The organism is Variovorax paradoxus (assembly GCF_024734665.1).
GTDB lineage: Bacteria > Pseudomonadota > Gammaproteobacteria > Burkholderiales > Burkholderiaceae_C > Variovorax.
Map to the genome: position 1 here is coordinate 3836447 of NZ_CP102931.1, position 109225 is coordinate 3945671.

The 109225-nt window shown below is 65.8% G+C and carries 117 protein-coding genes (2 of these 117 cut by a window edge); 47 read left to right on the forward strand and 70 right to left on the reverse strand.

What is annotated here, in order from left to right; translation table 11 throughout:
• The 4 genes in view from NWF24_RS18235 to NWF24_RS18250 are tightly spaced (at most 17 nt apart) and all read right to left on the reverse strand, a layout consistent with a single transcriptional unit that may run on beyond the window.
• On the reverse strand, positions 1–600 hold the 5' portion of the coding sequence (locus NWF24_RS18235; RefSeq protein ID WP_309148836.1) for an amino acid ABC transporter ATP-binding protein. Its footprint begins 138 nt before the window's first position; the window shows 600 of its 738 coding nt (coding positions 1–600); it begins with the start codon at positions 598–600; its stop codon lies beyond the left edge, outside the window.
• Positions 578–1267: an amino acid ABC transporter permease gene (locus tag NWF24_RS18240; protein WP_258349755.1), complete on the reverse strand. Its 690-nt coding sequence runs from the start codon at positions 1265–1267 to the stop codon at positions 578–580. Before NWF24_RS18240 ends, NWF24_RS18235 begins: the two co-directional genes overlap by 23 nt.
• Complete coding sequence (locus NWF24_RS18245) at positions 1267–1935, reverse strand: amino acid ABC transporter permease (protein WP_258349756.1); 669 nt, start codon at positions 1933–1935, stop codon at positions 1267–1269. Before NWF24_RS18245 ends, NWF24_RS18240 begins: the two co-directional genes overlap by 1 nt.
• Positions 1936–1952: 17 nt before the next feature.
• Positions 1953–2786 carry a transporter substrate-binding domain-containing protein gene (locus NWF24_RS18250; protein WP_093078201.1) on the reverse strand — a complete coding sequence of 278 codons (834 nt, stop codon included), beginning with the start codon at positions 2784–2786 and terminating at the stop codon, positions 1953–1955.
• A 204-nt stretch (positions 2787–2990) separates the two neighbouring features.
• Between NWF24_RS18250 and NWF24_RS18255 the strand changes: the two genes are divergently transcribed.
• The 7 genes from NWF24_RS18255 (at position 2991) to NWF24_RS18285 (ending at position 10028) form a co-directional block, all read left to right on the forward strand.
• Positions 2991–3317, forward strand: coding sequence for a (2Fe-2S)-binding protein (locus tag NWF24_RS18255; protein WP_258349757.1), 327 nt, complete (start codon positions 2991–2993; stop codon positions 3315–3317).
• Positions 3310–4758, forward strand: a complete 1449-nt coding sequence (locus NWF24_RS18260) for an FAD/NAD(P)-dependent oxidoreductase (RefSeq protein WP_258349758.1) — start codon at positions 3310–3312, stop codon at positions 4756–4758. The genes NWF24_RS18255 and NWF24_RS18260 overlap by 8 nt, the downstream gene beginning before the upstream one ends.
• Positions 4755–5903 carry an NAD(P)/FAD-dependent oxidoreductase gene (locus NWF24_RS18265; RefSeq protein WP_258349759.1) on the forward strand — a complete coding sequence of 383 codons (1149 nt, stop codon included), beginning with the start codon at positions 4755–4757 and terminating at the stop codon, positions 5901–5903. Before NWF24_RS18260 ends, NWF24_RS18265 begins: the two co-directional genes overlap by 4 nt.
• A 12-nt stretch (positions 5904–5915) precedes the next feature.
• Entirely contained in the window at positions 5916–6851 is a 936-nt protein-coding gene (locus NWF24_RS18270) for a dihydrodipicolinate synthase family protein (RefSeq protein ID WP_258349760.1), read from the forward strand.
• A gap of 28 nt (positions 6852–6879) precedes the next feature.
• Positions 6880–8292, forward strand: a complete 1413-nt coding sequence (gene hydA, locus NWF24_RS18275; protein ID WP_258349761.1) for a dihydropyrimidinase — start codon at positions 6880–6882, stop codon at positions 8290–8292.
• A 9-nt stretch (positions 8293–8301) separates the two neighbouring features.
• The gene (locus NWF24_RS18280) at positions 8302–8556 is read left to right on the forward strand and encodes an FmdB family zinc ribbon protein (RefSeq protein WP_258349762.1); all 255 of its coding nucleotides are present in this window, start codon (positions 8302–8304) and stop codon (positions 8554–8556) included.
• Between the two features lie 125 nt (positions 8557–8681).
• The gene (locus NWF24_RS18285; protein ID WP_258349763.1) at positions 8682–10028 is read left to right on the forward strand and encodes a M20 metallopeptidase family protein; all 1347 of its coding nucleotides are present in this window, start codon (positions 8682–8684) and stop codon (positions 10026–10028) included.
• A gap of 120 nt (positions 10029–10148) precedes the next feature.
• On the opposite strand, the gene NWF24_RS18290 is transcribed toward NWF24_RS18285, so the two are convergent.
• Genes NWF24_RS18290 through NWF24_RS18305 form a run of 4 tightly spaced genes read right to left on the reverse strand, consistent with a single transcriptional unit; the run spans position 10149 to position 13691 of the window.
• Positions 10149–10901: a LamB/YcsF family protein gene (locus tag NWF24_RS18290; RefSeq protein WP_258349764.1), complete on the reverse strand. Its 753-nt coding sequence runs from the start codon at positions 10899–10901 to the stop codon at positions 10149–10151.
• 50 nt (positions 10902–10951) lie between these two features.
• The gene (locus NWF24_RS18295) at positions 10952–11965 is read right to left on the reverse strand and encodes a 5-oxoprolinase subunit C family protein (RefSeq protein WP_258349765.1); all 1014 of its coding nucleotides are present in this window, start codon (positions 11963–11965) and stop codon (positions 10952–10954) included.
• Positions 11962–12726: a 5-oxoprolinase subunit PxpB gene (pxpB, locus tag NWF24_RS18300; protein WP_258349766.1), complete on the reverse strand. Its 765-nt coding sequence runs from the start codon at positions 12724–12726 to the stop codon at positions 11962–11964. Before pxpB ends, NWF24_RS18295 begins: the two co-directional genes overlap by 4 nt.
• 35 nt (positions 12727–12761) lie before the next feature.
• On the reverse strand, positions 12762–13691 hold the full coding sequence (locus NWF24_RS18305; RefSeq protein WP_258349767.1) for a LysR family transcriptional regulator: 930 nt from the start codon (positions 13689–13691) through the stop codon (positions 12762–12764).
• A gap of 169 nt (positions 13692–13860) precedes the next feature.
• Here NWF24_RS18305 and NWF24_RS18310 point away from each other — a divergent pair, with 169 nt between their 5' ends.
• From NWF24_RS18310 to NWF24_RS18340, 7 genes are read left to right on the forward strand one after another with little or no spacing between them, the layout of a single operon-like run.
• Positions 13861–14649, forward strand: coding sequence for a putative hydro-lyase (locus NWF24_RS18310; RefSeq protein ID WP_375338388.1), 789 nt, complete (start codon positions 13861–13863; stop codon positions 14647–14649).
• Positions 14650–14704: 55 nt separating this feature from the next.
• Complete coding sequence (locus NWF24_RS18315) at positions 14705–15952, forward strand: ABC transporter substrate-binding protein (protein WP_258349768.1); 1248 nt, start codon at positions 14705–14707, stop codon at positions 15950–15952.
• A complete protein-coding gene (locus tag NWF24_RS18320; RefSeq protein ID WP_258349769.1) occupies positions 15949–16827 on the forward strand; it encodes a branched-chain amino acid ABC transporter permease in 879 nt (292 codons plus the stop codon). The genes NWF24_RS18315 and NWF24_RS18320 overlap by 4 nt, the downstream gene beginning before the upstream one ends.
• A 5-nt stretch (positions 16828–16832) precedes the next feature.
• Complete coding sequence (locus tag NWF24_RS18325; RefSeq protein ID WP_258349770.1) at positions 16833–17867, forward strand: branched-chain amino acid ABC transporter permease; 1035 nt, start codon at positions 16833–16835, stop codon at positions 17865–17867.
• Positions 17864–18595 carry an ABC transporter ATP-binding protein gene (locus tag NWF24_RS18330; protein ID WP_258349771.1) on the forward strand — a complete coding sequence of 244 codons (732 nt, stop codon included), beginning with the start codon at positions 17864–17866 and terminating at the stop codon, positions 18593–18595. The genes NWF24_RS18325 and NWF24_RS18330 overlap by 4 nt, the downstream gene beginning before the upstream one ends.
• Complete coding sequence (locus NWF24_RS18335) at positions 18585–19292, forward strand: ABC transporter ATP-binding protein (RefSeq protein ID WP_258349772.1); 708 nt, start codon at positions 18585–18587, stop codon at positions 19290–19292. Before NWF24_RS18330 ends, NWF24_RS18335 begins: the two co-directional genes overlap by 11 nt.
• 31 nt (positions 19293–19323) lie before the next feature.
• Complete coding sequence (locus NWF24_RS18340; RefSeq protein WP_258349773.1) at positions 19324–20310, forward strand: TRAP transporter substrate-binding protein; 987 nt, start codon at positions 19324–19326, stop codon at positions 20308–20310.
• Here the strand turns inward: NWF24_RS18340 and NWF24_RS18345 are convergent.
• The gene (locus NWF24_RS18345) at positions 20292–21212 is read right to left on the reverse strand and encodes a LysR substrate-binding domain-containing protein (RefSeq protein WP_258349774.1); all 921 of its coding nucleotides are present in this window, start codon (positions 21210–21212) and stop codon (positions 20292–20294) included. The genes NWF24_RS18340 and NWF24_RS18345 overlap by 19 nt on opposite strands.
• A gap of 70 nt (positions 21213–21282) precedes the next feature.
• Here NWF24_RS18345 and NWF24_RS18350 point away from each other — a divergent pair, with 70 nt between their 5' ends.
• The 5 genes from NWF24_RS18350 to NWF24_RS18370 are packed head-to-tail and all read left to right on the forward strand — an operon-like array spanning position 21283 to position 24987.
• Entirely contained in the window at positions 21283–22122 is an 840-nt protein-coding gene (locus tag NWF24_RS18350) for an amidohydrolase family protein (RefSeq protein ID WP_258349775.1), read from the forward strand.
• Positions 22119–22919 carry an SDR family NAD(P)-dependent oxidoreductase gene (locus NWF24_RS18355; RefSeq protein ID WP_258349776.1) on the forward strand — a complete coding sequence of 267 codons (801 nt, stop codon included), beginning with the start codon at positions 22119–22121 and terminating at the stop codon, positions 22917–22919. The genes NWF24_RS18350 and NWF24_RS18355 overlap by 4 nt, the downstream gene beginning before the upstream one ends.
• Before the next feature lie 33 nt (positions 22920–22952).
• Positions 22953–23912, forward strand: coding sequence for a Bug family tripartite tricarboxylate transporter substrate binding protein (locus NWF24_RS18360; protein ID WP_258349777.1), 960 nt, complete (start codon positions 22953–22955; stop codon positions 23910–23912).
• A complete protein-coding gene (locus NWF24_RS18365; protein WP_258349778.1) occupies positions 23912–24439 on the forward strand; it encodes a carboxymuconolactone decarboxylase family protein in 528 nt (175 codons plus the stop codon). Before NWF24_RS18360 ends, NWF24_RS18365 begins: the two co-directional genes overlap by 1 nt.
• Positions 24440–24453: 14 nt before the next feature.
• The gene (locus NWF24_RS18370; RefSeq protein WP_258349779.1) at positions 24454–24987 is read left to right on the forward strand and encodes a DUF4286 family protein; all 534 of its coding nucleotides are present in this window, start codon (positions 24454–24456) and stop codon (positions 24985–24987) included.
• A 21-nt stretch (positions 24988–25008) separates the two neighbouring features.
• Here the strand turns inward: NWF24_RS18370 and NWF24_RS18375 are convergent, their stop codons facing one another.
• Complete coding sequence (locus NWF24_RS18375) at positions 25009–25662, reverse strand: hypothetical protein (protein WP_258349780.1); 654 nt, start codon at positions 25660–25662, stop codon at positions 25009–25011.
• 448 nt (positions 25663–26110) lie between these two features.
• Between NWF24_RS18375 and NWF24_RS18380 the strand changes: the two genes are divergently transcribed.
• The 4 genes from NWF24_RS18380 to NWF24_RS18395 all read left to right on the forward strand — a co-directional run bounded on the left by NWF24_RS18380 (position 26111) and on the right by NWF24_RS18395 (position 32562).
• Positions 26111–30553, forward strand: coding sequence for an RHS repeat-associated core domain-containing protein (locus NWF24_RS18380; protein ID WP_258349781.1), 4443 nt, complete (start codon positions 26111–26113; stop codon positions 30551–30553).
• Between the two features lie 10 nt (positions 30554–30563).
• Positions 30564–30785, forward strand: a complete 222-nt coding sequence (locus tag NWF24_RS18385; RefSeq protein ID WP_258349782.1) for a hypothetical protein — start codon at positions 30564–30566, stop codon at positions 30783–30785.
• Between the two features lie 249 nt (positions 30786–31034).
• The gene (locus NWF24_RS18390) at positions 31035–31607 is read left to right on the forward strand and encodes a tetratricopeptide repeat protein (protein WP_258349783.1); all 573 of its coding nucleotides are present in this window, start codon (positions 31035–31037) and stop codon (positions 31605–31607) included.
• A 613-nt stretch (positions 31608–32220) separates the two neighbouring features.
• Positions 32221–32562: an RcnB family protein gene (locus NWF24_RS18395; protein WP_258349784.1), complete on the forward strand. Its 342-nt coding sequence runs from the start codon at positions 32221–32223 to the stop codon at positions 32560–32562.
• A gap of 119 nt (positions 32563–32681) precedes the next feature.
• Here NWF24_RS18395 and NWF24_RS18400 read toward each other — a convergent pair whose 3' ends face one another.
• From NWF24_RS18400 to NWF24_RS18495, 20 genes are all read right to left on the reverse strand, one after another.
• Positions 32682–33293 carry an alkylhydroperoxidase domain protein gene (locus tag NWF24_RS18400; RefSeq protein WP_093052006.1) on the reverse strand — a complete coding sequence of 204 codons (612 nt, stop codon included), beginning with the start codon at positions 33291–33293 and terminating at the stop codon, positions 32682–32684.
• Positions 33294–33306: 13 nt separating this feature from the next.
• On the reverse strand, positions 33307–33951 hold the full coding sequence (locus tag NWF24_RS18405) for a CMD domain protein (RefSeq protein WP_258349785.1): 645 nt from the start codon (positions 33949–33951) through the stop codon (positions 33307–33309).
• A gap of 10 nt (positions 33952–33961) precedes the next feature.
• Complete coding sequence (locus NWF24_RS18410) at positions 33962–35038, reverse strand: putative FMN-dependent luciferase-like monooxygenase (protein ID WP_258349786.1); 1077 nt, start codon at positions 35036–35038, stop codon at positions 33962–33964.
• A gap of 136 nt (positions 35039–35174) precedes the next feature.
• Positions 35175–36710, reverse strand: a complete 1536-nt coding sequence (locus NWF24_RS18415; RefSeq protein WP_258349787.1) for a GGDEF domain-containing protein — start codon at positions 36708–36710, stop codon at positions 35175–35177.
• A gap of 106 nt (positions 36711–36816) precedes the next feature.
• On the reverse strand, positions 36817–37245 hold the full coding sequence (locus tag NWF24_RS18420) for a hypothetical protein (RefSeq protein WP_258349788.1): 429 nt from the start codon (positions 37243–37245) through the stop codon (positions 36817–36819).
• Between the two features lie 168 nt (positions 37246–37413).
• Entirely contained in the window at positions 37414–37695 is a 282-nt protein-coding gene (locus NWF24_RS18425) for a hypothetical protein (RefSeq protein ID WP_258349789.1), read from the reverse strand.
• 44 nt (positions 37696–37739) lie between these two features.
• A complete protein-coding gene (locus tag NWF24_RS18430; RefSeq protein WP_258349790.1) occupies positions 37740–38009 on the reverse strand; it encodes a hypothetical protein in 270 nt (89 codons plus the stop codon).
• Between the two features lie 221 nt (positions 38010–38230).
• Entirely contained in the window at positions 38231–38500 is a 270-nt protein-coding gene (locus tag NWF24_RS18435) for a hypothetical protein (RefSeq protein ID WP_258349791.1), read from the reverse strand.
• A gap of 94 nt (positions 38501–38594) precedes the next feature.
• A complete protein-coding gene (locus NWF24_RS18440; protein WP_258349792.1) occupies positions 38595–39542 on the reverse strand; it encodes a cupin domain-containing protein in 948 nt (315 codons plus the stop codon).
• A gap of 2 nt (positions 39543–39544) precedes the next feature.
• Positions 39545–40819 carry a Zn-dependent hydrolase gene (locus NWF24_RS18445; RefSeq protein WP_258349793.1) on the reverse strand — a complete coding sequence of 425 codons (1275 nt, stop codon included), beginning with the start codon at positions 40817–40819 and terminating at the stop codon, positions 39545–39547.
• On the reverse strand, positions 40819–41700 hold the full coding sequence (locus NWF24_RS18450) for an alpha/beta fold hydrolase (protein ID WP_258349794.1): 882 nt from the start codon (positions 41698–41700) through the stop codon (positions 40819–40821). The genes NWF24_RS18445 and NWF24_RS18450 overlap by 1 nt, the downstream gene beginning before the upstream one ends.
• Positions 41701–41713: 13 nt before the next feature.
• Complete coding sequence (locus NWF24_RS18455; RefSeq protein ID WP_258349795.1) at positions 41714–42889, reverse strand: pyridoxal phosphate-dependent aminotransferase; 1176 nt, start codon at positions 42887–42889, stop codon at positions 41714–41716.
• On the reverse strand, positions 42886–43719 hold the full coding sequence (locus tag NWF24_RS18460) for an SDR family oxidoreductase (protein WP_258349796.1): 834 nt from the start codon (positions 43717–43719) through the stop codon (positions 42886–42888). The genes NWF24_RS18455 and NWF24_RS18460 overlap by 4 nt, the downstream gene beginning before the upstream one ends.
• A 61-nt stretch (positions 43720–43780) precedes the next feature.
• On the reverse strand, positions 43781–44518 hold the full coding sequence (locus NWF24_RS18465) for a GntR family transcriptional regulator (RefSeq protein ID WP_258349797.1): 738 nt from the start codon (positions 44516–44518) through the stop codon (positions 43781–43783).
• A gap of 71 nt (positions 44519–44589) precedes the next feature.
• Positions 44590–45429, reverse strand: a complete 840-nt coding sequence (locus NWF24_RS18470) for a TauD/TfdA dioxygenase family protein (protein WP_258349798.1) — start codon at positions 45427–45429, stop codon at positions 44590–44592.
• 43 nt (positions 45430–45472) lie between these two features.
• A complete protein-coding gene (locus NWF24_RS18475; protein WP_258349799.1) occupies positions 45473–46243 on the reverse strand; it encodes a class II aldolase/adducin family protein in 771 nt (256 codons plus the stop codon).
• Positions 46243–47025: an ABC transporter permease gene (locus NWF24_RS18480; protein ID WP_258349800.1), complete on the reverse strand. Its 783-nt coding sequence runs from the start codon at positions 47023–47025 to the stop codon at positions 46243–46245. Before NWF24_RS18480 ends, NWF24_RS18475 begins: the two co-directional genes overlap by 1 nt.
• Positions 47004–47753 carry an ABC transporter permease gene (locus NWF24_RS18485; RefSeq protein ID WP_258355315.1) on the reverse strand — a complete coding sequence of 250 codons (750 nt, stop codon included), beginning with the start codon at positions 47751–47753 and terminating at the stop codon, positions 47004–47006. The genes NWF24_RS18480 and NWF24_RS18485 overlap by 22 nt, the downstream gene beginning before the upstream one ends.
• Positions 47754–47758: 5 nt before the next feature.
• Positions 47759–48610, reverse strand: coding sequence for an ABC transporter ATP-binding protein (locus NWF24_RS18490; protein WP_258349801.1), 852 nt, complete (start codon positions 48608–48610; stop codon positions 47759–47761).
• A 17-nt stretch (positions 48611–48627) separates the two neighbouring features.
• On the reverse strand, positions 48628–49635 hold the full coding sequence (locus NWF24_RS18495) for an ABC transporter substrate-binding protein (RefSeq protein ID WP_093052056.1): 1008 nt from the start codon (positions 49633–49635) through the stop codon (positions 48628–48630).
• Between the two features lie 137 nt (positions 49636–49772).
• Here NWF24_RS18495 and NWF24_RS18500 point away from each other — a divergent pair, with 137 nt between their 5' ends.
• Together NWF24_RS18500 and NWF24_RS18505 are read left to right on the forward strand one after the other, a co-directional pair.
• Complete coding sequence (locus NWF24_RS18500) at positions 49773–51215, forward strand: amidase family protein (protein ID WP_258349802.1); 1443 nt, start codon at positions 49773–49775, stop codon at positions 51213–51215.
• A gap of 79 nt (positions 51216–51294) precedes the next feature.
• On the forward strand, positions 51295–51597 hold the full coding sequence (locus tag NWF24_RS18505; RefSeq protein ID WP_258349803.1) for a hypothetical protein: 303 nt from the start codon (positions 51295–51297) through the stop codon (positions 51595–51597).
• On the opposite strand, the gene NWF24_RS18510 is transcribed toward NWF24_RS18505, so the two are convergent.
• From NWF24_RS18510 to NWF24_RS18535, 6 genes are all read right to left on the reverse strand, one after another.
• Positions 51527–52324: an ABC transporter ATP-binding protein gene (locus NWF24_RS18510; protein WP_258349804.1), complete on the reverse strand. Its 798-nt coding sequence runs from the start codon at positions 52322–52324 to the stop codon at positions 51527–51529. The two genes, NWF24_RS18505 and NWF24_RS18510, sit on opposite strands and share 71 nt — an antisense overlap.
• Positions 52317–54116, reverse strand: a complete 1800-nt coding sequence (locus NWF24_RS18515; protein ID WP_258349805.1) for a branched-chain amino acid ABC transporter ATP-binding protein/permease — start codon at positions 54114–54116, stop codon at positions 52317–52319. The genes NWF24_RS18510 and NWF24_RS18515 overlap by 8 nt, the downstream gene beginning before the upstream one ends.
• The gene (locus NWF24_RS18520) at positions 54113–54973 is read right to left on the reverse strand and encodes a branched-chain amino acid ABC transporter permease (protein WP_258349806.1); all 861 of its coding nucleotides are present in this window, start codon (positions 54971–54973) and stop codon (positions 54113–54115) included. Before NWF24_RS18520 ends, NWF24_RS18515 begins: the two co-directional genes overlap by 4 nt.
• Positions 54973–56205: an amino acid ABC transporter substrate-binding protein gene (locus tag NWF24_RS18525; protein WP_258349807.1), complete on the reverse strand. Its 1233-nt coding sequence runs from the start codon at positions 56203–56205 to the stop codon at positions 54973–54975. Before NWF24_RS18525 ends, NWF24_RS18520 begins: the two co-directional genes overlap by 1 nt.
• A 63-nt stretch (positions 56206–56268) precedes the next feature.
• Entirely contained in the window at positions 56269–57123 is an 855-nt protein-coding gene (locus NWF24_RS18530; RefSeq protein ID WP_258349808.1) for a fumarylacetoacetate hydrolase family protein, read from the reverse strand.
• Positions 57124–57162: 39 nt separating this feature from the next.
• On the reverse strand, positions 57163–58140 hold the full coding sequence (locus NWF24_RS18535) for a VOC family protein (protein ID WP_258349809.1): 978 nt from the start codon (positions 58138–58140) through the stop codon (positions 57163–57165).
• Positions 58141–58297: 157 nt separating this feature from the next.
• On the opposite strand from NWF24_RS18535, the gene NWF24_RS18540 reads away from it, so the two are divergent.
• The 4 genes from NWF24_RS18540 (at position 58298) to NWF24_RS18555 (ending at position 61835) form a co-directional block, all read left to right on the forward strand.
• Positions 58298–58966: a GntR family transcriptional regulator gene (locus tag NWF24_RS18540; RefSeq protein ID WP_176928732.1), complete on the forward strand. Its 669-nt coding sequence runs from the start codon at positions 58298–58300 to the stop codon at positions 58964–58966.
• 73 nt (positions 58967–59039) lie between these two features.
• On the forward strand, positions 59040–60197 hold the full coding sequence (locus tag NWF24_RS18545) for a DSD1 family PLP-dependent enzyme (protein ID WP_258349810.1): 1158 nt from the start codon (positions 59040–59042) through the stop codon (positions 60195–60197).
• Positions 60198–60319: 122 nt separating this feature from the next.
• A complete protein-coding gene (locus NWF24_RS18550) occupies positions 60320–61579 on the forward strand; it encodes an acyl-CoA dehydrogenase family protein (protein WP_258349811.1) in 1260 nt (419 codons plus the stop codon).
• A 34-nt stretch (positions 61580–61613) separates the two neighbouring features.
• Entirely contained in the window at positions 61614–61835 is a 222-nt protein-coding gene (locus NWF24_RS18555) for a hypothetical protein (RefSeq protein ID WP_258349812.1), read from the forward strand.
• A gap of 10 nt (positions 61836–61845) precedes the next feature.
• Here NWF24_RS18555 and NWF24_RS18560 read toward each other — a convergent pair whose 3' ends face one another.
• Both NWF24_RS18560 and NWF24_RS18565 read right to left on the reverse strand, forming a co-directional pair.
• Positions 61846–62160: a hypothetical protein gene (locus NWF24_RS18560; RefSeq protein ID WP_093052086.1), complete on the reverse strand. Its 315-nt coding sequence runs from the start codon at positions 62158–62160 to the stop codon at positions 61846–61848.
• Between the two features lie 373 nt (positions 62161–62533).
• Positions 62534–63364, reverse strand: a complete 831-nt coding sequence (locus tag NWF24_RS18565) for a crotonase/enoyl-CoA hydratase family protein (RefSeq protein WP_258349813.1) — start codon at positions 63362–63364, stop codon at positions 62534–62536.
• A gap of 88 nt (positions 63365–63452) precedes the next feature.
• Here NWF24_RS18565 and NWF24_RS18570 point away from each other — a divergent pair, with 88 nt between their 5' ends.
• The 3 genes from NWF24_RS18570 to NWF24_RS18580 are packed head-to-tail and all read left to right on the forward strand — an operon-like array spanning position 63453 to position 66239.
• Complete coding sequence (locus tag NWF24_RS18570) at positions 63453–65321, forward strand: PhoX family protein (RefSeq protein ID WP_258349814.1); 1869 nt, start codon at positions 63453–63455, stop codon at positions 65319–65321.
• 38 nt (positions 65322–65359) lie between these two features.
• The gene (locus NWF24_RS18575; protein WP_258349815.1) at positions 65360–65758 is read left to right on the forward strand and encodes a DUF488 domain-containing protein; all 399 of its coding nucleotides are present in this window, start codon (positions 65360–65362) and stop codon (positions 65756–65758) included.
• 22 nt (positions 65759–65780) lie between these two features.
• Positions 65781–66239, forward strand: coding sequence for an Lrp/AsnC family transcriptional regulator (locus NWF24_RS18580; protein ID WP_258349816.1), 459 nt, complete (start codon positions 65781–65783; stop codon positions 66237–66239).
• A 4-nt stretch (positions 66240–66243) separates the two neighbouring features.
• On the opposite strand, the gene NWF24_RS18585 is transcribed toward NWF24_RS18580, so the two are convergent.
• Complete coding sequence (locus NWF24_RS18585) at positions 66244–67146, reverse strand: SDR family oxidoreductase (RefSeq protein WP_093052098.1); 903 nt, start codon at positions 67144–67146, stop codon at positions 66244–66246.
• A gap of 152 nt (positions 67147–67298) precedes the next feature.
• Here NWF24_RS18585 and NWF24_RS18590 point away from each other — a divergent pair, with 152 nt between their 5' ends.
• A complete protein-coding gene (locus NWF24_RS18590; protein ID WP_258349817.1) occupies positions 67299–68174 on the forward strand; it encodes a CoA transferase in 876 nt (291 codons plus the stop codon).
• A 4-nt stretch (positions 68175–68178) separates the two neighbouring features.
• On the opposite strand, the gene NWF24_RS18595 is transcribed toward NWF24_RS18590, so the two are convergent.
• Genes NWF24_RS18595 through NWF24_RS18605 form a run of 3 tightly spaced genes read right to left on the reverse strand, consistent with a single transcriptional unit; the run spans position 68179 to position 69874 of the window.
• The gene (locus tag NWF24_RS18595) at positions 68179–69093 is read right to left on the reverse strand and encodes a hypothetical protein (RefSeq protein WP_258349818.1); all 915 of its coding nucleotides are present in this window, start codon (positions 69091–69093) and stop codon (positions 68179–68181) included.
• A gap of 37 nt (positions 69094–69130) precedes the next feature.
• Positions 69131–69424 (reverse strand): EamA family transporter, encoded by a 294-nt coding sequence (locus NWF24_RS18600; protein WP_258349819.1) that lies wholly within the window; start codon positions 69422–69424, stop codon positions 69131–69133.
• Positions 69425–69451: 27 nt separating this feature from the next.
• Positions 69452–69874: an EamA family transporter gene (locus NWF24_RS18605; RefSeq protein WP_258349820.1), complete on the reverse strand. Its 423-nt coding sequence runs from the start codon at positions 69872–69874 to the stop codon at positions 69452–69454.
• A gap of 328 nt (positions 69875–70202) precedes the next feature.
• Here NWF24_RS18605 and NWF24_RS18610 point away from each other — a divergent pair, with 328 nt between their 5' ends.
• Positions 70203–72323 (forward strand): EAL domain-containing protein, encoded by a 2121-nt coding sequence (locus NWF24_RS18610; RefSeq protein ID WP_258349821.1) that lies wholly within the window; start codon positions 70203–70205, stop codon positions 72321–72323.
• A gap of 112 nt (positions 72324–72435) precedes the next feature.
• Positions 72436–73443 carry a GGDEF domain-containing protein gene (locus tag NWF24_RS18615; protein ID WP_258349822.1) on the forward strand — a complete coding sequence of 336 codons (1008 nt, stop codon included), beginning with the start codon at positions 72436–72438 and terminating at the stop codon, positions 73441–73443.
• 67 nt (positions 73444–73510) lie between these two features.
• Here NWF24_RS18615 and NWF24_RS18620 read toward each other — a convergent pair whose 3' ends face one another.
• On the reverse strand, positions 73511–75913 hold the full coding sequence (locus tag NWF24_RS18620; RefSeq protein ID WP_258349823.1) for a YgiQ family radical SAM protein: 2403 nt from the start codon (positions 75911–75913) through the stop codon (positions 73511–73513).
• 140 nt (positions 75914–76053) lie between these two features.
• Between NWF24_RS18620 and NWF24_RS18625 the strand changes: the two genes are divergently transcribed.
• Positions 76054–77010, forward strand: a complete 957-nt coding sequence (locus tag NWF24_RS18625) for a bifunctional helix-turn-helix transcriptional regulator/GNAT family N-acetyltransferase (protein WP_375338389.1) — start codon at positions 76054–76056, stop codon at positions 77008–77010.
• A 7-nt stretch (positions 77011–77017) separates the two neighbouring features.
• Here the strand turns inward: NWF24_RS18625 and NWF24_RS18630 are convergent, their stop codons facing one another.
• From NWF24_RS18630 to NWF24_RS18645, 4 genes are all read right to left on the reverse strand, one after another.
• Positions 77018–77800, reverse strand: coding sequence for a 3-hydroxybutyrate dehydrogenase (locus tag NWF24_RS18630; protein WP_258349825.1), 783 nt, complete (start codon positions 77798–77800; stop codon positions 77018–77020).
• Between the two features lie 46 nt (positions 77801–77846).
• The gene (locus NWF24_RS18635; RefSeq protein ID WP_258349826.1) at positions 77847–78596 is read right to left on the reverse strand and encodes an acetoacetate decarboxylase; all 750 of its coding nucleotides are present in this window, start codon (positions 78594–78596) and stop codon (positions 77847–77849) included.
• Between the two features lie 84 nt (positions 78597–78680).
• Positions 78681–79892 (reverse strand): patatin-like phospholipase family protein, encoded by a 1212-nt coding sequence (locus tag NWF24_RS18640; protein ID WP_258349827.1) that lies wholly within the window; start codon positions 79890–79892, stop codon positions 78681–78683.
• Between the two features lie 64 nt (positions 79893–79956).
• The gene (locus tag NWF24_RS18645) at positions 79957–80406 is read right to left on the reverse strand and encodes a CHRD domain-containing protein (protein WP_081269127.1); all 450 of its coding nucleotides are present in this window, start codon (positions 80404–80406) and stop codon (positions 79957–79959) included.
• A 137-nt stretch (positions 80407–80543) separates the two neighbouring features.
• On the opposite strand from NWF24_RS18645, the gene NWF24_RS18650 reads away from it, so the two are divergent.
• Positions 80544–81095, forward strand: coding sequence for a DUF924 family protein (locus NWF24_RS18650; protein WP_258349828.1), 552 nt, complete (start codon positions 80544–80546; stop codon positions 81093–81095).
• Positions 81096–81103: 8 nt separating this feature from the next.
• On the opposite strand, the gene NWF24_RS18655 is transcribed toward NWF24_RS18650, so the two are convergent.
• A complete protein-coding gene (locus NWF24_RS18655; protein WP_258349829.1) occupies positions 81104–82027 on the reverse strand; it encodes a YihY/virulence factor BrkB family protein in 924 nt (307 codons plus the stop codon).
• A gap of 85 nt (positions 82028–82112) precedes the next feature.
• Here NWF24_RS18655 and NWF24_RS18660 point away from each other — a divergent pair, with 85 nt between their 5' ends.
• From NWF24_RS18660 to NWF24_RS18675, 4 genes are read left to right on the forward strand one after another with little or no spacing between them, the layout of a single operon-like run.
• The gene (locus NWF24_RS18660) at positions 82113–82682 is read left to right on the forward strand and encodes a chromate transporter (protein WP_093078117.1); all 570 of its coding nucleotides are present in this window, start codon (positions 82113–82115) and stop codon (positions 82680–82682) included.
• On the forward strand, positions 82679–83278 hold the full coding sequence (locus tag NWF24_RS18665) for a chromate transporter (protein WP_093053164.1): 600 nt from the start codon (positions 82679–82681) through the stop codon (positions 83276–83278). Before NWF24_RS18660 ends, NWF24_RS18665 begins: the two co-directional genes overlap by 4 nt.
• A 39-nt stretch (positions 83279–83317) precedes the next feature.
• Positions 83318–84289 carry an aldo/keto reductase gene (locus tag NWF24_RS18670; protein ID WP_258349830.1) on the forward strand — a complete coding sequence of 324 codons (972 nt, stop codon included), beginning with the start codon at positions 83318–83320 and terminating at the stop codon, positions 84287–84289.
• 13 nt (positions 84290–84302) lie between these two features.
• Positions 84303–84779 carry a DUF3237 domain-containing protein gene (locus NWF24_RS18675; protein ID WP_258349831.1) on the forward strand — a complete coding sequence of 159 codons (477 nt, stop codon included), beginning with the start codon at positions 84303–84305 and terminating at the stop codon, positions 84777–84779.
• 3 nt (positions 84780–84782) lie between these two features.
• On the opposite strand, the gene NWF24_RS18680 is transcribed toward NWF24_RS18675, so the two are convergent.
• Complete coding sequence (locus tag NWF24_RS18680; RefSeq protein WP_258349832.1) at positions 84783–85304, reverse strand: GNAT family N-acetyltransferase; 522 nt, start codon at positions 85302–85304, stop codon at positions 84783–84785.
• A 48-nt stretch (positions 85305–85352) separates the two neighbouring features.
• Here NWF24_RS18680 and NWF24_RS18685 point away from each other — a divergent pair, with 48 nt between their 5' ends.
• From NWF24_RS18685 to NWF24_RS18695, 3 genes are all read left to right on the forward strand, one after another.
• On the forward strand, positions 85353–85943 hold the full coding sequence (locus tag NWF24_RS18685) for a helix-turn-helix domain-containing protein (RefSeq protein ID WP_258349833.1): 591 nt from the start codon (positions 85353–85355) through the stop codon (positions 85941–85943).
• Positions 85944–86053: 110 nt separating this feature from the next.
• Positions 86054–86224: a hypothetical protein gene (locus NWF24_RS18690; RefSeq protein WP_177206563.1), complete on the forward strand. Its 171-nt coding sequence runs from the start codon at positions 86054–86056 to the stop codon at positions 86222–86224.
• A gap of 115 nt (positions 86225–86339) precedes the next feature.
• Positions 86340–87536 (forward strand): NAD(P)/FAD-dependent oxidoreductase, encoded by a 1197-nt coding sequence (locus NWF24_RS18695; RefSeq protein WP_258349834.1) that lies wholly within the window; start codon positions 86340–86342, stop codon positions 87534–87536.
• Between the two features lie 10 nt (positions 87537–87546).
• Here NWF24_RS18695 and rlmB read toward each other — a convergent pair whose 3' ends face one another.
• Genes rlmB through NWF24_RS18715 form a run of 4 tightly spaced genes read right to left on the reverse strand, consistent with a single transcriptional unit; the run spans position 87547 to position 90581 of the window.
• Positions 87547–88293, reverse strand: coding sequence for a 23S rRNA (guanosine(2251)-2'-O)-methyltransferase RlmB (gene rlmB, locus NWF24_RS18700; protein ID WP_007828317.1), 747 nt, complete (start codon positions 88291–88293; stop codon positions 87547–87549).
• A 42-nt stretch (positions 88294–88335) separates the two neighbouring features.
• On the reverse strand, positions 88336–89319 hold the full coding sequence (locus tag NWF24_RS18705; protein ID WP_258349836.1) for a hypothetical protein: 984 nt from the start codon (positions 89317–89319) through the stop codon (positions 88336–88338).
• A 4-nt stretch (positions 89320–89323) separates the two neighbouring features.
• Positions 89324–89815 carry a ribosomal protein L7/L12 gene (locus NWF24_RS18710; RefSeq protein ID WP_258349837.1) on the reverse strand — a complete coding sequence of 164 codons (492 nt, stop codon included), beginning with the start codon at positions 89813–89815 and terminating at the stop codon, positions 89324–89326.
• A 55-nt stretch (positions 89816–89870) separates the two neighbouring features.
• Entirely contained in the window at positions 89871–90581 is a 711-nt protein-coding gene (locus NWF24_RS18715) for an ABC transporter ATP-binding protein (RefSeq protein WP_093052161.1), read from the reverse strand.
• A gap of 36 nt (positions 90582–90617) precedes the next feature.
• On the opposite strand from NWF24_RS18715, the gene NWF24_RS18720 reads away from it, so the two are divergent.
• Positions 90618–91262: an arylesterase gene (locus NWF24_RS18720; protein WP_176928734.1), complete on the forward strand. Its 645-nt coding sequence runs from the start codon at positions 90618–90620 to the stop codon at positions 91260–91262.
• 58 nt (positions 91263–91320) lie between these two features.
• On the opposite strand, the gene NWF24_RS18725 is transcribed toward NWF24_RS18720, so the two are convergent.
• The gene (locus NWF24_RS18725) at positions 91321–91524 is read right to left on the reverse strand and encodes a hypothetical protein (protein ID WP_093052173.1); all 204 of its coding nucleotides are present in this window, start codon (positions 91522–91524) and stop codon (positions 91321–91323) included.
• 114 nt (positions 91525–91638) lie between these two features.
• A complete protein-coding gene (locus NWF24_RS18730) occupies positions 91639–92832 on the reverse strand; it encodes a PLP-dependent transferase (RefSeq protein ID WP_258349840.1) in 1194 nt (397 codons plus the stop codon).
• A gap of 89 nt (positions 92833–92921) precedes the next feature.
• On the opposite strand from NWF24_RS18730, the gene NWF24_RS18735 reads away from it, so the two are divergent.
• Together NWF24_RS18735 and NWF24_RS18740 are read left to right on the forward strand one after the other, a co-directional pair.
• Positions 92922–93770 (forward strand): AraC family transcriptional regulator, encoded by an 849-nt coding sequence (locus tag NWF24_RS18735; protein WP_258349841.1) that lies wholly within the window; start codon positions 92922–92924, stop codon positions 93768–93770.
• Between the two features lie 90 nt (positions 93771–93860).
• Positions 93861–94310 (forward strand): VOC family protein, encoded by a 450-nt coding sequence (locus NWF24_RS18740; protein WP_258349842.1) that lies wholly within the window; start codon positions 93861–93863, stop codon positions 94308–94310.
• A gap of 40 nt (positions 94311–94350) precedes the next feature.
• Here the strand turns inward: NWF24_RS18740 and NWF24_RS18745 are convergent, their stop codons facing one another.
• From NWF24_RS18745 to pilW, 15 genes are all read right to left on the reverse strand, one after another.
• Positions 94351–94875 (reverse strand): phosphoribosyltransferase, encoded by a 525-nt coding sequence (locus NWF24_RS18745; RefSeq protein WP_081269111.1) that lies wholly within the window; start codon positions 94873–94875, stop codon positions 94351–94353.
• A gap of 17 nt (positions 94876–94892) precedes the next feature.
• Positions 94893–96224: an adenylosuccinate synthase gene (locus NWF24_RS18750; protein WP_258349843.1), complete on the reverse strand. Its 1332-nt coding sequence runs from the start codon at positions 96222–96224 to the stop codon at positions 94893–94895.
• 23 nt (positions 96225–96247) lie between these two features.
• On the reverse strand, positions 96248–97408 hold the full coding sequence (locus tag NWF24_RS18755; protein ID WP_258349844.1) for an ATP phosphoribosyltransferase regulatory subunit: 1161 nt from the start codon (positions 97406–97408) through the stop codon (positions 96248–96250).
• Positions 97409–97464: 56 nt separating this feature from the next.
• Positions 97465–97653: a DUF2065 domain-containing protein gene (locus tag NWF24_RS18760; RefSeq protein WP_081269108.1), complete on the reverse strand. Its 189-nt coding sequence runs from the start codon at positions 97651–97653 to the stop codon at positions 97465–97467.
• A 16-nt stretch (positions 97654–97669) separates the two neighbouring features.
• Positions 97670–98569, reverse strand: a complete 900-nt coding sequence (gene hflC / locus NWF24_RS18765) for a protease modulator HflC (RefSeq protein WP_093176659.1) — start codon at positions 98567–98569, stop codon at positions 97670–97672.
• A 17-nt stretch (positions 98570–98586) separates the two neighbouring features.
• Positions 98587–99963: an FtsH protease activity modulator HflK gene (gene hflK, locus NWF24_RS18770; RefSeq protein WP_309148837.1), complete on the reverse strand. Its 1377-nt coding sequence runs from the start codon at positions 99961–99963 to the stop codon at positions 98587–98589.
• A gap of 74 nt (positions 99964–100037) precedes the next feature.
• Positions 100038–101207, reverse strand: coding sequence for a GTPase HflX (hflX, locus tag NWF24_RS18775; protein WP_258349846.1), 1170 nt, complete (start codon positions 101205–101207; stop codon positions 100038–100040).
• A 55-nt stretch (positions 101208–101262) separates the two neighbouring features.
• Complete coding sequence (hfq, locus tag NWF24_RS18780; protein ID WP_012747311.1) at positions 101263–101508, reverse strand: RNA chaperone Hfq; 246 nt, start codon at positions 101506–101508, stop codon at positions 101263–101265.
• A 164-nt stretch (positions 101509–101672) separates the two neighbouring features.
• Positions 101673–103016 carry a ribosome biogenesis GTPase Der gene (gene der / locus NWF24_RS18785; protein WP_056598124.1) on the reverse strand — a complete coding sequence of 448 codons (1344 nt, stop codon included), beginning with the start codon at positions 103014–103016 and terminating at the stop codon, positions 101673–101675.
• Positions 103017–103073: 57 nt separating this feature from the next.
• Positions 103074–104216, reverse strand: coding sequence for an outer membrane protein assembly factor BamB (gene bamB, locus NWF24_RS18790; protein WP_258349847.1), 1143 nt, complete (start codon positions 104214–104216; stop codon positions 103074–103076).
• Between the two features lie 7 nt (positions 104217–104223).
• Positions 104224–104916: a YfgM family protein gene (locus tag NWF24_RS18795; protein ID WP_258349848.1), complete on the reverse strand. Its 693-nt coding sequence runs from the start codon at positions 104914–104916 to the stop codon at positions 104224–104226.
• Positions 104917–104922: 6 nt separating this feature from the next.
• Positions 104923–106233 carry a histidine--tRNA ligase gene (hisS, locus tag NWF24_RS18800; RefSeq protein ID WP_258349849.1) on the reverse strand — a complete coding sequence of 437 codons (1311 nt, stop codon included), beginning with the start codon at positions 106231–106233 and terminating at the stop codon, positions 104923–104925.
• Positions 106234–106248: 15 nt separating this feature from the next.
• Positions 106249–107526, reverse strand: coding sequence for a flavodoxin-dependent (E)-4-hydroxy-3-methylbut-2-enyl-diphosphate synthase (gene ispG, locus NWF24_RS18805; protein WP_258349850.1), 1278 nt, complete (start codon positions 107524–107526; stop codon positions 106249–106251).
• Positions 107523–108482 carry a helix-turn-helix domain-containing protein gene (locus tag NWF24_RS18810; protein ID WP_258349851.1) on the reverse strand — a complete coding sequence of 320 codons (960 nt, stop codon included), beginning with the start codon at positions 108480–108482 and terminating at the stop codon, positions 107523–107525. The genes ispG and NWF24_RS18810 overlap by 4 nt, the downstream gene beginning before the upstream one ends.
• Positions 108475–109225 carry the 3' portion of a type IV pilus biogenesis/stability protein PilW gene (gene pilW, locus NWF24_RS18815; RefSeq protein WP_258349852.1) on the reverse strand. Its footprint extends 104 nt past the window's final position, so the window shows 751 of its 855 coding nt (coding positions 105–855); its start codon lies off the right edge, out of view — the gene reads right to left on this strand; it ends in the stop codon at positions 108475–108477. Before pilW ends, NWF24_RS18810 begins: the two co-directional genes overlap by 8 nt.

Sequence of the window (109225 nt, forward strand, 5' to 3'; positions counted from 1 at the left end):
ACCCATCTCGTGCGAGACGATGAACATCGTCATGCCCTCGGCCGCCAGGAGCCGCACAGTGTCCAGCACTTCGTTGACGAGTTCAGGGTCGAGGGCCGCCGTGACTTCGTCGAGCAGCAGGATGCCCGGCTGCAGCGCCAGTGCGCGCGCGATTGCCACGCGTTGCTGCTGGCCGCCCGACAGCTGGTCGGGATATGCCTTCAGCTTGGCACCCATGCCGACCTTCTCGAGCAGCTGGATTGCATAGTCTTCGACCTGCTTGCGCGGCCTTCCCTTGACCTTGATCGGTGCGACGGTCACGTTGTCAAGCACCGTCATGTTCTGGAACAGGTTGTACTGCTGGAACACAATGGCCATCTGCGAACGCAGGCGGCGCAGCTGTTCGCGGTCGTTGTAGTCGAGCGCCTGGCCGTCGATGCGCACCTGGCCCTCGATCGGCGGCAGCAGGCCCATCAGTACGCGCAGCAAGGTGCTCTTGCCCGAGCCTGACGGGCCGATGAGGCTGACGATCTCGCCCTTGTCGACCGACAGGTTGATGCGCTCGAGTACGGTGTGTGAGCCGTAGTTGGCCTTCAGGTCAACGATTTCGAGTTGGGGCAAGCTTTTTCTCCAGGTGTTTTCCGAACCGGGCAAGCGGATAGGACAGCATGAAATAAAGGGCCAGCACCGTGCCGTAGACAAGCGTGGCCGAGAAGCCCTTGTTGTTCATCGTCTTGCCGGCAAAGGCCAGCTCGACAACGCCAATTTGCGAGGCCAGCGCGGTGTCCTTGATGAACAGGACGAAGAAACCGAAGACCGGCGGAAGAATGATCTTCCAGGCCTGCGGGACGATCACGAGGCGCAGCGTCTGCAGGTAGCTGAAGTTCATCGCCGCGGCGGCGTCCCACTGGTTGCGGTGCACCGATTCGAGTCCGCTTCGCACGATTTCGGCGATGAACGCGGTGGCGATCAGGCAGACGCTGATCAAGGCCACGGTGAACATGGCGAGGTCGGCGTTGAGCCCCTGGAAGATGAAGAACACCAGCATCAGGGTAACGAGGAAGGGGATGCGCCTGAACAGCTCGATGAAGACCGTCGAAGCAACGCGCAGGGGCCGGCCTGCCGGTCGGGTGTCCAGCCTCACGGCCGCGAGCAGAAAGCCCAGCGAGAACCCGACGACGCAGCCGATGGCCGACAAGGCAAAGGTCACGCCCAGCGCCTTCGCGAAGAAGAGCAGGTTGTAGTAGCTGAAGAAGCGAGGCAGCTCCTGGATGATCTGGTCGAGCATCAGAACCACCTCATCTTGGCGCGGAAGAATCGCTTTCCGACGAAGGCCAGCGACAGCGTGGCTATCAGCGTGATCACGATGTAGAGCACCGCGGCAACCGAGAACACCTCGATCGAGCGGAAGGTCTCGGAGTTGATGTTGTAGGCCCGTCCGGTGAGTTCCTCGACACCGAATACGGCCGCCATCGACGTGCCGAGGGTCATCAGGATGTACTGGTTGGACAGCGGCGGAAACAGCACGCGCACGATGTGCGGCAGGATCACGTAGCGGATGGTCTGGATGCGCGAGAAGCCCAGCGTTTCGGCGGCCTCCAGTTCAGGCAGGCGCACCGATTCGAAGCCCGCGCGCTGGATCTCGGTGAGATAGGCACCGGCATTGAGCGTCATGCCGATCAGCACGGCCTGGTACGGCGACAGCAGGATGCCAGCATCGGGCAGTGCGAAGAAGATGAAGAAGATCTGAACCAGCTGCGGCGTATTGGTGAAGAACACCACGTAGACGCCGACGACGCGGCGCGCCCAGCGCGGGCCATAGGCGCGCACCGAGGCGCCGCCAAGGCCGAGCAGCATTCCGAAGGCAAACGCGAGGAACGCGATCTGCAGGCTCAGCCAGGCGCCGCCGATCAGATAGGGCATGCGCTCCAGCACCGGTGAGTAGTCGAATTGCATGCCCTCCCCTCGCAGCCTTATTTATAGGTCGGTGCGGTGCGCGGATCGTGCAGCATCGGGCCGCCGAACCACTTCTTCCAGCGCTCGTCCACGTAGCCGCTCTTGTGCATTTCCTTGACGGCCGCGCTGAGTTTCTCGCGCAGGGCGTCATTGCCCTTCTGCACGCCGATGCCGCAGAAGTAGACCTCGATCGGTGCGTCCACGATGCGCCAGTCGACCTTGTGCTTGGCCGTGTGCTCGGTCATGAAGTCCATCACGTCGATCATTGCATCGGCCCGGCCCTGTGCGATGGCGCGCACCGCATCGGGGTAGTTGTCGAGCAGCAGCAGTTGGGCCTTCGGCAGCTTTTCCTGCACCAGCTTCACGGGCGTGGCGCCGCGCACCTCGACCAGTCTCACTGCCGGGTCGTTGAGCTCCATCCAGTCCTTGTAGGGCTTGGCCTTGGTGGTCAGCACGCCCAGCACTTCGGTGTGCAGCGGCACGGTGAAGTCGATCACCTTCTGGCGCTCGGCCGTGATCGTCATGGCGCCGAGCACCGCATCGATCTTGCCGCTGCTCACGAAGGGAATGCGGTCGGGTGAGCCGACCTGCACGATCTCGGTCTTGACGCCCAGCAGTTCGCCGAGCTTGCGCGCGATGTCCACATCGAAGCCGTCGATTTCATTCTTGTCATTGAAGATGCCCAGCGGAGGCAAGGTCGGATTGACGCCGATCACGAGCTTCTTGCTGGCCACGATTTCATCGAGCGTGCGGGCCGAGCTCACGGCCGGCAGGCCCATCAGCGCCGAACCCAGCGCGAGCGATCCGGCAACCAGGAGGGTGCGGCGGATGGTGTTCCTTATCTGCTTCATCGAGAAAAACTCCTAGAGGGTGAAGGTTGAACCAGTCGCCGAAGCGGCCCGGATGTCGGGGAAAACGGATGCAAGACGAATGCCAGATCGCATTTTGTCTTCAAAAAATATAAGATATATATATTGAATGTATACAATAAACTTCGAGCGGTCCAGTCCAGTCTTCCAGTTCGCGTTTACCCGTTCATTCCGTCACTTCCTCTCATGACGAAAAGCTCAACTTCTGCGATGCCATCGCTGCGCGCCGACCAGGCGGTGCAGCGCGGGCCCGCGGTGCGTTTCATGGCCGACGGCTGTACGGTCGACGCGTTCGAGGGCGAGAGCGTCGCGGCGGCACTCTTTGCCGCAGGACAGCGCGAACTCCGGCGCAGTCCGCGCGACAACGCACCGCGCGGAATGTTCTGCCTCATGGGCTCCTGCCAGGAATGCCTCGTATGGGTCGGCGGGCGCAAGCTGCCGGCCTGCCAGGTGCCGGCGGCGGCGGGCCTGGAGATCGAATCGCTCGACTTTCGGGAGCAGCGTCTTGGCTGAAGCGCCCCCTTCCCCCATCGATCTGCTGGTGATCGGCGCCGGACCGGCCGGTGCACGCGCCGCGCTGCGCGCGCAGGCCTGCGGCCTCGACGTCCTGCTGGTCGATGAGAACTCCGACGCTGGCGGACAGGTGTGGCGCCCCCTGCCCCCGGGCTTCACGCGGGCGGCGGGCGCACGGCCCTCGGCCGAAGCCGTACAGGGCGACGCCCTGCGCGAAGAGCTGAGCCGTTCCGGCATCCGATGCCTGTTCGGCCACAAGGTATGGAACGTGGGCAGCAGCCTTCGCACCGACCTGATCGGCCCCAAGGGCGTGACGAGCTGGCAGCCGCGTGCATTGCTCGTGGCAACAGGCACGACCGAGCGGGTCGTTCCCTTCACCGGCTGGACCCTGCCCGGCGTCATCGGCCTGGCCGCTGCCACGATCCTCCTCAAGTCCCAGAACATGCTGCCCGGGCGCCGCACGCTGGTGGCAGGCAGCGGCCCCCTGCTGCTGGCTGTGGCCAGCGGCATCCTCAAGGCCGGCGGTGAGGTCGCTGCCGTGCTGGACCTGGCCAGCCGGGCCGACTGGCTGCAGACCTTGCCCTCGCTGGCAGGCCGGCCCGATCTGCTGTGGCAGGGCGTGCAATGGAAGGCGCTCTTGCGCAAGGCGCGTGTACCGCTGCTCTATCGCCACGGCATCGCGTCGGTCGAGGCGCTCGGCAACGGATTCCGCGTTCACGCGCAGCAGGTCGACATGACCGGTGCACCGGTTGCGCATGCCGCGCCTGTGGCTTTCGAGGCGGACGCCGTCGCGGTGGGGCACGGCCTTGTGCCGGGCACCGACGTCACCCGGCTGCTGCGCGCACGCCACCGCTACGAAGCGGCGCGTGGCGGCTGGATTGCCGAGACCGATGCACAGGGTCGCACCTCCGTCGCCGGTCTGTACATCGCCGGCGACGGGGCTGGCATTGCCGGCGCCGCCGCGGCCGGCGCCCACGGCGAACTGGCAGCCGTGGCCTGCGCCCACGATCTGGGCCGATTGACGGCCGAGGCCCACTCCCGCGAGCGCGATCGACTGCTCGCGCAATGGCACAAGCCAGCCCGCTTCGGGCGCGCGATGGCGGGTCTGATGGCACTGCGTGCAGGCGCCGTCGCGAGCATCGCACCCGACACGGTGGTTTGCCGCTGCGAAGACGTGACGCGAGCCGAAATCGATGCCGCCGCGCGCGATGGCGCCCGCGACATGAACCAGCTCAAGGCCTGGACACGCTGCGGCATGGGCCCCTGCCAGGGCCGCACCTGCGGGGACATCGCGGGCGCCCTGCTCGCTGCTCACGCTGGCAGCCGCGAAGCCGTGGGCTGCTTCACGGGCCGGGCCCCGCTGCGCCCGGTCTCGCTCGCCGAGGTGGCTGGCGACTACACCTACGCCGACATCCCGATCCCCAAGGCGGCTCCGCTGTGAGCGACAACGCGCACTCATCGGCCGCATACGACGCGGTCGTGATCGGCGGCGGCGTCATGGGCTGCTCGACCGCGCTGCATCTCGCGCAAGGCGGCATGCGGGTCGCGCTGGTCGATCGCGGGCCCCTGTGCCGTGAGGCATCCGGCGTCAACGCCGGCACGCTGACGCTGCACATGACGCGTGCTGCGCTCGTGCCCTATGCAATGCGCGCCTGGCAAATGTGGATAGATGCCGAGAAATGGCTGGGCATGAGCGTGCTTGCAACCCATGTGCCGGGCCTCACGCTGGCCTTCACCGAGGCCGAGTGCGAGCTGGTCGAACTGCGCGCCAAAGCCCGACGCGAATACGGTGCGCCGATCGAAGTCATTTCTCCGGCGCGCGCGAGAGAGATCGAGCCCGGCGTGCATCCCGGCCTGCTGAAGGCGGGCTACTGCGACATCGACGGCTTCGCGAGCGCCTATCTCACGGGCCGCGCCTTCCGCCATGCGCTCACGGCCGCCGGCGTCGACGTGCTCGAGAACACGCCTGTCGAAGGCATCGACTCCGGGGACGCGGGCCACGTAATCCGATTCGATGGCGCGGCGAGCCGGCCGCCCTTGCAGGCGACTCGCGTGGTTCTCGCGGGCGGGGTGTGGATCGAGAACATGCTCGCCTGGCTCGGCGTGCAGATTCCGATCAAGGTGCTGATCAACCAGCTCATCATCACCGAGCGTGTGCGGCCAGTGATGCGCACCGTGCTCAGCGTCGCCAACGGGTTGTTGTCGCTCAAGCAGTTCGCCAACGGCACGGTGCTGATCGGCGGCGGCTGGCAGGGCGAAGGCGACCGCGAGCGCGGTGGCGTCGAGGCCCGTCCGCAGAATCTCGTGGGCAACATGCGCCTGGCGGCCTATGCACTGCCCGCCCTGGCCGAGGCCCGCATCGCGCGCATCTGGCTCGGCCTGGAGGCCGAGACGGCCGACGCCATGCCGATCATCGGCGACGTGCCCGGCGTGCCGCGGGCCTACGTGGTTGGCAGCGCCCACTCGGGCTACACCAGCGGTCCGTTCATGGGCCGGATCATGGCCCAGCACATCCTCGGGCAGCAGCCCGAACTGCCTCTTTTCGATCCCGCCCGCCTGTTGGGCATGCCGATGCCCGGCGCTTGATAACCCGTTCCCATGATTCCCCAACAATCCGACGCTTTCCACGGCATCTATGCCGCCACCCTGTGCCCGCTGCTCGACGACGGCCGCATCGACGAAGCGACGCTGGCGCGTCATCTCGAGGCCAACGCCTTTGTGCCGGGCATGAAGGGCCTGCTGATCAACGGCCATGCCGGCGAGAACTTCTCGCTCTCGCGCGAGGAGAAGCGCCGGGTGACCAAGATCGCATTCGAGGTTTGCGGCGAACGATCGCTGCTGGTGTGCGGCATCAATGCCGAAGACAGCCTCGAGGCCCAGCGTCATGTCGACGACGCCAAGGCGGCCCGGGCCGATGCCGTGCTGGTCTTTCCGCCGTTCTCGTGGGCGCTCTCGCAAGATTCGCGCATGGCGGTAACGCACCACCGGATTGCCAATGCCAACGCGCAGATGCCCCTGATGCTCTACCAGGCCGGCGTCAACGCAGGCACCCTCGCCTATCGTCCCGAGGTGCTGGCAGAGCTCGCCCAGATGCCGCATGTGGTCGGCATCAAGGAGGGAAGCTGGGAGGCAGCAGCCTACGAGGCCAACCGCCGCCTGGTGAAGCGGGTGGCGCCGCACGTCGCAATGATGGCCTCGGGCGACGAGCATCTGCTGACCTGCTTCGCGATCGGCAGCGAAGGCAGCCTGGTGAGCCTGGCCGCGGTCGTGCCCGAGCTGGTGATCGACCTCGACCTTGCGATCAAGCGTGGCGATCTCGCGCAGGCACGCAATCTCAACGACCGCATCTACCCGCTCGCCAAGGCGATCTACGGCACCGCGCCCGGCGGGTACGCCACGGCGCGCCTGAAGACCTGCCTCAAGCTGCTGGGCCGCTTTCCGAGCGACGCCATGCGCCCGCCGATAGGACCGCTGCCGCGCGATGAAGTCGCGGCACTGGAACGTGCGCTGGCCGAGGCCGGCGTGCACGCCTGAACCGAACCGACCAAGGAGAGCCCCGCCCATGACCCGCAAGATCATCCGCAACGGCCGCATCGTCACGGCCGTGGACGACTACACCGCCGACCTGCTGATCGACGATGGCTGCATCGTCGCCATTGGCCGCGCACTCGATGTCGGCGCCGACGTCGAGGTCATCGATGCCGCCGGCATGCTGGTGCTGCCTGGCGGGGTGGATTGCCACACCCACATGGACAACACCTTCGGCGACTCGACCACCTGCGACAGCTTCGAGTCGGGCACGCGTTCGGCCGCTTTCGGGGGCACCACGACGATCGTGGACTTCGCCTTCCAGCGCAAGGGCGTGGGCGTGCTCGAGGCCATCGAACGGGCCCGCGCGAAGGGCGCCGACGGGGCCTGCATCGACTACGGCTTCCATGTCATCGTGACCGGCGTGGATGACCAGGCGCTGGCCGACATGCAGCACGCGATCCGGCATGAAGGAGTCTCGAGCTTCAAGATGTTCATGGCCTACCCGGGTTCGGTGATGGTCGACGACGCGGCCATCTTCCAGGCCATGCGCATGGTCGGGCAGCACGGCGGCATGATCGCGCTGCACGCCGAGAACGGGACCATCATCGAGCTCCTCATCAAGGAGGCGCTGGCGCAGGGGCACACCGCACCCAAGTACCACGCGCTCACACGGCCGGCGATCATGGAGGGCGAGGCCACGCACCGCGGCATCAAGCTCGCCGAACTCGCCGACGCGCCCGTGTACTTCGTTCATCTCTCGGCCAAGGAGGCGCTCAAGCATGTGGTCGAGGCCCGGGACATGGGGGTGCCGGTGTTTGCCGAAACCTGTCCGCACTACCTGTTCTTCGACGACAGCGCCTACGACAGCGAGGACTTCGATCTGGCGCGCTACGTGATGAGCCCGCCGCTTCGCTCCAAGGAGTCGCAGCAGGCCTTGTGGACCGCGCTGCGCACCGACGACCTGCAGCTGGTCTCGACCGACCACTGCCCCTTTTGCATGAAGGAAGGACACCTGGGGCGCGTGAACCAGAAGCCGTACGGTCGGAATGATTTCTCGAAGATCCCCAATGGCGTACCCGGCGTGGAAACACGCATGGCGACGCTCTACGACGGCGGTGTGCGCGCGGGCCGCATCTCGCTCAACCGCTTCGTCGAGCTGGTGTCCACAGCGCCGTCGAAGCTGTTCGGACTGTTTCCGCAAAAGGGCACCATCGCCGTCGGCAGCGATGCAGATCTGGTGATCTTCGATCCCGATGCGCCGCACGTCATCTCGGCGAAAACGCAGCACGGCAACTGCGACTTCACGCTGTTCGAAGGCCGGGACGTGACGGGGCAAGTGAAGAAGGTGCTGTTGCGCGGCGAGCTCATCGTCGACGGCGACCGATGGCTCGGCAAGACCGGCAGCGGCCGCTATGTGGCGCGTGGGGAATCGGGCGGCTGGTAGGGTAGCTCCGTGCCCACCTACGACTACGCCTGCCCGCGCTGCGGACCGTTCGTCGAACGGCGGCCGATGGCCCTGTTCGATCGGCCAGCGCCCTGCCCCGCGTGCGGGTCGGAGTCCGGCCGCGTGCTGAGCGTGCCGGCCTCACTGGGCACGCGACGAAGCGCGGAAGAGCCGCGACACGCTGCAGCGCAGAGCGATGGTTCGAACTACCGGCGACTCCAGGCAGGCGGAGTTTGCGCCTGCTGCCCACGGGCCAATGCTTGAGCCCTGACAGCGTCGCAGCGACAGGCGACCATGGCGAGTCGGCCCGACTCTTGCAACCGACTTTCGTTGTCGAACCGGAAGGCAGATGCCTGGATTCGAGAGACTCAATGCAGACCATGCTCACCATGAAAAAACACTTCGTACAAATCTTGAAGGCGGCCCTGTGCGCAACCGCTCTCGGAGTTGCCGCAGCAGCCTCGGCCGCGACGCCGCAACCCTTGCTCGACCGCGCGCTTGCCTTGTCCGATGCCTCCGAGCCCAACGTGATCGCCTGGCGCCGGCACATTCACCAGCATCCCGAACTCGCCTACGAAGAGGTCGAGACCGCCAAATACATTGCCGCGGTGCTGGCCAAGATCCCGGGCATCGAGGTGCAGACCGGCATCGCCGGCACTGGTATCAAGGCCGTATTGCGCGGCGGCAAGCCCGGGCCGGTGATCGCGTTGCGCGCCGACATGGACGCACTTCCTGTCGAAGAGCGCAACGATCTGCCGTTCCGCTCGAAATCCAAGGCGATGTGGCGCGGCCAGGAAGTGTCGGTGGCGCATGTCTGTGGTCACGACACCCATGTGGCCATGCTGCTGGGTGCGGCCCAGGCGCTCTCAGCGATGCGTGCCGAGTTGCCCGGCACGGTGGTCTTCCTGTTCCAGCCGGCCGAGGAGATCGGGCCTGGCGACCGTCCCAGCGGCGCATTGGCCATGGTCAAGGCCGGCGTGCTCGACAACCCGAAGGTCGATGTCGTGCTGGGCCAGCACATCGGGGCGCAGTCGCCCAAGGGCTCGATCTCTTATCGGCCAGGCGCGATGCTGGCCAGCATCGACGTGTTCAACATCAAGCTCAGCGGTGCCGGCGGGCACGGAGCCGCTCCCTGGGCGGCCAACTCGCCGATGCTCGCGGCCGCGGAGATCACGCTGGGCCTGCAGAACATCGTCAGCCATCGCACCAACCCGACCATCGATGGCGGTGCCACCGTGGTCACGGTCGGCATGCTTCAAAGCGGCAATCGCTTCAACATCCTGCCCGAGACCGCCGAACTCTCGGGCACGGTGCGCGCGTTGTCGGCGCAGAACCAGAAGGTCGCTCACGAGCAGATCCGCATGAAGGCAGAGCACATCGCGGCCAGCTACGGCGTGAAGGCCGAAGTGCGCATCGACACCGGCGGCGGCTATGGCGTGCTCGTCAACGACGCGCCCGCCACCCTGGCCCTTGTCGACGCACTGAAGGCCGCGGCGGGCAAGGACAAGGTCGCGGAAATCCTGCCGTCGATGGGCTCGGAAGATTTCGGCGCGTTCGGCGCCACGGGCGTGCCGGTGGTCTTCTGGATCCTCAACGCCTCTCCGTATCCGGATCGCGCCGGCCCGACGAATCACTCGCCGCTGTTCACCATCGACGAATCGGCGATGCGCATCGGGGTGCGTGCACTGACCAGTGCGACGCTTGCGCACATGACGCGAGCGGACCGCAATCAGTAACCCTTGGCCGGAAGGGATAGTCTGCAGGTGGTGGCTCCACGCGCGTCACGTCCAGGGCCGCGCCGGCCAGACAGCACCGCATGGTGAGACTTGCATGACGGGCGTGCAGTAAAAAAACGATCAGGTGCGCGCGATGGCGATGCCGTCGGCCAGCAACGCCTCGCGGATTCGCCGGGCGAACACGACGGCGCCGGGCTGGTCGCCGTGAAGGCAAAGGGTGTCGGCGGTCACTGGCACATCGACGCCGTTCACGGAGCGAACGACACCTTCGAGCACCATGCGCCGTACCTGCGCGATGGCCTGTTCGACGTCCTCGATCATGGCGCCCGGCTGCGAGCGCGGTGTGAGCGTACCGTCGTCCTGGTAGCTGCGGTCTGCGAAAACTTCGGAGCACACCGCCAGGCCCTTGTCGCGCGCGGCCTGGGCCATGTTCCTGTTCGCCACGAAGAGCTGCAGCGTCGGATCGAAATCGAACACCGCCTGCGCCACCGCTTCGGCGAGCGCCGGCTGCCGCACGGTCATGTTGTAGAGAGCGCCGTGGGTCTTCACGTGGTGTAGCGATGCGCCCTGGGACCGTGCAAAGCCCTGCAGCGCGCCGACCTGGTAGATCACCAATGCGTAGACCTCGGCCGGAGACATGTCCATCGCGCGTCGTCCGAAGCCCTGGCGGTCCGGCAGGCCGGGATGGGCGCCCAGCGCCACGCCGTTGGCAATGGCGGCCCGCACTGTCTTCAGCATGGTGTCGGGGTCGCTCGCATGAAAGCCGCAGGCGATGTTCGCGGAGGTCACGTGCGGGAGGATCTCGAGGTCCTGCCCCATGACCCAGGGGCCGAAGCTCTCGCCCATGTCGCAGTTGATGTCGATCGATGGCATGGCTGTGTTTCCTTGTTCCTTGTGAGGGGGGCGTGCGGCTCGATGCGGGCTCAGGTGAGCGCGTGCGCGGCCATCTCCCGCACCAGCGCCAGCCGGTCTTCGAGATCGAGCCATGCCTGCTCGGCCGCCTGCTGGGCCACCGGAGTGAAGCGGATGGACGCGCCCGGAAGCGCCTGGGCCAGGCGCGGGAGATCGGCGCTCGCGACATAGGCGATCTTGGGATAGCCGCCCGCGCTTTGGCGGTCGGCCATCAGCACGATCGGCTGGCCGTCGGGCGGCACTTGCACCGTGCCGAAACTCGTGGCCTCCGAAATCATCTCCAGCGGCTTCGTGAGCCGCAGGCCGGGGCCTTCGAGGCGGTAACCCATGCGGTTGGATCGCGACGAGATCGCGAAGGGCTGGCTGACAAAGCGCTCCCTCGCCTCGGCAGAGAAGGCGTTCCACTGCGGCCCCGGTATGAAGCGAACGCCTTCGGGCGATCCGTCCGGCAGTTCGGTTCCGAGGCGCGCTGCCGCCACGAACGGCAAGCCGCTCTGCACCAGGATGCGCTCGAGCACCAATGTGGGCGCATCCGGGTCCGACGGAGCGAGCGGCACCCGGTCGTTCTTGCGCAGCGCCCGCCCCTCGTGACCGCCGAAGTTTCCGGGCAGGTACGTGCTGCGACTGCCGAGCACGGGCGTCGTCGCGAAGCCGCCGCGCACCGCCAGGTACATCCGGGCGCCGCTGCTGCGCTCGCCGAAAGCCAGCGTCACGCCGCGGCGCAGCAGCACGGCGCAACCCATGGGAACGGGCCGCTCCCCCGCGGTGATGCGGACCTGCGCACCGCAGACCGCCAGCAGCGTGTCCCGACTGAACTGAACGGCGGGGCCGGTCAGCGTGCATTCGAGCACGGCCGCATCGTCGGCATTGCCGACCAGCATATTGGCAACCCGGTGCGACCACTCGTCCATGGCACCCGTGACTGGCACGCCATGGTGCTGGTGGCCCAGGCGCCCCAGGTCCTGCACCACCGAGAACATGCCCGGCTGCAGAACCTGCATGTGCGCGAACGGGCCCCGGGTCACGACCGGGGCTCCTGCATCTGCGCGAATTGCGAAGGCGAGATCGGATGGAAGCGCACCCGGGCGCCGGGCTGCATCCGCGTCGGCGGGGTCTTCGTCACATCGAACATGCTCCAAGGGGTGCGGGCGATCACGTTCCAGCCGCCGGGCAGCGCCGTCTGGTAGATGGATGTGATGCCGTTGGCGATGGCGACCGACCCTGCCTCCACGAGCAGGCGCGGCGTCGCGCGGCGCGGGACCTTCAGGCGGGGATCGACCGGACCGAAGAACGGGTTGCCCGGCGAGAAGAAGTAGACGTAGAGCGACATCGGCGTCGCGGAATGCAGCCCCACGACTTCATCGGCCGTCAGGCCACAGCGCCGGGCCACATCTTCCAGGTCGGGGCCGTATTCGCCGCCATAGCAGGCGGGGATGTCGATCACCTGGTCGTTCACTGGCAGCGCGGGAATGTCAGCGCCCAGCAGCCGCTCGATGCGCCGTGCCAGCTGAAGGGACGCCGCCCCCTGGCCTCGCGCGAATGCGAGCGGCTGATAGTGCAAGGCCACGGTCGTGAACGCGGGCACCACATCGAACACGCCGGGTAATCCTGCCGATGACAGGTACGCAGTGACGTTCTGCACGGTGCGACTGGCCTCGGCGCCGACCTGATCGCCCAGGCGCACCAGGAGGCATCGATCGCCCACCGGTTCGATTTGCCAGCCCGTGAGACGGTGCGCAAACCCGCAGGCCCGACCGGGAGGAATCGTCGGAATCGCATCTTGCATGTTGGTTGAAGGTAGTTTCAAGTTGGGTATGCCAGTCAGCCGAGGTGCTGCACCCACTGGGTGCCGCAACGCCTGCAATACGCCTTGCACGCCTGTCGCGCGATGTCGGCGGTGCGCAGCACGATGGGCGTCGCATTGGGCTGGTGCGAGAGCGCCACGCCGAGTGAGGGTGGCGCGGGCAACGGCAGCACCACGAGTTCGCCACGTTCGATGTGTTCCTTGACCAGCAAGCCGGGGATGATGCCGACACCGACGCCTTCCCGCACCAGCGACACCAATGCCGCCAGCGACGGTGAACCGGAGATGCGCAGATCGCCCTGCGCCATGCCCTGGCGCGCCGCGAGCTGCTGCGCGAGATTGACCGCGGCGATGTGCGGTGTCGTGCCGCGCACCTGCGTCAGCAACTGGTGCGAGAGTGTCTTGCGCAGGGCATCGCGCTTGGGAATGAGCCCGCGCCTGGCGACCCAATGGATCGGCAGCGACATCAGGTCTTCCATGACCGAATAACTGCTGCCGACCTCGTTGCTCACCCGCAGGATGAAGTCCAGGGTGCCCCGCATCAACTGGTCGGCCAGGTCGACAGTGAGGTCGACCGTGAGATCGACTTCGACCTGCGGCAGTTGGGTCCGCATTGCTTTCATGAAGTCGGGCAACCAGGTGTGCACGGCCGTCTCGAGCACGCCGACGCGGATGCGGCCACCGATCGCGCTGCCGCTTGCCGCAGCAGCCTGGATGGCGCGCGTTGCCTCCAGCACACCTTCGGCATGGCGCAGCAGGCGCGCGCCATCCGGCGTGATGCGCATGGTCTTGTGGTCGTAGTCGAACAGCGTGACGCCCAGTTCCTCCTCGAGACTGCGCACACGCATCGAGATGGTCCCAGGCGTGGCATTGAGGTGCTCCGCCACGCGGCGCACGCTGCAGATGCGGGCCAGCATCACGAAGGTCTCGATGAATTTGGTGTTCACTTGCTCCTGATCCAGTGCGCGAGCGCACTACGTTGCAGCCTCATTCCCCGGTGTGGGGCGCGCGCTGTTCAATTTCTCTGAACAGTGCCCGCGCAAATTCCTCGATGGACGCGGTGCACTGCGATTTCTACAGTAAGCAAATTCCTTGCTCACTTCCCTCGAGAACCCGATGAACTCCACGATCTGGATGAATCCCGCCGATCTGCGCCGCGAGATCCGGGAAGGCCGCTTCAGGGGCCCGACCGCAGGCCACAGCCCTGGCTACACACAGGGCAACCTGGCGATCCTGCCGCGCGAATTCGCCGAAGAGTTCCTGCGCTTTTGCCGCCTCAATCCGAAGGCCTGCCCGGTGATCGGCGTCAGCGAGCCCGGCGACTGGCGCGTGCCCGAGCTTGGCGAGGTAGACCTGCGCACCGATGCGCCGGCGTATTGCGTCTTCCGCGACGGCGAGCTGGCCGGCGAAGTGCTCGACCTGCGCGAACTGTGGACCACCGGCATGGTCGGCTTCGTCATCGGATGCTCGATGTCCTTCGAAGAAGCCTTGCTGGAGGCCGGACTTCCGATACGCCACATCGAGCAGGCCACCACCGTGCCGATGTACGACACCAGCATCGCCAACGTGCCGAGCGGTCGCTTCGGCGGCACGATGGTCGTGAGCATGCGGCCGATGACGCCGCAGCAGGCCATCCGCGCGATCCAGATCACATCGCGCTTTCCTGGCGTGCACGGCGCGCCGGTGCATTTCGGCGACCCGGCGGCCATCGGCATCCGGGACATCGAGCAGCCCGACTACGGTGAGCGCTCCGAGATCCGACCTGGCGAAGTGCCGGTGTTCTGGGCCTGCGGCGTGACCCCGCAACGCGCGATTCGCACAGCGCGCCCGAAACTTGCAATCACCCACAAACCTGGGCAGATGCTGGTCTCGGACGTCCGCAACAGCCACCTCGCGGTTTTCTGACCCTTCATCGCTTTCACGCTTCCCGATCCACCCCTGAAGTACCGGAGATTCATTCATGAAACGCAGACAGGCCCTCATTGGCATCGCCGGCACCGTGGCATTGAACGGTGCCTTCACCCAGGCCCTGGCCCAGAAAGGCGAGGTCGTCATCGGCGTGATCTACCCGTTGACGGGGTCCAGCGCGCAGGTCGGCGTGGACAGCAAGCACGCGATCGACACCGCACTTGAAATCATCAACACCGCCAGCACGCTCGACCTGCCTGGCGCCAAAAATGCCGGCCTTGCAGGCCTGGGCAACGCAAAGGTACGGGTGGTCTACGCCGACCACCAGGGCGACCCGCAAAAGGGCCGCTCCGAGGCAGAACGCCTGATCACGCAGGAAAACGTCTGCACCATCGTGGGTGCATTCCACTCGGCCGTCTCCGCCACGGTGAGCGCCACCTGCGAACGCTACGAGGTGCCCTATCTCTGTGCCGATTCTTCTTCCCCGAGCCTGAGCCGGCGCGGCCTGAAGTACTTCTTTCGCACCTCCGCGCATGACGAGATGTTCAGCGAGGCCATGTTCGACTTCATGGACGCGATGAAGAGCAAGGGCAAGCCGATCGGCAGCGTCGGCATCTTCTACGAAGACACCATCTTCGGCACCGACTCGTCCGCCGTGCAGCGCAAGCTGGCCAACGAGCGGGGCTACAAGATCGCCTGCGACATCAAGTACCGCGCCAACTCGCCCTCGCTGAGCGCCGAGGCGCAGCAGATCAAGACGGCCAACCCCGACGTCCTGCTGCCCTCCAGCTACACCAGCGACGCAATCCTGCTGACCAATGCGATGGCGTCGATCGGCTACAAGCCGAAGAACCTCGTGACGCAAGCGGCCGGATATATCGAGAAGCCCACGCTCGAATCGGTGGGCGACAAGCTCCAGGGCATGATCTCCCGCGCCAGCTTCTCCGCTGACATGGGCGACAAGCGGCCGTCGGCCAAGGCCGTGAACGACATGTTCAAGGCGCGCGCCGGACGCGACCTCAACGACCAGACCTCGCGGGTATTCACCGCGATGATGGTGCTGGCGGAGGCCATAGACCGCGCCAAATCGGTCGAGCCGAAGAAGATCCGCGAAGCGCTGGTTGCCACCGACATTCCCGGCGAAAAAACCATCATGCCGTGGAAGCGCGTGAAGTTCGACGCCACGGGCCAGAACACATTTGCCAGCCCCGTGCTGATCCAGTTCAAGGCAGGCAAGTTCTCGACGGTGTTTCCGTTCGAAGTCGCAACCGCGACGCCGGTCTGGCCGATGAACCCATGACCGCCTCCGCCCTGCCGCAGATCCTGGCCACCGGCTTGTTGATGGGGCTGATCTACGCCCTCATCGCCGCCGGGCTCTCGCTCATCTTCGGGCTGATGGACGTGGTGAACTTCGCCCACGGCGAGTTCCTCATGCTCGCCATGTACGCGACCTTCGGCTTCGCGGTGTTCGCGCACCTCGATCCGGTGCTTTCGCTGCCGCTGGTGGCGGCCGTCATGTTCATCGTCGGCGCGAGCGTTTATGCGGGCGTGGTGCGGCATGCAATGCGCTCCAAGGTCAACACGGGCATGGTCCAGATCTTCTCGACCTTCGGCCTGGCGACGCTGATCCAGGGCGGTGCGCAGTTCTTCTTCACGCCGGACTTCCGCAATGTCGACCACACCTGGCTCAGCGCGAAGACGCTCGATCTCGGCGGCATCTTCCTGCCCTGGTCGCAGATCTTCGGCGGCCTCATCTCGCTGGTCGCCTTCGGCGGCCTGTACCTGATGATGACGCGCACCGACTTCGGCCGGGCGCTGGAGGCCACGCGCGAGGACAAGGGCGCGGTCGCGCTGGTCGGCATCGACAGCAACCGCGTGTTCGCGCTCGGCTGGGGCCTGGGTGCGGCGCTGGTCGGCGTGGCGGGCGCGGTGCTCGCGACCTCGTACGCCATTCATCCCCAGGTGGGCGCCGGCTTCGCAACCATTGCCTACATCACCGTCGCACTCGGCGGCTTCGGAAGCGTGTTCGGTGCGCTCGTCGCGGGCATCGTCGTCGGGCTGGTCGAAGCCCTCACCGCCAACACCCTGCCGCCGGCCATGAAATCGATGGGCATCTACGCGCTCTATCTGGTCGTCATTTTTCTTCGCCCGCAGGGGCTGTTCGGGAAGCTTTGATGTCCATGTCCATCCCATCTTCCCCTGCGGCCGTGTCGCCTTCTTCAACGCCTTCGCTGGCCGGCGTCACCCGGCATCGGCGCCGCCAGCTCATCGAGGCAGTGGTGGTGTTCGCACTCATCGCGCTGCTTCCCCTGCTGGTGAAGAACGCCTACCTGCGCAACGTGATCGTGCTGACGCTGATGTACGCCGCCCTCGCCCAGAGCTGGAACATCCTCGGCGGCTACTGCGGCCAGATCTCGCTCGGCCACGCGCTGTACTTCGGCGTTGGCGCGTATGCGGTCAGCAAGCTCTACGTGAGCTACGGCGTACTGCCCTGGTTCGGCATGCTCGCCGGTGGCGGGCTGGCGGTGTTGCTGGCCCTGGCGCTCGGCTACGGCACCTTCCGGCTGAAGGGCCACTACTTCTCGATCGCGACCCTGGTGATCGCCGAGATGGGGCTGCTGATCGTCCACAACTGGGACTGGCTCGGCGGCGCCACGGGCATCCAGTGGCCCTTCGGCCCTGACAGCTGGGCCACGCTGCAGTTTGCGCGAGACAAGACGCCCTACATCTTCTTCGCGCTCGGGCTGCTCGTCGTGACCTGGCTGCTGACCTTCTTCATCGAAGGCTCGAAATGGGGCTACTGGTGGCGCGCCGTGAAGGACCATCCCGAAGCCGCCGAAAGCCTCGGCGTGACCGTGTTCCGATCCAAGATGGCGGCCGCCGCGCTGTCGGCCTTCTTCACCGCGATTGGCGGCGGCTTCTATGCGGCCTTCGTGTCCTATGTCGATCCCGACAGCGTGATGCACTTCCGGTTCTCGCTGCTGATGGTGCTGCCCGTGGTGCTCGGCGGTATCGGCACGCTGTGGGGGCCGATCCTCGGCGCTGCGATTCTCGTGCCGCTCTCGGAGTTCACGCGCAGCTACGTCGGCGGCTCCGGCGGCGGCCTCGACCTGATGCTGTACGGCGGCCTCGTCATGGCTGTGGCGCTGCTCAAGCCCGAAGGGCTGATCAAGCTGTTCGCCAGGAAGACCCGGATCCGGGAGGCTGCACGATGAGCATCGACATTCTTCTGGAGACGATCGACGTCACGCGCCGCTTCGGCGGCCTCGTCGCGAACCGGGACGTGAGCATCCGCGTGCACCGGGGCGAGATCCTCGGGCTGATCGGGCCCAACGGCGCGGGCAAGTCGACCCTGTTCAACCTGATCGCCGGCGCCTATCTGCCGACCTCGGGCAGCATCCGCTTCGACGGCCGCGACATCACCGAACTGCCGGCCACGCGCCGCTGCGCGCTCGGCATTGCGCGCACCTACCAGGTCCCGCGCTCCTTCGATTCCATGACGGTGCTGGAGAACGTGATGGTCGGCGGCTTCGTGCGCCACGCCTCTTCGAAGGCGGCTCGCCTGGCGGCACTGCAGGTGCTCGACTTCACCGGCCTCTCGCGCACGGCCGGCACCCTCACCGGCGAGCTCACGCCACCCGAGAAACGTCGCCTGGAGGTTGCACGGGCGCTGGCCACCGAACCCAAGCTGCTGCTGCTCGACGAAGTGCTCACGGGCCTCACGCCGAGCGAGGCGCAATTGGGCGTCGAACTGATCCGGCGCGTGCGCGACGCGGGCATCACCGTGGTCATGGTCGAGCATGTGATGCAGATCGTGATGCCGCTGGTCGACCGCGCCATCGTCCTCAACCTCGGCACCGTCCTCGCCAGCGGCAGCCCCGCTGACGTCGTGCGCGACCCGGCGGTGATCTCCGCCTACCTGGGAACACGCCATGCTGCTTGAAGTCAGTGGCCTGACCACCGCCTATGCCGGCATGGTCGCCATCGCCGATATCTCGGTGTCCGTGAACGAAGGCGAGATCGTCGTCGTGGCCGGTGCCAACGGCGCCGGCAAGTCGACCCTGCTCCAGTCGATTGCCGGGCTGGTCAAGACGCAGTCGGGCCAGGTCCGCTTCGCCGGCGAGACCATCGATGCCCTGCCCGGCCACCAGATCGCCGCACGCGGGCTGGCGTTCGTTCCCGAGAGCCGGCGGCTGTTTCCGCGCCTGTCGGTGGAAGACAACCTGCGCCTGGGCAGCTACCTGCATCGCAAGAAGGCAGACCGCGACGCACCGCTGGCCCAGGTGTTCACGCTGTTTCCGCGCTTGAAGGAGCGCCTGAAGCAACGGGCGGAGACGCTGTCGGGTGGCGAGCAGCAGATGCTGGCCATCGGCCGCGCCTTGATGACGCGACCGCGTCTTCTGATGCTGGACGAACCCTCGCAAGGAATCATGCCCAAGCTGGTCGACGAAATCTTCGAGGCCGTCCTGACGATTCGCAAGGCTGGCGTGACTGTGCTTCTGGTCGAGCAGCGCCTGGCTGAAAGCCTGGAGATCGCGGAGCGTGCCTACGTGCTGCAGACAGGCCGACTGATGCTGTCGGGCAAGGCAGCCGAGGTGCGCGACAACCCCGAAGTACGTCGCGTGTATCTGGGCATGTGACCCTTCTTCGCAGCATCAACTGAGGCCATTCATGAACCATCGAGTCACTCGTCGTACCTTTACCCTGCTGGCGTGCGGCGCGGGGGCTCTTTCCACCGCACGCGGTGCAACTGTTTGGCGGATCGCAACGGGATACCCGCTGGAGAACTTTCACACGGCCAATCTCATTGCGATGGCCAAGGATGTTGAGCTCGCGACGCAGGGGCAGCTTCATATCGACGTCTATCCCAAAAACTCCCTCTATGCGCTGAACGCCATTCAGTCCGCCGTGCAGGACGGAAAAGTCGAAGCTGGCGAAGTCATCATGAGCAGTCTTGTCGCCGACCTTCCGATCGCGGGCGCAGATTCGGTTCCATTCATCACCGACAGCTATGCCGATGCACTTCGGCTCTGGCGAATTCAGCGTCCCCTGATCGAGAAAGCCTTCGCAAGTCGGGGATTGGAAGTTCTTTATGCCGTGCCGTGGCCACCGCAAGGCTTGTACTCGACCCGACCGCTTGGCGGATTGGGGGACATGCGTGGCATGCGAATGCGCACATTCAACGCAAACACCGCAAAGATCGCAACGCTCATGGGCACCGAAGCCGTCGATGTTCCGGCTACCGAACTCAACAAGGCACTCGCTGATGGACGCATCGACTGCATGATGACGTCCGCCGTGACTGGAGTGGAAAGCCGTGCATGGCAGTCCATGCACTACTTCTACGAAATCAATGCGTTCTTTCCCAAGAACATCGTGTTTGCCAACAAGAAGGCATGGGACGCCATTGGCGCCCCTTTGCGCGAGGCATTGAAGAACGCGAGCGCAGCGGCAGAACTTCGCGGATGGTCCAACAGCACATCGGTTGCCGCTCAGTCCCTGGAAGAATTGAAGCGAAACGGCATGAAGATCGAATCACCTTCCTATTTGTTCGGTCGAGACGTCAAGCGTCTCGGGGAACGTTTTTCGCTGGATTGGGTGAAGCAAGTGGGCGTATCCGCCAACGATGTCTTCATTCCCTATTTCGACAAGCGATAGATATCTCCCGGATCCGTCTCGCGACGCCGGAAATCCAGCTCCTGAAGAACTTCTGCCGTACCGCGGACGAGACGGGTGGCCGGACGCGCGGTTGGTGTTGCAAGCACCAACGCATTCCAGATGCCGGGCGGCCCGATCGGCGCCCGCGGCAGTGCTTCGCCACCGGGCGCACCCAGGGCGCTCTCCGGAAGAATCGTGCACCCGACCCCGGTTGCAACGAGCGCAAGCACGGTGTGGACAGCCCCCACCTCTGCAAGCACCTGGAGCTCGATGCGACGCGGGCCAAGCACGGAGTCGAGCAGGTGCCGGATTGCGTTTGGCGCGCTGGGCAGCACCATCGGGTAGTTCGCAAGTGCCGCCAGGCCGACGCGTGCCGGCAGCTTGCTCTTGGGCGGCGCTACCAACAATAGCTTTTCGCGCATCAACGGCTGAAAGCTCAGCTGGGGCGAAGCGGCGGGATCGAACAGCAGCGCCAGATCCAGCCGCCCCGCGATCAGGGATTCGCGCAGTGCGACGCTCAGGCCTTCGAGGATGGTGATGACTGCGCGCGGAAACCTCTCCCGGAACTGCTGGATCAGGGGCGTGCTCAAGCCCAGGGCCACCCGCGGCGGCATGCCGACCACGATACGGCCACCAGGACTCTCGTCCAGTTCCTGCAATTCGTCGCGGGCACGACGGGAGATGTCCAGCATCGCGCGTGCGTGAACGAGCAGCGCAGCGCCTGCATCCGTCGTGGTCACGCCGCGTCCGGTTCTCACCAGCAAGCGTTGCCCGAGATCTGCCTCCAGCAAGGCGATCTGCCTGCTCAGGCTGGGCTGCGCCAGGTTGAGCGCCACGGCGCCCCGGCTGAAGCTCCCCGCATCGGCCACGGTGACGAAATACAGAAGCTGACGTAACTCCATAGGAATTCAGCATAGCTGATATAGGCATGCCGTCCTTACGCCGGTTGCTATCGATGGGGAAACTGCCTGCATGACCTCCCCCCTTCCCCCAGGCGCCTGCAACGCCCACTGTCATGTGTTCGGGCCCGGCGCGCGCTTCCCTTACGCCCCGGATGCCGCCTTCGTTCCCGAAGCAGATGCGCCGAAGGAAGCCCTGTACGCGCTGAACGACCGCCTCGGCCTGCAACGCTGCGTGGTCGTGCAGTCGACCTGCCACGGCTTCGACAACCGCGCCGCCGAGGACGCAGTTGCGTCGCGGCCCTCGAGCTACCGGGCGATCGCCCTGCTGCCGACCGACGTCGACGACGCAGAACTCGAGCGGCTCCACGCCGCGGGCTTTCGTGGCGTCCGCTTCAACTTCATGGGCCACCTCGGCCGGCACGCGGACATGGAGGACGTCCTGTCGTTGGCGGGCCGCTTCGCGCCGCTTGGCTGGCACCTGCAGATTCACGGCGATCCCGCGCTGCTCACGAACCTGGCGCCCGCGCTGCGTCGCTCGCCCACGCCGGTGGTCATCGACCACATCGGGCGCATCGACGCGGCGTTGGGTCTTGACCAGCCAGATTTCCAGGTGCTGCTGCGGCTGATGGCGGATGAGCGCTTCTGGGTCAAGGTGAGCGGCATGGACCGCATCACGCGGCTGGGCCCGCCCTACGCCGACGCCCAGCCCTTTGCCCGAACGCTGGTCGCCGAGTTCGGCGACCGGGTCGTATGGGGCAACGATTGGCCTCACCCGAACCACGCCGGCCCCATTCCCGACGAGCAGCAACTCGTCGACCTCATTGCCGAGATCGCCCCCACGGAATCTGCGCGCCACGCGCTGCTGGTCGGCAATCCGGAACGCCTTTATCAGTTTGGAGACAGGCCATGAGCCTTCGATTCGAGAACAAGGTCGCCATCGTGACCGGCGCCGGTTGCGTCGGCGCCGGCTGGGGCAATGGCCGCGCCATCGCCGTGCGCCTCGCCCAGGAGGGCGCCAGGGTCCTGGCGGTCGATCGCGACCGCGCCCGGCTCGACGAGACGCTCGAGTTGGCCGGCGACGCCCGCGCGTCGATCACGCCATGGGTCTGCGACGTCACGAACAGCGAGAGCGTGGCGGCCATGGCGGCCGCGTGTCTGGACACGTACGGGACGATCGACGTCCTCGTCAACAACGTGGGTGGGTCCGCAGCGGGCGGGCCGGTGGAGCTGCCTGAAGAAACATGGGATCTGCAGATCGACACCAACCTCAAGAGCGTGTTCCTGACCTGCAAGCATGTGCTTCCCACGATGCTGGCGAAGGGCGCGGGTTCGATCGTCAATATCTCCTCGACTTCCGGCCTGCGCTGGACCGGCAGCGCGCAGGTGGCGTACGCCGCGACCAAGGCCGGCGTCATCCAGATGTCGCGCGTGATCGCGGTCCAGCACGCGGCCAAGGGGGTCCGGGTCAACAGCGTCGTGCCGGGGCAGCTGCACACGCCGATGGTCGAAACACGCCTGGCTAAGCAGCGCGCAGGCGGTGACGTCGACGCACTGCTGGCCCAGCGCCAGAAACGCATTCCACTCGGCTTCATGGGCGACGGCCGGGACACGGCGAGCGCGGTACTGTTCCTGGCCAGCGACGAGGCCCGGTTCATCACCGGCACCGAACTGATCGTCGACGGCGGCATGACCGCGCGCTGCGACTGAGATTCGAGCTACCCCAAAAAAACGGAGACATTCATGACCATCCAACGCATCCTGCTCACGGCAGCATTTGCCATGGCGCTGGCGCCAGCTGTCCATGCACAGCCGAAGACGACGCGGATCGTCGTTTCCTTCACCTCCGGGGGACCTGTCGACTCGGTCGCCCGGATCCTCTCCGAACAGCTCGGCAAGGAACTGGGCCGCACGGTCATCGTCGACAACAAGCCTGGCGCCAACGGCGCGATCGGCGCCGTCGATGTCATGAAGTCGGCCCCGGACGGCGGCACGCTGTGGTTCACCAGCGTCGGCGCGGCTGCGATCAATTCTTCGCTGTACGAGAAGCTCCCCTACGACATGCAGCGCGACTTCTCGCCGGTCTCGCTGGTCGTCAATAACGTCGAGCTGCTGGTGACCCAACAGAGCAACCCGGCCAAGGACGCGGCCGACTTCGTGGCAGCAACGAAGAAGCGCGCCGAAGCAACGGCGATGGGCTCCTCCGGCACGGGAAGCATTCCGCATCTGGCAATCGAGCAGTTGGCCGATTCGAGCGGCGCCAGGCTGCTTCATGTCCCCTACAAGGGTGCAGCGCCGGCCATCACGGACCTGATGGGAGGCCAGATCGGCGGATTCTTCGGCGACGTGCCTGGGCTGCTTGGACATCTCCAAGGCGGACGGCTCAAGGCGCTGGGTGTGGCTTCGAGCAAGCGACACCCTTCGTTGCCGGACGTGAAGACGCTGGAAGAGCAAGGCATCAGGGGCGTCGACACCAACAACTGGTATGCGCTGTTTGCGCCTGCGAAGACGCCGCCCGAGATCGTCGAGGCGCTCAGCAAGGCGGTGCGCAACACACTGGCCAACCCGGGCGTGCGCGAGAAGTTGCTGAAGACCGGCACGGAGCCTGCCGGATCCACGCCCCAGGAACTGGCAACCATCCAGAAGCGGGACACCGAGAAGTGGGCGAAGCTGATCCACACCAAGAACATCAAGGCCGAGTGATGACGACCACCGCTATCCGCGTACCCCTCGTGCAGCCCGGCACACGCCCCGAGCTGGCCGAGATCGAGTCCCGCATCATGGCGCAGCGCGGCCGCGTCTCGCTGCTCTATCAGGTGCTCCTCAACAGCGAGCCGATCGCCTCGGGCTGGGAGCGCATGCTCACGGCGGTTCGCAACCAGACCGGCGTACCCGCCGATCTTCGCGAGCTGATGATCCTTCGGGTCGCCGTTCTCAACGGCGCCAGCTTCGAGTACGACGCGCACGTACCGCATGCACAGAAGGCAGGCGTCAGCGCCGAGAAGATCGACGCCGTCCGGCAGGAGGCGCTGTCCGGCGTGTTCGCGCCGCTGGAGCGCCTGGTGCTCGAACTCACGGATGCCATGACCCGCGAGATCGTGGTTCCGGAAGAGCTCATGGGCCGGATCCAGCAGCACTTCGACCCCAAGGGCGTGGTGGAAGTCGTGGCGACAGTGGCGGCCTACAACATGGTGTCGCGCCTGCTGGTTGCCTTGAACGTCGCACATTGAACGAGGAGCCCGGAATGCAGGATCTGTGGCTGCTCAAGTCCGACACCTCCATGGTCAATCAACCGCTCGCGCCGGTCCGCACGCTGCCGCCTGGAGTTCAGCCATGGCAGGCAATGAATGGCGCTTTGGTCTATTTTTACGCGGCAGGGAACACGCCGCCGGTGCTCACGCCCCCGGGTGTTGCCGGCGAGTGGAAACGGCTCGCCTGCTTGCAAGAGGTGCAGGGCGCGTCGGCCGGCCAGGTTGCTTCGCACCACTATGTTGTGGAAACGGACGTGCTTCCCGAGTTCGAGGACGACCTCAACGCCTGGTATGCGCAGGAGCACCTGCCCGGACTGGCCGCCGTGCCGGGAACCATCCGGGCGGCCCGGTACATCGACGCCACAGGCTCGCCGCGCTACTACGCCTGTTACGACCTCGCGGGCGCCGAGACCCTGGGCAGCCCCCAGTGGCTGGCTGTGCGTGCAACGCCCTGGAGCTCGCGGGTTCGCCCCGCTTTCCGGAACACGGGGCGAACCATGTTTGGCCGGCTGTCGGCCGCACGCTGAGCATCGCTCGCACGCCGAAGCCTATCGCGCGGATGGCCTGGCCAGCGTAGCCAGCTTCTTCCTGGCCGCCTGCAAAAGACTGTTCCGTTCGACAGGCAGTGGCGCCTTGGTATCCCCGAGCGCGATGACCTCATGCACGGTGGTCGCGGAGAGCTTCGAGGACAACGGATCGCGCGGCGACATGCCATTGAGCCTGGTGATCGGGATGACGTGCACCTTGAGATGACGGCCCATTGTTTTCGACAACTTCTGACAAGCTGCCGTCATGGCGGCTTCGTCAGGGACCAGCCGGCCATGCACGACCAGCAGTTCCACAGTGCCTTGCGCGTCCTCTCCCAACACGAACGCGCGCACGACCGAGTCCTTGAACCTGGAACGCAGCATGGCGCGGATCGGCTCTGCCGCGGCGAACGATTTCAGCGCGATGTTCCGCAGCTCGTTGTGAAAGACGAACGAGCGATCGACCTGAACGGTATCGGCCTGGTCTGCCTTCGCCGCCTGCCGCTTCACTATGCCGCTGCGGACGAGGTGCTCCACAGTGAGGGTGGTCTCGGCCTCCCCCAGCTTCGCCCGCCTTGCAAGCTCGCTTGTCGAGAACTGTTGATCGGGCGCCGCGTACAGGACCGTGAGGAGCTTCTGTACTTCGGGAGAGAAAAGGAAATCCGCGGCACTCATTCTTGCTTTGCTGCTGACACAAAGACCGCATTATCCAAGCGGCATGGAAGCGGTCGGCATCGGCGCTTCATCTATCGCTGGCGCAGCGCCTGAGCATGAAAAGAAAAGTGACAGCGGTCGGCATCGAGGCGGTTTCCCTGAGCGGCTTTTTTCTCCCTGGCCTCTACCAGCGCCGAACCGCTGTCGAGAGGCAGTGTGCGCGCCCCCATCGAAGCCAACGTGAAGTCTGTGCGGGAGTTCCGCGAAACGATACCAGTCGTCCTGTGAGGTGCGACCTTGAGACCTCTGATGAGGCTTCAAGGAAGTCGAAGTAATTCTTTCGATGAGCAATCACAGAAACCAGAAATGGACATTCGATTGCTTCATTGAACATGTCGTTACGCTCGTTTCCGGGCATTGCCGCACAGCGCAATGCATCCGAATTCAAAAGAATTAACGAGGGTCACGCATGCATTTCGACGCGACTGCCGCGCATGGCAGCTCCAACCATCGCCAGATCAAGCGACTCGCGCTGCAAGGCGCTGCAGTGCTTACGCTGCTGAGCATTTCTGGATGGGCCCAGGCGGCCTGCTCGCTGAGCTTCACATCGCCCAGCAAGGGCGCGAAGGTCACCTCGCCCAACATCACGGTGTTTGGGACCGGCGGCGGCGATGCCACCACCGGTGACGCCGGCACCGTGACCGCCACGCTCAACGGTTCGCCGTTCTTCAGCTACTCCGGTTCCTTCACTGCCGTCGTGTCGTTCCTCGAAGGACGTGGCGTGCCTGTCACGCTGCGTTCCGGCCCAAACTACCTGGCGGTCTCCGGCAGCGTCGGTGGATGCAGTGCGTCGGACTACATGACGGTCTACTACGACACCTCCGACGTCATTCCGCGCAAGAACAAGGGCGACGGCACCGAGCGCAACGGACCGCAGTCGTGCACCGGCAACCCCATCAACTTCGCGATGGGCAACAAGGTGCAGGAGGAAGAAGACTTCCGCAGTGCGTCCACGCACTACCCGCTCAGATTCGCACGTATCTTCAACAGCGCCGACGGCTACTGGCGCTACTCGTACGCCATGCGCCTGAGGATCAGTGCGACCGAGGCCGTGCTGCTCCACGCAAATGGGCGTGAGTCGCCGTTCGCGCGCAGCGGCTCGACCATCACGCCCGATGTGGACGAGCTCGGCACGCTCACGCAAACGGGTTCCGGCTGGCTTTATGTCGACGTGGACAACACCCGGTACGAGTTCAACACCACCGGCCGCCTGACGAAGCAGACCCATCCCGATGGCTGGTATCACAGCCTCTCCTACGGCACCAATGGCTCCGTGACCGTGACGGACGGGTTCGGCAACAGCATCGGCTACACGGAAGACGCTCACTTCCAGCCGCGTTCGCTGACCACGCCCAACTTCAGCGTCGCCTACAACTACGACACCGCCAACCGGCTCACCTCCGTCACCAAGACCGCCGGCGCCAACGTGACGAGCCGCACGTACCACTACGAGAACGCCGCCAACCCGCGCTTTCTCACAGGCGTGACCGACGAACTGGGTGTGCGCTTCGCCACCTACGCCTACGACTCGCTGGGTCGCGCGACGAGCACCACGCACGCGGGCAATGCCGGGCTCACGCAGGTGGTCTACAACGCCAACGGCACGACGACCGTGACCGATCCGGTGGGCCGGGCCACGACCTATCACTACACCGTCGTCAATGGCGTGAAGCGCATCTCCCAGATCCAGGGCGAACCGGCACCCGGCTGCCCGGCCAGCAACTCGTCGTTCACCTACGACGCCCGAGGCCTGCTGTCGAGCCAGACCAATGCGACCGGCAGCGTCACCAGCTTCACCTACAACACCCGCGGCCTGGAGGCCTCTCGCACGGAAGCGCTCGGGGCGCCCGAGCAAAGAGCGATCGCCACGACCTGGGATGCCACGCTGCCGGTGCCCACCCTTATCGCCCGGACCGGCCAGGAAACCGCGTACACCTACGACACGAGCGGCAAGCTGCTCACCGAGACGATCACCGATACCGGCGGCACGTCAGGCACCGCTCGCACAAGCCAGCGGACCTACACGACCGAAGGCCTCATCCATACGTACACCGAGCCCAACGGTGCTGTCACCACCTACGCGTACGACACTCGCGGGAACGTGCAGAGCGCGACCAACGCGCTGGGCCATGTCACGACCTACGCCTACGACACGGCCAACCGCCTCACGAGCCAGACGGACCCGAACGGCCTGGTCACCACTTTCACGTGGGATGCGTACGACCGGCTCCTCACGCGCACCGTTGGCACAGGACCTGGCCAGACCACGACCCTGACCTATCACCTCACCGGCACGATCGCGACGGTATCGCTGCCCGGCGGGCTGGTCACCGGCTACACATACGACACCGCGCAGCGCCTGACCGGTTGGAGCAACAACCGCGGCGAGAGCGGCACCTACACCCTCGATGCCGCCGGCAACCGGCTGACGGAGCAGACGCTCGACACGTCCGGTTCGATCGCCTGGACGACTGCGCGCACCATCAACAAGCTCAACCGCGTCGCCACCCAGACACAAGGGACCAATCAGAACGAGAGCTTCAGCTACGACGCCAGCGGCGACCGCATCGCTCAGAGCAACGGGCTGAACCAGAGCACCAGCTGGAGCCTGGACTCGCTGGCCCGCGTCAAGACCATCACCGATGCGGCCAACGCCAGTGCCGGCCTCAGCTACAACGCACTCGATGCCGTCACCCAGGCCAGCGACTTCAACGCGGTTGCCACCAGCTACAGCCGTGACGCCCTGGGCAACGCCACGGCCGAAGCCAGCGCTGACAGCGGCCCCCGCAGCAGCCAGTACGATGCGCTCGGCCTGCCCAGCCAGATCATCGATGCGCTCGGCCAGGCCACGAGCATCACGCGCGATGCGCTGGGACGTCCGACCAGCCTCGTCTTCGCCGACGGCAAGACCACGACCCTGCGCTACGACCTGAGCGCCAACAGCAAGGGGTACCTCAGCGAGATCATCGACCGCTCCGGCACCACCGAGTACACCCGCGATGCCCACGGGCGCGTCACTCTCAAGAAGCAAACCCTGGCGACAGGCGCAACTACGGGTAGCGTTCAGCAAGTTGGCTACACCTACAACACCGCCACCGGCCAGCTCGCCAGCGTCACGTACCCGGGCGGCGGCGTGCTCAGCCACTTCTACGACACGACCGGCCGCCTCGTGCAGCTCGGCTGGAACGGTGCCCCGCTGATCGATGCCGTCACCTGGAATGCCTTGGGCCAGCCCACGGGATGGAGCTGGGCCTTCACAAGCACCAGCCCGAAGCTCGTGGCCAACCGCAGCTACGACAGCGCCGCGCGTCTGACCCAGACCGAGTTCAGCAGCTACACCTACGACGCGGCCGGACGCGTCGGCAGCCTTACGCAGAACCTGTGGGGCCCTGCCGACAGCGATCCGGCTCACAGCACCATTGCAGTGGCCGACAACACCTGGATCGTCGGTTACAGCGCGACGGGCCGCATCGTCAGCTTCACTGGTCCTGGCGACAGCGCCAGCTTCAGTTATGACGCCAACGGCAACCGGATGGCGAACACCCGGGTTCTGGCAGGCCAGACCACCAGCCGCGGCTATACCCTGGAGCCGGGCAGCAACCGCCTCGCCGGCTTCAGCCAGACCATCAACGGCACCAGCAGCACCAGCGTCGCCTATGGCTACAACGCCAACGGCGACCTGACGAGCGATGGCCTCAGAAGCTATGGCTACGACGCGGAAGGCCGCCTGGCCACGGCCACCACGGGCGCCAACGATGTCAGCCCGACCACGCGCTACGCACACAACGCCTTGGGCCAGCGCGTGTTCAAGACCGAGCCGCTGTACCCGCCCAGCCAGGGCGACGAGAACGACCCAGGCTTCTGGAACAGTCTCGTGGCGTTCTTCACCAAGCTGTGGAGCCCGACCACGACACAAGCCGAGCAGCTCGGCTTTGCCTATGTCTACGACGAACAGGGCAGCCTGATTGCGGAGGTGGGCAGCGGCGGCACGAACAGCTCGGGCGAGGCGCAGTACATCTACCTGCCGACAGCCAATGGGCCGATGCCGATCGTCGCCGTGGTCAATGGCGCCACGTATGCGGTGCACAGCGATCACCTGAACACGCCGCGCAAGCTCACCGACGCGAGCGGACAGGCAGTCTGGCAATGGGGCTACAGCGCGTTCGGAGAGGACAAGCCGACGCTGGCGAAGAACCGGTTCGCCAATCTGGAAGTGACACCGAACCCGGGCACGACCAGCATCGCAGAAGTGAAGTTCAACCTGCGGTATCCGGGGCAATACGCGGACGAGGAGTCTGGGCTGTTCTACAACTACTTCCGCAGCTATGACGCGAGGACGGGGCGGTACAGCCAGCCTGATCCGATTGGGCTGGACGGGGGGTGGAATCGGTTCGGGTATGTCGATGCGGACCCGCTGAGCTTTGTCGACCCGGAGGGCTTGCGAAACGCACGCCCCGCAACTCAAGGAGGCAATGCATACAACCGGCGCCAATGGGAGCGGCATGGGCCAAAGCCTATCCAGACGCCACGAGGCGAGGGGACTCAATCGGCCTGGGAGGCTGCGGCGCAAATGCCCGTACCCGATCCGGAGGCCGGTGACTACCGATTCAGGTGTGTTCGATGGGAGTGCTCGCAGCGGTCTTGCACGCCCGGGAAGTCACCGACCGATTTCCTGCCACCGGCCTATTTCAAGGACTCGCCTCCGGAAGGTTGCCGGTGCACGCAGACAATGCTGGGGCCCGTCTTCAATCCGCCGAGCTTCGATCCGAAATCGGACTTGCCTGGGTTGGTGGACAAGTACAGAAACAGCGATGGTCAAATCCGGCGCATGCTGGATGCCATGCGCCCCTGAGGAGTGAGTGTTGAAGGTCGAACTCGGAATCGGTGTTGCCGGGGTCCTCATCGGTTTGGCGCTGATGGCGACAGGGCAACGCATGTGCCGCACGACCTGCTGGGTCGACAACGTATTCAAGATGCTCCTGCCGACCTCGTATGAATCCTGGGCAGGTGGACTGCCGGTGCTTCTGATCGGAGTGGGCATCATCGGACACGCGATCTACAGACGATTCAGGAGACCCAATTAGGCACGCCGAGATGCGACTGAAGCGCTCGATCACATTTGTCTCTGCAGCTCTTGCCCTGCTATCTCTGGCGGCAGGGTGGTATAGCTGGGAGCGAGGCCAGCAGCCGCGGCAAGCCGCGCAAGAGACTGCCAGCACTGGTGACGGGCACAAATTCATCAAAGTGGTAGTCGACAAGAATGTCGAGCCGTGGACGGTAGTGGAGTTGCAGTAAAGACCCCACTAGGCGGCATCTTTCCCAAACCCCAACGCATGCATGCAGACCGCGAAGAAAAACTGGTCGCCGCCCGCAAGGCATACACGGACGGCCTGCTTTATCTGGCCTTTGATCTCTATCAAGTGCAGGCAGACGAAGGGCATGTCGAAAGCCAGGTGTTTGTCGCCTGGATGTTGTCTCAGGGGGTTGGCTGCGAGAAAGACGAGAGCCAAGCCGCTGCCTACTACGAGCGAGCAGCAGTTCACGGGCATCCGCTGGGCTGCTTCTACTTCGCCCGTTGGTTGACGCGAGCTGGCGAACATGCGAAGGCCCATCGCTTCTATGCGATGGGCGCAGAAAAGCGACATCTGCCCTCGATGTTTCGTGTCGGCTATTCGTTGGCTCATGGCAAAGGCGTTTCACGCGATCTTCAGCGGTCCTATGAAGTCCTGAAAGAAGCTGCGATGCATGGTCATGCCTTCGCGCTGCGAGAACTGGGTCTTCAAGATCTGCGCGGCAGACGAGGTCTTGTTTGGCAGCCTGTCGGGCTCGTGGAAATTCTTGCCGCAGTGTGCTGGGGCTTCATGGTCTCCATGGCCAATGACGATTCGGATCTTTTGATCTCCTAGACCTTGCTCTGCCGCACAACAATGCTCGCGCAATCATGATTCGCAACGGAAGCTTCAGGTGAAAATTTCCAGATCCGTGGTCAGGTTGTGGGCGCCCTTTGCCTGCGCCTCCCTGCTCACGTTCGTGGCATACAAGACTCTTTGGGCCACTCAGTGGTATTGGGTTTTCCTGTCCCTGCTCGGACTCCTGAGCTGCGGTCTTTCCGCCTTGGTTCTCCGGAAAACCGGCTTGAAGTACCGGCCAATTTTGGGAGTGGCCGTTGGCCTTCTGCTTGGTCAATGGTGGCTGGTACAGATGCTGATCCTGGGTCTGTTTTTTCGCGTCGGTGGGTTTGCTCCGTAGCCCATCCTGAACTGCTTCGTGCCTGTCCCCGGAGCTTGGTAACCCTTTACAGCGCAATCAACACTCTCGTAGCGTCCGCAGCCGTTCCTGAAAACGGAAACCGACAGATGGCGGGCAATCATCAAGAACAACAACATTACTTCTGACTAGATGCGCCCCCCCGCCTCGGCCTTGAGTACTGGTCAACCGGCGCCTCTCATCCCATCTCCAAATTTCGGCCCAAGTGGTGGCATAGGCTGAGCCTCCGTTGTTCAAAGGAGCTCAACCAACATGCGATACATCACCCGAAAACTCACCGCAGCCTCCATGGCCGCCATCGTTGCCGCATCCACTCTCAGCGGCTGCGTAGTCGCGCCGACGCCCGTTGCCACCAATGTGATCCTGGCGCCAGGCGCACCACTGCCGCCCGGGTATCAAGGCGAGGTGTATGTCGTGAGCGACTGGCAGTCCAGAGGTCTCTATGCGCCTCCACAGGGCTATGCCTGGCGCTATGTCGACGGGCAGTATGTTCTCGTGGCCGTAGCCACCGGAATCATCGCTGCGACTTTCCTGGCTGCATTTTTTGGGCACGGCGGCCATGGCGGGCCCGGGCCAGGTTTTGGTCCTCGCTGAAACAGCACATCTGTTGAATTGCAGGACGGTGAACTTGCTGGACGCACTCCGGGCTTTATGGGCGGCAATGGTCGCCATCGGTCAATTCTTCAACTGGCTCCTGAGCCTTTTGGCGTGACTCAATCTCCTCCACGCTCCTGCGGCTCGCCCAGCGACAGCATCAGCCGGTTGGCCCAGTTGAAGAACGCCGCGCCGTGGATGACGTCGGCAATCGCAAGGTCATCCAGGCCTTGCGCACGCAGCTGCTCGATGTGCTCCGCGCCGAACGCAGAAGGCGTGGCCGACAAGGCGACCGAGGCCGCCACGATCGCATTCCAGCGTTCGCCCAGGTCGGCCTTCACGCCCTCGTCCAGCAGGCGCTGCACATCGTCCGTGCGCTGCGAGAAATGCGAGGCGAAGCGCGCATGCACCGAGGCGCAGTAGATGCAGCCGTTGTAGCGCGAGGCTGCGGCGGCTGAGAGTTCGCGCTCGGCGCGCGGCAGGCCGGCTTCGGGGTTGTAGAAGATGTCCTTGTCGGTGCGCGTGCGTGCGCCCAATATGTCCGGGTCGCGCGCCAGCAGGCGGAAGTACGGCGACTTGGCACGCGACGCGTCCACCAGCCCGGCGAAATGCCGCTCGGTCAGTTCGGCCTCCGGCAGCGGTTCGAGCCAGGGCAACCATTCGAGCTGTGCCTGCGTGAAGGCATTCGGGTGCGTGTTGTGGGGATGGCTCAGGGCCGATTCGGCAGTCATGGTGTTCCTCGGGTCAGTCGACAAGGGTGACGGGACGTTGCGCCAGCGCCCGCAGGCCGGTGACGACACGGATCTGGAATGCGAGGAAGGCCACGAGCTGCGACAGGGTCACGATCTCGGTGCTCGACCACCCCGCATCGAGCAGCGACTGCAGCGCGGCCGGGCTCGCATCGCGCGGGTGAAAGACGAGCAGATGCGCATGCGCGAGGCCGGCCGAAAGCCGCTCACCAAGCGCCGGACGCTGCGCGGCGCCCACCGCATACGAAGGGCCAGAGGCATCCTCGGCGCTGAGCGGGCCCGCGGGATAGCGCCCGTACGGTCCTTTCGCAGAACCCCGTTTCGTTTCGATGGCGATGGCCTCCGCCAACCCGGCACGAAACCCCTGCCCCGCCAGCGCATCGGCATAGAAGCGCGCCACGTCGGTCTGCCCGTGCAATCCGGCGACGAAGGCAGCAACGGCAAACCGGTCCGCGATCTCGAAATTTCCGAACACAGGCGGCGTCGGCGCGAACAGCGAGAGATAACTCTGCTGCGCATGGGTCCGTGCCTGCTCGCGCTGTGCGCGGATGTGGTCGAGGTGGCTGCCCGGCTCGATGCCGACGAGCCGGTCGATGACGTCGGGCACAGCGGACACAGAAGAAGAAACGGTGGCGTTCATGAAATCCAGCCTAGAGAAGTGCAAGGGATTGAAGGTCCGACACGCTCGCATCGCGCGCCCAGCCCAGGGCCGGCGCAACCACGGTGGCGGTCAGTTCGATGGAGCGCAGGATCGCCTCGTGCGGCGGATCGACCGAATGCACCTGACAGACCAGGTCGGTCACGCGTGCGAGCGTTCTGTCGGCGCGCAGCGAGGCGATCACGTCGTCGGGCGATCCAACGTGAACGTCGTACGCGGCGATCAATTGTTCGAGCGATGCATCAGGGCCGACGCGGTCCGCGAGGCCGACCTGTCCCGAAGCGGCAAAGCGGGCCGCCGAACGGCGCAGACCGATGTCGGCCAGACGAAGCGCTTCCTTGCGCGTCTCCGCGACAAAGACGCTGCGCGAGCCCACGATGCGCGGCGTGCTGCCGGGCGGCAATGCAGCCAGGTAGGCGTCGACGATCGGGTTCTGGATGTCGGCAAGCGACGCGTCGGGCGCGTGCTCGGGACGCGGCTGCGTGCGCGAGAGCATCAGGCCGTCGCCGGCCTCCCCCGCGCGCGTGCCACCGCTCACCGAGAACGTGGCCTGCCAGATGCGGTCCAGTAGCGGCGAGCCCGCGGGGTACAGCGTGTCGCCGCCCTGCAGCGGCTTGCCGGCCCACGCTGCGCGCACCGCGGCAAGCTGTCTCGCGAAGATGGCCGAACGGTCATTGCCATCCAACCCGAAGGCGGCGAAAGATTCAGGCGTGCCACCCGTTCCCACGCCCACTTCGAGCCGGCCGTGCGAGAGCAGATCCAGCACGACCGCATCCTCCGCAACGCGCACGGCGTTTTCCAGCGGCAGCGTGACGATGCCCGTGCCCAGGCGAATGCGCTTCGTGCGCGAGGCCACATAGGCCAGGAAGACGAACGGCGACGGCAGTCCGCCCTCGTGCTCGTGAAAGTGATGCTGCGCCACCCAGGCCGAATCGAAGCCGAAGGCCTCGGCATGGGCGATCTGCGCGGCAGCGAGGCGATAGCGCTCGGCGGCTGTCGCGTCGTCGAGCAGGCGGCTGAAGAAGCCGAGGCGAAGCTGGCGCGGAGTATGGGAAGTAATACCGGGCATCCGGAGAAGGCTGGGTTGTCGAAAGCCTTCGAGTCTTGCCCGTGATGCGGTCCGCAGGGAAATCCGGATTTCGCGCTTGTTTATGCGGTTTGCATGTATCGCCGCCAGCCTTCGCAGCGGGAGCGCGGAAAGCCGTTCACGCCGTCGTCGGGCGTATCTCCGCTGTGCAAACGCGATTCCGGCCTCCCATCTTGGCCGCGTACAGGGCCTTGTCGGCCGACTGAATCAGCTCCTTCGGCGGTCCGTGGGTGACCGAGGGGCTGAGCGCATCCACGCCGGCGCTCAGCGTCACGAAGCCGTCGGGGGCACCGGCGTGCACGATTGCCAGGTCGCGCACCGCGCTGCGAATTCTTTCCGCCAGCACGGCCGCGCCAGCCACATCGGTATTCGGCAGCAGCACGGCCAGTTCTTCCCCGCCGTAGCGGGCCGCGAGGTCTCCCGGGCGGCGGGATGCGAGGCCTGCGATGGTGCGGCCGATCGTCTGCAGGCACTCGTCCCCGGCCGTATGGCCGTAGATGTCGTTGAACTGCTTGAAGCAATCGACATCGATCAATATGAGCGCCAGGGTGCTCGCGTCTCGCATGGCCCGGCTGAATTCGTTGTCGAGCGTCACGTCGAACTGCCGGCGATTCGCCAGCCCCGTAAGGCCGTCCTCCATGGCGAGGGTGTTCAAGGTCTTGTTGAGCGTCTCCAGCGCATCGCGTGCGCGCCGCAGTTCGGCCTCGGTCTTGCTGCGCAGCTCCATCTGCTTCACCAGCCGCCATCCCACGAAACCGACGATCGACGCCAGGAGAATGACGCCCCCCGTATGCCAAAGCGTTTCCCGCCACCAGGCGGCCAGGATCTCATCCTTGGAAAGGGCCGCTGCAACGAACAGCGGGTAGTTGGTGAGGCGCCGGAAGCTGTTCAGCCGCGTGATGCCGTCCTGCGCCGACAGGATTTCCGCCGTCCCGACCGGGCCCTGGGCCACGTATGCACGAAAGAGTCCGGTATCCAGCATGCTTCTGCCGACCATGTCGGTGCTGTACGGCCGGCGAGTCATCATCGTCCCGTTCTCGAGGATCAGTGCAACGGCGCCTGCCTGGCCTATGTCGAGGCTGTCGTAGAACTTCGTGAAGAAGTCGACCCTGATCGTTGCAAGCGCCACCCCGGCGAAGCTGCCGTCCGCATGATTGATGCGTCGGGAGACGGGTACGAGCAGTCTGCCGGTAGTCCGACTCCTCACCGGCACACCGACGTGCGGTCCGCGCTCCTCGTGCTCGCGGTGAAAAAGAAAGTACTCGCGGTCCGCGTTGTTCAGGTTTTGCGGCGCTACTTGCCGGGAGTTTGCGACCCAGTTTCCATCCTTGTCGTAGATGTGGAGCCCATCTAGTTGCGGGAGTTCGGCCACCCGCATCGCGAACACCTTGCGAAGCCGTTCGATGGCCTCCGGCCCCGTGCCGTCGTGTTCGATGCGCTCGACCATGCCGACCAATGCGGTGTCAGCCTGCTTGATCGTGTCGTCCGCCTGCTGCGCCATTGCGCGAGCGAGATTCGACGTCGCAACGCTCATCTGCTGAAGCTGGACCGTTCGCGAATGCCAGCTGTTCAAGCCGTCGAGCGCCACGAGGGCGAGGCAAACCACGGCCACGAAGGCCGTCGTTCGGAAGGTGATGGATGGTCGACGAAACACGATGTGCCTTCGAAGCAGTGATGTCTGAAGCCTTGCCCGACTTTGACACAGCTGCGGCCGAATCGTCACCTTCCGCGCAACCTGCAGGCGCAGCCGTCAGCGCGGCTCAGACCGGCCGCACGTCGAAGAACGCCTCGTCGATGTCTCCCAGGTCGCGAAAGCCCGCGGTGCGCGCCGCGTCGTAGGCCTTGGCCCAGCGCTTGGCCATCGCGATCTCCGCCTTCGACAGATCGCTTTCGCTCGATTCGCTCGCGTTCTGGAATGCGCGCAACGCCTCGACCACATCGACGCCCAGTTGCCGGTCGATCTCGCGCCGGAAGCGCTGCTCGGCGACCTTCACGGCATCGGCTGCCGGGTGCGGGTAGTCGGCTAGCCGCACGGCATACGTGACACGCGCCTCGATCTCGACGTCTTCGAACTGGAACGGCTCCTCGCCGTCTTCTTGCAGCAATGGCGGCGGTGGCGCTTGCTGCGACAGTGCGATGGGCAATGCCGTTGCTGCGACCCGCGGGAAGAAAAGCTCAAACTGGTTCATGGTTCATCGCCCCCAAGCGCGCACGGCGCTGACCAAGGCTTGCGGCCAAAATACTGTACGAATATACAGTTTTTTGCCGTTGTTAACCAGTCTGCGGCTGCTTGGGCAGTCGATTCAGCGACCGTCGTGTGCTCGGTCGCACCGCCGCGGCGACCAAATGCGGGGCGATCAGTCGGGCTTCGAAGGCAGATCGCCCTCTCGCAGCTTGCGGCCCACCCACATCATTCCCGTCGCGTAGTCGGCAGCGCCGACCTGGATGCCGCCCACAGTTCGCAGCGCACCTGTGCCGTCGTCGGTGGCCGGGCCGTCGCCGGTGTATTCGCCTGGCACCAGCACCCGTCCGTCCTTCAGGAAATCGGCGATGCGCAGTTCGCGCATGGCGCGGCCCCAGTGCCATTGCTTCTTGACGTCGTAGCTGCTGGTCTTCTTCGGTGGGTTGGTTTTCTTCATTTCATTCGGCTGCATCAAACACTGCCGCCGAGCATAGCCGCGCCCTACTCGGCGCAAGGCCTGGCCGCGCCCCCCGGCGCCGACGGCTGAAGCTTCACCGGCTCGGTTGCTTCCCCTGCCTCCACATAGTTGAGGTCAACAGGGTGAACAATTGCCGCCGCGAACTCGCCGTCGAACTTGACCAGGACGTGTTCCCCGCTGGCGCCGGTGATGACACCGAATTTGCCGTTGAGCTCGACACGGCTTCCGCGTCGCGCGGGCACTTTGAAACGCACACGGATATAGGGCAGTCCTACCCGGAAATACTCGACCATTTGATTCCCCGACTTTCTTGTGGCTCGCATCAGCGGCTGTCTTGACAGGACACTCCCACCGGCCGCGACACCTGCGACATGCAGTCATGCACTGTCTCTGCATGGCCACGGGGATACGTGTCGGTCAGAGCCTACGCTTGCTGACAGCCATTGGACATCCGCCAATTGGCTAACACCACCCATGTTTGTGGGTTCCGCCAATCGGTGTAGATGCGAAGCCGCTAGTCGAGCTCGCCGACAGCGTCGTCTTCTTCAGCGAACGCCGATTCGTCGACCTCTTCGCGCGGGCCGACGTTCAGGTCTTCCGACAGGCCGCGCAGCACGGTGTAGCCCGCCTGCAACGCCTCGGCGTAGGTATGAAATCCCTTGGCCGCCTCCATCAGCGGTTCGAACTCCATCGAGTTGTCGAAGGATTCCAGCAGTACCCAGAAATAGTCGCCCTCGTCGTGTTGATCCACTGTCAGGGCGATGGAGATAAGTTGACCAGCCATTCGCGCATGGTGGCGCGCCCAAATGACAATCCGAAGAAGCGGGTGTGAACGTTCGGCTTCTACGTTGCCTTCTCTGCTGGCAGCCCTCCTCCGGTCAGCCGGCGGCCTCCAGAAACTCGAAGCCCATCGTCCGTGCGTGGTAATGCAGCCCGCCGTCCTGCACGATGAGGAAGAGCGCGCCGCGCGGGCCTGCGTTGTGGTGCGAATGCGGCGCACCCGGCGGCGTGACCAGCGTGGACCACGGCGCCCACGGGCACGCCGCACCGCCCACCATCGAATGGCAACCTTCGCCCTGCACCACCAGCGTGATGGCGGCGGAATTGTGGCGGTGCGAGCGCTGGTGCGTGTTCGGCTCGAGCGTGTTGAAGCTCAATGTCAGCGTGGGCGTGAGGTTGCGTGCGGCGGCCTGCCGGTCGGACGAGAAGATCAGCGCGCGGCCCGAGGTCTCGTCGCTCGTGCCGCTCGAGAAAATCAGCGCGAACTGGCGCTCTATCTCCGCGGCCGGATAGTGCACGGCGTCGATGGTTGCCTTGGCCACGGGCGCCGGCTGCGCGCGTTCAAAAGCCAGCTGCGGCTCGTTGCCGACGGTCCACAGCAGCACACCCTCGGCGCCCGCCTCGATCCGGTAGCCCGGCGCGCCGGGCAGCAGGAACACGTCGCCCGTGCCAAAGGTCAACCTGTCGACCGCACCCGTCAGGCTGCCGCTGCCGGAAATCACGTACCAGACCGACCCGGTGGCGCACACGTCCAGCGGCAGCAGCGCATCGCGGGCGGCAATGCGAACGTAGCGCGCGAGCATCAGCGGCGTGGTGGCCGGGAAGCCACAGCCCAGCGCCCGCGACTGGTCGCAATCGAACATGCCGTAGCGTCCTTCCGGCGGCGGCGCGAAGAGCCGCGCGGGCACCTCGGGCAGCTTCACGTTGAAGGCGTTGCCGGAATTGAAGAAGCGCGCCCTGGCCTGCGCAACGCTGGCCGGCGCGCGCGGATGCTGCATCGGCAGATCGGCCATGTCGACGATGGTGGCGATGTCAGCGGCAGTCATGCTCAGGTCCTCACATAGGGCAACAGCACGCGCAGCAGCACGTTCGCACCGGCTGCCACATGCGCGGGCTCCGCCCACTCATGTTCCGCATGGCTCACGCCGTCGCGGCAGGGAATGAAGATCATCGCGCTCGGGCACAGCGGCGCCATGTGGCGCGCGTCGTGGCCGGCAGCCGAAAGAATCGGCATGTGCGGCTGTCCGATGCGCTCGGCGGCTTGCGCGATCGCCTGCTGCAAGGCGGGATCGAAGCCGTTGGACGGCGCATCGACCAAGGGGGTCACGCTCGCCTGGCACGGCGCGGCAAGCGAGTCGCACAGCGCGGCCAATCGCTGTCCCAGATGTTCGAGCACCGCGTTGTCGGGATGCCGCAGGTCGATGCGCAGCGTCACCCGCTCGGGCACCACCGAGGGTGCGTTCGGCTCGACCTGCAGCCGGCCGATGGTGAATTTCACCGCGTCGTCGTGGCCGCCGATCTCGGCATAGAGCGCCGTCGCGATGCGCGTGAAGGCTGCGAGCGCATCGCGCCGCTCGACCATCGCGAGCGTGCCGGCGTGACCACGCTCACCCTCGATCACGACATCGAATGTCTTCTTGCCCTGGATGCCGGTGACGACACCGATCACGCACTCCTGCGCTTCCAGTATCGGCCCCTGCTCGATGTGCGCCTCTACATAAGCCGCCACCGGAAAGCCCAGCGACCGCCGCCGCAGCGACGGGAACGCAGCGTGCAAGGCATCGAGCGCATCGGCGACAGAGATGCCGCTGGCATCGCGCACCGCACGCACGGCCTCGAGGCTGCGCACGCCGGCAAAGGCCTCCGAGCCCATCATGCCGGGCGCGAAGCGCGAACCCTCTTCGTTCATCCACGCCACGCAGACGATGTCCACCGGCGGACGCACGCCGCGCCCGGCCAGCGTGGTCAGCACCTCCAGCGCAGCCACCACGCCGTACACACCGTCGAAGCGCCCGCCACCGGGCTGGCTGTCGAGATGGCTGCCTGCGAGCACTGGTGGCGCGTCGCGGTCGATACCCGGCAGCGCGATGAAGAGATTGCCGGCCGCATCGGTTGAAGGCTCCAGCCCCGCCGACAAGGCCCAGTCGATCATCGTGCGCCACGACGCGATCTCTTCCACGCTCAGCGCCTGCCGGTCTACACCGCCGCCCGGCGTGGCGCCGATGCAGGCGAGCGTCATGAGCCGGTTCCACAGACGGTCGGCATCGATGCGCCAGATGCCTTGCTCTCCGGCGACTTCTTCGGTGGCGGTTTCGGCGGTCATCAGTCGGTCTTCATGATCTGGCTGGGCAGCGCACGCGGATCGCGCGGCTTCCACTGGCCGGCCTCGACCTGGGCGAAGAACTCGGCCAGCAAGGCGTTGAACGCAGCGGGCTCTTCCAGGTTGAGCGTGTGGCCGGTCTTGGGCATCACGGCGAGGCCGCAGGCCGGCACGGTCTTCTTCAGGAAGATGCCGGGCTGCAGGCAATGGTCGTCCTCATCGCCGACCACCACGAGCGAGGGCACGTTCATCACGCGCAGATCGCTCTCCAGGTCGTAGATCGACGGGCGCCGCGCCTGCACGCCGCGCATGGTGTTGGCCGCGCCCACTGCATCGTGCTCGCCGAGCCAGGTCGCAAACTCCTGCCAGCCGCGCGGGTCCTTGTTCTGGAACTGCACGCGGCTCGCGCCCAGCGAATAGGTGCGGGCGAATTTCTCGGAGCCCTGCGCTTCGAACTGCTTGGCCACTTCGAGCGAAACGCCGCGGAAATACTCCTCGTGTTCTTTCTCCGCGCCGTAGCCCGCGCCGGCAATCACCAGCGACGACGCCCGCTTCGCATGACGCAGGCCGAAGTGCAGCGTCGCGAAGCCGCCCATCGACAGGCCCACGATGTGCGCGCGCTCCAGCTCCAGCGCGTCCATCACCGCGGCGATGTCGTCGGCTGCGGTGGCTTGCGAATAGCGCTCCATGTCGGCCGGCACGTCCGACGGCGGATAGCCGCGCGCGCCGAAAGTCACGCACTGGTGGCGCCGCGCGAAGTAGCGCATCTGCGGCTCCCAGCTGCGGTGGTCGCCGCCGAACTCGTGCACGAACACGATCGGCGTGCCGCTGCCGGCGGTCTCGTAGTAGAGGCGAACGCCGTCGGGGGTGGTGGCGAAACTCATGGCCGGGCCCTCCTCAGAAAAGCGCCGCCGTGGCCGGCAGGCTGCGCGCGCGCTCGACCGCCTGCGGCAGCACGTCGCACAGCGCCTGCGCCCACGCTTTCGGCACGGTGGTGGAGATCTTCACGAAGCGATGTCCGAAGCGCGGCGTGTGATACGTGCCCTGCCGCACCATGATGTCGTGCTCGCCCAGCGCGGTGACCAGCGCCTCGGGCGTCACACCCGCCTTGCTGCACTCGACCACGATGAAGTTGGCCTGCGACGGGAACACCGGTACCTCGAAGCCCGGCAGCTTGGCGAAGGCATCGACGATCATTTGCTGGTTCTCGCGCTGCTGCGCAATCACTTCGGCCATCCATTCGTCCTTCACGCCCAGGCCCGCGATGGCCGCGCGCTGCGCCAGCACGCTCGCGCCCAGCGGCGCCTGCGAATGCGGCAGGATGCGCGCGAGCAGTTGGGGCGAGGCCACCAGCGCCCCGAGGCGCAGGCCCGCGAGGCCCAGCCACTTCGAGAAGCTCACGATGGTCACCGTGCCTTCCGGGTAGAAGCGCGAAGCCAGCGTGTGGTTGTCGGCGAAGTCGCGGTAGGTGCAGTCGTGAATGAGGATGGCGCCGATCTCTCGCGCACGGTCTGCGAAGGCACGGATCTCGTCCTCGGTGTAGGTGGTGCCCAGCGGGTTGTTCGGATCCACGAGGTAGATGACGGCGGTGTTCCCGTCGGTAGACGCGGCCAGCGCCTCGGCCGACAGCTTGAAGCCGTACTCCGGCCCGTAGATCGGAATCTCGGTGATCACCGAGCCGGCCTTGGCGGCGAACTGCAGCGGCCACTTCCAGCCCGGGTCGGTGGTCACGAAGCCCTTGCCGGCCACGCAGAACGCACGGCAGGCCAGCGCCAGTGCGGAGACCGCGCCATCGGTCACCACGGCCGACTGGTCCGGCACGCCCAGGTCGGCCACGATGGCCGAGCGCAGCGCTTCCATGCCCAGCGGCGGCGCATAGGCGTGAAAGCTCTCGTCGTCGATGGCGTCGTGCAGCGCCTTTTTCACAGCCGGGTGCAGCGGAAAGTGATTGGTGTTCTGGCCCAGCCACATCAGGTCGGGGTTGGTGAACAGCCGGTCGAAATACTGGTTGCGGGTTTCGGCATCGCTCGTCACGGCCGGCACTGCAGCAGCGGGGTTCAGCGCTGCGTTCATGCCGCGAGCCTCCGGGCCTGTTCGGCCTCGACCACTTTCTTGCTGGTCTTGATGATCGAGCCACGCGCCGCGATGCCGCCGTCGATGGTCACCACCGTGCCGGTGATGTAGCCCGCACGCGGCGAAGCCAGGAACACCATCAGCTCGGCCACCTCTTCCGGCGTTGCCGGGCGGCCGCCGGGGTAGTTGTCGAACAGCTCTTCCCAGCGGCCTTCGTCGCCATGGGTGTCGAAGGCGCGGCGCTTCATGAGCTTGACCATGCGGTCGGTCGCCACAGGGCCGGGGTTCACGCCCACCACGCGGATGCCGTCGTCCAGGCTCACTCCACCGAGCGCGCGCGTGAAGGCCATCACCGCCGCGTTGCCGGTGGAGCCGGCGATGTAGTTGGCGTCCCAGTTCTCGCCGGAGTTGCCGATGTCGTTCACGATCACGCCGCCGCCCGCGGCCTTCATGCGCGCGTAGTAGATCTGGCTGAGCTCCATGTAGCCCAGCACCTTGAGCTGGAAGCCCCGGCGCACCACGGCGAAGTCGAGCGATTCGATGGGGCCGGCAGGAATGTCGCCCGCGTTGTTCACAAGGATGTCGACGTGCCCCGCTGCTTCGGCCAGCTGCGCCATCGCGCCGGGCGCGGCCAGGTCCATCGGGTGGATGCGCACGTTGATCGGGTAGATCTTCTCGATCTCTTCCTTGGCGGCCGCCAGGGCGGCGCCGTCGCGTGCGGCCAGTTGCAGGTGGCAGCCTTCGGCCGCGAACGAATGGGCGGCCGCAAGGCCGATGCCCTTGGAGGCGCCGGTGATGAGGACGGTCTTGCCTTCGAGTTCGAGTTTCATGGAGTGATGTCCTGGGATGCGATCGGAAAAATGGGACGTTGAGTGCGTTGAAAGAAGAGGCTCAGGCAGCCCCGTTGTCCTGCTCGGACAGCGCGGCGATCAGGTCGACGATGTCGTCCTCGAGCAGGCTCACGTGGTCGATGGCGGCGTTGAACGCGGCGCCCGGGTCGTTGCGCCGGATGGCGTCGAGGATGGCGCCGTGCTCGCCGATGGTGGCGGTCATGCGACCGGGCTGGAAGGTCACGTAGCGGCGATACACGCGCACGCGCTTGCGCAGCGCGCGCGTCTGCTCGGCCAGGTAGTGCGTGTTGGAGGCCTCGTAGAGCGCGTCGTGAAAGTCCTGGTTCACGTCGTAGAAGCGCGAGTGGTCGCCCGAGGCGAGGATGCTCGTCAGCTCGTCGTGCAACTGGCTCATGCGCTGCTTCTGCACTTCTGTGGCGCGGCGCGCGGCGAACTTGGCGCACAGGCCTTCCATCACCGCCATCATCTGGAACATCTCGATGAGCATGGGCAGCGAGATGCGCGCCACGCACACGCCCCCCTGGCGGCTGCGCAGGTCGACGAGGCCTGTGGCCGCCAGCGCCTTCAGCGCCTCGCGCACCGGCGTGCGAGACACCTTGAAGCGTTCGGCCAGCTCGGCCTCGTCGAGCCGCGCGCCGGGCTTCATGACGCCGCTGACGATCAGGTCTTCGAGCGTGTCCTTCAGCTCGTCGGACAGCGTGGCGCCCTTGCCGCGCTGGCGCTCGCGTCCGCGCAGCGCCGGAGGTTCTGCTGCCATCTCGGGTTCGTTCGGTTCCATGTTCTTGCCTTCCTTGTTGTGCTTGTCTTTGTCGGTTTTCAAACGCGGGGCCTATGCGGCGGGTCGGAATATCAGAAGGGGCGGTCGCCGGCCACGGTGGTGCGATGCATCACGCGGCGGTACACGTTGTCGTCGTAAGGCGTAGCGCGGTGCATGGTGCAGCGGTTGTCCCACACCAGCAGGTCACCGGCGAGCCACTTGTGGCGATAGCTGAACTCCGGCGAGATGGCGTGCGCGTTCAGCTCGGCCAGCAGCGCGGTGCTCTCGTCGGCGGGCAGGCCATCGATGTGCTTGACCACGTCTTCGCCCACGTAGAGCGAGAGGCGGCCGGTTTCGGGGTGCGTGCGCACCAGCGGATGCACCACGTCGGGCGTGGCCGCCAGTTGCTCGGGCGTGAGCGGGTTGCGGTCGGCAAAAGCCTTGCCGTAGTAGTTGGCGTAGCTGTGCGTGGCCGTCATGTGGCGGATGCGCGCCTTCATGTCGTCGTCAAGCGCTTCGTAGGCGGCGTGCATCGAGGCGAAGAAGGTGTCGCCTTCCACCGGCGGCACTTCGAGCGCGTAGAGCAGCGCGCCCATCGAGGGCTCGGCCTTGTACGAGAGGTCGGAGTGCCAGTTCCAGCCCTCCTTGTGGTTGCCGATGGGTTTGCCGTTTTCCGACACGTTCGACAGCACGTAGACCTCGGGGTGCTCCTTCTTCAGGAACTGCGTGAGCACGTGGCCCAGCAACGTGCCGAAGCGGCGCGAGAAGGCCACGTGCTGCGATTCGTTGATGCTCTGGCCGCGAAACAGCAGCACCGAGCGCTGGTTGAGCGCGTCGCGCAGCATCGCGAAGTCGGCGTCGCTCACGGGCTCGCGCAGGTCGATGCCTTTGACTTCGGTGCCGATGAAGGAGGTGAGGTTCTCGAGTTGCATGGTCGAAATGTGTCTCTGGGAATGAAGAGGAAAGTGCCGGCGTTCAGAGCCGGTAGTCGGGCTGGGTGCGCTCCAGCATGCGCAAGAACGCAGACCATTCGCGCGTGCCGGGCGGCAGGATGTCGCCAGCGAATTCGGTGAACTGGCGCGCGGCCAGATCGCTCACTTCGGGCTGCGGGTACACCAGCGATTCGCCGGGCGCCACACCGCCCTGCGCGAGCAGTTGCACCTTGGCCGCCTTCTCGAAGTAGTACATGAGGATGAAAGCCTCGGGGATGGTGCGGCCCACCGTCAGGATGCCGTGGTTGCGCAGCACCAGCGTGTGGTGCGGGCCCAGGTCGCGCACCAGCCGCTCGCGCTCGCCGGTTTCCAGTGCCACGCCTTCGTAGTCGTGGAAGGCGGTGTGGCCCTGGTAGCGCATCGCGAACTGGCTCAGCGGCGCAAGGCCGTTGGGCATGGCGGCGATGGCGGTGCCGGCCTCGGAGTGGGTGTGCAGCACGCACAGCGCGTCGGGGCGCCCTGCGTGGATCGCGCTATGGATCACGAAGCCGGCCTGGTTGACCTCGGCGTCCGTGTCGTCCACCTTGTTGCCGTCGAGGTCGATCTTCACCAGCGAAGAGGCCGTCACTTCCGAGAACAACAGCCCATAGGGGTTGATGAGGAAGTGATGCTCCGGCCCCGGCACGCGTGCCGAGATGTGGTTGTAGATCAGGTCGTCCATGCCGAAGTGCGCCACCAGCCGGTAGCAGGCGGCGAGCTGCACGCGCAGCTCGGCTTCGGTGTCGAGGTACGCCGCGGGATTCGTCTTTGCCATCAGCGCCACCACACCAGTTTCTGGTCGATCCACACCAACAGGCCGTAGAAGACCATGCTCGCGATCGAGGCCACGAGCACCGCCGACCACACGCTCAGCAAGTCGACCTGCTGGGTCGATTCATAGATCATTCGCCCGAGCCCCGCATAGGCCCCCAGCATCTCGCCAACGATCGCGACGATCATGCTGCGCGGCACGCCGATGCGCAGGGCGGTGACCACCGACGGCATCGCCACCGGCAGGCGCAGGCGCCACACGATCTTCAGCTGCCCTGCCCCGAAGCTGCGCATCAGGTTCACGGCTGCGATGTCGGCCTGCTTCAGGCCGTGCAGCGCGTTCACCAGCATGGTGAAGCCGACGGCCAGCGCCACCAGCGCGATCTTCGAAGCAGCACCCAGGCCGAACCAGATCAGGAACAGCGGCGCATAGGCCACGGTCGGCACGGCGTTCACCGCAACCGCCAGCGGCATCACGATGCGCTCCAGCGGCGGTGCAAGCAGCAGCACCACGGCCAGCAACAACCCGAGCAGGCTGCCCAATGCATAGCCGCCAAGCGCCTCGCCCAGCGTGGCCAGCAATGCGCTCATCAAGCGCCCCGTGTCGGTGAACGCATGCTGCACGATCGTGCCCAGGCTGGGCAGCACGAACGGCGGAATCCTGAAGAGCAATATCGCGCCCTCCCACACCGCGAGCAGCACGACGATGCCCAGCACCACCGGCACGACGGGCGATGCCATCAGCTTTCGCTGCGCGGAAGCCATCAGCTTTCGCTGCGCCACCATACGAGCCTCCTTTCCACGAAGGTGAGCAGCCCGTAGAGCAGCGCACCCATCAGCCCGCAGGCAAACATCACCACCCACAGGCGCACCACGAGGTCGGCGTTCATCGCCTCCATGAGCATCACGCCCAGGCCCACGGTCTCGCCGAACCATTCGCCCACCACCGAGCCGATCAGGCTCAGGCCGATGGCCACGCGCAGCCCGACCATGATCTGCGGTAGCGCCGAAGGCACGGCCAGCTTGAAGAACATCACGAAGCGGTTGGCGCCGAAGCTCTTCATCAGCGCAATGCGCTGCGGGTCGCACGACTTCAGCCCGCGCAGCGTGTTCACCGTGACGGGAAAGAAGGTCAGGAAGAACGCCGTCATCACCTTGGCCAGCAGCGAGTTGCCGAACCAGATGACGATGAGTGCGCCGAAGGCCACCACCGGCACCGTCTGCGACACCACGAACAGCGGGAACACCGAGCGCTCCATCCAGCGCGAATAGGTGAACACCGTGCCGCAGGCGCAGCCGAACACCGCGCCCATCGCGAAGCCGAGCACGGTTTCGAGCAGCGTGCGGCCGAAGCCACGCATGAGCTGTGGCCACACCGACCACGCGTCCTGCGCGATGGCGCTCAGCGCCGGCAGGTAACGCGGCGACGGCGCGAAAGCGTGCACGCAGATCTCCCACACCAGCGCCAAGCCCACGAAGGCCAGTGCGGGCGAGCGCACTGCGCGCTGCAGCATGGCGTTCACGAGGCGGTGCCCTCCTGCGCGAAGGTCTTCTGGCTTTCTTCCTCGATCTCGGCCAGCAGGCGCTGCTTGATGCGAATGAACTCCGGCGACAACACCACCGACGGGTCGCGCGGGCGCGGCAGGTCGATCACGGTCTCGCTCTTCACCGTGCCGGGGCGCGCCGTCATCACCAGCACCTTGTCGCCAAGCAGGATCGCTTCGTCGATGTCGTGCGTAATGAAGAGCACCGTACGGCGGTGCCTGGCCCAGAGCTCCAGCAGCCAGTGCTGCATGCGAGTGCGCGTGAGCGCGTCGAGCGCGCCGAAGGGTTCGTCGAGCAGCATCAGGTCGCGCTCGAACAAAAAGGTGCGCATCAGCGCAACACGCTGGCGCATGCCGCCCGAGAGCTGGTGCGGATAGTGGTTGGCGAAGCCCGCCAGGCCGAACTCGGGCAGCATGGCGCGGGCGCGCTCGCGAGCTTCCTTGCGCGGCACGCCTTCCACCTCGAGCGCGAGGATGGCGTTGTCGAGCACGGTGCGCCACGGAAACAGCAAGTCGCGCTGCGGCATGAACGACACCTTGCCGAGCAGTTGGCCGTCGCGCTGCGGTGCGCCGCCGAACAGCAGCGAGCCATCGTCGTCAGGCGGCAGCAGGCCCGCGATCATGTTGAAGAGGGTCGACTTGCCGCAACCCGACGGGCCCACGAGCGTGACGAATTCGCTCTTCGCGATCCGCAAATTGACGCCCGACACCGCGACGGTCTGTGTCTGCGCTTCGCCGAAGCGCTTCCACACGTTGACCAGTTCGAGCATGGGCGGCGCCGTGTCGCTCACGGCGGGCGGCATCACTTCGTGAGGCATGAATTTCATGGCTGCGGCGATGCGGCTCAGAACTTCTTGTCGGCGGCGGGCACCTGCGTCCAGAAGCTGGCGTCGTAGGCCTTCGACAGATCGGCCGGCGCCTTCAGCGCCTTGTAGCCGACGAGCTGCGCCTGCATCTTCTCCACCGTGGGCAGGTCGATGGCGAGGATGCCGTCGGTGGTGCCCTTGCCGGCCTTCACGAGCTTCTCGAATTCATCGAGCATGGCTTCCTGGTGCGCGCGGTTCAGGCTGGGGGCGGCGGCCATGACGATGTCGATGGCTTCCTTCTTGTTCTGCAGCGCGTACTTCCAGCCCTTGATGGTGGCGGTCAGGAAGGCCTGCACCTGCTGCGGCTTCTCGTTGCGGTACTTCTCCGACACGAGCACGGTGTCCTGCTGCACGACCACGCCGTAGTCGTCGGGCTTGATGAGCGTGAGCTTGTCACCCAGGCCCTGCTCCTTCAGCGTGTTGAGCTCGTTGTAGTAGGTGGCGGCGGCCACGTCGAACTGCTTCTCGACGAAGGGCGCCATGGAGCCCGACTGGGGAACGATGGTGAGGTCGCTCTGCTTCACGCCGGCCGAGGCGAGCATCGAGTACAGCGTGTACTGCGTGCCGGTGAACCAGGTCGCGACCTTCTTGCCCGCGAAGTCCTTCACCTTGGTGATGCCGGAGTCCTTGTACGTCACGTAGGTGAAAGGCGTGTTCTGCACGGTCACGCCGATGCAGACCAGCGGCAGGCCTTTCTCGCGGGCGAGCAGCACGGTCTCGGTGCCGCCGGCCAGGCCGAAGGTGTCGTTGCCCGAGGCGACCAGCGTCTCGACGTTCAGGTTGGGGCCGCCCGGGTTGATCGTCAGGTCGAGGCCGCCCTGGTCATAGAAGCCCTTGGCCTTGGCTACGTAGAAGCCGGCGAACTGCGCCTGCGCCAGCCACTTGAGGCGCAACGAGACCTTCTCGGCGGCAGACGCGGGCATGCCCGCCAGAAGAGCCATCGACGTTGCGACGGCGGCCAGGATACGCAAGGACTTGAAAGACATTGGATGGCCTCATGGATACAAAAAACTCTTTGAGCAGTATCCATGCCATGCAATTTCAGCCTGTTTTCTGGCGCCAGAAGCGCGAATTGGCCCGAAACATGCACCGGAGTGCAGCTTCCGCCCCACTTCGAGCCTTCATGAACCGAATCCATGCGCTGACCGATCTTTCCGCCCGCGAGGCCGCCGGGCAGATGGCGCGCGGTGAACTGCGCGCCGCTGACTACGCGCAGGCGCTGCTGGAACGCGCCAGCGCAATCGCACCCTTCGGCGCCCTGCTCCACCAGGACCCCGCGGCGCTTCACGCAGCCGCCGCCGCGCTCGATGCCGCACCGCGCCCCGCGCCGGGAACGCTGCCTCTATATGGCGTGCCGCTGGCCTTCAAGGACAACATCGACGTTGCCGGCATGCCGACCACGGCCGGCAGCCCGTGGATGGCGGACCATCGGCCGCGCATGCACGCCGGCGTAGCGCAGCGGCTGATCGACGCAGGCGCGCTGGTGCTCGGCAAGACGAATCTGCACGAGTGGTCGCAGGGCGTCACCGGCAACAACCACGGCTTCGGACCGTCGCGCAATCCGTTCGACGCCACGCGCGTCACGGGCGGCTCCAGCGGCGGCAACGCGGCGCTGCTGGGTCTGCGCGCCGCGCCAGTGGCCATCGGCACCGACACGGGCGGCTCGGTGCGCGTGCCGGCCGCGCTGTGCGGGCTGGTGGGCTTCCGGCCGACGGTGCACCGCTGGCCGGACGAAGGGCTGGTGCCGATATCGCCGACCTTCGATACCGCTGGCGTCATGGCGCGCTGCGTGGACGATTGCGTGCTGGTCGACCACGCAATCGCCGGTGGGCCGCTGCAGATTGCCCCGACACCGCTCACCGGCGTGCGCCTTGGCGTGCCCGAGGCCTACTTCTGGGAAGAGGTCGATCCGCCCGTGGCCGATTTGGCCCGCAAGCGCCTCGAGCTGCTGCGCGCAGCCGGCGCCGTGCTGGTGCCTTGCGACTTGGCCGAAGCCGGTGCGCTGTTCCAGGAAGGATCGATGACGATCTCGCTGCACGAGATCCTGCCCGCGCTGGCCGCCTACTTTGCGCGGCACGGCCGCCCCTTCGACGCGCGTGCTCTCACCGACGCCGTGGTCAGCCCCGACGTGCGCCCGCTGTTCGAGCGCCTCTTCGGTGCAACCGCCATCACACCCGAGGCCTACGCCCACGCGCTGCACACCCTGCGCCCGCGCATGCAGGCGGCGTACCGCGACTGCTTTGCGCGGCACGACCTGGCCGCCCTCGTCTTCCCGACCAGCCCGCTGACCGCCGCGCGCATCGGCGAAGACGTGGAAGTGACGCTGTGCGGCCGCCCCACTTTGGCTTTTTCGGCCTACATCCGCAACACCGGCCCGGCCGGCATGGCGGGCTTGCCGGCGGTGAGCCTGCCGATGGGCCTCACCTCCAACGGCCTGCCCGCCGGGCTGGAATTGACCGGCGCGCAAGGCGCCGACACGCCGCTGCTGGCACTGGCGCTCGGCATCGAAGCCGCGCTACCCGAAGCACCAATCGCCCCAAGCGTGCAGAAGTTGGCAAGCCACTGAACGCGGCGTCGCCAAAACACTACGCCCCTTCGCGTAACAGGCCTTCACGACTTGATGCGGGATCGGCGATGCTCAAGGCATGCCCGCAAATTCACGACCGCCCCACCGCCCGGGATGGCGCGCCGCCGCACTGATCTACACGGTCACCGGCGCCGTCTGCATCCTGGCCTGTGCCGTCGTGCCCGACAGCGAGGCCGGCATGCTAGTCGCCATCGCTGGCGGGCTGCCGTGGTCGCTGAGCCTGCTGACGCTCGACCTCTCGCCCGGCGTCGCGAACACGGCGCTGATGATGTTGGCCGGCAGCTGGGCGATCAATGCCGCGCTGCTGTGGTGGCTGGCGCTGCGGCGGCCCGGGCACCATGGGCCGTCGCACCCGGCATAGCGCCACCCTCTGAGGCATCGGCATCCAGCCCCAGGTAGGCGCGCCGCAACTCCGGCCGCGCCATCAGCTCTTCCGGCCGGCCCAGCGCGACGATGCGCCCTTCTTCCAGCACCGCGGCGCGCTCGGCCACGTCGAGCGCCATGCCCACGTTCTGCTCCACCAGCAGCACCGCGATGCCGTCGGCATGGATTCGCCGGATGGCGGTGAACATGTCGAGCACGATGCTCGGCGCCAGCCCCAGCGAAGGCTCGTCGAGCAGCAGCAGCTTGGGGCGCGCCATGAGCGCGCGGCCGATGGCCACCATCTGCTGCTGGCCGCCTGAGAGCGAACCCGCCGGCTGCTCCAGCTTTTCCGTCAGCGCGGGGAACAGCGTGCAGACGTGTTCCATCGAGCGAGCGCGTTCGAGGCGCGCCGCGCGCAGGTAGCTGCCGAGCTCCAGGTTCTCGCGCACCGTCATCTCGGTGAACAGGCGCCGCCCCTCGGGCACCAGTGCGATGCCCTGCGCGCAGAAGCGATGCGGCGCCAGGCGCGAGATGTCCTGCCCCTCGAAGCGCATGCGGCCGGCGCTGATGCGGTGCAGCCCCGCCACCGCATTGATGAGCGTGCTCTTGCCCGCGCTGTTCGGCCCGACGATGCACAGCAGCTCGCCCTTGCCGATGGACAGCGACACATCCCACAGCGCGGTGGCCTGCCCGTAGGCGACGCGGATGGATTCGAGTTCAAGCATGGGCCAGCTCCCTTTCGACACCCGCCACGGACGACGCGGCAGGCACCTCCGGCTCCATGGCCTGGCCCAGGTAGGCCGACACCACTTCGGGCCGCTGCATCACGTCATGCGGCGCGCCTTCGGCCAGCACCTCGCCGCGGTTGAACACCACGATGCGGTCGCACAGCGCCATCACCGCGCGCATCACGTGCTCGACGAAGACGATGGTCGCGCCCTGGTCACGAATGCGGCGGATGAGCGCCACGGCCTCGTCGATTTCCGAAGGCGTGAGGCCCGACAGCACCTCGTCGAGCATCAGCACCTGCGGCCGCGAGGCCAGTGCCCGCGCGAACTCGAGGAACTTGCGCTGGTGCAGGTTCAGCTCCGCCGGCAAGGCGTGCGCGCGCTCGGTGAGTCCGGTGAAGGCCAGCCATTGCCACGCCTCGCCTTCCGCCGTCTGACGGTCGAGCGCGGCGGCGCCGAACATCGCCGGCAGCGCCACGTTCTCCAGCACCGTCAGGTGCGCGAAGGGACGCGGGATCTGATACGTGCGCGCAATGCCGCCCTGCGCAATGCGGTGCGCCGGCACGCCCGAGATGCGTCGCCCCCCGAACTCGATGACCCCGGCGGTCACCGCATAGTGCCCACTCGCAACATTGATGAAGGTCGACTTGCCAGAGCCGTTGGGCCCGAGCAGGCCGAGGATCTCTCCACGCCGCACCTCGAGGCTCACGCCGCGCAGCGCATGCACGCCCTTGAAGGACTTGCGCACGCCCTCGGCACGCAGCAGCACTTCGCCGGTAATGCCGACGGGTTTCTTCACTTCATCAGCCACGGCCACATGCACCGGCGCGGACGAAGCAGCAGGCGCACCGCGCCGCGCGTTCCACCACTTCAGCGCCTGCCCCAGCAGGCCTTCGGGCATGAAGAGGATCACCACGATCAGCACCAGCCCCGTCAGGCCCTTGCCGATGATCGCGCTGTCGCCGCCCGTGAAGGCATACAGCAGCAGCGTGATCGCCGTCGCGCCGACGATCGGTCCGGCCCAGTGCCGCGTGCCACCGAGCACCGACATCAGCACCACCGTGAGCGGCATCGCGATGGTGAAGGTGTCGCCCGTGGTCACGTACGACACGAAGAGCGCATGCACGCCGCCCACCACGCCCGCCAGCCCGCACGAGAGCGCGAAGGCGCCGAGCTTGAAGCGGTACGTGGGCACGCCCATCACCTCGGCCACGTCCTCGTCGTCATGAATGGCGAACAGCCCGGTGCCGAAGCGCGAGTGGTACACGGCCAGCGAAGCCAGCACCGTCAACACCGCCACGCCCAAGGCCAGCAGATAGAAGGTGCCCGACGCCGTCGGCCCGATCTGCGGCACCGCCACCGCGCTCATGTACACGCCCGGCCCACCGTCGATGGGCGTGTTGAGGATGATGGTCGCCACCACGAAGGTGGCGGCCAGCGTGAGCAGCGAGAACAGCTCGGCGCGCACCGCCTGCACGCGGAAAGCCACGGCGCCCAGCAGCGTGCCGAACAGCGCGGCCACCGCGGCGGCGGCCGGCAGCGTCCAGAGAAACGGAATGTCGAAGCGCGTCGCCAGCGTGGCCGTGGTGTACATGCCGATGCCGAAGAACGCGCCGTGCCCGAACGAGAAATACCCCGAGTAGCCCGACAGCAGGTTCCACGAGGTGGCCAGCGCGACCCAGTGCAGCACCAGGTACAGAATCGATTCGTAGAACGCCGGCAGTCCGAGCCACGGCACCACGGCAAGCCCCGCGCCGGCCGCAAGAATCAGCAGGAACGAGCGCTTCATGCCACCCTCCCCGGCCGCACCAGCAGCACGAACATCAGCAGCGAGAACGACACCAGCGGCGCCCATGAAGGCGCGGTGATCGTCATGGTCACGGCCTCGGTCACGCCGATGATGCAGCCCGCGATCAGCGGCCCGAGCGGGCGACCGAGCCCACCCAGCATCACGGCCGCGAACACCACGCCGATCCACGCATAGATCTGCGATGGCGACAGCGTGTACGCCAGCGCAATGCACACGCCCGCCACGCCGGCCAGCGCCGCGTTGAGACCCGAGAGCATCAGCGCCAGCGCGTTCTGGTTCACGCCGAAGGCCGCGGCGATGGGCGCGTCTTCGGCGGCAGCGCGCATCGCCTTGCCCAGGTCGGTGCGGCGCAGCGCGAACCACACCGCCAGCGAGATGCCCACGCCCAGCGCCAGCGTGATGAGCTCGGGCACCGGCAGATAGAGCGGGCCGATCTGCAGCTTGTGCTCCGCGTAGCTCGATTCGAGCTTGCGGTAGTCGGCCGTCCAGGTCCACTGCAGGAGCGCTTCGATGATCACTGTGATGCCGAAGGTCACGAGCAGCGAGTTGAAGGGGCTCACGCGAAAGCGCGTCAGCACCCAGTGCAGTGCCACGCCCAGCACGAAGAACAGCGGCACGATCACCACCAGCGTGAGCAGCGGATCGACACCATGGTGGCTCGACAGTTCGTACGTGAGATAGGCACCCAGAAAGGCGAGCGCGAAGTGCGCCAGGTTGATCTGCCGCAGCATCCCCCACGACAGGCTGAGGCCGAGCCCCAGCAGACCGTAGAGCGCCCCGGTGAACAGGCCCGCCAGGATCGACTGGGCCAGCAGCGTGGCACTGGGGAAGCTCATCAGCTGGTCACCCCGCGCGTCTGCAGCTTCACGCCGGGGGCGGCCCACTCCTTCGGCCACACCACCACCCACTTGCCGTTCTGCACCTGCTTGACCTTGCCGAGGTCGTCGCCGAAGTTGCCGCGCTCGTTGAAGCGCAGCTTGCCCTGGATGGTGTCGACCTTGTTGGCGCGCAGCCAGGTGGCCATGGCCTTGTCGTCGATGCCCTTGGTGGCGACCACGGCGGCTTCGATGATCTGCCAGGCCGAGAACGACGCGGCCGCCTGCGTCTCCACCGCCGTGTCGGGCATGCCGGCCTTGGCCGCGCGTTCGCGATAGACCTTCACGAACTCGGCGGCCGTCGGGTTGTCGGTGAACGGCGGATGGTCTTCGAAGATGGTGGTGGCCAGCGCGCCGTTGGCCTCGGGCGCCTTGAGCATCGGCGCGGGCGCGGGCACGTGATAGAAGTGATGCAGCGGCGCGTAGTCGATCTTCTTCATTGCGTCGAGCAACTGGTTGCCTTCGAGGCCGATGGCGCCGTTCCAGATGAAGTCGGGGTTGGCCTCCTTCAGCCGGCCGGCGATGGGGCCGAAGTCGCGGTTGCCGAAGTCCCACTCGAGAAACAGCACTTCCTTCAGGCCCCGCTGCTTCGCCACCTCGCGCGCGCCCAGCGCCACGAAGTGCACCGAGGGGAACTTGCTGGTGACGATGGCGATGGTCTTCGGCGGTTTGGGCGAGGTGGCCAGCGCATCCATGACCATGGCGGGCATCGTCTTCTCGGGGTCGGGGCCGAGCGACCACGCCGGAAACTGCTGGTCGTACTTGGCCAGGCTCGGAATGCCGAAGGTGTGGTGCACCAGCGTCTTGTTGTAGCGCTGGGCCACGCCCATGGCCGAAAGAATCGCGCCCGTGGCATACGGGCCGATGAGCAGGTCGACCTTGTCGGCCGTCACGAGCTGCTCGTACAGCGTGCGCGCGAGGTCGGGCTTGGACTGGTCGTCCTTCAGCACCCACTCCACCGGCCGGCCCAGCAGGCCGCCGCGCTGGTTGAGCGACTCCACGTAGATCTCGCCCGTGAGCTTGTGCACGAGCCCCGTGGCCGAGAGCGGCCCGGTGAGCGCCAGCGTGCCGCCCACGCGGATGGGCTTGCCCGAAGGCTGCTGCGCGGCGGCGGTGCCGCTGAACAGCGCGCTGGTGCCGAGAGCACCGAAAGCGCTGGCAGCCGCGACGAAGGAACGACGATCGATGCTCATTTTTTGTCTCCGTAATTGTTTTGGTTTTGGTCAGCGCGGCATTGGTGCTGCTGCTGCCGCTGCTCAGTCGCCGTCGACGACGGGGTTCGAAAGAAGGCCCACGCCTTCGATCTCCACTTCGCACACGTCGCCGGCCTTCATGAAGATCTGCGGCTTGCGCGCCAGGCCCACGCCCGAGGGCGTGCCGGCGATGATGATGTCGCCCGGCTGCAGCGCGAAGGGCTCGGAGCACACCGACACCAGCGTGGCGACGTCGAAGATCATGTCGCGCGTGTTGGCGTCCTGCAGCACGGTGCCGTTCAGTCGCGTCTGCAGCTTCAGGCCGGTGGCGCCCGCGGGCAGTTCGTCGGCGGTGACGAACTCGGGGCCGAAGGAACCCGAGCGATCGAAGTTCTTGCCCATCATCCATTGCGCGGACTTGAACTGGTAGTCGCGGATGGAGCCGTCGTTGAACACCGAGTAGCCCGCCACATGGTTCAGCGCATCGCCCTTCTTGATGTAGCGCCCGGCCTTGCCGATGACCACCAGCAGCTCGCCTTCGTAGTCGAACTGCGTCGACACGTGCGGTCGCACGATGGGCTGGTTATGGCCGACCCACGACGATGGAAAGCGATGGAACAGCACCGGGTAGGTCGGCGGATCGAATTTGCTTTCGGCGGCGTGGTCGATGTAGTTGAGGCCCACCGCAATGGCCTTGGAAGGCGACTGCACTGGCGGCAGCCAGTCGATGTCGGACAGCGGCAGGCGCGCGCGGGCCGCGTCGCCGGCCTTCTTCGCGGCGGCCATGGCTTCGGGGCCGGCGCGCAGAAGTTCGTCTAGCGTGGCGGGCAGGCCAGCGGCTGTGAGGTCGACGACCTCCTGGCCGAGGCGCAGGCCGAGGGCCGGCTTGCCGTTGTGGTTGAAGGCGAGGAGACGCATGGGATTCCTTTGTGATTCGGATGCAGAGAAGAAACGGTCTCAGGCCTTGGTGGCCTCGACCTCGAAATTGGTGACGAAATCCTCGGGCACTTTCGGGCCCCAGGCGTAGAACGAGTCTTCGGGCGGGTGGTCGGCGGCGCGCCAGTCGTAGTCGCCGGGCACGAAGTCCATGTCGCAGGAGTACTCCGAGTAGCTGCCCCACGGGTCGCGCACGTAGTGGAAGTAGTTCGAACCCAGCACGTGGCGCCCCACGCCCCAGCCGCGCACGTGGCCGGCCGCATACATCTGCTCCATGCCCCGGCCGACTTCGTCGATGTTCGCGACGTCCCAGCTCAGGTGGTGCAGGCCCGGGCCGTTCGAATGCGCCATCGCAATCAGGTGGTGGTCGCTGCCGTGCGCGCCGTGCATGAAGACGATGAGGTCGCCCGAGCGGTCGGTAACGCGCAAGCCCAGCGCGTCTTCATAGAAGCGCAAGGCCTCGGGCACCTTGGCGCAGAACATCAGGATGTGCGAGAGCCGGCGCGGATGCACCTTCGGAATGCGCGCGCGGTTCGGCGAGGCGCCCGTGCCCACCGGCGGGCGCGGCGCGACGACAGGCTCGCTGCCCGCATCCGGCGCGCTCTTCGCGGCCACGACGACCTGCACCGGAAAACCCTCCGGGTGCAGCACCCACAGGCCGCGGTCGTCGCCCAGCGGATGCGGCGAGCAGCGCGGCACGCCCAGGCGCTCGATGCGCGCGGCAATGGCGTCGAAGTCTTCAGCAAAGCAGGCGAAGCGCAGGTACTGCAGCTTCTTCACCCCGGGCGCCTGGTACAGCGAACCCCAGGCATGCGGGTGACCTGCGGTGTACAGGTCGAGCCGGTCGCCCTCTCTTCGGGGCTCCAGCCCGAAGGCGTCGTAGAAGCGCGTAGCCTCGTCGAGATCGGGCACGGTGAAGACGAAGGCATCGAGCGAATGCACGCTGTGCAACGCCGCGCGCTCGGGGCTTTTCTGGGTGCGAAGCTGGATATCGGCCATGTCGTATGTCTCCAATCGGCTATCCATGTTGGAACAAATAATATATTCTTTCAACGTTAGTCTATTGTTTAGCCATCCATGGATCATTAGGGTTAACAAGTAACATCAGGCCGTTTTTCGCGGTGACGGGAGTGCAATGAACGAAAAAACGAAAGGCATGAGCCAGACACGACAGGTGTTCACCGAGCTGCGCACGGCCATCGTGGGCGGACGGCTGCTGCCGGGCTCGAAGCTCAACATCGCCGCGCTGGCCGAAGAGCTGGACGTGAGCGCCGGCGCGGTGCGCGAAGGCCTCGCCATGCTGGAAGCCGAGGCGCTGGTGGTGTCGGAGCCGGCGCGCGGCTACCGCGTGAGCCCCATTTCGGCGACCGACCTCGAAGAGCTGGTGAAGGCGCGCATCGAGATCGAGAAGCTGTGCCTGGCCGAAGCCATCCGCCACGGTGATCTCGCCTGGGAAGGCAGCGTGGTCTCGGCGCACCACCGCCTCTCGCGGCTGGCCGAGCGCGACGCGGCCATGCCCACGATGCTGAGCGCCGAATGGACGGCGAGCCACGCGGAGTTCCACAACGCGCTGGTGGCCGGCTGCCCGAACGGCTGGCTGCTGCGCATGCACCAGATGCTCTACCAGCAGAGCGAACGCTACCGGCAGCTGTCGGCGCCGCTGTCGAAGCAGGCGCGAGACGTGGGAGCCGAGCACCAGGCGCTGCTCGATGCGGTGCTCAACCGCGACATCCAGGCCGCGCAGACACTCATCGCCGAGCACCTGCAGACCACCGGGCGCCTGTTGATGACGGCGCTGAAGGCGAACCCGCCGGCCGACAGATAGGAGGCAGGCATTTCGGTGCGATCATCTCGCCCCGATCTCCTCCACAAAACGCCTCCACGAAGGCTTTTTCCCGATGCCCCAAGACCTGCTGCAAGTCAACGCGCCGCTGATCGGCGTTCCCGGCGGACGCCATCTTCTGGACACCCCGGCCCTGCTGATCGAGCTGCCCGCGATGACGCGCAACATCGAACGAATGGCTGCCTTTGCCAAGGCCTGCGGCGTGAACCTGCGCCCGCACGTGAAGACGCACAAGTCGGTCGAGATCGCGCGGCGCCAGGTGGCAGCCGGTGCCGTCGGCGTGAGCTGCGTCACGCTGGGCGAGGCGGAGGTGATGGTCCAGGGCGGCATTCCGGGCGTGCTCATCACTTCGCCCGCCGTCACGCCGAGCAAGATCGCGCGGCTCATCAAGCTGGCGCAACGCGCGCGTCCGGGCGACGTGATGGTGGTGGTCGACAACCCGCAGAACCTGGCCGACCTGGCGCGCGCCGCAAGCGAACTCACGCACCCGCTCGACGTGCTGGTGGACTACGGCGCCGGCTACAACCGCACCGGCGCCGCCACGCAGGCGAAGGTGCTCGAACTGGCGGCGCTGGCCGCCGCCGAGCCGCGCCTGCGGTTGCGCGGGCTGCAGTCGTATGCGGGCAACCTGCAGCACATCGTGTCTCGCGAAGAGCGCAGCGCGGCGGCCGCCGGCCTGCGCGAAACCGTGGCGGGCATCGTCGCGGCGGCAAAGCGGCAGGGCTTGAACTTCGACATCGTGACGGGCGCCGGTACCGGCACGCACGACCTCGATTCGCAGGAGAACGCGTTCACCGAACTGCAGGCGGGCTCGTATGTGTTCATGGACGCCGAATACACGAGCGTGCTGGCCAGCGGCGAAGAGCCCTCGCCCTTCGACGTCTCGCTGTTCGTGCAGACGGCGGTGGTCAGCACGAATGCGCCCGACTGGGTAACGGTGGACGGCGGCACCAAGTGCTTCTCGACCGACAGCGGCGTACCGCTGGTGGCGAAAGGCGCCGACGCATCGAGCCGCTACGCCTTCTTCGGCGACGAGCACGGCAAGCTGATGCTGCTCCCGGGCTCGCAGGCGCAGCGGCCCGCGCTGGGCGCGCGCGTGGAGTTCATCACCCCGCACTGCGACCCGACAGTCAATCTGCATGACGCGTACCACGTGGTCGAAGGCGGCACGCTGGTCGCCATCTGGCCGGTGGACGCGCGCGGCCGGCGGTAAGGGATAGGAACGGGCGGCATAAGAAAACTCGAAAAGCGTATTTCACAAGGGCCCCGCCGCGGGGGACAGTCGGGCGCCTGTCCCTTTCTTTCCGGGCGCCCTTCCAGGAGCGCCCCGCCTCCATGGAATCCATCCAAGCAACGACGCGGCCCGCAACGTATACCCCGGGCGTGCAAGCGCCTTCCTCGCAGCAGCTCGCAGCCCGCTTCCGCCCCGTTTTCCAGCGCATCGCCGAGCGTGCGGCACAGCGCGAGAACGAACGCGAGCTCGCCTACGAACCCGTGGCCTGGCTCAACGCAGAGCGCTTCGGCGCGCTGCGCGTGCCGCTCGAACATGGCGGCCTGGGCGGCTCGGTCGAACAGCTCTACGACCTGCTCATCGAACTCGGCGAGGCCGACTCCAACCTGCCGCAGATCCTGCGCGCGCACTTCGGCTTCATCGAGCGGCTGTTCGCGGAGATCGACCCCGCCCTGCACGGCCCGTGGATGCGCCTTGCGGCCGAGGGTGTGATCTTCGGCAACGCCACCACCGAGCTTGGCGAAGGCCCGCTCGGGACGCTGCAGACCACGCTGAAGCGCGACGGCGACGCGTGGCGGCTCGATGGCGACAAGTACTACAGCACCGGCACGCTGTACGCCGACTGGATCTCTGTTTCGGCCCAGCGCCTGAACGACGACGGCAGCAGCGATCGCGTGATTGCGCTCGTGCCGGCCGAAGCGCAGGGCGTGGAGCGCGTGGACGACTGGCGCGGCTTTGGCCAGCGGCTGAGCGCATCGGGCACCACGCGCTTTCGCAATGTGCGGGTGAAGCCCGAGAACGTGCTGTTGTACGTGCGCGACCAGCCCACGCCGCTGACCGCGCATTTCCAGCTCACGCACCTTGCCACGCTGGCGGGCATTGCGCGCGCCATCGTGCGCGATGCCGTGGCCTTCGTGCAGCCGCGCAAGCGCGTCTACAGCCACGGCAGCGGCGACACGCCGCGCGAAGATCCGCTGGTGCAGCAGGTCATCGGCCAGCTCGCTAGCACGGCCTTCGTCGCAGCCTCGACCGTGCAGGCCGTGGCGCGCGGGCTGGGCGAAGTCGATCGTTTCCGCCAGCGTGGCGAAGCCGTGCCCGAGAGCCTGCTGTTCGAGGTGGAACTGAACACAGCCAAGGCGCAGGCCGGCATCGTCGACGCGGTGCTGCAAGCGGGTACGCGGCTGTTCGACATCGGCGGCGCCTCGGCGCTGCAGGAAGACCGGCGGCTCGACCGGCACTGGCGCAATGCGCGCACGCTGGCCTCGCACAACCCGACCATCTACAAGGGGCGCGTGGTGGGCGACTACCTGCTCAACGGGGCAAGGCCGACTTTCTATTGGGCGGTGGGAAGCAGCAGCGCTTAAAGTCGCGGGTCTTTCACCGGACCCGTCTTCTTTCATGCGCCGATTGCTGCTCGCCCTTTTCCCCCTCGCCACCGCCATTGCCGGCTGTACCACTCCGGTGACCGGCGTGGTGCGTCTCTACGATGGGATCCTGCGGGCGGCGAGCCAGCAGGAAGCGGAAGCCTACTGCCGCAAGGACGGAAACCCGATCCGCTTTCTGGAGCAGGCCGATGCGCCGAACACGCCGGGCAGCGGCGTGCTCTTCAGGTGCGACTGAAGGGAGTGCGTCAGACGCGCGGAAGCGCCGCCAGGAAGGTGGACACGACAATCGCGGCGGCGCGGTCGAGCTGCAGGATGTCTCCCACTTCGAAAGCGTGCGGCGCTGTGCGTCCACTCGAACCGAGTGGTTTGCGGATCTCGACAAGAACTTCGGCCGCCAGCTCGCGGTCACTGCGCGGCTGGCCGTCGGGGTGCATCACCCATTCATCGACTTGATCGAATGGAATGCTGCGAAAGACCCCCACGATGGGGATGTACTTGTAGCGATCCTCGCCCACCAGAATGGGCACGCTGAGGTTGCAAAAAAACGTGGTCGTCGACATGCAGGATCGCCGTCGCTAAGCAAAGCTTTCAATTGTTAATGAGTGCGCTGTCAGGGGCCATCCTCCATGGATGCCATCAGAGGGAAGACGTGACCTTCTGCACACAAATTGCCTCCATCCTCACCCATTCTCCCTTTAAAACAACTACTTAATTCTTACACAAAGACACCAAAAAAGCACTTTGAATTGCTTTTCGGTTGTTTACACACGAATTTGAAGGGCCCGACCACGGGCAAAGGCGGTGCAGCCGCACCTGGAGAAGGCGGGGGGATGCGAGGGTGCGCGAAGAACGGCGTCTGCGGGCTGGGGGATTACCCGGCCGCCCGCGCGCAGGCAAACGAGTCGCGGGGGCCTGAAGCCCGAGGGAGCAGGATCAGGCCGGAGCGCTGAAACTCGGCGCGCGCCGCTCGATGTTGGCCTTCACGGCCTCGGCCTGGTTCGGGCTGCCGATCAGGGCCTTCTGCTCGACCGACTCGGCCAGCAGCATCTCGGCCGCACTGTGCGACGCCGACGCATTGAGCAACCGCTTGCCGGCGCGGATCGCGTCGGGGCTCTTGCCCGCAATCTCGTGTGCCATCTGCAGCGCCTCGGCCAGCGGATCGGTTGCGACGCGGGTGGCGAAGCCGATGCGCAAGGCTTCTTCGCCCGAAAAGATGCGGCCCGTGAAGGTGAGTTCGCGCACCACGTCGCTGCGGGCGAGCTCGCGCATCAGCACCATGCCGGCCATGTCGGGCACCAGGCCCCACTTGATTTCCATCACCGAAAGCTTGGTGTCGGGCGCGACGATGCGGATGTCCGCACCCAGCGCTACCTGCAAGCCGCCGCCGAAGGCCACGCCGTGCACGGCGGCAATGACCGGCACCGGCACCTCGCGCCAGACCATCGCCACCTGCTGCGCGGCATTCGAGATGCCGTGCGTGCGCACCACCAGGTCGGCGCCGGCTGCACCCTCGCCCAGCACTCCGGAGCCCGCGCCTTGCTGCTGCATGCGCTCGAAAGATGCCATGTCGAGCCCCGCGCAGAAAGCCTTGCCGCGGCCGGAGATCACCACGGCCCGCACCGCCCTGTCGTCGCGCAGCGCCTCGCCGGCTTCGATCAGCGCGTCGAACATCGCGGGGTCGAGCGCGTTCATCTTGTCGGCGCGTGCGAGCTGCAGTTCCACCACGCCATCGGCGTGGCGGGTCCATTCGATGCGGTCGGTCATTCGATGTCTCCTGGGCGGTTGCCGCGCCAGTATCGCCGGGTGCGGTGCTCGGCGATGATCGCGGCTGTCGCCTACACAACACCCCGCCATGCCCCTGGACCGCCGTCACTTTCTTCTTCAATCGGGCTCCGCCGCCGCCGTGGTGGCGCTCTTCGGCCAAGGTTGCGCCGTGCCTTCCTCGCCCACGGGCCGCGGCAACGTGCTGGGCTTCACGGGCGTGCCGGCCTCGTTGCGCGACGGCATCGTCGTGCCGCCCGAATACGAGTGGCAATTGCTCTATCCCTGGGGCACGCCCACCGGCGTCGCGGGCAGCATGCCGGCCTTCGCGCCCGATGCAGGCAACAGCGCCGACGACCAGGCCGTGCAGGCCGGCATGCATCACGACGGCATGCACTTCTTCGCGCTCGACGCAAGCGGCGACCGCGGCCTGCTCGTGATGAACCACGAATACACCGACGAGCAACTGCTGCACACCGACGGCGTCAAGGCGTGGACTGCCGAGAAGGCGCGCAAGTCGCTGCACGCCATGGGTGTCTCGGTGATCGAGATCCGGCGCACCGGCCAGGGGTGGCAGCAGGTGCGGCCCTCGCCCTTTGCGCGTCGCGTGCACGGCAACACGCCGATGCGCATCACCGGCCCCGCCGCGGGCACGCCGCTGATGCGCACTGCCGCCAACCCGGCGGGCGACGCGGTGTTCGGCACCTTCGCCAACTGCGCCATGGGCGTCACGCCCTGGGGCACCTACCTCACCTGCGAGGAAAACTTCCATGGCTATTTCGGCGGCCCGAAGGAAGCGGCCCAGGGCGCGACGGCGGCGCAGCGCCGCTACGGCACGGTGGCCGGCTCGCAGTGGGTCGAGTACTGGCGCTTCGACGAGCGCTTCGACCTGAGTCGGCATCCGAACGAGCCGCACCGCTTCGGCTGGGTGGTCGAGATCGACCCCTTCGATCCGACCGCCCCGCCCATCAAGCGCACCGCGCTCGGCCGCAAGCGGCAAGAGAGCGCCACCTGCACCGTCGCCAGGGACGGCCGGCTGGTGGTCTACATGGGCGACGACTCGCGCTTCGAATACATCTACAAGTTCATCAGCCGCGAGAAGGTGCGTCCCGGCACCGATGCCGCCGCTCGTGCCGCCAACCGCCACCTGCTCGACGACGGCACCCTCTACGTAGCGCGCTACGACGCTGGCGGCCGCGGCCGATGGCTCGAGCTCGTGCACGGCCGCGACGGCCTCGACGCGGCGCACGGCTTCGCCGACCAGGCCGAGGTGCTGATCCATGCGCGGCTGGCGGGCGACGTCGTAGGCGGCACGAAGATGGACCGTCCCGAGTGGATTGCCATTCACCCGCAAAGCGGCGAGGTCTACGTCACCCTCACCAACAACAGCCAGCGCGGCGACGCCGGCAAGCCCGGCCCCGACGCGGCCAACCCGCGTGCCAACAATCTCTTCGGCGGCATCCTGCGCTGGCGCGAGGACGGTGGCGACGCTGCCAGCACCGGCTTTGCCTGGGACCACTTCGCGCTCGCCGGCGATCCCGCACAGCCCGGCAGCGGCGCACGCTATCCGTCGGGCGATGCCGACATGTTCGGTGCTCCCGACGGCCTGCACTTCGACCGGGGCGGCCTGCTCTGGATCCAGACCGACCTGAGCGGCCAGGTGCTCGGCAAGCCGCCCTACACCTCGCTGGGCAACAACCAGATGCTGTGCGCCGACCCGGCTTCGGGCCGCATCAAGCGCTTTCTTACCGGGCCCAACGGCTGCGAGATCACGGGCTGCGTGGTCACGCCCGACCGGCACACGCTGTTCGTCAACATCCAGCATCCGGGCGAGGCGCGCGACGACGGCGACACCAGGCACAACAGCGCCTGGCCCGATGGCACCGAGCCGGGCAGCGCGCGGCCGCGCTCGGCAACGCTGGCAATACGCCGGCGCGACGGCGGTATCGTCGGCACCTGAGACATCGGCTCAAAGCCCAAGGGAAAAGGAAAAACACCATGAGCATCCGCATCGTCCGCCTCGGCACCCCGCGCGCCACCGGCGAAGGCCTGCGCGTCGGCACCGTGCGCCGCCCGCCGCGCGGCGTTCCGAAGACCGAGTTTGCCTCGCAGGACTGGTACGACGTGTGGTACCCGAACCTCGCGCCCTCCGTCGAGACAATGAAGCAGGCGCAGGAGGCCCAGAAAGCGAACTCGCCTGCGCAATGGAACGCCTTCGTGCGCAAGTTCAAGGCCGAGATGGCCGAGTCCGATGCGAGCCGCAGCCTCGACCTGCTGGCCGCGCTGTCGCACGGCACGGCCCTGTCGGTGGGCTGCTACTGCGAGGACGAAGCGCACTGCCACCGCTCCGTGCTGCGCAGCCTGCTGGCCGAGCGCGGTGCAGACATTGCGGACTGAGCAGGGGCAAGGCGAAGCTCGCATGAACATCGACAAGAAAGACCGGCAGATCCTCGAAGCGCTGCAGGCCGACGCGCGCCAGAGCCTGGCCGCCTTGGGCAAGCGCATCGGCCTGTCGCAGCCGGCCATGAGCGAGCGCGTGCGCAAGCTCGAAGAAGCCGGCGTGATCGAGGGCTACGGCGCGCGCGTCAACCTGCGCGCGCTGGGCGTGGGCCTGCAGGCCATCATCCGCATCGACACCACGCATGCGGGCATCGCCAAATACCTGAAGCTGTTCGACGCCATGCCCGAGGTGCTGAGCGCCGACCGCGTGACCGGCGAAAGCTGCTTCATCGTGCGCTGCGCGATCGCCGAGCCGGCCGACCTGGAGCGCGTGGTGGACGCGCTCGCGGTCGACGGCTCGGTGACGACATCGCTGGTGCTGTCGAGCCCGGTGAACAAGCACGTCACCGTGCAGGCGGTGAAGCCACCGCGCAAGTAAGGCGTCAGCGCTGCGCCTTGTCCTTCTGGTTCTGCGCCTCGATGCGTTCGCGCGCGGCCAGCCAGTCGGCATCGCTCCACTGGCGCAGCTCGTAGAAGTTGCCGCCGGTGGCCAGCGCATTGCCGCCGTCCATCATGATGCTCTGGCCCGTGAGCCAGTCGCACTGCCCCGGCGCCATCAGGAAGGAGGCGAGGTTCTGCAGCTCGCTCATGCGGCCGGTGCGCGCCATCGGGTTGCTCTGCTTGCTGCGTGCGCCGGGCTCCTCGCCGGGGTTCAGGCGCTTGCTCATGCCTTCGGTCGGAATCTCGCCGGGGCCGACGGCATTCAGGCGGATGCCGTGCCGCGCCCACTCCACCGCGAGCGACTTGGTCATCACCTCGATGCCGGCCTTGCTCATGGCCGAGGGCACGACGTAGGGGCTGCCGTTATCGACCCAGGTGACGATGATGCTCATCACGCTGCGGAAAGCATCGCCCTGCTTCCACTGGCCCGACTTGGCCTGCGCCACCCAGCGCTTGCCCACGGCCTGCGTCACGTAGAAGCTGCCGTGGAACACGATGTTGGCGATGGCGTCGAAGGCGCGCGGCGAAAGGTTCTCGGTCGGAGAGACGAAGTTGCCCGCCGCGTTGTTGACGAGCCCCGTGAGGCCGCCGCTCTGGAACAGGCTCTCGACCATCTCGTCGACCTGCTGCGCGATGCGGATGTCCACGCCGAACGTGTCGATGCGCCGACCCGGAAACTGCTGCCGCCACTCGGCCGCGGTCTCTTCGCAGACCGACTGGCGCCGGCCGCAGATGGCCACGTCGGCGCCAAGGCTCAGGAAGCGCTCGGCCATCGCGCGGCCGAGGCCCGTGCCGCCGCCGGTCACGAGGATGCGCTGGCCGTTCATCAGGGAAGCTTCGAACATGCTTTGTCTCCTTGGTCGTTGCGGCAGCGGCAAGGACGAGCGCTGCCATGGCGCATGCTACGCGCGCCGCCCCGACGGCGGCTTGCGGAATCTGGCTTCCCGTGCCGCACGGGTGAGAATGGCCGCTGGCCTGTTTTCCGGATCGACGACCCATGTCCAGCCCTACCCCCACCTCCTCCTTCCTGCCGCTGGAAGGCGTACGCGTGCTGAGCCTTGCGCTCAACCTGCCCGGGCCGGCGGCGCTGCTGCGTTGTCGCGGCATGGGCGCCACCTGCCTGAAGTTCGAGCCGCCGGGCGGCGACCCGATGGCGCTCTACAACAAGCCGGCGTATGCCGCACTGCACGAAGGCATCGCCATCGAAACGGCCGATCTGAAGACGGACGCGGGCCAGCAGCAGTTGCACGCCGAACTCGCGAAAACGGACGTGCTGCTCACCTCGTTCCGCCCTTCCGCGCTGCGCAAGCTCGGCCTCGACTGGACTGCGCTGCAGGCGCGCCATCCGTCGCTGTCGCAAGTGGCCATCGTCGGCGCACCGGGCGAACGCGCCGAGGAGCCAGGCCACGACCTGACCTACCTCGCCGAAAGCGGGCTCGTCACCGGCACCGAACTGCCGCCGACGCTCTACGCCGACATGGGCGGCGCCCTGCTCGCCAGCGAGGCGGTGCTGAAGGCCATGCTGCTGCAGTCGCGCAAGGCGGGCGGCGTGTACTTCGAAGTGGCGCTGAACGCCTCGGCCGACTGGCTCGCCCTGCCTCGCACCTGGGGCCTGACGCAGCCCTCGGGCGCGGTCGGCGGCGCGCATGCAGGCTACCGCGTCTACCCCTGCGCCGATGGCCGCGTGGCCGTGGCAGCGCTTGAACCGCATTTCGCCAGCCGGCTCTGCGAGGCGGCGCAGATTGCCTCGCGCGACATGCTGGCGCTGGCCACGCACGAGGCGCTGGCCGCATGGCTGGCGGCGCGCACGCGCGCCGAACTCGAAGCCATGAGCCGCGAGCGCGACGTGCCCCTGCTCACGCTGGCCGATTGATGATTCAGCGACCGGCGCCGTCGCGCTGACGGTCTTCGCGCTTGAGCGCGAGGTAGGTGTCGAGGTCGACCTCGTGCAGCTGGCGCGGGTACTGCTCGGCCGCCGCGAACCAGCGGCGCTGGCGGCGGTCAGCCTGTTCAGGCCCCGGAGCCGCCAGGTAGGCATCCAGCGTCAAGAAATAGCGCATCGCATTGCGCTCGACCAGCCCGCGCAGGCCGCGGATGTAGTCGGGCTGGCCTTCAGGCGTCTTGCCCAGCACGGTGAAGCCCACCTTGTCGCTGCCGAAGGTCGCCAGGTAGGCCATGGTGCCCAGGCGCACCATGGTGTTGTGGTCATAGCTGTAGCTGAAGTGCAGGAAGCTCTTGCGCTCGTCGAGCGCCACGGCTTCGAGCGTGACGCGATAGTTGCTGGTGCCCAGCGGCCCGGTCTCGGCCGACAGCTCGACCATCAGGTGCTCGGGCGTGGCACTCGCTACCCGGTAGACGAACGGCAGCTCGAAGGCTTGGTCGATCGGCTTGTCGTAGCGCCGCACCACGTAGAGCGTCAGCATCTCGCGCCCCTGCGGGCCGCTGGCCGTGCTGCAGCGCCGGTTGTTGATATGCAGCGTCAGCACTTCGCACCAGTGGGCCGATCCCTTCAGCGCGGTGCTGATTTCCGCGAGCGGATGCTCGACCACGGCGTAGACGTCGCCCTGCAGGCCGTCGGCCGTCTCCATGGAGTCGAGCTGCACGGGCCGCCCGAAACTGCTCTTGTCGAGCTTGTCGCTCAAGCGCTGGTGGGTGGCGCGCAGTGCCTGGGCGGAAGAGTTCTCCGGTGCGGCGGCAAGCGCCTGCTGCGCCGAGGCTGCGAGCAGTAGCAGCAGCGCTCCCTCCAGGGTGCGCATCGTCCATGAAGCCGGCGGGTAGTACGAACTGCTCATGGACCACACCATACAGCGGACCGCCCCACCCTCACCTTCAGTCGGACTGCGCGGGCTTGCTGCGCCGCAGCAGCGGCTCGATCAATGTGCCAACCACCGCGGCCCTCGGCGACAGGCGCCGCGCACCCCACGCGAAAGCCAGATAGGCCACAGAGGTCGTCACCACGCCCGTGTAGCCCACGCCTAGCCACTGCACGCCACCGGCCGGCCAGGTGATGCCGGCGGGCCATGCCACGGCGAGCATGCACAGCGCCGCCACCGTCATGCCCCAGGCCGAGGCCGTGACGGCGGGCACCCGCACCGGCATGCGCGCACTACCCAGCACAACCATCGCGTAGCAGAAGGCCGAGCCGAAGGATCAGGCGAGGCCGGCTGCACGCCCGGGAGCCAGCGGGCCCCATCCTTTGGCCGGCATCACCAGCAGCAGCACGCCCGCCAGCGCGAGCATCAGCTCCGCGAGCAGCCTTGCGCCGAAGCGCTCGTGGCCGCGCAGCACCGACACCAGCGCCACGATCACCGGAGCGCAACAGATCGAGATCACGGTCGGAAGCGCCGCGCCCAGATACGCAATGCCGGCAAACCAGCAGCTCACGTTGAGCGCCATGGCCGCACCTGTGGCCAGCATCTGGAAGCGCTCGCGCCCGGCCAGGTCGGCCCAGCGTGCGTCCGGCTTCACGGGGAAGCGCCAATGCAGCCACCAGAGCAGCGGCAACCCGAGCGCAAAGCGCGCCAGCGACAGGCTCTGCGGCGCGATGCCGCCATCGATCAGGAATTGCGCCACCAGCGCCCGCCGCCCCACAGCGCACCGGCCAGCCACACACCGCTCCAGGCCAGGGCGGCAGACATTCTTGCGTTCATTGTTGAAAGTTCTCCATGACGCCCGTCATGGCCGATCGGCTGCGATCGGAGGGCGGGCATGACGATTCATGCCGCATCCGGCCTCACGGCGAACAGCGGCGACCACTTGCGGGTCTGAGCACGGCGCTAAAAAAGCGCGCGCGTCAGTTGCGGGTCGATGGAGGGGGAGAACGGTACGAGGCCATGGCGCGCATCTTAGGGGCTGAGCCGCGCTGGCCGTTCTTCCTCGGTCAAAACGATTTGAGCGACAAATGTCGGATGGGCAGGCGATCGTCAAGTTGAAAAACTACAGATTGGTGCGTCTCGACTACAGCCTCCGCATCGCTTCCAAAGCGATGGCAGAAGCACTGTCAAGAAGGCTCGTTCAGTCTGCGGTCAATCAGTTTTCTTGGGAGGACGACGTAATGCAGGAATTCTTTATTGCTGCGTGGCGGGCTGAGTTCGCAAATTACCCTCTGCTCATCCTCCAAGCAGCCGCCTTGCTCGGGATACTGAGCATTGCGTTGCTGCTCTCCAGGACGCCGACCGAGAGATTTGAATCTAGAACACTTCTTTATGGCTGCATTTTTGGCGCCACCAGTTTCTCGCTGATTGCCCTGGTCAGTCAATTTTTCAATCTCCCATCCAAGCCTTACCTTTCGTCTGATCTGCTCTTCCTTGGAGGCCTTTTGGGGGGATGGAAGGGAGGGGCCATAACATTAGCGCTGACTATTTTGGGGCGCTTGATATTTGGCGGCGTCAATCAGGTGGAGGCATTTTTACTCGACATGTCGATAACCGCAATGGGCGGAGTTGCTGCTCACCTGATTTATCGAAAAAAGGCACTTAAAGATTTTATCTGGAGAGATGTGCTGAAAATATGGAGCGCCCGAATGGCGTGCTCTCTTTTTGCAAGCGCAATCATTTTCACATTTAAGCTGGTGCCTCCAGAAGTGAGTGCACGTGTAACTGCTTTGCAGATATTCGGATTCAGCACCTCGCTTTTCATTCTGGGTAGCGTGATAGCTTTACTGCGTTCCGACGCGCTGGTTAGAGAGTCCTATTTTCAGCGCATGCAAATGTATCGCACTGATCTTCTTAGTGGATTGCTCAACAGAAGAGCGCTGAGCGAGTATCTCGAGATACTGCTCAAAAGAGATCAGGCGCAGCATGTACTTCTCACATTTGAGATCGGGAATCTCAAAGAGATGGTTCGCACCCTAGGCCATGATTGGACAGATAAATTCTGGGGCCATCTGGCTCGTCACCTGATGAGGCAGGAAAGCCTGAAAATGACGTCCAATGGAAAATCAAAATGTTTTCAATTGTCGGATTTAGTTCTTGCATTTGTCGTAAAAGAAACTTCTGTCAAACAGGTCGAGGATTGCCAGCTTGTGCCTCGGTTGTATGCCGACATCACAGAGCACTTGCAAGTTGCCGGAGGCCTTTACTCAAATGCGCAACTGCGCTGCGGCGTGACCAACGTAAGAATGGTTGGTGAAACCAACTCATCATCTGTTCTAAGAAACATCAGCCTGGCGCTTCAAAGCAGCAATCAACAGATCAGATATTTTCATGACTCTTTTTCTGCTCAAGCCGATAAAGATGCGAACGTTCATGAACTAATGATCGGCTGGATACGCGCCGTCAATCCGCCGATGAGCTATCAGCCAAAATTCGATCTGGAAACGCGGCAGATTTGCGGCGCCGAGGCGCTTTTAAGGGCTAACTCTGCAGAGGGCACCGCTCTCTCACCTCTTTATGTCCTCGATGTTGCGACCCGATACCAATTACTGCTGAAGCTGGAGTGGTGCATTGTCGAAATGGTGATTCGTGAAATCGCAAACTGCATGGCCAGCGGTTTTCATATGCCATTGTCCGTAAACATATCAGCGGCATCAATCACCGTCCCGGGTTTGGGGGAGCGGATACTGGACCGTCTGAGCCGCTACTCCGTACCGTTTGAACTGCTATCGATAGAAATCACCGAGTCTGGTCATGTGCCGGACATAGACACCGTGAGAGAAAACGTTCACAAATTACACTCGGCAGGTGTCGGATTGTCTCTTGATGATTTTGGAGCGGGGTACTCGACGCTCACCACGCTGGCAAAAATTCCCTTCAACGAAGTGAAAATTGACTATGCAATGGTTTCAATGATCGAACAACCACGCATGAACAAAGCGATCGGTTTAGCTTTGGAGAGCGCGACAAGGTACGGTGCCACGCTTGTTGCGGAAGGGGTTGAAACCGAGGCTCAGTTGGCCATATTGATCGACATGGGAATAAAATTTGGTCAAGGCTATCTTTTCTCCAAAGCTGTTCCCATGAATGATTTGATTGAACTGGCAAGACGAGAGAGAGATGAGCGATTGTACGGAGACCTAGAATAGTTAATCCCTTGACGAACCTGAAAATTCAAAAAAATCATTCTTGCGTGATCGAGCGCATTTCAAATCGCAGTCACCCAGCGATTGCTTCAGTAGCCTTGCCATTGTGTCGATCATGAAAATTGAAGACGCGCGCGTGAATGAATTCAGAATGCTGATCAAGCCGCTGTCGCTTGGGATGCAGCTGGGCGGAATCTTTCTCGTCGTAATGGCGTGGCTGCTTGCTGACGACTCATATAAATATGATACCCGGCAGATTTTCTTTCTTTTAGCTCTAACTATGATTTCAATCGGCGCCAGTTGGAAAATACCATTTTTTTCTCTATTTTCCATTACAACAGTCTGGCTGATATGCCTAGAATTTGTTTTACTGGCAGCTCCAAGCGTCAATCGAAATTACTGGATGACAGCATTGAGCATTGGAATATCTCTAGCGGTGGCTCCCGTTTTTTCTAGAATCAGTGAGTACATCATCGTGTCGGCCGGTATTTGGCTCATTTTCGGCAGAGGTTCATTGATAGATGCTCCGCTTGGTGGAGACACGAAGTGGTCATGGCTCTTGATGTCGGCTGTGATTCTGGTTGGCATATTTTTGAATGCGCTCTTCGCACGAATACACCGTCAAAGCATCCTGCTTCGCGACAAGCTCGTGGATTTGGCTTTCACCGATGCATTGACCGGAATTGACAACCGCAGAAAATTCCTGAGCGACGTCGATAGAGTCCAAGGGTTGCGCGATATGAGTTCCGCTTGCCTCCTCATGATCGACATCGACAATTTCAAGCGTATCAACGACGATTTCGGCCATCCCATGGGAGACGAAGTGCTCCAGCAGGTGGCCCAAACTATTTGTCGATCAGTTACGGATGAACCATGTGGACGACTTGGAGGCGAGGAGTTTGGGATTTTTCTCACTCAAGGAGGAGAAGAGCGAGCGATCAAAGTTGCGGATCAGCTATTGCTCGAAATACGCAAGCTGAATGTGATTGGCAGGAAGATCACCGCCAGCGTCGGAATTTCGAAAATGAATGAAAAACAATCATTTTCCGAGCTGATGAAAAATGCCGATGAGGCGCTATACATAGCGAAAAGCCTCGGCAAAGATCGCTTTGCGATCTTTTAATTTTTCATTTGATGCGGCATGTTCCGCCACCCGCTCCAGATGGCAGGAACCGCCCGAAGCCGGCGCCTCAGCGCGGCTTGCGGATGCTGCCGCGCACCGGGCCGGCAGCCTTGCGCGGCGCCGCGCCCGAGCCGTTGTCGCGCGGCGGCAGGCCGGTGTGCTGCGTGAGGATGCGGCCCTTCGAGGGCTTCACCGGCGCCAGCTTGACCGGCGCGGACTTGTTGACCACCGGTGCGACGGTCGAATTCTTGCGACGCGCGCTCGTGTAGCCGCCGTCGGTCAGTGGCTGCCACGTCGGGATGAGGTGGTGCTTGCCGTTGCCGATCAGGTCGGCGCGGCCCATGCTCTTGAGCGCCTCGCGCAGGAGCGGCCAGTTGTTGGCATCGTGGTAGCGCAGGAAGGCCTTGTGCAGGCGGCGGCGCTTGTCGCCGCGCACGATGTCCACCGTCTCGCTCTCGCGCGTGATCTTGCGCAGCGGGTTCTTGTTGGTGTGGTACATCGTCGTGGCCGTGGCCATCGGGCTCGGGTAGAACGTTTGCACCTGGTCGGCGCGGAAGCCGTTCTTCTTGAGCCAGATCGCGAGGTTCATCATGTCCTCGTCGCTGGTGCCCGGGTGCGCGGCAATGAAGTACGGAATGAGGTACTGCTTCTTGCCCGCCTCGGCCGAGTACTTCTCGAACATCTGCTTGAACTTGTCATAGCTGCCGATGCCGGGCTTCATCATCTTCGTGAGCGGGCCCTGCTCGGTGTGCTCCGGCGCGATCTTCAGGTAGCCGCCGACGTGGTGCTGCACCAGCTCCTTCACGTACTCCGGCGACTGCACGGCCAGGTCGTAGCGCAGGCCCGAGCCGATGAGAATTTTCTTGATGCCCTTCAACGCACGCGCCCGACGGTAGATCTTGATCAGCGGGTCGTGGTTGGTGTTGAGGTTCGGGCAGATGCCCGGGTACACGCAGCTCGGCTTGCGGCAGGCCGATTCGATCTCGGGCGACTTGCAGCCGATGCGGTACATGTTGGCCGTGGGGCCGCCGAGGTCGGAGATGGTGCCGGTGAAGCCCTTCACCGAGTCGCGGATGGCCTCGACCTCCTTGATGATCGAATCTTCCGAGCGGCTCTGGATGATGCGGCCCTCGTGCTCGGTGATCGAGCAGAAGGTGCAGCCGCCGAAGCAGCCGCGCATGATGTTCACGCTGAAGCGGATCATTTCCCACGCGGGGATCTTGGTCGCGCCGTCGTGGCTGCCGTTTTCGTCGGCGTAGCTCGGATGCGGGCTGCGCGCATACGGCAGGTCGAACACGTGGTCCATCTCGGCCGTGGTGAGCGGAATAGGCGGCGGGTTGATCCACACGTCGCGCGCCGTGGCCCCCTCGCCGTGCGCCTGCACCAGCGCGCGGGCGTTGCCGGGGTTGGTCTCGAGGTGCAGCACGCGATTGGCGTGCGCGTAGAGCACCGGGTCGCTGCGCACCTGCTCGTAGGCCGGCAGGCGGATCACCGAGCGGTCGCGCGGGGGAACGGCGATCTTTCCGCGGGGCTGCAGCGCCGGGTTGGGCACGAAGGTCAGCGGCTTGATGGCGGGGTTGACCACCGAGCCGGCGGCTGACCCAGCGGCTTCTGCAGCCTTGGCGACGGCGTCGGCCTCGTCTTCCTTCGCACAGGTGGCGCCGTTGGCCTTGGCCTGGTCGGACACCATCAGGTACGGGTTGACGTGCGCTTCGACGCGGCCGGGTTCGTCGACGCTGGTGGAGTTGATCTCGAACCAGCCCTCGGGCGTTTCGCGCCGCACATAGGCTGTGCCACGCACGTCGGTGATCTGTTGCACCGGCTCCTTGGCGGCCAGGCGGTGCGCGATCTCGACGATGGCGCGCTCGGCGTTGCCGTACAGCAGCAGGTCGCACTTCGAGTCGACGACGATCGAGCGGCGCACCTTGTCCGACCAGTAGTCGTAGTGGGCGATGCGGCGCAGGCTGCCTTCGATGCCGCCGAGGATGATCGGCACGTCGTTCCAGGCTTCCTTGCAGCGCTGCGAATACACGATGGCCGCGCGGTCGGGGCGCGAGCCGCCGACGTCGCCGGGGGTGTAGGCGTCGTCGCTGCGGATCTTCCGGTCGGCCGTGTAGCGGTTGATCATCGAATCCATGTTGCCGGCGGTCACGCCGAAGAACAGGTTCGGTTTGCCCAGCGCCTTGAAGGGATCGGCGCTTTGCCAGTCGGGCTGCGCGATGATGCCGACGCGGAAGCCCTGCGCCTCCAGCATGCGGCCGATGACCGACATGCCGAAGCTGGGGTGGTCGACATAGGCGTCGCCCGTGACCACGATGATGTCGCAGCTGTCCCAGCCGAGCGCTTCCATTTCCTTGCGCGAAGTCGGCAGGAACTTGGCCGTGCCGAAACGGGCCGCCCAGTACTTGCGGTAGCTGGTCAGCGGCTTGGCGGCGCGCGCGAAAAAGGAGACGTCGACGGGGGCGTTCATCGGTGGGAGTAGACAGCGCCGTGGGAGCGCCGTTGTGGGCAACCCTCGATTTTAGGGTTTTCCATCATGTCTGTCGCGGCAAACATCCTGTGACCGGGCCTCTTCGAAGCCTCAATTAATTGCCAAAGTCAACCTTCTAAATGACAATGGCAACCATGTCAGCGACTTTACCCCCCATCGATCCCGCCGCCGTCAAGGCGATCCGCCAATTCAACCGCTTCTACACCCGCCGTATCGGCGCCCTCGACCCCTACCTCGGCAGCGCCATGTCGTTGACCGACGTGCGCGTGCTGTACGAGCTGGCGCACCGCGAGGTGGCGGTCGCGAGCGAAATCGGGCGCGACCTTGGGCTGGACGCGGGCTACATGAGCCGCATCCTGCGCCGCTTCGAAAACGAAGGCTGGCTCACGCGCGAGCCGCATCCGCGCGATGCGCGCCAGAGCGTCCTGCGCCTGACCGAAGCCGGCCACGCCGCATTCGCACCGTTGCAACAGAAATCGCGCGAAGAAGCCACCGCCCTGCTCGCCTCGCTAGCGCCGCCGCAGCGCCAACAACTGGTGCAGGCCATGGGCACGGTGCAGTCGCTGCTCGACCCCGAAGCCGCACCGGCCAAGACCCAGGCCGCCATCCTGCGCGACCCGGCGCCCGGCGACATCGGCTGGGTGGTGCAGCAGCACGGCGAGGTCTATGCGCGCGAGTACGGCTGGAACAGCAGCTTCGAGGCGCTGGTGGCCGGCATCGCGGGTGAGTTTTTGCTCAAGTTCCAGCCCGAGTGGGAGCGCTGCTGGATCGCCGAACTCAACGGAGAACGTGTGGGCGCGATCTTCGTGGTCCGCAAGTCGGCCGCGGTGGCGCAGTTGCGTCTGCTGATCCTCTCGCCCGCCGCGCGCGGGCTGGGCCTGGGCGGCAAGCTGGTGGACGAATGCATCACCTTCGCGCGCCTCAAGGGCTACAAGAAGATGGTGCTGTGGACCAACAGCTGCCTGGTGGCCGCACGCGGCATCTACGCCAAGCGCGGCTTCCAGCTCACCAAGTCGGAGCCGCACGAGGGCTACGGCTCGCCGCAGGTTGGCGAGACCTGGGAGCTGAAGCTGTAGCGTCTGCTTATTGCATGAACCAGCCGTGGCTCACGACGAGCGACTGGCCGGTGAGTGCATTGGTCGGGAAGCCCGCGAACAGCAGCGCGACGCGCGCCACGTCTTCCGTGGTCGTGAACTCACCGTCGACCGTTTCCTTCAGCATCACGTTCTTGATGACTTCCTGCTCACTGATGCCCAGGGTCTTGGCCTGCTCGGGAATCTGCTTTTCGACGAGCGGCGTGCGAACGAAGCCCGGGCAGATCACGTTGGCGCGCACGCCGTGCTTGGCGCCTTCCTTCGCAACCGTCTTGGCCAGGCCGATGAGGCCGTGCTTGGCCGTGACGTAAGGGGCCTTCAGCAGCGAGGCTTCCTTCGAGTGCACCGAGCCCATGTAGATCACGCTGCCGCCACGACCTTGTGCATACATGTGCTTCAGGCAAGCTTTCGTGGTGAGGAAGGCGCCGTCGAGGTGAATGGCGAGCATCTTCTTCCAGTCGGCGAAGCTGAACTCTTCCACCGGGTGCACGATCTGGATGCCGGCGTTGCTGATGAGGATGTCGATGCCGCCGAAGGCTGCAGCGCCCTCCTCGACCGAGGCGTTGACCTGGTCTTCGTTCGTCACGTCGACGCCCACGCCAATGGCCTGCGCGCCCGCGGCCTTGAGCTCGGCCGCTGTGGCGTCGGCCGCTTCCTTGTTGAGGTCGGCAATGATGATCTTGGCGCCTTCCTGCGCGAACAGGATGGCGATTTCCTTGCCGATGCCGCTGGCCGAGCCAGTGATGTAGGCGACCTTGTCCTTGAGTTGCATGGTGATGTTCCTTGGTAAGAGTCGGGTTTGAAAAGGGCAGCAAGAATCAGGCGAGATAGTCGTGCTCGACCGTGCCGAGTGCGAGCGTCATGTCTGCGATGTAGTGCACGGCCGATTCGACCTTGAGCACCGGCAGGTCGGCCACGGGCGCCAGCGCGTGCGGGTGCAGTTCGAGCGAGCCGGGCCCGCCCCATGCGCCGTGCAGCGTCACGTCGACCATGTGATAGCGCACCAGTTCGCAAATGCGGGCCGTGCCGTCGACGTGCGGAATGATCTTCAGCAGAAAGTTGGGTTGCGCAATGCCCGCAAGGATGGGCTCGGGATCGAGCGCGCGGTGCTTGAAGCCCATCGTGGCCTTGGCCACGCGCACCTTGCCGTAGTCGAGCGTGCCGACCACTACGTCGGTCTCGTAGTCGAGCACCGGCGAGGCCAGCTTCTTAGGAAAGCCCCAGAGTTCGCGGCCGCCGGCAATGGGCGGATGGTCGTTGAGGTACATCGCGTGCACGTACGCGCCCTTCTCCACCCCCTTGGCGGTGCGCAGCTGCACCGGAATGACCTGGCCCGACTCGGTGTAGTCGCCGAAGCCGGTCGAGTCGGGCATGCGAATGAATTCGTACTTGACCAGCGGCTCGACCACTTCGAGCGGCTCGGGCACCACGGCGCGCAGGGCGTCCATGTCGGTGCGGTACGTGAGGATGAGAAATTCGCGCCGCACGAAGCGGTACGGGCCGGGCGGAAAGGCGGGATTGGTCAGCGGCATCGCGAATGCCGTTCGTCGCACATCTTCAATGTTCATGAACATTTCCTCCTGTTGAAGTGACGGCCCAGTCTCGCGCTGGTTTCTTAGTTGAGGCTGAATCGGCGCTTGCCTCTGCGCCCGTCAGCGCGACAAGCCCGGCCGCTTGACGCGCCCCGAGCCATGCTCGCCAAGGTCGAAGGTGGTCACGCCGTTGACCGTTGCGTCGGCACGCAGCGTCTCGGGATGGGCCAGCGTGTTGCGCATGTCGCGCGCACCCGAGTCCCAGTGCTCTTCCACGGCAGCACGCGAGAACTCGTAGTCCTTCGATTCCAGTTCGTAGGGCTTGTCGCGGTAGATCAGGTGGAAGATGTCGATGGGCTCGTGCGTGAGCTGCGACTGCACCGCGAGCACACTCGGGTCGCTGCGCAGGCCAGCCGGCAGCTTGGAGATCAGGTCGGCAATCGCCTGCTGCAGATTCATGTTGGCGGCCAGCGCGTCGGTGTTCATGCGGGTGCGGCTCGAGTAGGTGATGTCCTTCTGCCGCTCCATCACGCCCGCCATGGTGCGCGGCATCTCGCCGCGCGCATTGAACAGGTCGACCTGCAGCACCACCAGCGGCTCGTTGCGCGGATGCGTGTCGAGCACGTACTGCAGCGGTGTGTTCGACACGATGCCGCCGTCCCAGTAGTCGTCGCCGTCGATGCTGATCGGCGCGAAGCCCGGCGGCAGCGCGCCGCTGGCCATGATGTGCTCGGGACCGATGAGCTGGCGCGTGTTGTCGAAGTACACCGAGTTGCCTGTGCGCACATTGACCGCGCCCACGCTGAAGCGTGCCTCGCAGGCGTTGATGCGGTCGAAGTCGACGAGGCGCTCCAGCGTGGACTTGAGCGCGGAGGTGTCGTAATAGCTCAGCAGCGGCGCCGCGCCCCCCATCAGGAAGGCCGGCGAGTACCGCGGCTCGAAGAAGCCCGGAATGCCCACCAGCGAGGCCATGGTGGCGCTGTACTGGTTCTGCAGTGCCCGGTCGCCCAGCCACGAAGGCAGGCGCTGCGAAGGCCCCGAAGACACAAGGTGCCAGAACTCGCGCAGCCGATCGACGCGCGTTTCCGGTGCATTGCCCGCAATCAGTGCCGCATTGATGGCGCCGATGGAAACGCCGGCAATCCAGTGCGGCTGCAGTTCGGTTTCGCTGAGCGCCGCATACACGCCGGCCTGGTAGGCGCCGAGCGCGCCCCCACCCTGCAGCACCAGCGCCTTGCGGGCGGTGCGCATGTCTTCGCGGCGCGAAGCAAAAGGGTTGAGGGGTTTGGAGGAGGCGGCACGGGGTTTTTTCTTCGGTGGTGTCGTCGTCATGCGTTCATTTGACACCAGCCCCGCGACACCAACCTGACCAGGGGTTGTTGCCCCCGGGACGATGTCACATCTTCGGCAGCATCTGTCCGCGGATCTCGCCGCCCGGGTTGGCGGCGGTGTGCACGTTGGCGTACCACTTGCCCGCGGACAGGTCGGCGGCCTGCGCTGGCGTGAGCGTGGCCTGGCCTTCGATCGGGCTTGCCGGGTTGGCAAAGGGCAGCACCACGCCCGCATTGGCGCCCGCGGCGGCCGGGCCGTGGAAGTGCGCCATGGTGGCCGGGCCGCTCAGGCCGGTGTAGGTGATCTTGTACTTGAGCACGTTGGTGTCGCGGTCGAGCCAAGCCTCGGCCATGCCGCTGCCGCGCGTCATGTTGGGCGGGACTTCGCTGGCTGCGTTCATCGCGCCGCTGAAGCTCGCGACGTTCGACTTCGACATCATTCCGCAGCCGACCAGCGCGGCACTGGCCACCCCGGTGATGAGGGCTGCGCGCAAAAAGGTGCCATATTTGGTCATGAGCTTGATCTCCTGAGTTATGAAAGCCTCCACAGCATAGGCAGCACGGCGGGCTTGGCTTGTCGGCCACCACCCCGACTTTGACGGTCGCCTAACGGCTGAAAAAGGGCTGCAAAAGGCTGAAAGAAAATGCAACGATGACTTTCAACGCCCTCCCCACCGCCCGCGATGTGGTCGATTTCTGGCGCGAAGCCGGCCCGGACCGCTGGTTTGCCAAGAACGACGCCTTCGACGCCGAATTCGCCACCCGCTTCTCGCATGCCCATCAGGCCGCAGCCCGCGGCGAACTCGACCACTGGGCATCCGATGCCGAAGGCGCCCTGGCCTCGCTGGTGCTGTTCGACCAGTTTCCCCGCAACACCTGGCGCGGCAGCCCGCACATGCTGGCCACCGACGGCAAGGCGCTGGCTGTGGCAAAGCAGGCAGTCGAATCAGGCTTCGACCGGCAGTGCGAACCAATGCTGCGACGTTTCTTCTACCTGCCCTTCATGCATTCCGAAGTGCTGGCCGAGCAGGAGCGCTCGGTCGAGCTCAACGCCGCGCTCGACGCCAATACGCAGCGCTACGCGGTGCTGCACCGGGACATCATTGCGCGCTTCGGCCGCTTTCCGCATCGCAACAGGATGCTGGGGCGCAGCACCACGGCGGAAGAGCAGAAGTATCTCGACGAAGGCGGCTTCGCCGGCTGAAGCGAGGTTCAGGTGTCGTTGTGCGGCAGCGGCACGTCGCGCGTCGGCGACGGGTTCAGGTCGGCGATGCCCTTCGTGTCCTTCATCGAGCCGTAGGTGCGCGCATAGACCCAGGTGAACTCGGCCCCCAGCAGGAAGATCTGCGCCGAGTAGTAAACCCACACCAGCACCACCACCAGCGAGCCCGCGGCCCCGTAGCCCGAGGCCACGCTGCTCTTGCCGATGTACAGCCCGATCAGGTGCTTGCCCACGGTGAAGAGCAGCGCCGTGACAGCCGCCCCCACCCACACGTCGCGCCACTGCACCTTGGCGCGCGGCATGATCTTGTAGATCATCGCGAAGATCGCCGTCACCATCGCGAAGCTGAAGACGAAGTTGACGGCCTGCGCAGTGGTTTCCCACGCGCCGAACACCGGCGACCACCACTTTCCCAGGGCCGCGAGCGCGGCGCTCGCCACCAGCGACACCATGAGCAAAAAACCGATGCCCATGATCATGCTGAACGACAGCATCCGCACGCGCAGCATGTTGAACAGCCCCTTGTTCTTGGCGCGGGCCGGCGCGCGCCAGATGCGGTCGAGCGCATCTTGCAGTTCGCCGAAGACGGTGGTGGCGCCCAGCACCAGCAGCCCGATGCCGATCACCGTGGCGACGATGCCTTCGGCCGGCTTGTTGACGGCCTTCAGCATGCCCTGCACCGCCGCCGCGCCCTGCTCGCCCATCAGGCCCGAGAGCTGCGCGAAGATCTCGCCGCGCGCGGCCTCCTGCCCGAAGACCAGGCCGGCCACAGCGATCACGATCAGCAGCAGCGGAGCAATGGAGAACACTGTGTAGTAGGCCAGCGCAGCACCCATGCTCGGGGCGTAATCGTTCGACCAGGAGTTGAAGGCCCGCTGGCAGAGATCGAAGAGTGCGCGCAGTTGCTTGAGCATGCTGAAGTGTCCCTGTGGAATCGCCCGGCGCCATGTCGATCCGGCGCCCGGCATGTTGAAAGCGTGCCTACGATAATCGCTCCACATGCACCCGTCTCCCCCCGCTGCTCAGCCCCAGTCGCCACGCGACCTTTTTGTTTCATTCACCTGGCTCGCATTGCAGGGCTTCGGCGGTGTGCTCGCCATCGTCCAGCGCGAGATGGTCGAGAAGAAGAAATGGCTCACGCCCGAGCAGTTCCTCGAAGACTGGGCCGTGGCGCAGGTGATGCCGGGGCCCAACGTGATCAACCTCGCGCTGATGATCGGCGACCGCTACTTCGGCTTGCGCGGCGCGCTCGCCGCCCTGGCGGGCATGTTGACCATTCCGCTGGTCGTCATCCTTGCGCTGGCCGTGCTGTATGCACACTTCGCCGGCAACCCGCAGGTGGCGGCCGCGCTGCGCGGCATGGGCGCGGTGTCGGGCGGACTGATTGCCGCGACCGGCATCAAGCTGGTGCCGCAGCTGCGCAAGCATCCGCTGGGCTTCGCAACCTGCCTCTCCTTCATGGCGCTGGTGTTCGTGGCCATTGCGGTGTTCAAGATCCCGCTCGGATGGGTGCTGCTGGTGGTCGGCGGCGTCGCCTGCGTGTGGACCTGGAAGAAGATCGCGCCATGACCATCACGATGCAATGGCACGACTGGCTGGCCCTGTTCGGGCAATACGCGCTGCTGTCGCTGCTGTCGATCAGCGGCGCCATCACCACAGTGCCCGACATGCACCGCTACCTCGTAGTCCAGCACAGCTGGCTCACCGATGCGCAGTTCAGCTCCTCCATTGCCATCGCGCAGGCCGCGCCCGGCCCCAACGTGCTGTTCGTGGCGCTGATGGGCTGGAACGTCGGGCTCAACGCGGGCGGCGGCATCGGTGCCGGGCCCTCGGCCTGGCTGCTCGGCTTCTTCGGGCTGATGCTCACCATGGTCGGCATCATGCTGCCGAGCACCACCCTCACCTACTTCGCCACGCGCTGGGGCCACCGCAACCGCACGCGCCGCGAGGTGCGCGCCTTCAAGCAGGGCATGGCGCCCGTGGTGGTGGGCCTGCTGATCGCCACCGGCTGGGTGCTGGCGGCGGGAAACCATGCCGGCAATGCGCCTGCCTGGCACCTGTGGCTGCTGACCGGTGTGTCCGCGCTTATCGTCTGGCGCACGCGCATTCACCTGCTCTGGCTGCTCGGCGCCGGAGCGGCACTGGGCGCCGTGGGCTTCGTCTGATCCTTCGTCTCATCCCTTTCTTCTTCAGGAACACTCGACATGTCGCAACTTCGCCCGCTCGGCCGCTCCGGCCTCCTGGTTTCCCCGCTCGCCTTCGGCGGCAACGTGTTCGGCTGGACCGTCGACGAAGCGGCCTCGTTCAAGCTGCTCGATGCCTGGCTGGATGCGGGCTTCAACTTCGTCGACACCGCTGACGTGTATTCGGCATGGGTGCCGGGGCACACCGGCGGCGAGTCGGAGACGATCATCGGCAAGTGGCTCAAGCACAGCGGCAAGCGCAATCGCGTGGTGCTGGCCACCAAGGTCGGCAAGCCAATGGGCGAAGGCAAGGTGGGCCTGGCGCCCAAGTACATCCGTGAAGCCGTCGAGGCCTCGCTCAAGCGCCTGCAGACGGACTACATCGACCTCTACCAGTCGCATGACGACGATGCCAACACGCCGCTCGAAGAATCGCTCGGCGCCTTCGACGACCTGATCAAGGAGGGCAAGGTGCGCGCCATTGGCGCATCGAACTACAGCGCGCCGCGGCTGGCCGAGGCGCTCGACGTGTCGGAACGCCTTGGCATCGCCCGCTATGAAAGCCTGCAGCCGCTGTACAACCTGTACGACCGCGCAGTGTTCGAAGACGCGCTGGAGCCGCTGTGCATCAAGCGCGAAGTGGGCGTGATCAACTTCTACGCGCTGGCCGCCGGCTTCCTCACGGGCAAGTACCGCACCGAGGCCGATGCCGCCAAGAGCGCGCGCGGCGCCAACACCACGAAGAAGTATCTCAACGAGCGCGGCCTGCGCATCCTCGACGCGCTCGACAAGGTGGCCCAGCAGTACAACGCCAAGCCGGGCCAGGTCGCCATCGCCTGGCAGATCGCACGCCCGGGCGTGACAGCGCCCATTGCCAGCGCCACCTCCATCGCGCAGCTCGAAGAACTCGTGGTCGCGACGCAGCTGAAGCTCGACGCGGGCACCATCGAGATGCTCGACCGCGCCAGCGCTGAAGCAAAGCCCGCTGCCTGAACGACTGCCGGCGATGAGCGTGTTCGACCCCATCGCAGCGCCCGCGCTCGAGCACTTCGTCGACCTGCGCGTCGAGGTGGGCGTGCCGCAGGTGCTGGGCAACAGCCCGCGCGGGCTGCGCCGCGTGGTGCCGATCACGGGCGGCGAAGCCATCGGCCACGGCTGGCGGGCGCGCGTGCTGCCGGGCGGCAGCGACTTTCAGTTGATCGTGAGCGACACGCTTTCCGAACTCGACGCGCGCTACGGCCTGGAGACCGATGCGGGCGATCTGGTCTACGTGCAGAACCATGCGGTGCGTTCGGCCTCGCCCGAGGTCATGGACAAGCTGCTGCGCGGCGAGCCGGTCGATCCGTCACAGGTGTACTTTCGCTGCAGCCCGCGCTTCGAGACTGCCTCGCCTTCGCTGAAGTGGATCAACGAACGCATGTTCGTCGGCGCCGGGGTACGCCACCCGGCCGAGGTGGTGATGCGCTTCTTCGCGCTGATCTAGCTGCTAGCCGTCGACCGGATTCAGCGGCGTCGCAAGAATGCGCTGGTAGAAGGCCACGTCCAGCCAGCGGCCGAACTTGAAGCCGGCCTGCCGCACGGTGCCCGAATGCTCGAAGCCCAGGCGCTCGTGCAGCGCGATGCTGCCGGCGTTGGCGGCATCGATGGCGCCGACCATCACATGCACGTCGCGCGCGATGGCCTCGGCAATGATCGCCTCCATCAGCGTGCGGCCCAGGCCCTCGCCGCGATGCGCGCTGTCGACGTAGACCGAGTGCTCCACCGTGTACTTGTAGGCGGGAAAGGCGCGGAACGTGCCGTAGCTCGCGAAACCCAGCAGCTTGCCGGCATCGTCCACGGCGCCGATCACGGGGAAGCCGTTGGCACGCTTGGTGGCGAACCACGCGACCATGTTCTCGGGCGTGCGCGGCTTGTAGTCGTACAACGCGGTGGAAGTGACGATGGCCTCGTTGAGGATGGCCAGGATCGCGGCGGAGTGCGCTTCTTCTGTGCAGGGGATGAGACGCATGGTGTCCTCGTTGAAATATCGTTCAATATAGGAGAATAATAATCTCATATGAGAAACGATTCATCTCCTGCCGATACACCCGGCCAGAACATCGACATGCTCATCGCCACCCGGCTGCTGGCGCTGCGGCAGGCGCAAGCGCTGAGCCTCGCGGAGTTGGCCGAGCGCTCGGGCGTGAGCAAGGCCATGATTTCCAAGGTGGAGCGCGCGCAGAGCAGCCCCACGGCCGTGCTGCTGGGGCGGCTGGCGGCCGGGCTCGGCGTGCCGCTAGCGCAGCTCCTGACGGAAGAGAAGGAGCAACCGCAGCGCCTGCGCACGCGTGCCGAGCAGGAGGTCTGGCGCGACCCGAAGGCAGGCTACCTGCGGCGGCAGGTCGCGGAGCGGCACGCGGGCAGCGGCATCGAACTGGTCGAAGTCGAGTTGCCGCGCTCGGCGCAGGTCGACTACCCGCGCTGGAGCGGCAAGCCCTATCGGCAATGCCTGTGGATGCTCGAAGGCGCTCTGCGGGTGGACTACGGCGACGAGCGCTTCGAGCTCGCACCGGGCGACTGCCTCGACTTCGGCGTGGACCGGCCGCTGGTCTTCAAGGCACTGGGGCGCACCGCCTGCCGCTATCTGCTGGTGGCGAACCCGGAGTAGCCGCACGCGCAGGGTAGGCAAGCTCCGACACGCACTGGCGGCCGATGCCTGTGCGGCACCTGCCACTGCTCCGGATACTGCAAGGCATCTCAGCTTCCAGAGGAACGACGATGTCATTCGCGCTCTACATGATCGGTTTCGTGATCTTCCTGGGCGGCCTCATCTGGGGCGCCTCCGTCGCCGGCGTGCCGACGCTCTACATCGGCATCGGGGCGGTGATCCTGCTGGGGATCGGCATCTTCAGCGCGGTCGGTCGCACGCGTGGCAAGGACCCATCCTGAGCGGCCGGGTGCATCCCCCAGGTTCACACAGGCTTCACGCCGCACGCACATGGCGTAGCTAACTTCGCATGCGCACCGCAGACCGCGGTGCGCATCGAATCCAGTTGGCTGCCCCATGCACACTTCTTCCAGCTTCTTTTCTCCCCTCGCCTCCTCATCCTGCGCAGCGCCCCAGCCGGCCCTGGCTCCGGCAGCAAGCCCCGGCAACATCAAGGTCGACCTTCTCGTCGTGGGCGCGAGCTTTGCGGGCCTGGCCTGTGCCCGGGCCGCGGCCCTGGCAGGCCTCAGCGTGATGGTGCTGGAGAAGAAGAGCAGTGCCGGCGCCAAGCTGCACACCACCGGCATCATCGTGAAGGACGCGGTCGACAGCGTGCCGTGGCTGGCCGAAGTGCCTGCGGCACTCGTGCGCCGTATCGAAGGGGTGCGGCTCTATGCGCCCAACATGCGCCATGTCGACCTGCATGCGCCGGGCTACTGGTTCTGGGCCACCGACGCGCCCGCCCTGCTCGACTGGATGGTCGGCTCTGCCTGCGCCAGCGGCGTCGACGTGCGGCTGGACACGCTGTTCGAGCAGGCGCTGTGGCTCAACGGCCGGTGGGAGGTGCCGGTGACGCAAGGGCCCTGCATCACGGCCACCTACCTCGTGGGCGCTGACGGCCCCCACTCGCGCGTTGCCAAGGCGCTGGGCCTGTCGCGCAACACGCGCTTCCTCTACGGCATCGAGCACGAGTACCAGGGCGCGCGGATGGCGCCCGGCCTGCTGCATTGCTTCATCGACCGCAAGCTCGCGCCCGGCTACATCGGCTGGGCGCTCGACGGCGTCGGCGTTAGCCAGATCGGGCTGGCGCGCCGCATGGTGCACAACAGCGCGGGCGCGCTGAAGCTCGATCCGCTGCTGCGCAAGATTGCTTCGGTGGTCACGCCCGGCGACGCTCCGCCGGTCGCGGTACGCGCGGGAATGATCCCGTGCGGCGGCGTGCTGCCGGTGGTAGCGCGCGAACGGGCCTTGCTGGTGGGCGATGCGGCGGGCATGGTGTCGCCGGTGACGGCCGGCGGCATCCACACGGCACTGCTGCACGGGGAGCGCGCGGGCGAGGCGGTGGCGCGCTTCGTGCGCGGCGAGGCCGGCGACCCGGCCACGTGGTTCGTTCGTGGCTACCCGGGCTTCCGGCTCAAGCGCGCGCTGCGCTGGGCCTTCGACCATTTCCAGACCGACTGGATGTTCAACCACTTGCTGGGCACACCGCAGATGCGGCGGGTGGCGGAGCTCATCTACTTCCACCGCAAGGGTGGATCGTTGCCCAAGAGCTAGAAAAAGACGCTCAGGCGCCGCGCTGCCGCATCGCCTCGTAGAGGCACACGCCGCTCGCCACCGAGACATTCAGGCTCTCGACCGCGCCGGCCATCGGAATGCTCACCAGCTCGTCGCAGGTCTTTCGCGTGAGCTGCCGCATGCCTTCGCCTTCGGCGCCCAGCACCAGCGCCAGGGGACGCTTGAAGTCGCTCTGGTAAATGGTGCCCGGCGCATCGTCGCTGGTGCCCACGCACCAGATGTTGCGTTCCTTGAGTTCGTTCAGGGTGCGCGCGAGGTTGGTGACCATGAAGTACGGCACAGTCTCGGCCGCGCCGCTCGCCACCTTGGCCACGGTGGCGTTGATGCCGGCCGCGTGGTCCTTGGGGGCGATGACCGCATGCGCGCCGGCACCGTCGGCCACGCGCAGGCAGGCACCGAGGTTGTGCGGGTCGGTCACGCCGTCGAGCACCAGCAGCAGGGGCACGGTGCCGGCCTCTTCGAGGCCTTCGAGCAGTTCGTCGAGCGAGCGGACCTGGGCCACGGGTTCGACCCGCGCTACCACGCCCTGATGGCCGTGGCTGCCGCTGAGCTTGGACAGCCGCAGGCCGTCGGCCTCGACCAGCCGCACACCGGCCTCCTGCGCACGCGCAATGAACTGTTTCATGCGCGCATCGCGCCGGCTGGCGTCGAACATCACTTCGAGCACCGATTTAGGCGCGGTCTTGATGCGCACGCCCACGGCATGGAAGCCGAAGATCACTTTGGGGGAAGACATCCCTGGATTATCCCTACCCCGGGGCCTGCCCCTTTCGCGTGGTCAGGCGATCGGCAAACCACTGAGCGCGCGGGTGCGCTCATCGTGCAGTTCCTGCACAGCCAACGCGCTCGGATGCACCTTCGCGCCGTTGCCCACGCTCTCCAGGTACTGGCAGGCCGCATGGCCCTCGGCTGCCTTTTCGTAGCGCGCGATCCAGGCGTCGCGCGCAGGCAGCTTCTCGGGCGACACCGGCCATATGCCCGGCTGGGGCCGCATGTGTTCGCCGATGCCGATGCGCCAGGGCTTGGCGCTCACCCGGGCACGAAAGCATTTCTGGTTGCGGCACATGCGTGCGTAGACCTTGTCGACGCCCATTGCATGAAAGCAGTCGGCCACCGCGGTGTCGGCCGGATCGAAGACATCGTGCATCGCCAGCACCCGGAAGCCCGCGGGCGTGCGATAGATGCGCAGATGCCAGTCGGGGTGCTGCTGCATGAAGCGCCCGATGCGCTCGGCCGCCCGCTTCTCGGGCGCAGGGTTGCCGCTGTGCTCGCCACGCTTCTTGCGCTGGCCGATGACCCAGGCCACGACGAAGACCACGATGCCCGCGATCAGCCCGCCCAGCCAGGTCTTGGCAGCCCAGCCGCCGACCACCCCGGCGATCAGCGCCGGCACCAGCGCAAAGCCGAACACGCTGCCGCGCAAGGGCTCCTCGAAGTCGATGTCGACGAACAGCACGTCGGGCGTGTTGAGGCAGCGCGCGCCGTAGGTGTTGCGCGTGATGACGGTGTCGCCCTGGCGCTCGACGATTTCCTCGCGGATCGGCATGCCGTCGGCGCCGTTGTAGGGCATCTTGCGTTCGCGGCGCTCGAGCTTCTCGCCCTTGTGGACGATGCGGTCGAAGGCATCGCGCGTGCGCTGGTCGGCGTGCGCCTGCGCGGCCAGCGGGCTCTCGTCGGACCAGCCGAAGCGGCGCACGGTGAACTGCTTGCCGCCCACGCTCTCCTGGATACGGCCTTCGGCCCAGAACTGGGGAACGATCATCGACTCAAGCCTTTCCGGCAATCAACAACCAGGCCATGACCGCCGCCAGCACGATGATCAACGCCGGCAGCCATTTGTAGCCGTCGCCATGTACGCGGCCCGGTTCGTCCATCGGGCGGCGGGGCATGTGCTGGGTCAGGGGGCTGAAACTTCCGAGCGCCGGGTCGTCATGGTTGTCGACCAGCCGCTTGGCCGCAGACAGGCTCAGGCCCGTGGCTTCGCGCGTGAGGCGGATGGCCTCGATCTTGTTGCCCTGCGCCAGGGCTGCGAGTGCGATGGAGGGCATGGAGGCGAAGCCGCGGTCCTGCATGGCGGCGGCAGGCGCACCGCGTCCGCGGGCATCGCCTTCCCCTCGCTCCAGCCTGTCGGCGTAGCGATCGACAGCGTCCTTGGCCGACTTGAGGTCCACGCCCGTGCGGGCGCGCACGATCTTGATGGCCTCGATCATCCTGCCGCGCTGCAGCGCCAGGGCGGCGTCGGGCGGAAGCTCCTCCATGAATATCTCCTGTGTGGCTGGCTATTTACTTATGTTTAATAGCTTATTGCGCTTGTCAGGCGGGCGCCAGAGCCACTTTTTCATTAAGTGCGACACGACCGGCCTCGATGGTGATGCGTCGCTCGCATCGGGCTGCGATGCCCCGGTCGTGGGTGACGAGCACGAGCGTGGTGCCGAGCTCGCGATTGAGGTCGAACATCAGCCGCATCACCTGCTCACCGGTGGCGAAGTCGAGGCTGCCGGTGGGCTCGTCGGCCAGCAGCAGCGCCGGTTGCACCACGAAGGCACGGGCCAGCGCCACACGCTGCTGCTCGCCGCCCGAGAGCACCTTGGGGTAGTGCCCGAGCCGCTGGCCGAGGCCGACGCGGCCGAGCATTTCGGTGGCCGCCTTGCGCGCATCTTTTCGGTTGGCCAGCTCCAGCGGGAGCATCACGTTTTCGAGCGCGCTCAGGTTGCCCAGCAGCTGGAAGCTCTGGAACACGAAGCCCACGCGCTGCGCGCGCACGGCGGCGCGCTCGTCCTCGTCGATGGCGAAGATGTCTTCGCCGGCGATGCGCACCGTGCCGCGCGTTGGTGTGTCTAGCCCCGCGATGATCGAGAGCAGGGTGCTCTTGCCGGAGCCCGAGGCGCCGACGATGGCCGCGGTTTCCCGCGCGCCGAGGGTGAAATCGATGTCCTGCAGAATGTCCAGCGTGCCGGCCGAATCGGTGACGGACTTGAAGACATGCTCGACGGCGACAATTGCATCAGACGGGGGTTGGGACATGGAAAGGCTTTGGTTTTGAATCGACGTGACTTTATCTTGACCACCGCCGCGCTCGGCAGCGCGGGGCTATGGACGACCGCGGCGCAGGCCCAGGCTCAGGCCCAGGTACCGATGGCTGGCAAGCCGGTGATCCTGGTGCTCGGCGATTCGCTGAGTGCAGAGTACGGCCTCAAGCGCGGCGAAGGCTGGGTACCCTTGCTGGAAAAAAGGCTTGCGCAGCAGAAGATCGCGGCCACCGTGGTCAACGCCAGCATCAGCGGCGACACCAGCTCCGGCGGGCGCTCGCGCCTTGCCTCGCTGCTCGCACAGCACAAGCCCAGCCACGTGGTGCTGGAGCTCGGCGCCAACGACGCGCTGCGCGGCCTGCCACTCTCGGACACCGAAAGCAACCTGATGCAGATCACCAAGGCCGCGCAGGCTGCGGGCGCAAAGGTGCTGATCGTCGGCATCCAGGTGCCGCCGAACTACGGCGGCGACTACACGCGGCGCTTCGAGGCGGTGTTCTCCAAGGTAGCGGGCGCGACCAAGTCCGCGCTCGTGCCCTTCCTGCTCAAGGGCGTGGCCGATGCGCCCGATGCGCTCTCGCTGTTCCAGGCCGACCGCATCCACCCGACCGCCGCGGCACAGCCTCAACTGCTGGACAACGTCTGGCCCGAGCTGCGCAAGCTGCTGCCGAAATAAAAAAACCGCCGCAGGCGCAGGCCTGCGGCGGCTTCTTGATGGGTACGCCAGGAGCGGATCAACCGTTCTTGGTGGGCAACTCGGGCACCGTGGGTGGATCGCGTTCGAGCGAGGCCACGTCGGTTTCCGGGTCTCCGGGGGCCAAGCCGTCGCTGCTCGGATTGAGTTTGCGGTTCGCCTTTTCCCGGAGCTTTTCTTCCTTCTTCTTCTTCTTGGCCAGCTCTTTCTGGCGCTTCTCGTAGCCGTAATTGGGTGTTGCCACTGCTTCTCCTTGGGCGAGGCAGTCAGGGTGACTGCGCGTGGCCTACTGTAAGCGATAACGGTGCAGTCCCAAGACGGTACCCAATGACGCTCCCAGAGAGCGAGAAGCGATTTTTTACATCCGCGCCAGCGCCTGCTGCAAGTCGGCGCGCAGGTCCTCCACGTCTTCAAGGCCGATCGAAAAACGAACGAGCGTTCCCTTGTAAGGCCAGCGCGCCACAGAGGCATCGCGCATCAAGCCGATGTCGTACGGCACCACCAGGCTGATGGGGCCGCCCCACGAATAGCCGAGGCGAAAAAGCTGCAGGCTGTCGCAGAAGCGGTCGACCTGCTCGGTGCTGTAGCGCTCGTCGAACACGACCGAGAACAGGCCTGCGGCCAGGTTGGTCTCACCACACAGCGCGCGCCAGTGCACGTGCCCGGGCGAGTCTTCGAGCGCGGGGTGCAGCACCTGCGCGATCTCGTCGCAGCCGTTGAGCCAGCCGGCCAGTTCGCGCGCCGCACGGTCGTGCGCGGCATAGCGCAGCGCGATGCTGGGCAGCGAACGCAGCAGCGTCTCGACATCGCCCACGCCGATGCCGAAGCCCATGCGCATGTGCGTGAGCTTGAGCGCGCGATGCAGCCGCTCGTCGCGCGTGATCACGCTGCCCATGAGCACGTCGCCGCCGCCGCTCGGGTACTTGGTGAGCGCATGCACCGAGATGTCGACGCCCTGCCCGCTGTCGTTGAAGTCGAAAGGCGCAAAGGCCAGGCCCGCGCCCCAGGTGTTGTCAAGCGCGGTCATCACACCCCGCGCGCGGCAGACGTTGACGAGGGCGGGCAGGTCGGGAAACTCCATCGTCACCGAGCCCGCCGCCTCGACCCAGACCAGCCGCGTGCGCTCCGACAGCTTGGCCGCGAGGTCGGCCGGATTCATCGCGTCGTACATGCGGTGTGTGATGCCGAAATTCGCCAGCTCACCGGTGGCCAGCGCCTTGTTGGGGCCGTAGGCGTTGTCGGGAATCAGCACCTCGTCGCCGGTCTTGAGAAAGGCGAACGACACCAGCGAGATGGCCGCCAGCCCGCTGGGCACGAGCAGGCATTCGGTGCCGCCTTCGAGCGTGGCCAGGCGCTCTTCCAGCGTGAAGGTGGTGGGAGTGCCGTGCAGGCCGTAGGTGTAGCCGGCTTTGGTGCGCCAGTCGCGCGCGCGCATGGCGGCCACGTCGGCGAAGAACACGGTCGATGCCTTGAACACGCCGGGCTGCGGCGCGGCGAAGGTGGCGGGCGGGACGTAGGGGTGGTGGATCAGGGTCGTGGAAGGCTTGCTCATGGAGCGATGCTAGCGCGAGCGTCGCATCCGGGGATTTCGCGGGCGCGGTGATTGCGTCGCGTGGCGGCTCGGCAGACACTTCCCGCGTCATGCAGCTGACCCGACCACCCTCCCCCCATCTGCGCCCCTTCGTGCGGCTGCTGTGGGCCTCCGCGCCCGATGGGCCGCACGAGGGGCGGCCGGGCGCGCGCGAACACGTGCTCCCCACAGGTGGGATGCATCTCGTGTTCCGGCTTTCGGGGCCGCCGCTGCGCCTGTTCCAGGACGATGCCGATGCGCGGGGCTTCACGGTGGGCCATGCCATGGTGGGCGGAGCCCGCTCGGCGTTCTTCGTGCGCGACGTGTCGGTGCAAACGCGCTCGGTGGGCGCCATGCTGCAGCCTGGCGCGGCCAAGGCGCTGCTCGGTGTACCCGAGGACGCGCTGGCCGACCGCCACACATCGCTGGACGCGCTCTGGGGCGCGGACGCTGACTTCGCGTTGGAGCAACTCCACGGCACCGACTCGCTGACGCGGCAACTCGCGATCGCCGATGCCCTGCTGGGCGCACGCCTTGCCGCCTCCGCCATGCACGGACTGCATCCCGCAGTGGCGCAGGCGCTGGCGCGCATGTCCGACGCCAGCGCCAATAGCGACGATGCGCAAGCCGGCGCCATCCGCGAGCTGGTGAAGCAAAGCGGCTACAGCCACCGGCGCTTCATCGCGCTGTTCCGCGGCATGACCGGCCTGGCACCCAAGCAGTACGCGCGGATGCTGCGCTTCGACCGCGTGATCGGGCAGTTCGCCATGGACCCCACCCAGCCCTGGGTCGATCTCGCGCTGCAGGCCGGCTACAGCGACCAGGCGCACTTCAACCGCGACTTCCTGGCCATCGCCGGTATGTCACCGCAGGCGTATCGGCGGGCAGCACCAGCATCGTCCCGGCATGTGCGAATCTGACTACTCACCCGCAGGTCAAATTTGTTCAAGACCTGGAAAGCACCGGCCACCAGAATCGCGCCTATCTCATCAAACAGACCGGACAAAACCATGGCCATCCACGAGCTGTTTCCGTACCTCTGCGTCCACGATGCCGGCGCAGCCATCGAGTTCTATTGCAAGGTCTTCGAGGTGAAGGAAATCTTTCGCCTGACCGAGCCGAGCGGCCGCATCGGCCATGCGGAGCTGGACTTCAACAATGGCGCGATCCTGATGATCTCGGACGAATTCGCCGAGTTCAACATCCACAGCGCGAAGACGCTGGGCGGCACGGCCGTCACGCTGCACCTGCACGTGGACGATGCCGACGCGGTGGTGGCGCGCGCGGTCGCCACGGGCGCCACGCTGGACATGGCCCCGCAGGATCAGTTTTATGGAGAACGTTCCGGCGTCTTTCACGACCCCTTCGGCCATCGCTGGAACGTGGGGCACAGCATCGAGAAGCTGACGCCGGAAGAAATGCAGCGGCGCTACACCGCGATGCTCAGCGACGCAGGGTGAGCCGGCGGCGCTGCTTATTGCCGAAGGGTCGGCCGATGGATCAGACCGACCACTTCTCGATCAGCTTCTCGGCGCCCATGGAGTCGTAGCCTTCGAAGGGCTGATGGATCCACGGGTTGGTGGCAAGAAATTCCACCTGGTAGTCGGGCGTGAAGGTCGACAGTGCCTTGGTCCAGATCACCGCGCTGCGCAGCTCGGTGATGGGCGGGTAGTTGTTGCGCAGCATGTCCATGACGGCATGCAGCGTGTGGCCCGAGTCGGCCAGGTCGTCCACCAGCAGCACGCGGCCTGCGATCTCGCCCTTGGGCGTGGTGATGAAGCGGGCGATGTCGAGGTGGCCCTGCACCGTGCCGGCGTCGGCGCGATACGAACTGGTCGACATGATGGCCAGCGGCTTGTCGAAGATGCGCGAGAGCACGTCGCCGGGGCGCATGCCGCCGCGCGCCAGGCACAGGATGGTGTCGAACTGCCAGCCCGACTGGTGCACCTTGATCGCGAGCTTTTCGATCAGGTTGTGGTACTCGTCGTAGCTGACGTAGAGATGCTTGCCGTCTTCGGTCAACATGGTTCTTCTTTTCCTCTTCAGTCGGCCAGATAGGGGTGACGCATCATGATCGTGTGGTCGCGGTCGGGGCTGGTCGACACCATGTGGATCGGCACGCCGGTGACCTGCTCGATGCGCTGCAGGTACAGGCGCGCATTGATCGGCAGCTTGTCGTACTGCGTGACGCCGACGGTGCTTTCGCTCCAGCCTTCGAGGGTTTCGTAGATCGGCGTGCAGCGCTCGATCTCGTCAGCGCCCATCGGCAGGATGTCGGTGATTTCGCCGTCGAGTTCGTAGCCGGTGCACAGCTCGAGCTTTTCGAGGCCGTCCAGCACGTCGAGCTTGGTGATGCACAGGCCCGACAAGCCGTTGACCTGCGCCGAGCGCTTGAGCAGCGCGGCGTCGAACCAGCCGCAACGGCGGCTGCGGCCGGTGGTCACGCCCTTTTCGGCGCCCACGGTGCTCATGTGGTAGCCCGGGGTGCCGGGCGTGGCCCAGTCGAGTTCGGTGGGGAACGGACCGCCGCCCACGCGCGTGCAGTAGGCCTTGGTGATGCCGAGGATGTAGTGCAGCATGCCCGGGCCCACGCCCGAACCGGCGGCGGCATTGCCGGCCACGCAGTTGCTGGAGGTGACGTACGGGTAGGTGCCGTGGTCGACGTCGAGCAGCGTGCCCTGCGCGCCTTCGAACAGCAGGTTGGCGCCGTTCTTGTGCGCGTCGTTCAGTTCGCGCGAGACGTCGGCCATCATGGGCTTGAGCAGCTCGGCGTGCCTCATGGCCTCGTTGAAGACTTCGTCGAAGTCGATGGCCGGGGCGCTCAGCACCTGCGTCAGCACGTGGTTGTGCAGGTCGAGCAGCACGCGCAGCTTGGCCGCGAAACGCTCGGGGTGCTTCAGGTCCTGCACGCGCAGGGCGCGGCGGGCGATCTTGTCTTCGTAGGCCGGGCCGATGCCGCGGCCGGTGGTGCCGATCTTCTCGATGCCGCCCTTTTCGCGGTAGGCCTCGCGCGCGATGTCCAGCGCGGCATGGAACGGGAGGATCAGCGGGCAGGCCTCGCTGATGCGCAGGCGCGAACGCACCTCGACACCGGCCTTCTCCAGCCCTTCGATTTCCTCGAACAGCTTGGCGGCCGACAACACCACGCCGTTGCCGATGTAGCACTTGACGCCGGGCCGCATGATGCCGCTCGGAATCAGGTGCAACGCGGTTTTCACACCGTTGATGACCAGCGTGTGGCCCGCGTTGTGGCCGCCCTGGAAACGGACCACGCCCTGGGCGCTTTCCGTCAGCCAGTCGACCAGCTTGCCTTTGCCCTCGTCGCCCCATTGGGTGCCGACGACGACCACGTTTCTTCCGGTGGTTACGCTCATGCTCGTTCCATTACTTCAAAAATTCAGATCGCTCGGACAGTCCACTGGCCAGCTTGCTCGACGAGCTCGCGATCGCAGTGGAATTCATCGATTTCGCTGCCATGGCCCGGCAGCACGCAGACTACCGTTTCGCCGGCCTTGCGCAATTGGGCAATTGCCTGACGCAGGCCGGCCGCATCGCTCCAGGGTGCGCGGATGGCGGCGCGCAGCGGGCGGGCCGGCAGCACGCCGACCAGTTCGCGCACGTCGAGGCTGAAGCCGACGGCCGGACGGTTGCGGCCGAACACGGCCCCCACTTCGTCGTAGCGGCCACCGCGCACCAGCGAATCGGCCGCGCCGGGCACGTAGATGCCGAAGCGCATGCCGCTGTAGTACGCATAGCCGCGCAGGTCGGCCAGGTCGAAGCTGATCTGGCGGCCGGCCACGCCCTGCAGACCGGCGGCGAGCTGCTTCAGGTCGGCCAGGGCAGCGCCCACGGCGGGCGTGCCTTTCAGGGCCTTGGCGGCCTCGTCGAGCACCGACGCATCGCCGTACAGCTGAACCAGCGCACGCAGTCCCTCGCGCGAAGCAGCGGGGAAATCCTTGGTGAGCGATTCGAGCTCGCTCGCGTCCTTGGCGGCCAGCGCTGCATGCACCCGGGCCAGCGCGGCCGCATCGACCGGCACGCCGGCGAACAGGGCACGCACGATGCGGGCATCGGCCAGGTCGACAATCACGCCGTCGCGCAGGCCGGCGGCATCGAGGCAGTCGAGCGCCAGCAACAGGGTTTCAGTGTCGGCTTCGAGCCCTGCATGGCCGTAGATCTCGGCGCCGAACTGCAGGGGCTCGCGGGTGGCGTGCGGGCGGTCGGGCCGGGTGTGGAGCACCGGACCGCAGTAGCACAGGCGGGCCACGCCGTCGCGGTTCAGCAGATGGGCATCGATACGCGCCACCTGGGGGGTGGTGTCGGCACGCAGGCCCATGCTGCGGCCGGAAAGTTGGTCGACAAGCTTGAAGGTTTGGAGGTCGAGCGCCTCGCCGGTGCCCGAGAGCAGCGATTCGAGATGCTCGAGCAGCGGCGGCATCACCAGCTCGTAGCCATAGCCACGGGCGGTATCGAGCAGCTGGCGTCGAAGTTCTTCGATGTGGCGCGCCTCGGAGGGCAGCACATCGGCAATGTGATCCGGGAGGACCCAGGCGGACATGGGGATCGGGGGCGTGGTTAAACCGGGATTCTACCGGGACCGCGACCAGCCCAAGACTAGGCCAGGATCCAGAGCAGTATCAAACCCAGCAGGATGCTGCAAAGTCCGAAGAAACGAAGCTGGCCGTCGCGCAGCTGCATGAGCTGCCCGAAGCCGCGCCGCCACCCTCCTGGTGAGACAAAAGGCAGGATGCCTTCGATCACCAGGACGAGCGCCAATGCGCTCCAGAAAGTGTCGGCGCTCACGGCTCCTGGCGAAGAATCAACGACGAGGGGCGTTGGTGGTAGAGCCCGAGCCTTGCATGGCGCGGAAGAAGTCCGACGATGGGTCAAGCACCATCACGTCGCTCTTCTTGTTGAAGCTCTGCTTGTAGGCATCGAGGCTTCGGTAGAACTGCGCAAATTGCGGATCGCGGCCGAAGGCCTCGCTGTAAGCGGAAGCGGCCTGGGCATCGCCCTCGCCCTTGATCTTCTGGGCGTCGCGGTAGGCGTTCGCCACAATCACCTCGCGTTGGCGATCGGCATCGGCGCGAATCTTTTCGCCTTCGGCCGTACCGGTCGAACGCAGCTCGTTGGCCACGCGCTTGCGCTCGGCTTCCATGCGGCGATAGACCGATTCGGTGATGGCTTCCACGTAGTCGACACGCGTGATGCGCACGTCGACCACGTCCACGCCCCAGGGCTTTGCACCCTTGACCACCGACAGCACTTCGCGCTGCACGTCGGCCATCAGGGCCTCGCGGCGCACCGAGATCAGGTCGCGCACGGTGCGCTTGTTGATGTTTTCCTGGAACGCATTGCGCACCACGCGGTTGAGCTGCATTGCACCGGCGTTCTCGTCGAGGCCGACGTTGCGGATATAGGCCTGCGGGTCGGAGATGCGCCAGCGCACGTACCAGTCGATCACCACGCGCTGCTTCTCGGCGGTAAGCATGGGCTCCGTGTCCACGCTCGACAGCGTCAGCAGGCGCTTGTCGATGTACGACACGTTCTGGAACGGCGGCGGCAGCTTGAAGTTGAGGCCGGGCTCGGTAATGACCTGCTTGATCTGGCCGAGGGCATAGACCACGCCGAACTGGCGCTGGTCGACCACGAAGAGGGTCGAGCTTGCCAGCACGAGCAGCACGAGGATCGACGTGGCGATGAATCCGATTCTGTTCATATTCTTTCGGGCCTTTCTCAACGCACGTCGCGGTCACGCGAGCGGCCATCGCGGCCACGCACATCGGTCGTCGCGGGGGCCACCGGGATCACCGAGGACTGGGCCGGCGCGGTGCCGGCAACGTTGGGACTGGCCGCATCGACCGGGGTGGCGGCGGCGCCGCTGTTGCCGCCCATCTGCATGAGCTTGTCGAGCGGCAGGTACAGCAGGTTCGAGCCCTGCTTGCTGTCGACCAGTACCTTGGTCGTGCTGGCGTAGATCTGCTGCATGGCGTCGGTGTACATGCGGTCGCGCGTCACCTGCGGGGCCTTCTGGTATTCAGCCAGCACCGCGCTGAAGCGGCCTGCATCACCCTGGGCCTGCGCCACGATCCGCGCCTTATAGGCTTCGGACTCTTCCTTCAGGCGCGAAGCCGTACCAGTGGCAAGCGGCACCACGTTATTGGCGTAGGCCTGTGCATCGTTCTTGGTGCGCTCGCGCTCCTGGCCAGCTTTGAGCACGTCGTCGAACGCGGCCTGCACCTGCTCGGGCGGACGCACGCCGCCCTGCTGCAGGTTGATGCCGACGACTTCGACGCCGATCTTGTAGCGGTCGAGGATAGTCTGCATCAGCGCGCGCACGCGCGGTGCGATCTGGTCGCGCTCTTCGGCCAGCGCGGCGTCCATCTTCATCTTGCCGACCACCTCGCGCACGGAGGTCTCGGCCACCTGCACGACGGTGTCGGCAGGCGACTTGCTCTCGTAGAGCCATGCGCGCGGGTCGCTCAGGCGGTACTGCACGGCAAACTTGATCTCGACGATGTTCTCGTCTTCGGTCAGCATGGCCGATTCGCGCAGTCCGGTGGAGCGCACGATGGCATCGCGGCCCACGTCTGCGGAGCGGATCTGCGTGGTCACCACCACTTCGTGGCGCTGAATGGGGTACGGCAGGCGCCAGTTGAAGCCTGCGCCCACGGTGCTCTTGTAGCTGCCGAACTGCGTGACGACGGCCTGCTGGCCTTCGTTCACGATGAAGAAGCCGGTGCCGAGCCAGATCAGGACCGCCACCGCGGCCACGAGGCCGAGGCCGAATCCTGCGTTTTTCATGTCGGGCCTGTAGCCGTTGCCACCACCGCCGCTACTGCCGCCGTTGGGGCGGTTGCCGCCGCCCTTGCCACCGAAGAAGCCACCGAGCTTGCGATTGAGGTCGCGCCAGAGTTCGTCGAGGTCAGGCGGGCCCTGGTTCGGACCTTGTCCACGGGGACGGTTGTCGTTGCTGTTGTTGTTGCCCGAAGGCGGAGGCGTCGGTGCGCCGGGGGGATTGGCATCGGGGGGGCGGTTGCCGGCTGGGCGGTCGCCGTTGGAGGACGACGGCTCGTCGCCGCGACCCCATCGGCCATCGTTCAGGTTGAACATGCCCAGAAACCCTCTCCGCGCTGGCTTTGAATTCATTCGCTTCGTTCTCTTGTCAGTGGCGGGATTGTGCCCAATCAATCGGCTGCATCGTGCAATTCAGCGTTTGCCCCAGGGGTCATCGTATCGGCTACGGAGCCCGACTGCCGGGCGAGCTCGGCCCGCAACAGCGGCACGCCCTCGCCGCTCTTGGCGCTGAGGAAGATGCGGGGAACCTGCACGCCATCGATTTCCATCTCGTCCTGCAGATGCAGCGGATGTTGCGCGCTTTCAAGGGCATCGAGCTTGTTGAATACCAAAAGCTGCGGAACGGTGTCGGCACCGATCTCGCGCAGCACCGCCTGCACCTCGGCCATCTGCTCGGGGTAATGCGGGTTGGAGGCATCGATCACGTGCAGCAGCAGGTCGGCATCGACCGCCTCCTGCAGCGTGGCCTTGAAGGCATCGACAAGGCCGTGCGGCAGGTCGCGGATGAAGCCCACGGTGTCGGAGATTGACACCTGCCGCCTCGCATCGCCCAGGTAGAGGTTGCGCGTAGTGGTGTCGAGCGTTGCGAACAGCTGGTCGGCCGCATAGGCGCGGGCCTTGACCAGCGCATTGAACAGTGACGACTTGCCCGCGTTGGTGTAGCCCACCAGCGAGATGTTGAAGGTCTCGCGGCGCTCGCGCTGGCGGCGCTGCGTGCCGCGCTGCTTCTGCACTTTGGCGAGACGCTCGCGCGTGCGCTTGATCGACTCGCTGATCATCCGGCGGTCGAGCTCGATCTGCTTTTCACCCGGGCCGCCGCGCACACCGGCACCGCCGGTCTGGCGCTCCAAGTGGGACCAGCGGCGGACCAGCCGCGTGCTGAGGTACTGCAGGCGAGCCAGCTCGACCTGCAGCTTGCCTTCGTGCGAACGCGCACGCTGGGCGAAGATCTCGAGGATGAGAAAGGTCCGGTCGTAGACGGCAACGTCGAGCTGGCGTTCGAGGTTGCGCTGCTGCGCGGGGCTCAGGGCCTGGTCGAAGATGACCTCGCTCGCCCTGTACAGGGCAGCCAGCTCCTTGATTTCTTCGGCCTTGCCGCTACCAACGAACAATGCCGCATCGGGCGCCTTGCGCTTGCACGCAAGACGGGCGACGGGCGTCAGGCCTGCGGTCTGCGCAAGCAGGCCGAGTTCCTCGAGTTCGCTGTCGAAATGGGGCAGCCCGAAATCGACGCCGACGAGAACGGCGGCGCCTTCCTGGCGGGGGATCAGTTCAGACAAGCGGGATCAGAAATTGGGAAAAAGCGCGGCAGCAGGGCTGCCGCGCTCCGCGCGATCAGGCTGCGGCGTCGTCGTTCTCGGCAGCCGAGAAGTTGACGGCACGACCCGGCACGATGGTGGAAATGGCGTGCTTGTAGACCATTTGCGTCACCGTATTGCGAAGCAACACGACGTACTGGTCAAAAGACTCGATCTGGCCCTGCAGCTTGATGCCGTTCACCAAATAAATGGAAACCGGCACGTGCTCACGACGCAGGGTGTTCAGAAACGGGTCTTGCAGAAGTTGCCCTTTATTGCTCACGATATTCTCCGTGTTCAAGAGTAGTTGTTGGAGAGATGACCTTAACACAGGGTTTCTGCGCTGCAGCAATCGGGGTCAAAAGCCTTGAGAAAATAACGGTTCTCAAAAGGCGGAACTTCCACTCCTGCTGCAGCTCATTGGCCGCCATCGGCGGCCAAGCTCCCTCAATCGTCCTTGTCGGCAAATGGATTGTGCGAGCTCTTGAACTCGATGCGCAAGGGGGTACCCACAAGGTCGAATTCCTTGCGGAAGCGCCCCTCGAGGAAGCGCTTGTAGGCATCAGTAACATGCTCCAGCGAATTGCCATGGATCACGATCACCGGCGGGTTCATGCCCCCCTGATGCGCATAGCGCAGCTTGGGGCGGTACATGCCGCCCCGCTTGGGCGCCTGGAACTGCACCGCCTCCAGCAGCAGGCGTGTCAGCACCGGGGTCGACATCTTGCGCGTGGCCGACTTGTGGGCCTGCGCGATCGCCTGCCACACCGGGCCCAGACCCTGGCGCTTGATGGCCGAGATGAAATGCAGCGCCGCGAACTTCAGGAACGGCAGCCGGGTCTCGATCTGCCGCTGGATCTGCTCGCGCTGGTAGCTGTCGACCGCGTCCCACTTGTTGATGGCGATCACCACCGCGCGACCGCTCTCGAGGATGTAGCCCGCAATGTGCGCGTCCTGGTCGGTCACGCCTTGCGTGGCATCGAGCAGCAGCAGCACGACATTGGCCGACTCGATGGCCTGCAGCGTCTTGACCACTGAGAACTTCTCGATCGCCTCGAACACCCTGCCCTTGCGGCGCAGGCCGGCCGTGTCGATCAGCTCGAAGCGCTGGCCGTTTCGCTCGAAGGGCACGGAGATTGCGTCGCGCGTGGTGCCCGGCATGTCGAAGGCCACCAGGCGCTCTTCACCCAGCCAGGTGTTGATCAGCGTGGACTTGCCCACATTGGGCCGGCCGGCCACGGCCAGCTTGATCGGCTTATTGACCTCGTCCTCGTCCGTCTCGTCGTCTGGATCAGGCAGGTTCAGCGGCTCGAGAGCAAGCTCGACCAGGTCGCGCATACCCTGCCCGTGCGCTGCCGACACACCATGCACATCGCCGAAGCCCAGCTCGTAGAAGTCGACCAGCTTGGTGCCGTCGTGCATGCCCTCGGCCTTGTTGGCCGCCAAGACGCAGGGTTTGCCAAGGCGGCGCAGCTCGTTGGCGATGTCGTGGTCTTGCGCCGAGAGTCCCTCGCGGGCGTCGACCACGAAGATCACCACGTCGGCCTCGGCCACGGCCTGCCGCGTCTGCTTGGCCATTTCCTTGTAGATGCCGCTGCCCGCGTCGGGCTCGAAGCCGCCGGTGTCAATCACGATGAACTCGTGCTTGCCCAGGCGGCCGTTGCCGTAATGGCGGTCGCGCGTGAGTCCGGCGAAGTCGGCGACGATGGCGTCGCGCGTCTGGGTCAGGCGGTTGAAGAGGGTCGATTTGCCGACGTTGGGCCGCCCGACCAGGGCCACGACCGGCTTCATGGCCGGCCTTTCGATGGCTCGGTATTCATGGTCGGGCCTTGGAAAAAGAAAGAAAAGTTATTCAGGGCGATAGCCAAAAACGCCACCCTTGGCAGTCACCACCACGACCGTGTTGCCGGCCAGTACCGGCGTAATGGTGATGGCCGAGCCATCGGGCGTGATGCGATTGAGCAGCGCACCGTCTTCGCGCGAGACGAAATGCAGCGTGCCGGTGTCTTCGCCGACGATCAGCGAGCGGCCCACGGCCAGCGGTGCGGTGAGGTTGCGATTCTTGAAGCGGCTCATCTGCCAGGCGCGTTCACCGTCGGCACGGCGCCAGGCCACGACGCTGCCGTCGGACTCGGTGCCGTAGACAAAACCGCTGTCGCCGCTCACACCGTCCGCGCCCGAGGCCGGCTTGCTCCAGACCAGTGAGCCGCGCACGGTTTCGACGCAGCCGACGCTGGCGTAGTAGGCGCGGGCGCAGACCGTGTCGCCGAAGCGGCTCACGCTGCCGGTCAGGTCGACCAGGCGTTCCACGTCGTTGGTGCCGCGCGGAGCCGCAATGGGCGATTCCCAGCGCGAGGTGCCGTTGGCGGGGTTGATGCCGACCAACCGGCCGCCGATGCCGGCCACCAGCGTGTCGCCCACGGCGATGAGCACGCCCGACTTGCGCAGCACCAGGTTTTCACCTGCGCGCTGCTGGATCCAGAGGCGACGGCCGCTCTGGCCATCCCAGGCGCTGATGCTGCGGTCGGCGGTCTGCACGAACACGCGGCGGCCCGCCACCAGCGGTGCGGTGAAGGCCTGGGCCGAGAGCTTCTGCTTCCAGAGGACCTTGCCGTTCTCGATGGCGACCAGCTCGTTGCTGGTGGTGACGACCGCAGCCATCGACCCGTCGCTGCCGACACCGGCCGCCAGCGGGGCGCCGGCGCTGGCGCGCCAGGTTTCGCGGCCGGCGCGGGCATCGATGGCAACCACTGTGCCGTCACTGCCGGCCACGGTAACCGTGTCGCCGCTGACGTCGGTGGTGAGCGGGAACTGGACTTCGGGAATGCGCACAGTCCAGGCTTGGCGCACGCTCATCAGGGCCGGGTTGGCGGGCAGTTCGGCCGGCTTCGGCTTGCTGGTGCCAGAACAGGCGGCGAGAAACGCTACCAAAACAAGAGCTGATCCCGCACGCAGGGCGGTCGATTCAGGCATGAAACGCTTGAAATTCATGATGCGGTCAGGGAGTTTTGGGGGCTGCGGGTGTGACGGTGACGACGGGTGCCAGACTCTTCGGATCGACACCGACCGCATTGAGCTTGATTTCAACCAGACGGCGATAGTCGGAGGTGGCGCCAAGGGCGGTCCACGCCTTGCGGTATTCGGTCTGTGCTTCGGCGCGCTTGCCTTGAGCCAGGTAGATGTCGCCCTTGCGGTCGGCTACCAGCGGTTCGAATTCCTTGGGCACGCTGCCGTCGAGTTGCTTGAGAGCATCGTCGTAGGACTTGCTGTCGAGCAATTCGGCCGCCAGCCGCAGCCGGGCGATGGCCTTGTAGCCGGGGTCGATGGCGTTCTGCGCGACCCATTCGAGCTCGGCGCGCGAGCCTGCGGCATTGCCCTTTTCGTACAGCGTCTTGGCGACCAGCAGGCCGGCCTGCTGCGCGTAGGCAGTGCCGGCGAAGCGCTTCTTCATGTCGTCGAGCACGAGCGCAATGCGTGCGGGGTCGCCCGCCTGCGCCGTCTTCTCGACCTCGTCGTAGAGCGACGAGGCCTGCGCCGCCTTGTTGCGGCCATACCATTGCCAGCCGTTCCAGGCCACGAAGGCGCCAGCGACGAGCAGCACGACCGAAGTGATCAGGGTGCCGTAGGTATTCCAGAAATGCTTGAGCTGGTCGAGCTGTTCCTGTTCTTCGAGGTCGAGATGGGTTGCCATGCGCTGTCAGTTGTTGGGAGCCGGCGATTGTAGGGTGGCGGCCCAGGCGGCCACTTCAGCAAGTGGCCGGGAGGTTTGCGCGCCGCTTCCGTCGCGCAGCGCCTTGAGAGTCACTTCGCCGCGTGCAAGTTCATCGGCACCGAAGATCAGGGCGTAGGTGGCGCCGCTGGCATCGGCTTTTCTCAGCTGCGCCTTGAAGCTGGCGAGGCCCTCAGCCGTCGTCGCATGCATCTGCACGCTGATGCCCGACTCGCGCAACTGCTGGAGGGTGCGCAGCGCAACGGGCATCGACGCGGCATCCGGCACGACGGCGTAAGCGTCGGGCGCGGGCGCGCCAATTTCAGCGCCCTGCTCTTTCAGCAGATCGAGCACGCGCTCGATGCCGAGCGCCCAGCCAACGGCTGGCGCGGGCTTGCCACCGATTTGCGCGATCAGATCGTCATAGCGCCCGCCTGCGCACACCGTACCCTGCGAGCCAAGACGATCGGTCACGAACTCGAAGACGGTCAGGTTGTAGTAGTCAAGACCGCGCACGAGGCGAGGATTGATCGTGAAGCCGATATCGTTGGCCTTCAGGATGGCTTGCAGCCCCTCGAAGTGGACCAACGACTCCGCACCAAGGAAGTCGATCAGCTTCGGCGCCGACTCGACCACTTCCTTCATCGCAGGGTTCTTCGTATCGAGGATCCGCAGCGGATTGCTGTGCAGGCGGCGCTTGCCGTCTTCGTCGAGCTTGTCGGCGTGCTTCTCGAAGTGCGCGATGAGCTGAGCGCGGTGCAATGCGCGTTCGGCCGGCTGCCCGAGGCTGTTGAGCTCGAGGCGAACGTCGGTCAGTCCGATGGCTTTCCAGAGTGCACTCGCCAGCAGGATCAGCTCGGCATCGACGTCAGGCCCGGCAAAGCCCAAGGCCTCGGCACCGATCTGATGGAACTGGCGGAAGCGTCCGCGCTGCACGTTCTCGCGGCGAAACATCGGTCCGGTGTACCAGAGGCGCTTGGGGCCTTCGTACAGCATGTTGTGCTCGATCACCGCGCGCACCAGGCCGGCAGTGTTCTCGGGGCGCATGGTCAGGTGCTCGAACTTGCCATGCTTGTCCGCGCGGTCCTCGAAGGAGTACATCTCCTTCTCGACAATGTCCGTGACTTCACCGATGCCACGCACAAACAGCGCCGTGCGCTCAAGGATCGGCGTGCGGACATTGCGGTACGCATAGCGCCCCATCAGGTCGCGCACGGTGGCCTCGAGCCATTCCCAGCGCGCCGATTCGGGCGGCAATATGTCGTTCATGCCTTTGACGGCATTCAATTTTTCAGCCATGAGTCTGCGGAGGTGTCAGGCCGCGACAGCGTGTTCGCCGCCGAAGCGCTTTTCGATGTAGGTTTCGACGAGTTGGTGAAACTCGTTGGCGATATTGTCGCCGCGCAGCGTGAGTGCCTTTTCGCCGTCGATGAAGACCGGCGCGGCAGGTGCCTCGCCGGTGCCGGGCAGGCTGATGCCGATGTCGGCATGCTTGCTCTCGCCAGGGCCGTTGACGATGCAGCCCATGACGGCCACCTTCATCGTCTCGACGCCCGGATATTTCTTGCGCCAGACCGGCATCTGCATGCGCAGATAGTCGTCGATCTGCTTGGCCAGTTCCTGGAAGGTAGTGCTGGTGGTGCGGCCGCAGCCTGGGCAGGCCGTAACGCTGGGCACGAACACGCGCAGGCCCAGAGCCTGCAGGATTTCGGAGGCGATCACCACCTCCTGCGTGCGCGACTCGCCCGGCTGCGGCGTGAGCGACACGCGAATGGTGTCGCCGATGCCCTCCTGCAGCAGGATCGACAGCGCCGTGGCCGAGGCCACCGTGCCCTTGGTGCCCATGCCGGCCTCGGTGAGGCCCAGGTGCAGCGCATAGTCGCAGCGGCGGGCCAACTCGCGATAGACCGAGATCAGGTCCTGCACGCCGCTCACCTTGCACGACAGGATGACCTGGTTGCCGGCCATGCCCATCGATTCGGCCAGCTTCGCGGACTCGATGGCCGAGGTGATCAGCGCCTCGTACATCACCTGCTTGGCGTCCCACGGCTCGGCGCGCTGGCTGTTGGTGTCCATCAGGCTGGCGAGCAGTTCCTGGTCGAGGCTGCCCCAGTTGACGCCGATGCGCACGGGCTTGTTCCAGCGCATGGCCGCGTCGATCATCTGGCCGAACTGGCGGTCGCGCTTGTCGCCCTTGCCCACGTTGCCGGGGTTGATGCGGTACTTGCTCAGCGCCTCGGCGCAGGCCGGATAGTCGGTGAGCAGACGGTGGCCGTTGTAGTGGAAGTCGCCGATCAGCGGCACGTCGATGCCCATGCGGTCGAGCTGCTCGCGGATGTAGGGCACCTGCGCTGCGGCTTCGGGCGTGTTGACGGTGATGCGGACCATTTCCGAGCCGGCGATAGCCAGCTCCTTCACCTGGATCGCGGTGCCGATGGCATCCACGGTGTCGGTGTTGGTCATGGACTGCACGCGCACGGGGGCATCGCCGCCCACCGTGACCACACGCGAGCCCCAGGCCACGCTGGACTGGCGCGAACGGCGCGCCTTGGGTGCCGCCGATGGAATGGGATCGGGATAGCAGTCGGTCACGATTTCACCTCGAAACGCGCCACGCCACCGCCGCGCGTGACAGGCGTCAGATCGTAAGGCTTGCCGCTTACCTGCACATCGACCGCCGACGCACGGCCCACCACCACGGACAGCGGCAGCGCGCCCGACAGGCCGACCGTTTCGCCGGCCTGCAGGCTGCGACGCAGCAACTGCTTGCCGCCGGCTTCGGTCACGGTGATCCAGCACTCTTCACGTGCCACGAAAACGAGTTGCTGGCTGCTTGTGCTTGCGGCAGTCGCCACTGGCGCGGCGGGGGCAACCGCAACCGCTGCAGGGACAGCTGGCGTATTGGCGATGGCCGCGGCGGGGACTTGGCCCACCGGAGCGCTCGGTGCCACAGCCTGCGAGGGCACCGTTTCGGCCACGGCGCCAGTTGCACCGGCTGAAGCCGGTCCGTTCGCGGGTGCCTGTTCCGTATCGGCCTCACTGCGCGCTGTCAGGCGCGATACGGAAGCACTGATCTGGTCGAACACCGACTGCGGCAACCAGAACAACGCGGCCGCGCCAACCAGCAGCACCAGCACCACGATCAGCAATCCGCGCGAAGGCAGCCCGCTAGAGCGTCCGCTGCTGTTCCAGCGCGGCGTGCCCGAGGTGATGTTCGTCCGAAGGGTTCGGTCGGCCTCGGCCAGCGACACCCTTTGCGTGCTGGGCAGCTTCGCAAGCACGGGCGCCGGGTCGATGCGCAAAGCACGGCAGACACTGCTCGCCAGGGCGCGAGCGAAGACCGGGTCTGGCAGCGAGGCAATGTCGTCCGCTTCAAGCGCCATGAGCTTCTGCGGCGGCACCTTGAGGGCGGCCGCCACCATCTCGATGTGCAGGCCATGAGCCTCGCGCGCCTCGCGCAGCAGGTCGCCGGCCGTCTTGTGCGTGATGTCGCCTTCTTCCAGCGGCAGTGCTGCGGAAGTGCCGAACTCCGAAACCCGATCAGTCATTGAAATTCCCGCGCTCGTACGCTGTTGCCTCCCGCGACTGGGGGAAGCGTCGTTGCAGTTGGCCTCCCAACTGCGCGACTGCCTCGCGGTTGTTCAGCTTTCGTTCGATCTTGATGCCGAGCCAGAGCGTCTCGGCGCTGGCCGAGGCACTGTTGTTGACGCGGCGAATGTAGAACTGCGCGCGCGACCATTCCTCGCGCTGCGCCAATACCGAAGCAAGGTTGAAGCCAACCACCGGATTGCCGGCGTCGATCTCGTAGGCCTGCATGAGGCTGCGCTCGGCTTGCACGCGCTGCCCTGCCTTGAGTTCGCACACGCCCTGCGTCATGAGCGTCTTGGCGCGGTCGGCATAGCTCGGCACTGCCAGTGCCTCGGTGAACTGCGCGGCCGCGTCGCCATAGCGGTTCTGCTGGCACAGCAGCCAGCCGTAGTTGTGGCGTGCGTTGGGGTCGCGCGGATTGATGGCGATGGCGCGGCGGAAGCTGTCTTCGGCCATGCCGGCGTCGTCCAGCCGCATGTAGACCAGGCCGCGCAGGTTGTAGGCGTCGGCGTTGTTGGGGTCGGCGACCAGCGCCTGCTTGAGCTCGTCAAGCGCAACAGTGGTCTGGCCATGCTCGAAATAGCCGGCGGCCAGCTCCATGCGCAGGCGCGCGCGGCGTTGCCGGCTGGACTCGTCGGACTCGGTGACCACCTCAGTGCCCTTGCCTGAGCTGGTATCGGCCAGACTGGTGGTGGTAGTGCGC

What these genes read in the sequence shown, in the direction of transcription:
- NWF24_RS18655 (WP_258349829.1), bottom strand. Translation starts at nt 82,027, where the DNA reads ATGCTCAAGCAACTGCGCGCACTCTTCGATCTCTGCCAGCGGGCCTTC.
- NWF24_RS18510 (WP_258349804.1), bottom strand. Translation starts at nt 52,324, where the DNA reads ATGCTTGAACTCGAATCCATCCGCGTCGCCTACGGGCAGGCCACCGCG.
- NWF24_RS18715 (WP_093052161.1), bottom strand. Translation starts at nt 90,581, where the DNA reads ATGTCCCAACCCCCGTCTGATGCAATTGTCGCCGTCGAGCATGTCTTC.
- NWF24_RS18810 (WP_258349851.1), bottom strand. Translation starts at nt 108,482, where the DNA reads ATGACTGATCGGGTTTCGGAGTTCGGCACTTCCGCAGCACTGCCGCTG.
- NWF24_RS18335 (WP_258349772.1), top strand. Translation starts at nt 18,585, where the DNA reads ATGCTGCTTGAAGTCAGTGGCCTGACCACCGCCTATGCCGGCATGGTC.
- NWF24_RS18360 (WP_258349777.1), top strand. Translation starts at nt 22,953, where the DNA reads ATGACCATCCAACGCATCCTGCTCACGGCAGCATTTGCCATGGCGCTG.
- NWF24_RS18640 (WP_258349827.1), bottom strand. Translation starts at nt 79,892, where the DNA reads ATGACGACGACACCACCGAAGAAAAAACCCCGTGCCGCCTCCTCCAAA.
- NWF24_RS18515 (WP_258349805.1), bottom strand. Translation starts at nt 54,116, where the DNA reads ATGAAGCGCTCGTTCCTGCTGATTCTTGCGGCCGGCGCGGGGCTTGCC.
- NWF24_RS18245 (WP_258349756.1), bottom strand. Translation starts at nt 1,935, where the DNA reads ATGCAATTCGACTACTCACCGGTGCTGGAGCGCATGCCCTATCTGATC.
- NWF24_RS18795 (WP_258349848.1), bottom strand. Translation starts at nt 104,916, where the DNA reads ATGGCAACCCATCTCGACCTCGAAGAACAGGAACAGCTCGACCAGCTC.
- NWF24_RS18350 (WP_258349775.1), top strand. Translation starts at nt 21,283, where the DNA reads ATGACCTCCCCCCTTCCCCCAGGCGCCTGCAACGCCCACTGTCATGTG.
- NWF24_RS18560 (WP_093052086.1), bottom strand. Translation starts at nt 62,160, where the DNA reads ATGTCGACGACCACGTTTTTTTGCAACCTCAGCGTGCCCATTCTGGTG.
- NWF24_RS18580 (WP_258349816.1), top strand. Translation starts at nt 65,781, where the DNA reads ATGAACATCGACAAGAAAGACCGGCAGATCCTCGAAGCGCTGCAGGCC.
- NWF24_RS18490 (WP_258349801.1), bottom strand. Translation starts at nt 48,610, where the DNA reads ATGAAATTCATGCCTCACGAAGTGATGCCGCCCGCCGTGAGCGACACG.
- NWF24_RS18730 (WP_258349840.1), bottom strand. Translation starts at nt 92,832, where the DNA reads ATGAGCAAGCCTTCCACGACCCTGATCCACCACCCCTACGTCCCGCCC.
- NWF24_RS18555 (WP_258349812.1), top strand. Translation starts at nt 61,614, where the DNA reads ATGCGCCGATTGCTGCTCGCCCTTTTCCCCCTCGCCACCGCCATTGCC.
- NWF24_RS18710 (WP_258349837.1), bottom strand. Translation starts at nt 89,815, where the DNA reads ATGGAGGAGCTTCCGCCCGACGCCGCCCTGGCGCTGCAGCGCGGCAGG.
- NWF24_RS18590 (WP_258349817.1), top strand. Translation starts at nt 67,299, where the DNA reads ATGTCCAGCCCTACCCCCACCTCCTCCTTCCTGCCGCTGGAAGGCGTA.
- NWF24_RS18475 (WP_258349799.1), bottom strand. Translation starts at nt 46,243, where the DNA reads ATGGCAAAGACGAATCCCGCGGCGTACCTCGACACCGAAGCCGAGCTG.
- NWF24_RS18755 (WP_258349844.1), bottom strand. Translation starts at nt 97,408, where the DNA reads ATGTCCGCCTGGGTCCTCCCGGATCACATTGCCGATGTGCTGCCCTCC.
- NWF24_RS18750 (WP_258349843.1), bottom strand. Translation starts at nt 96,224, where the DNA reads ATGAGCGTAACCACCGGAAGAAACGTGGTCGTCGTCGGCACCCAATGG.
- NWF24_RS18495 (WP_093052056.1), bottom strand. Translation starts at nt 49,635, where the DNA reads ATGTCTTTCAAGTCCTTGCGTATCCTGGCCGCCGTCGCAACGTCGATG.
- NWF24_RS18250 (WP_093078201.1), bottom strand. Translation starts at nt 2,786, where the DNA reads ATGAAGCAGATAAGGAACACCATCCGCCGCACCCTCCTGGTTGCCGGA.
- NWF24_RS18680 (WP_258349832.1), bottom strand. Translation starts at nt 85,304, where the DNA reads ATGCGTCTCATCCCCTGCACAGAAGAAGCGCACTCCGCCGCGATCCTG.
- NWF24_RS18705 (WP_258349836.1), bottom strand. Translation starts at nt 89,319, where the DNA reads ATGATCGTTCCCCAGTTCTGGGCCGAAGGCCGTATCCAGGAGAGCGTG.
- NWF24_RS18575 (WP_258349815.1), top strand. Translation starts at nt 65,360, where the DNA reads ATGAGCATCCGCATCGTCCGCCTCGGCACCCCGCGCGCCACCGGCGAA.
- NWF24_RS18665 (WP_093053164.1), top strand. Translation starts at nt 82,679, where the DNA reads ATGACCATCACGATGCAATGGCACGACTGGCTGGCCCTGTTCGGGCAA.
- NWF24_RS18690 (WP_177206563.1), top strand. Translation starts at nt 86,054, where the DNA reads ATGTCATTCGCGCTCTACATGATCGGTTTCGTGATCTTCCTGGGCGGC.
- NWF24_RS18500 (WP_258349802.1), top strand. Translation starts at nt 49,773, where the DNA reads ATGAACCGAATCCATGCGCTGACCGATCTTTCCGCCCGCGAGGCCGCC.
- NWF24_RS18615 (WP_258349822.1), top strand. Translation starts at nt 72,436, where the DNA reads ATGAAAATTGAAGACGCGCGCGTGAATGAATTCAGAATGCTGATCAAG.
- NWF24_RS18670 (WP_258349830.1), top strand. Translation starts at nt 83,318, where the DNA reads ATGTCGCAACTTCGCCCGCTCGGCCGCTCCGGCCTCCTGGTTTCCCCG.
- NWF24_RS18445 (WP_258349793.1), bottom strand. Translation starts at nt 40,819, where the DNA reads ATGACCGCCGAAACCGCCACCGAAGAAGTCGCCGGAGAGCAAGGCATC.
- NWF24_RS18320 (WP_258349769.1), top strand. Translation starts at nt 15,949, where the DNA reads ATGACCGCCTCCGCCCTGCCGCAGATCCTGGCCACCGGCTTGTTGATG.
- NWF24_RS18470 (WP_258349798.1), bottom strand. Translation starts at nt 45,429, where the DNA reads ATGCAACTCGAGAACCTCACCTCCTTCATCGGCACCGAAGTCAAAGGC.
- NWF24_RS18485 (WP_258355315.1), bottom strand. Translation starts at nt 47,753, where the DNA reads ATGCTGCAGCGCGCAGTGCGCTCGCCCGCACTGGCCTTCGTGGGCTTG.
- NWF24_RS18480 (WP_258349800.1), bottom strand. Translation starts at nt 47,025, where the DNA reads ATGGTGGCGCAGCGAAAGCTGATGGCTTCCGCGCAGCGAAAGCTGATG.
- NWF24_RS18380 (WP_258349781.1), top strand. Translation starts at nt 26,111, where the DNA reads ATGCATTTCGACGCGACTGCCGCGCATGGCAGCTCCAACCATCGCCAG.
- NWF24_RS18620 (WP_258349823.1), bottom strand. Translation starts at nt 75,913, where the DNA reads ATGAACGCCCCCGTCGACGTCTCCTTTTTCGCGCGCGCCGCCAAGCCG.
- NWF24_RS18695 (WP_258349834.1), top strand. Translation starts at nt 86,340, where the DNA reads ATGCACACTTCTTCCAGCTTCTTTTCTCCCCTCGCCTCCTCATCCTGC.
- NWF24_RS18355 (WP_258349776.1), top strand. Translation starts at nt 22,119, where the DNA reads ATGAGCCTTCGATTCGAGAACAAGGTCGCCATCGTGACCGGCGCCGGT.
- der (WP_056598124.1), bottom strand. Translation starts at nt 103,016, where the DNA reads ATGAAGCCGGTCGTGGCCCTGGTCGGGCGGCCCAACGTCGGCAAATCG.
- NWF24_RS18535 (WP_258349809.1), bottom strand. Translation starts at nt 58,140, where the DNA reads ATGGCCGATATCCAGCTTCGCACCCAGAAAAGCCCCGAGCGCGCGGCG.
- NWF24_RS18285 (WP_258349763.1), top strand. Translation starts at nt 8,682, where the DNA reads ATGAAAAAACACTTCGTACAAATCTTGAAGGCGGCCCTGTGCGCAACC.
- NWF24_RS18400 (WP_093052006.1), bottom strand. Translation starts at nt 33,293, where the DNA reads ATGACTGCCGAATCGGCCCTGAGCCATCCCCACAACACGCACCCGAAT.
- NWF24_RS18465 (WP_258349797.1), bottom strand. Translation starts at nt 44,518, where the DNA reads ATGGAACCGAACGAACCCGAGATGGCAGCAGAACCTCCGGCGCTGCGC.
- NWF24_RS18330 (WP_258349771.1), top strand. Translation starts at nt 17,864, where the DNA reads ATGAGCATCGACATTCTTCTGGAGACGATCGACGTCACGCGCCGCTTC.
- NWF24_RS18375 (WP_258349780.1), bottom strand. Translation starts at nt 25,662, where the DNA reads ATGAGTGCCGCGGATTTCCTTTTCTCTCCCGAAGTACAGAAGCTCCTC.
- NWF24_RS18505 (WP_258349803.1), top strand. Translation starts at nt 51,295, where the DNA reads ATGCCCGCAAATTCACGACCGCCCCACCGCCCGGGATGGCGCGCCGCC.
- NWF24_RS18435 (WP_258349791.1), bottom strand. Translation starts at nt 38,500, where the DNA reads ATGGCTGGTCAACTTATCTCCATCGCCCTGACAGTGGATCAACACGAC.
- NWF24_RS18455 (WP_258349795.1), bottom strand. Translation starts at nt 42,889, where the DNA reads ATGAACGCAGCGCTGAACCCCGCTGCTGCAGTGCCGGCCGTGACGAGC.
- NWF24_RS18370 (WP_258349779.1), top strand. Translation starts at nt 24,454, where the DNA reads ATGCAGGATCTGTGGCTGCTCAAGTCCGACACCTCCATGGTCAATCAA.
- NWF24_RS18425 (WP_258349789.1), bottom strand. Translation starts at nt 37,695, where the DNA reads ATGAAGAAAACCAACCCACCGAAGAAGACCAGCAGCTACGACGTCAAG.
- NWF24_RS18675 (WP_258349831.1), top strand. Translation starts at nt 84,303, where the DNA reads ATGAGCGTGTTCGACCCCATCGCAGCGCCCGCGCTCGAGCACTTCGTC.
- NWF24_RS18315 (WP_258349768.1), top strand. Translation starts at nt 14,705, where the DNA reads ATGAAACGCAGACAGGCCCTCATTGGCATCGCCGGCACCGTGGCATTG.
- NWF24_RS18240 (WP_258349755.1), bottom strand. Translation starts at nt 1,267, where the DNA reads ATGCTCGACCAGATCATCCAGGAGCTGCCTCGCTTCTTCAGCTACTAC.
- NWF24_RS18545 (WP_258349810.1), top strand. Translation starts at nt 59,040, where the DNA reads ATGCCCCAAGACCTGCTGCAAGTCAACGCGCCGCTGATCGGCGTTCCC.
- NWF24_RS18325 (WP_258349770.1), top strand. Translation starts at nt 16,833, where the DNA reads ATGTCCATCCCATCTTCCCCTGCGGCCGTGTCGCCTTCTTCAACGCCT.
- NWF24_RS18570 (WP_258349814.1), top strand. Translation starts at nt 63,453, where the DNA reads ATGCCCCTGGACCGCCGTCACTTTCTTCTTCAATCGGGCTCCGCCGCC.
- NWF24_RS18450 (WP_258349794.1), bottom strand. Translation starts at nt 41,700, where the DNA reads ATGAGTTTCGCCACCACCCCCGACGGCGTTCGCCTCTACTACGAGACC.
- NWF24_RS18740 (WP_258349842.1), top strand. Translation starts at nt 93,861, where the DNA reads ATGGCCATCCACGAGCTGTTTCCGTACCTCTGCGTCCACGATGCCGGC.
- NWF24_RS18340 (WP_258349773.1), top strand. Translation starts at nt 19,324, where the DNA reads ATGAACCATCGAGTCACTCGTCGTACCTTTACCCTGCTGGCGTGCGGC.
- NWF24_RS18550 (WP_258349811.1), top strand. Translation starts at nt 60,320, where the DNA reads ATGGAATCCATCCAAGCAACGACGCGGCCCGCAACGTATACCCCGGGC.
- bamB (WP_258349847.1), bottom strand. Translation starts at nt 104,216, where the DNA reads ATGAATTTCAAGCGTTTCATGCCTGAATCGACCGCCCTGCGTGCGGGA.
- NWF24_RS18600 (WP_258349819.1), bottom strand. Translation starts at nt 69,424, where the DNA reads ATGGTTGTGCTGGGTAGTGCGCGCATGCCGGTGCGGGTGCCCGCCGTC.
- NWF24_RS18585 (WP_093052098.1), bottom strand. Translation starts at nt 67,146, where the DNA reads ATGTTCGAAGCTTCCCTGATGAACGGCCAGCGCATCCTCGTGACCGGC.
- NWF24_RS18405 (WP_258349785.1), bottom strand. Translation starts at nt 33,951, where the DNA reads ATGAACGCCACCGTTTCTTCTTCTGTGTCCGCTGTGCCCGACGTCATC.
- NWF24_RS18270 (WP_258349760.1), top strand. Translation starts at nt 5,916, where the DNA reads ATGATTCCCCAACAATCCGACGCTTTCCACGGCATCTATGCCGCCACC.
- NWF24_RS18390 (WP_258349783.1), top strand. Translation starts at nt 31,035, where the DNA reads ATGCATGCAGACCGCGAAGAAAAACTGGTCGCCGCCCGCAAGGCATAC.
- NWF24_RS18430 (WP_258349790.1), bottom strand. Translation starts at nt 38,009, where the DNA reads ATGGTCGAGTATTTCCGGGTAGGACTGCCCTATATCCGTGTGCGTTTC.
- NWF24_RS18395 (WP_258349784.1), top strand. Translation starts at nt 32,221, where the DNA reads ATGCGATACATCACCCGAAAACTCACCGCAGCCTCCATGGCCGCCATC.
- hflK (WP_309148837.1), bottom strand. Translation starts at nt 99,963, where the DNA reads ATGTTCAACCTGAACGATGGCCGATGGGGTCGCGGCGACGAGCCGTCG.
- NWF24_RS18460 (WP_258349796.1), bottom strand. Translation starts at nt 43,719, where the DNA reads ATGAAACTCGAACTCGAAGGCAAGACCGTCCTCATCACCGGCGCCTCC.
- NWF24_RS18310 (WP_375338388.1), top strand. Translation starts at nt 13,861, where the DNA reads ATGAACTCCACGATCTGGATGAATCCCGCCGATCTGCGCCGCGAGATC.
- pxpB (WP_258349766.1), bottom strand. Translation starts at nt 12,726, where the DNA reads ATGCAAGATGCGATTCCGACGATTCCTCCCGGTCGGGCCTGCGGGTTT.
- NWF24_RS18625 (WP_375338389.1), top strand. Translation starts at nt 76,054, where the DNA reads ATGACAATGGCAACCATGTCAGCGACTTTACCCCCCATCGATCCCGCC.
- NWF24_RS18530 (WP_258349808.1), bottom strand. Translation starts at nt 57,123, where the DNA reads ATGCGTCTCCTCGCCTTCAACCACAACGGCAAGCCGGCCCTCGGCCTG.
- NWF24_RS18255 (WP_258349757.1), top strand. Translation starts at nt 2,991, where the DNA reads ATGACGAAAAGCTCAACTTCTGCGATGCCATCGCTGCGCGCCGACCAG.
- NWF24_RS18565 (WP_258349813.1), bottom strand. Translation starts at nt 63,364, where the DNA reads ATGACCGACCGCATCGAATGGACCCGCCACGCCGATGGCGTGGTGGAA.
- NWF24_RS18735 (WP_258349841.1), top strand. Translation starts at nt 92,922, where the DNA reads ATGCAGCTGACCCGACCACCCTCCCCCCATCTGCGCCCCTTCGTGCGG.
- NWF24_RS18635 (WP_258349826.1), bottom strand. Translation starts at nt 78,596, where the DNA reads ATGAACATTGAAGATGTGCGACGAACGGCATTCGCGATGCCGCTGACC.
- NWF24_RS18660 (WP_093078117.1), top strand. Translation starts at nt 82,113, where the DNA reads ATGCACCCGTCTCCCCCCGCTGCTCAGCCCCAGTCGCCACGCGACCTT.
- NWF24_RS18525 (WP_258349807.1), bottom strand. Translation starts at nt 56,205, where the DNA reads ATGAGCATCGATCGTCGTTCCTTCGTCGCGGCTGCCAGCGCTTTCGGT.
- NWF24_RS18745 (WP_081269111.1), bottom strand. Translation starts at nt 94,875, where the DNA reads ATGTTGACCGAAGACGGCAAGCATCTCTACGTCAGCTACGACGAGTAC.
- NWF24_RS18420 (WP_258349788.1), bottom strand. Translation starts at nt 37,245, where the DNA reads ATGAACCAGTTTGAGCTTTTCTTCCCGCGGGTCGCAGCAACGGCATTG.
- NWF24_RS18630 (WP_258349825.1), bottom strand. Translation starts at nt 77,800, where the DNA reads ATGCAACTCAAGGACAAGGTCGCCTACATCACTGGCTCGGCCAGCGGC.
- NWF24_RS18595 (WP_258349818.1), bottom strand. Translation starts at nt 69,093, where the DNA reads ATGAGCAGTTCGTACTACCCGCCGGCTTCATGGACGATGCGCACCCTG.
- hydA (WP_258349761.1), top strand. Translation starts at nt 6,880, where the DNA reads ATGACCCGCAAGATCATCCGCAACGGCCGCATCGTCACGGCCGTGGAC.
- NWF24_RS18610 (WP_258349821.1), top strand. Translation starts at nt 70,203, where the DNA reads ATGTCGGATGGGCAGGCGATCGTCAAGTTGAAAAACTACAGATTGGTG.
- NWF24_RS18345 (WP_258349774.1), bottom strand. Translation starts at nt 21,212, where the DNA reads ATGGAGTTACGTCAGCTTCTGTATTTCGTCACCGTGGCCGATGCGGGG.
- NWF24_RS18685 (WP_258349833.1), top strand. Translation starts at nt 85,353, where the DNA reads ATGAGAAACGATTCATCTCCTGCCGATACACCCGGCCAGAACATCGAC.
- NWF24_RS18290 (WP_258349764.1), bottom strand. Translation starts at nt 10,901, where the DNA reads ATGCCATCGATCGACATCAACTGCGACATGGGCGAGAGCTTCGGCCCC.
- rlmB (WP_007828317.1), bottom strand. Translation starts at nt 88,293, where the DNA reads ATGTCTTCCCCCAAAGTGATCTTCGGCTTCCATGCCGTGGGCGTGCGC.
- NWF24_RS18540 (WP_176928732.1), top strand. Translation starts at nt 58,298, where the DNA reads ATGAGCCAGACACGACAGGTGTTCACCGAGCTGCGCACGGCCATCGTG.
- NWF24_RS18645 (WP_081269127.1), bottom strand. Translation starts at nt 80,406, where the DNA reads ATGACCAAATATGGCACCTTTTTGCGCGCAGCCCTCATCACCGGGGTG.
- NWF24_RS18365 (WP_258349778.1), top strand. Translation starts at nt 23,912, where the DNA reads ATGACGACCACCGCTATCCGCGTACCCCTCGTGCAGCCCGGCACACGC.
- hflC (WP_093176659.1), bottom strand. Translation starts at nt 98,569, where the DNA reads ATGAACAGAATCGGATTCATCGCCACGTCGATCCTCGTGCTGCTCGTG.
- NWF24_RS18520 (WP_258349806.1), bottom strand. Translation starts at nt 54,973, where the DNA reads ATGAGCTTCCCCAGTGCCACGCTGCTGGCCCAGTCGATCCTGGCGGGC.
- NWF24_RS18410 (WP_258349786.1), bottom strand. Translation starts at nt 35,038, where the DNA reads ATGCCCGGTATTACTTCCCATACTCCGCGCCAGCTTCGCCTCGGCTTC.
- NWF24_RS18440 (WP_258349792.1), bottom strand. Translation starts at nt 39,542, where the DNA reads ATGACTGCCGCTGACATCGCCACCATCGTCGACATGGCCGATCTGCCG.
- hisS (WP_258349849.1), bottom strand. Translation starts at nt 106,233, where the DNA reads ATGGCTGAAAAATTGAATGCCGTCAAAGGCATGAACGACATATTGCCG.
- NWF24_RS18650 (WP_258349828.1), top strand. Translation starts at nt 80,544, where the DNA reads ATGACTTTCAACGCCCTCCCCACCGCCCGCGATGTGGTCGATTTCTGG.